112 protein-coding genes and 1 tRNA gene (2 of these 113 only partly in view) are annotated in these 115,343 nt (G+C 30.2%); 52 read left to right on the top strand and 61 right to left on the bottom strand.

What is annotated here, in order from left to right; genetic code table 11:
* The 3 genes from CLV86_RS08205 to CLV86_RS08195 all read left to right on the top strand — a co-directional run.
* A protein-coding gene (locus CLV86_RS08205; RefSeq protein WP_121051512.1) for a type I phosphomannose isomerase catalytic subunit crosses the window boundary here: on the top strand, positions 1 to 93 show its 3' portion. The gene continues 885 nt to the left of window position 1, outside the view; the window shows 93 of its 978 coding nt (coding positions 886–978); its start codon lies beyond the left edge, outside the window; it ends in the stop codon at positions 91 to 93.
* A gap of 77 nt (positions 94 to 170) precedes the next feature.
* Positions 171 to 437, top strand: a complete 267-nt coding sequence (locus tag CLV86_RS08200; RefSeq protein ID WP_076733787.1) for a hypothetical protein — start codon at positions 171 to 173, stop codon at positions 435 to 437.
* Between the two features lie 57 nt (positions 438 to 494).
* Positions 495 to 568, top strand: a tRNA-Thr gene (locus CLV86_RS08195).
* Between the two features lie 192 nt (positions 569 to 760).
* Here CLV86_RS08195 and CLV86_RS08190 read toward each other — a convergent pair.
* From CLV86_RS08190 to CLV86_RS08115, 16 genes are all read right to left on the bottom strand, one after another.
* Positions 761 to 2,146, bottom strand: a complete 1,386-nt coding sequence (locus CLV86_RS08190; RefSeq protein ID WP_076734422.1) for a tetratricopeptide repeat protein — start codon at positions 2,144 to 2,146, stop codon at positions 761 to 763.
* Positions 2,147 to 2,303: 157 nt separating this feature from the next.
* Entirely contained in the window at positions 2,304 to 3,488 is a 1,185-nt protein-coding gene (locus tag CLV86_RS08185) for an aspartate aminotransferase family protein (RefSeq protein WP_121051510.1), read from the bottom strand.
* Complete coding sequence (locus tag CLV86_RS08180; protein WP_121051508.1) at positions 3,485 to 5,341, bottom strand: OstA-like protein; 1,857 nt, start codon at positions 5,339 to 5,341, stop codon at positions 3,485 to 3,487. Before CLV86_RS08180 ends, CLV86_RS08185 begins: the two co-directional genes overlap by 4 nt.
* A 136-nt stretch (positions 5,342 to 5,477) precedes the next feature.
* The gene (locus CLV86_RS08175) at positions 5,478 to 6,035 is read right to left on the bottom strand and encodes a hypothetical protein (RefSeq protein WP_121051506.1); all 558 of its coding nucleotides are present in this window, start codon (positions 6,033 to 6,035) and stop codon (positions 5,478 to 5,480) included.
* A 74-nt stretch (positions 6,036 to 6,109) separates the two neighbouring features.
* Positions 6,110 to 7,243, bottom strand: a complete 1,134-nt coding sequence (locus CLV86_RS08170; RefSeq protein ID WP_121051504.1) for a helix-turn-helix domain-containing protein — start codon at positions 7,241 to 7,243, stop codon at positions 6,110 to 6,112.
* Positions 7,244 to 7,329: 86 nt separating this feature from the next.
* Positions 7,330 to 8,604, bottom strand: a complete 1,275-nt coding sequence (locus tag CLV86_RS08165) for an adenylosuccinate synthase (RefSeq protein WP_121051502.1) — start codon at positions 8,602 to 8,604, stop codon at positions 7,330 to 7,332.
* Between the two features lie 5 nt (positions 8,605 to 8,609).
* A complete protein-coding gene (locus CLV86_RS08160; protein ID WP_076733780.1) occupies positions 8,610 to 9,068 on the bottom strand; it encodes a Fur family transcriptional regulator in 459 nt (152 codons plus the stop codon).
* 96 nt (positions 9,069 to 9,164) lie between these two features.
* Positions 9,165 to 11,384 (bottom strand): RelA/SpoT family protein, encoded by a 2,220-nt coding sequence (locus tag CLV86_RS08155; RefSeq protein ID WP_076733779.1) that lies wholly within the window; start codon positions 11,382 to 11,384, stop codon positions 9,165 to 9,167.
* A 97-nt stretch (positions 11,385 to 11,481) separates the two neighbouring features.
* On the bottom strand, positions 11,482 to 12,459 hold the full coding sequence (locus CLV86_RS08150; RefSeq protein ID WP_121051500.1) for a peptidase associated/transthyretin-like domain-containing protein: 978 nt from the start codon (positions 12,457 to 12,459) through the stop codon (positions 11,482 to 11,484).
* 19 nt (positions 12,460 to 12,478) lie between these two features.
* The gene (locus tag CLV86_RS08145) at positions 12,479 to 13,714 is read right to left on the bottom strand and encodes a DEAD/DEAH box helicase (RefSeq protein ID WP_121051498.1); all 1,236 of its coding nucleotides are present in this window, start codon (positions 13,712 to 13,714) and stop codon (positions 12,479 to 12,481) included.
* A gap of 88 nt (positions 13,715 to 13,802) precedes the next feature.
* Positions 13,803 to 16,007, bottom strand: coding sequence for a B12-binding domain-containing radical SAM protein (locus CLV86_RS08140; protein WP_121051496.1), 2,205 nt, complete (start codon positions 16,005 to 16,007; stop codon positions 13,803 to 13,805).
* 86 nt (positions 16,008 to 16,093) lie between these two features.
* The gene (locus CLV86_RS08135; protein WP_121051494.1) at positions 16,094 to 17,047 is read right to left on the bottom strand and encodes a tRNA dihydrouridine synthase; all 954 of its coding nucleotides are present in this window, start codon (positions 17,045 to 17,047) and stop codon (positions 16,094 to 16,096) included.
* Positions 17,048 to 17,170: 123 nt separating this feature from the next.
* Complete coding sequence (locus CLV86_RS08130) at positions 17,171 to 17,455, bottom strand: hypothetical protein (RefSeq protein ID WP_121051492.1); 285 nt, start codon at positions 17,453 to 17,455, stop codon at positions 17,171 to 17,173.
* Between the two features lie 187 nt (positions 17,456 to 17,642).
* Positions 17,643 to 18,002, bottom strand: a complete 360-nt coding sequence (locus CLV86_RS08125; RefSeq protein WP_121051490.1) for a ribosomal L7/L12 family protein — start codon at positions 18,000 to 18,002, stop codon at positions 17,643 to 17,645.
* Positions 18,003 to 18,014: 12 nt separating this feature from the next.
* A complete protein-coding gene (locus CLV86_RS08120) occupies positions 18,015 to 19,853 on the bottom strand; it encodes a Xaa-Pro dipeptidyl-peptidase (protein ID WP_121051488.1) in 1,839 nt (612 codons plus the stop codon).
* Between the two features lie 143 nt (positions 19,854 to 19,996).
* On the bottom strand, positions 19,997 to 20,632 hold the full coding sequence (locus CLV86_RS08115; RefSeq protein WP_121051534.1) for a YceI family protein: 636 nt from the start codon (positions 20,630 to 20,632) through the stop codon (positions 19,997 to 19,999).
* Positions 20,633 to 20,823: 191 nt separating this feature from the next.
* On the opposite strand from CLV86_RS08115, the gene CLV86_RS08110 reads away from it, so the two are divergent.
* From CLV86_RS08110 to CLV86_RS08065, 10 genes are all read left to right on the top strand, one after another.
* Entirely contained in the window at positions 20,824 to 21,366 is a 543-nt protein-coding gene (locus CLV86_RS08110) for a nucleotide exchange factor GrpE (RefSeq protein ID WP_076733772.1), read from the top strand.
* A 137-nt stretch (positions 21,367 to 21,503) separates the two neighbouring features.
* The gene (gene dnaJ, locus CLV86_RS08105; protein WP_076733771.1) at positions 21,504 to 22,625 is read left to right on the top strand and encodes a molecular chaperone DnaJ; all 1,122 of its coding nucleotides are present in this window, start codon (positions 21,504 to 21,506) and stop codon (positions 22,623 to 22,625) included.
* 426 nt (positions 22,626 to 23,051) lie between these two features.
* Positions 23,052 to 23,978: an ABC transporter ATP-binding protein gene (locus tag CLV86_RS08100; RefSeq protein WP_121051486.1), complete on the top strand. Its 927-nt coding sequence runs from the start codon at positions 23,052 to 23,054 to the stop codon at positions 23,976 to 23,978.
* 5 nt (positions 23,979 to 23,983) lie between these two features.
* Positions 23,984 to 25,318: an ABC transporter permease gene (locus CLV86_RS08095; RefSeq protein ID WP_121051484.1), complete on the top strand. Its 1,335-nt coding sequence runs from the start codon at positions 23,984 to 23,986 to the stop codon at positions 25,316 to 25,318.
* A 2-nt stretch (positions 25,319 to 25,320) separates the two neighbouring features.
* Positions 25,321 to 26,277, top strand: coding sequence for a mechanosensitive ion channel family protein (locus CLV86_RS08090; RefSeq protein ID WP_076733768.1), 957 nt, complete (start codon positions 25,321 to 25,323; stop codon positions 26,275 to 26,277).
* 10 nt (positions 26,278 to 26,287) lie between these two features.
* Positions 26,288 to 27,172, top strand: a complete 885-nt coding sequence (locus CLV86_RS08085) for a DUF6268 family outer membrane beta-barrel protein (protein ID WP_076733767.1) — start codon at positions 26,288 to 26,290, stop codon at positions 27,170 to 27,172.
* Positions 27,172 to 28,335, top strand: a complete 1,164-nt coding sequence (locus tag CLV86_RS08080; RefSeq protein WP_121051482.1) for a sigma-54-dependent transcriptional regulator — start codon at positions 27,172 to 27,174, stop codon at positions 28,333 to 28,335. The genes CLV86_RS08085 and CLV86_RS08080 overlap by 1 nt, the downstream gene beginning before the upstream one ends.
* Positions 28,336 to 28,494: 159 nt before the next feature.
* Positions 28,495 to 29,373, top strand: coding sequence for a PPK2 family polyphosphate kinase (locus CLV86_RS08075; RefSeq protein ID WP_121051480.1), 879 nt, complete (start codon positions 28,495 to 28,497; stop codon positions 29,371 to 29,373).
* 103 nt (positions 29,374 to 29,476) lie between these two features.
* Positions 29,477 to 30,874, top strand: a complete 1,398-nt coding sequence (locus CLV86_RS08070; RefSeq protein ID WP_121051478.1) for a M20/M25/M40 family metallo-hydrolase — start codon at positions 29,477 to 29,479, stop codon at positions 30,872 to 30,874.
* Positions 30,875 to 30,877: 3 nt separating this feature from the next.
* Entirely contained in the window at positions 30,878 to 31,255 is a 378-nt protein-coding gene (locus CLV86_RS08065) for a VOC family protein (protein ID WP_121051476.1), read from the top strand.
* On the opposite strand, the gene CLV86_RS08060 is transcribed toward CLV86_RS08065, so the two are convergent.
* Both CLV86_RS08060 and lysA read right to left on the bottom strand, forming a co-directional pair.
* Positions 31,250 to 32,296, bottom strand: coding sequence for an AI-2E family transporter (locus tag CLV86_RS08060; protein WP_121051474.1), 1,047 nt, complete (start codon positions 32,294 to 32,296; stop codon positions 31,250 to 31,252). The genes CLV86_RS08065 and CLV86_RS08060 overlap by 6 nt on opposite strands.
* 99 nt (positions 32,297 to 32,395) lie before the next feature.
* Positions 32,396 to 33,655 carry a diaminopimelate decarboxylase gene (gene lysA / locus CLV86_RS08055; RefSeq protein WP_282956981.1) on the bottom strand — a complete coding sequence of 420 codons (1,260 nt, stop codon included), beginning with the start codon at positions 33,653 to 33,655 and terminating at the stop codon, positions 32,396 to 32,398.
* Between the two features lie 157 nt (positions 33,656 to 33,812).
* Between lysA and sucC the strand changes: the two genes are divergently transcribed.
* Together sucC and CLV86_RS08045 are read left to right on the top strand one after the other, a co-directional pair.
* Positions 33,813 to 35,006, top strand: coding sequence for an ADP-forming succinate--CoA ligase subunit beta (gene sucC / locus CLV86_RS08050; RefSeq protein ID WP_076733760.1), 1,194 nt, complete (start codon positions 33,813 to 33,815; stop codon positions 35,004 to 35,006).
* Positions 35,007 to 35,117: 111 nt separating this feature from the next.
* Positions 35,118 to 35,465 (top strand): DUF805 domain-containing protein, encoded by a 348-nt coding sequence (locus tag CLV86_RS08045; protein ID WP_121051470.1) that lies wholly within the window; start codon positions 35,118 to 35,120, stop codon positions 35,463 to 35,465.
* A gap of 66 nt (positions 35,466 to 35,531) precedes the next feature.
* Here CLV86_RS08045 and CLV86_RS08040 read toward each other — a convergent pair whose 3' ends face one another.
* Positions 35,532 to 35,861: a DUF1456 family protein gene (locus CLV86_RS08040; protein ID WP_076733758.1), complete on the bottom strand. Its 330-nt coding sequence runs from the start codon at positions 35,859 to 35,861 to the stop codon at positions 35,532 to 35,534.
* Between the two features lie 185 nt (positions 35,862 to 36,046).
* Between CLV86_RS08040 and CLV86_RS08035 the strand changes: the two genes are divergently transcribed.
* A complete protein-coding gene (locus CLV86_RS08035) occupies positions 36,047 to 36,448 on the top strand; it encodes a hypothetical protein (protein ID WP_076733757.1) in 402 nt (133 codons plus the stop codon).
* Positions 36,449 to 36,471: 23 nt separating this feature from the next.
* On the opposite strand, the gene CLV86_RS08030 is transcribed toward CLV86_RS08035, so the two are convergent.
* The 3 genes from CLV86_RS08030 to CLV86_RS08020 form a co-directional block, all read right to left on the bottom strand.
* Positions 36,472 to 36,906, bottom strand: coding sequence for an SRPBCC family protein (locus CLV86_RS08030; RefSeq protein WP_121051468.1), 435 nt, complete (start codon positions 36,904 to 36,906; stop codon positions 36,472 to 36,474).
* A 4-nt stretch (positions 36,907 to 36,910) separates the two neighbouring features.
* Entirely contained in the window at positions 36,911 to 38,914 is a 2,004-nt protein-coding gene (gene uvrB, locus CLV86_RS08025) for an excinuclease ABC subunit UvrB (protein ID WP_076733755.1), read from the bottom strand.
* A 237-nt stretch (positions 38,915 to 39,151) separates the two neighbouring features.
* Positions 39,152 to 39,730 (bottom strand): Crp/Fnr family transcriptional regulator, encoded by a 579-nt coding sequence (locus tag CLV86_RS08020; RefSeq protein WP_121051466.1) that lies wholly within the window; start codon positions 39,728 to 39,730, stop codon positions 39,152 to 39,154.
* Between the two features lie 123 nt (positions 39,731 to 39,853).
* Here CLV86_RS08020 and CLV86_RS08015 point away from each other — a divergent pair, with 123 nt between their 5' ends.
* The gene (locus CLV86_RS08015) at positions 39,854 to 40,519 is read left to right on the top strand and encodes a class I SAM-dependent methyltransferase (protein ID WP_121051464.1); all 666 of its coding nucleotides are present in this window, start codon (positions 39,854 to 39,856) and stop codon (positions 40,517 to 40,519) included.
* 31 nt (positions 40,520 to 40,550) lie between these two features.
* On the opposite strand, the gene CLV86_RS08010 is transcribed toward CLV86_RS08015, so the two are convergent.
* Positions 40,551 to 41,417 carry a phospholipase A gene (locus CLV86_RS08010; protein WP_121051462.1) on the bottom strand — a complete coding sequence of 289 codons (867 nt, stop codon included), beginning with the start codon at positions 41,415 to 41,417 and terminating at the stop codon, positions 40,551 to 40,553.
* Positions 41,418 to 41,613: 196 nt separating this feature from the next.
* The gene (gene htpG / locus CLV86_RS08005) at positions 41,614 to 43,527 is read right to left on the bottom strand and encodes a molecular chaperone HtpG (RefSeq protein ID WP_121051460.1); all 1,914 of its coding nucleotides are present in this window, start codon (positions 43,525 to 43,527) and stop codon (positions 41,614 to 41,616) included.
* A gap of 279 nt (positions 43,528 to 43,806) precedes the next feature.
* Here htpG and CLV86_RS08000 point away from each other — a divergent pair, with 279 nt between their 5' ends.
* Positions 43,807 to 44,817: a 3-oxoacyl-ACP synthase III family protein gene (locus tag CLV86_RS08000; protein WP_121051458.1), complete on the top strand. Its 1,011-nt coding sequence runs from the start codon at positions 43,807 to 43,809 to the stop codon at positions 44,815 to 44,817.
* Between the two features lie 740 nt (positions 44,818 to 45,557).
* On the opposite strand, the gene CLV86_RS07995 is transcribed toward CLV86_RS08000, so the two are convergent.
* Positions 45,558 to 48,035, bottom strand: a complete 2,478-nt coding sequence (locus CLV86_RS07995; protein ID WP_121051456.1) for a TonB-dependent receptor — start codon at positions 48,033 to 48,035, stop codon at positions 45,558 to 45,560.
* A gap of 112 nt (positions 48,036 to 48,147) precedes the next feature.
* Here CLV86_RS07995 and CLV86_RS07990 point away from each other — a divergent pair, with 112 nt between their 5' ends.
* On the top strand, positions 48,148 to 48,510 hold the full coding sequence (locus CLV86_RS07990; protein ID WP_121051454.1) for a CoA-binding protein: 363 nt from the start codon (positions 48,148 to 48,150) through the stop codon (positions 48,508 to 48,510).
* A 54-nt stretch (positions 48,511 to 48,564) separates the two neighbouring features.
* Here CLV86_RS07990 and CLV86_RS07985 read toward each other — a convergent pair whose 3' ends face one another.
* Positions 48,565 to 50,034, bottom strand: coding sequence for a sodium:solute symporter (locus CLV86_RS07985; protein WP_121051452.1), 1,470 nt, complete (start codon positions 50,032 to 50,034; stop codon positions 48,565 to 48,567).
* Between the two features lie 159 nt (positions 50,035 to 50,193).
* Between CLV86_RS07985 and recR the strand changes: the two genes are divergently transcribed.
* From recR to CLV86_RS07970, 3 genes are all read left to right on the top strand, one after another.
* Positions 50,194 to 50,811 carry a recombination mediator RecR gene (gene recR, locus CLV86_RS07980; protein WP_121051450.1) on the top strand — a complete coding sequence of 206 codons (618 nt, stop codon included), beginning with the start codon at positions 50,194 to 50,196 and terminating at the stop codon, positions 50,809 to 50,811.
* Positions 50,812 to 50,817: 6 nt separating this feature from the next.
* On the top strand, positions 50,818 to 51,915 hold the full coding sequence (locus tag CLV86_RS07975) for a glycosyltransferase family 2 protein (protein ID WP_121051532.1): 1,098 nt from the start codon (positions 50,818 to 50,820) through the stop codon (positions 51,913 to 51,915).
* Between the two features lie 113 nt (positions 51,916 to 52,028).
* Positions 52,029 to 53,357 carry a dihydrolipoamide acetyltransferase family protein gene (locus CLV86_RS07970; RefSeq protein WP_121051448.1) on the top strand — a complete coding sequence of 443 codons (1,329 nt, stop codon included), beginning with the start codon at positions 52,029 to 52,031 and terminating at the stop codon, positions 53,355 to 53,357.
* A gap of 148 nt (positions 53,358 to 53,505) precedes the next feature.
* Here CLV86_RS07970 and CLV86_RS07965 read toward each other — a convergent pair whose 3' ends face one another.
* From CLV86_RS07965 to CLV86_RS07950, 4 genes are all read right to left on the bottom strand, one after another.
* A complete protein-coding gene (locus CLV86_RS07965; protein WP_121051446.1) occupies positions 53,506 to 54,207 on the bottom strand; it encodes a T9SS type A sorting domain-containing protein in 702 nt (233 codons plus the stop codon).
* Positions 54,208 to 54,374: 167 nt separating this feature from the next.
* On the bottom strand, positions 54,375 to 54,662 hold the full coding sequence (locus CLV86_RS07960) for a sulfatase/phosphatase domain-containing protein (RefSeq protein WP_147427020.1): 288 nt from the start codon (positions 54,660 to 54,662) through the stop codon (positions 54,375 to 54,377).
* Positions 54,663 to 55,212: 550 nt separating this feature from the next.
* Positions 55,213 to 56,142, bottom strand: a complete 930-nt coding sequence (locus CLV86_RS07955) for an alpha/beta hydrolase (protein ID WP_121051442.1) — start codon at positions 56,140 to 56,142, stop codon at positions 55,213 to 55,215.
* A 383-nt stretch (positions 56,143 to 56,525) separates the two neighbouring features.
* Positions 56,526 to 57,119 (bottom strand): alpha-ketoglutarate-dependent dioxygenase AlkB family protein, encoded by a 594-nt coding sequence (locus CLV86_RS07950; RefSeq protein ID WP_121051440.1) that lies wholly within the window; start codon positions 57,117 to 57,119, stop codon positions 56,526 to 56,528.
* 86 nt (positions 57,120 to 57,205) lie between these two features.
* Between CLV86_RS07950 and CLV86_RS07945 the strand changes: the two genes are divergently transcribed.
* Entirely contained in the window at positions 57,206 to 57,871 is a 666-nt protein-coding gene (locus CLV86_RS07945; RefSeq protein WP_076733740.1) for a M15 family metallopeptidase, read from the top strand.
* A 13-nt stretch (positions 57,872 to 57,884) separates the two neighbouring features.
* Here CLV86_RS07945 and CLV86_RS14220 read toward each other — a convergent pair whose 3' ends face one another.
* Complete coding sequence (locus tag CLV86_RS14220; RefSeq protein WP_170148519.1) at positions 57,885 to 58,037, bottom strand: hypothetical protein; 153 nt, start codon at positions 58,035 to 58,037, stop codon at positions 57,885 to 57,887.
* A 15-nt stretch (positions 58,038 to 58,052) separates the two neighbouring features.
* Positions 58,053 to 59,417 (bottom strand): NAD-dependent succinate-semialdehyde dehydrogenase, encoded by a 1,365-nt coding sequence (locus CLV86_RS07940; RefSeq protein WP_121051438.1) that lies wholly within the window; start codon positions 59,415 to 59,417, stop codon positions 58,053 to 58,055.
* A 200-nt stretch (positions 59,418 to 59,617) separates the two neighbouring features.
* Between CLV86_RS07940 and CLV86_RS07935 the strand changes: the two genes are divergently transcribed.
* The 6 genes from CLV86_RS07935 to CLV86_RS07910 all read left to right on the top strand — a co-directional run bounded on the left by CLV86_RS07935 (position 59,618) and on the right by CLV86_RS07910 (position 62,805).
* Positions 59,618 to 59,947 (top strand): YtxH domain-containing protein, encoded by a 330-nt coding sequence (locus tag CLV86_RS07935; RefSeq protein WP_346226932.1) that lies wholly within the window; start codon positions 59,618 to 59,620, stop codon positions 59,945 to 59,947.
* Between the two features lie 3 nt (positions 59,948 to 59,950).
* The gene (locus tag CLV86_RS07930) at positions 59,951 to 60,298 is read left to right on the top strand and encodes a hypothetical protein (protein ID WP_121051434.1); all 348 of its coding nucleotides are present in this window, start codon (positions 59,951 to 59,953) and stop codon (positions 60,296 to 60,298) included.
* Complete coding sequence (locus CLV86_RS07925) at positions 60,298 to 60,504, top strand: hypothetical protein (RefSeq protein WP_076733736.1); 207 nt, start codon at positions 60,298 to 60,300, stop codon at positions 60,502 to 60,504. The genes CLV86_RS07930 and CLV86_RS07925 overlap by 1 nt, the downstream gene beginning before the upstream one ends.
* A 134-nt stretch (positions 60,505 to 60,638) precedes the next feature.
* Positions 60,639 to 61,073 carry a hemerythrin domain-containing protein gene (locus tag CLV86_RS07920; protein ID WP_076733735.1) on the top strand — a complete coding sequence of 145 codons (435 nt, stop codon included), beginning with the start codon at positions 60,639 to 60,641 and terminating at the stop codon, positions 61,071 to 61,073.
* Between the two features lie 6 nt (positions 61,074 to 61,079).
* Positions 61,080 to 62,171: a DNA topoisomerase IB gene (locus CLV86_RS07915; RefSeq protein ID WP_121051432.1), complete on the top strand. Its 1,092-nt coding sequence runs from the start codon at positions 61,080 to 61,082 to the stop codon at positions 62,169 to 62,171.
* 181 nt (positions 62,172 to 62,352) lie between these two features.
* The gene (locus tag CLV86_RS07910; protein WP_076733733.1) at positions 62,353 to 62,805 is read left to right on the top strand and encodes a ferritin-like domain-containing protein; all 453 of its coding nucleotides are present in this window, start codon (positions 62,353 to 62,355) and stop codon (positions 62,803 to 62,805) included.
* A gap of 89 nt (positions 62,806 to 62,894) precedes the next feature.
* Here CLV86_RS07910 and CLV86_RS07905 read toward each other — a convergent pair whose 3' ends face one another.
* The 3 genes from CLV86_RS07905 to CLV86_RS07895 all read right to left on the bottom strand — a co-directional run bounded on the left by CLV86_RS07905 (position 62,895) and on the right by CLV86_RS07895 (position 65,578).
* A complete protein-coding gene (locus CLV86_RS07905) occupies positions 62,895 to 63,917 on the bottom strand; it encodes a helix-turn-helix domain-containing protein (RefSeq protein WP_121051430.1) in 1,023 nt (340 codons plus the stop codon).
* A gap of 166 nt (positions 63,918 to 64,083) precedes the next feature.
* Positions 64,084 to 65,115 (bottom strand): helix-turn-helix domain-containing protein, encoded by a 1,032-nt coding sequence (locus CLV86_RS07900; protein WP_121051428.1) that lies wholly within the window; start codon positions 65,113 to 65,115, stop codon positions 64,084 to 64,086.
* A 52-nt stretch (positions 65,116 to 65,167) separates the two neighbouring features.
* On the bottom strand, positions 65,168 to 65,578 hold the full coding sequence (locus tag CLV86_RS07895) for an arsenate reductase family protein (protein WP_121051426.1): 411 nt from the start codon (positions 65,576 to 65,578) through the stop codon (positions 65,168 to 65,170).
* A 201-nt stretch (positions 65,579 to 65,779) separates the two neighbouring features.
* Between CLV86_RS07895 and trxB the strand changes: the two genes are divergently transcribed.
* Positions 65,780 to 66,763, top strand: a complete 984-nt coding sequence (gene trxB / locus CLV86_RS07890) for a thioredoxin-disulfide reductase (protein WP_076733729.1) — start codon at positions 65,780 to 65,782, stop codon at positions 66,761 to 66,763.
* 72 nt (positions 66,764 to 66,835) lie between these two features.
* On the opposite strand, the gene CLV86_RS07885 is transcribed toward trxB, so the two are convergent.
* From CLV86_RS07885 to CLV86_RS07870, 4 genes are all read right to left on the bottom strand, one after another.
* Positions 66,836 to 67,666: a GIN domain-containing protein gene (locus CLV86_RS07885; RefSeq protein WP_121051424.1), complete on the bottom strand. Its 831-nt coding sequence runs from the start codon at positions 67,664 to 67,666 to the stop codon at positions 66,836 to 66,838.
* A 230-nt stretch (positions 67,667 to 67,896) separates the two neighbouring features.
* The gene (locus CLV86_RS07880; protein WP_121051421.1) at positions 67,897 to 69,738 is read right to left on the bottom strand and encodes a PspC domain-containing protein; all 1,842 of its coding nucleotides are present in this window, start codon (positions 69,736 to 69,738) and stop codon (positions 67,897 to 67,899) included.
* Complete coding sequence (locus CLV86_RS07875) at positions 69,731 to 70,075, bottom strand: PadR family transcriptional regulator (RefSeq protein WP_076733727.1); 345 nt, start codon at positions 70,073 to 70,075, stop codon at positions 69,731 to 69,733. The genes CLV86_RS07880 and CLV86_RS07875 overlap by 8 nt, the downstream gene beginning before the upstream one ends.
* Before the next feature lie 61 nt (positions 70,076 to 70,136).
* Entirely contained in the window at positions 70,137 to 70,583 is a 447-nt protein-coding gene (locus tag CLV86_RS07870) for a DUF4870 domain-containing protein (protein WP_076733726.1), read from the bottom strand.
* Between the two features lie 144 nt (positions 70,584 to 70,727).
* Here CLV86_RS07870 and CLV86_RS07865 point away from each other — a divergent pair, with 144 nt between their 5' ends.
* From CLV86_RS07865 to CLV86_RS07835, 7 genes are all read left to right on the top strand, one after another.
* Complete coding sequence (locus CLV86_RS07865) at positions 70,728 to 71,189, top strand: DUF4442 domain-containing protein (protein WP_121051419.1); 462 nt, start codon at positions 70,728 to 70,730, stop codon at positions 71,187 to 71,189.
* 57 nt (positions 71,190 to 71,246) lie between these two features.
* Entirely contained in the window at positions 71,247 to 72,044 is a 798-nt protein-coding gene (locus CLV86_RS07860; protein WP_121051417.1) for a TIGR00266 family protein, read from the top strand.
* A gap of 145 nt (positions 72,045 to 72,189) precedes the next feature.
* The gene (locus CLV86_RS07855; protein ID WP_076733723.1) at positions 72,190 to 72,387 is read left to right on the top strand and encodes a hypothetical protein; all 198 of its coding nucleotides are present in this window, start codon (positions 72,190 to 72,192) and stop codon (positions 72,385 to 72,387) included.
* 119 nt (positions 72,388 to 72,506) lie between these two features.
* On the top strand, positions 72,507 to 72,854 hold the full coding sequence (locus CLV86_RS07850) for a hypothetical protein (protein ID WP_121051415.1): 348 nt from the start codon (positions 72,507 to 72,509) through the stop codon (positions 72,852 to 72,854).
* A 67-nt stretch (positions 72,855 to 72,921) separates the two neighbouring features.
* On the top strand, positions 72,922 to 73,719 hold the full coding sequence (locus CLV86_RS07845; protein ID WP_121051413.1) for an MbnP family protein: 798 nt from the start codon (positions 72,922 to 72,924) through the stop codon (positions 73,717 to 73,719).
* 57 nt (positions 73,720 to 73,776) lie between these two features.
* Positions 73,777 to 74,823 carry a cytochrome-c peroxidase gene (locus CLV86_RS07840; RefSeq protein WP_121051411.1) on the top strand — a complete coding sequence of 349 codons (1,047 nt, stop codon included), beginning with the start codon at positions 73,777 to 73,779 and terminating at the stop codon, positions 74,821 to 74,823.
* Positions 74,801 to 75,793: a transporter family protein gene (locus CLV86_RS07835; RefSeq protein WP_211330596.1), complete on the top strand. Its 993-nt coding sequence runs from the start codon at positions 74,801 to 74,803 to the stop codon at positions 75,791 to 75,793. The genes CLV86_RS07840 and CLV86_RS07835 overlap by 23 nt, the downstream gene beginning before the upstream one ends.
* Before the next feature lie 63 nt (positions 75,794 to 75,856).
* Here CLV86_RS07835 and CLV86_RS07830 read toward each other — a convergent pair whose 3' ends face one another.
* On the bottom strand, positions 75,857 to 76,795 hold the full coding sequence (locus tag CLV86_RS07830) for a LysR family transcriptional regulator (RefSeq protein WP_121051409.1): 939 nt from the start codon (positions 76,793 to 76,795) through the stop codon (positions 75,857 to 75,859).
* 115 nt (positions 76,796 to 76,910) lie between these two features.
* Between CLV86_RS07830 and CLV86_RS07825 the strand changes: the two genes are divergently transcribed.
* The gene (locus tag CLV86_RS07825; RefSeq protein WP_121051407.1) at positions 76,911 to 77,390 is read left to right on the top strand and encodes a Dps family protein; all 480 of its coding nucleotides are present in this window, start codon (positions 76,911 to 76,913) and stop codon (positions 77,388 to 77,390) included.
* A gap of 195 nt (positions 77,391 to 77,585) precedes the next feature.
* On the opposite strand, the gene CLV86_RS07820 is transcribed toward CLV86_RS07825, so the two are convergent.
* The 3 genes from CLV86_RS07820 to CLV86_RS07810 form a co-directional block, all read right to left on the bottom strand.
* The gene (locus CLV86_RS07820; RefSeq protein ID WP_121051405.1) at positions 77,586 to 78,638 is read right to left on the bottom strand and encodes a toll/interleukin-1 receptor domain-containing protein; all 1,053 of its coding nucleotides are present in this window, start codon (positions 78,636 to 78,638) and stop codon (positions 77,586 to 77,588) included.
* A gap of 111 nt (positions 78,639 to 78,749) precedes the next feature.
* Positions 78,750 to 79,982: a M48 family metallopeptidase gene (locus tag CLV86_RS07815; RefSeq protein WP_121051403.1), complete on the bottom strand. Its 1,233-nt coding sequence runs from the start codon at positions 79,980 to 79,982 to the stop codon at positions 78,750 to 78,752.
* Positions 79,983 to 80,065: 83 nt separating this feature from the next.
* The gene (locus CLV86_RS07810; protein WP_121051401.1) at positions 80,066 to 80,866 is read right to left on the bottom strand and encodes a TrmH family RNA methyltransferase; all 801 of its coding nucleotides are present in this window, start codon (positions 80,864 to 80,866) and stop codon (positions 80,066 to 80,068) included.
* A gap of 165 nt (positions 80,867 to 81,031) precedes the next feature.
* Here CLV86_RS07810 and CLV86_RS07805 point away from each other — a divergent pair, with 165 nt between their 5' ends.
* The 3 genes from CLV86_RS07805 to CLV86_RS07795 all read left to right on the top strand — a co-directional run bounded on the left by CLV86_RS07805 (position 81,032) and on the right by CLV86_RS07795 (position 87,099).
* Positions 81,032 to 85,342: a T9SS type A sorting domain-containing protein gene (locus CLV86_RS07805; RefSeq protein ID WP_121051399.1), complete on the top strand. Its 4,311-nt coding sequence runs from the start codon at positions 81,032 to 81,034 to the stop codon at positions 85,340 to 85,342.
* A 104-nt stretch (positions 85,343 to 85,446) separates the two neighbouring features.
* Entirely contained in the window at positions 85,447 to 86,256 is an 810-nt protein-coding gene (locus tag CLV86_RS07800) for a DUF6503 family protein (protein WP_121051397.1), read from the top strand.
* 39 nt (positions 86,257 to 86,295) lie between these two features.
* The gene (locus tag CLV86_RS07795; protein ID WP_121051395.1) at positions 86,296 to 87,099 is read left to right on the top strand and encodes a DUF6503 family protein; all 804 of its coding nucleotides are present in this window, start codon (positions 86,296 to 86,298) and stop codon (positions 87,097 to 87,099) included.
* A gap of 72 nt (positions 87,100 to 87,171) precedes the next feature.
* Here the strand turns inward: CLV86_RS07795 and CLV86_RS07790 are convergent, their stop codons facing one another.
* The 4 genes from CLV86_RS07790 to CLV86_RS07775 form a co-directional block, all read right to left on the bottom strand.
* Positions 87,172 to 87,528 carry a hypothetical protein gene (locus tag CLV86_RS07790; protein WP_076733713.1) on the bottom strand — a complete coding sequence of 119 codons (357 nt, stop codon included), beginning with the start codon at positions 87,526 to 87,528 and terminating at the stop codon, positions 87,172 to 87,174.
* A gap of 4 nt (positions 87,529 to 87,532) precedes the next feature.
* Positions 87,533 to 88,831 (bottom strand): amidohydrolase family protein, encoded by a 1,299-nt coding sequence (locus CLV86_RS07785; RefSeq protein ID WP_121051393.1) that lies wholly within the window; start codon positions 88,829 to 88,831, stop codon positions 87,533 to 87,535.
* Positions 88,832 to 88,894: 63 nt separating this feature from the next.
* Complete coding sequence (locus CLV86_RS07780; protein WP_121051391.1) at positions 88,895 to 91,879, bottom strand: amidohydrolase family protein; 2,985 nt, start codon at positions 91,877 to 91,879, stop codon at positions 88,895 to 88,897.
* Positions 91,880 to 91,950: 71 nt separating this feature from the next.
* Entirely contained in the window at positions 91,951 to 93,018 is a 1,068-nt protein-coding gene (locus CLV86_RS07775) for a DUF3810 domain-containing protein (RefSeq protein WP_121051389.1), read from the bottom strand.
* Between the two features lie 96 nt (positions 93,019 to 93,114).
* Between CLV86_RS07775 and CLV86_RS07770 the strand changes: the two genes are divergently transcribed.
* Positions 93,115 to 94,575 carry an aminoacyl-histidine dipeptidase gene (locus CLV86_RS07770; protein WP_121051387.1) on the top strand — a complete coding sequence of 487 codons (1,461 nt, stop codon included), beginning with the start codon at positions 93,115 to 93,117 and terminating at the stop codon, positions 94,573 to 94,575.
* A 145-nt stretch (positions 94,576 to 94,720) separates the two neighbouring features.
* Here CLV86_RS07770 and CLV86_RS07765 read toward each other — a convergent pair whose 3' ends face one another.
* From CLV86_RS07765 to CLV86_RS07755, 3 genes are read right to left on the bottom strand one after another with little or no spacing between them, the layout of a single operon-like run.
* Positions 94,721 to 95,914 carry a peptidylprolyl isomerase gene (locus CLV86_RS07765; protein WP_076733708.1) on the bottom strand — a complete coding sequence of 398 codons (1,194 nt, stop codon included), beginning with the start codon at positions 95,912 to 95,914 and terminating at the stop codon, positions 94,721 to 94,723.
* A gap of 31 nt (positions 95,915 to 95,945) precedes the next feature.
* Positions 95,946 to 96,488: a gliding motility-associated peptidyl-prolyl isomerase GldI gene (gldI, locus tag CLV86_RS07760; RefSeq protein WP_121051383.1), complete on the bottom strand. Its 543-nt coding sequence runs from the start codon at positions 96,486 to 96,488 to the stop codon at positions 95,946 to 95,948.
* The gene (locus tag CLV86_RS07755) at positions 96,481 to 97,500 is read right to left on the bottom strand and encodes a DHH family phosphoesterase (RefSeq protein WP_121051381.1); all 1,020 of its coding nucleotides are present in this window, start codon (positions 97,498 to 97,500) and stop codon (positions 96,481 to 96,483) included. The genes gldI and CLV86_RS07755 overlap by 8 nt, the downstream gene beginning before the upstream one ends.
* A 90-nt stretch (positions 97,501 to 97,590) precedes the next feature.
* Here CLV86_RS07755 and CLV86_RS07750 point away from each other — a divergent pair, with 90 nt between their 5' ends.
* Positions 97,591 to 98,010 (top strand): nucleoside-diphosphate kinase, encoded by a 420-nt coding sequence (locus tag CLV86_RS07750; protein WP_076733705.1) that lies wholly within the window; start codon positions 97,591 to 97,593, stop codon positions 98,008 to 98,010.
* Between the two features lie 101 nt (positions 98,011 to 98,111).
* Positions 98,112 to 100,676 carry a M4 family metallopeptidase gene (locus CLV86_RS07745; RefSeq protein WP_121051379.1) on the top strand — a complete coding sequence of 855 codons (2,565 nt, stop codon included), beginning with the start codon at positions 98,112 to 98,114 and terminating at the stop codon, positions 100,674 to 100,676.
* A 141-nt stretch (positions 100,677 to 100,817) separates the two neighbouring features.
* Here the strand turns inward: CLV86_RS07745 and CLV86_RS07740 are convergent, their stop codons facing one another.
* The 4 genes from CLV86_RS07740 to recF form a co-directional block, all read right to left on the bottom strand.
* Positions 100,818 to 101,009 (bottom strand): cold-shock protein, encoded by a 192-nt coding sequence (locus tag CLV86_RS07740; RefSeq protein WP_013870486.1) that lies wholly within the window; start codon positions 101,007 to 101,009, stop codon positions 100,818 to 100,820.
* 109 nt (positions 101,010 to 101,118) lie between these two features.
* Positions 101,119 to 101,415 carry a DciA family protein gene (locus CLV86_RS07735; RefSeq protein ID WP_076733703.1) on the bottom strand — a complete coding sequence of 99 codons (297 nt, stop codon included), beginning with the start codon at positions 101,413 to 101,415 and terminating at the stop codon, positions 101,119 to 101,121.
* Between the two features lie 29 nt (positions 101,416 to 101,444).
* A complete protein-coding gene (locus CLV86_RS07730; RefSeq protein ID WP_121051377.1) occupies positions 101,445 to 101,864 on the bottom strand; it encodes a hypothetical protein in 420 nt (139 codons plus the stop codon).
* A gap of 33 nt (positions 101,865 to 101,897) precedes the next feature.
* The gene (gene recF, locus CLV86_RS07725) at positions 101,898 to 102,977 is read right to left on the bottom strand and encodes a DNA replication/repair protein RecF (RefSeq protein ID WP_076733701.1); all 1,080 of its coding nucleotides are present in this window, start codon (positions 102,975 to 102,977) and stop codon (positions 101,898 to 101,900) included.
* A gap of 126 nt (positions 102,978 to 103,103) precedes the next feature.
* On the opposite strand from recF, the gene CLV86_RS07720 reads away from it, so the two are divergent.
* The 8 genes from CLV86_RS07720 to CLV86_RS07685 all read left to right on the top strand — a co-directional run bounded on the left by CLV86_RS07720 (position 103,104) and on the right by CLV86_RS07685 (position 109,605).
* Entirely contained in the window at positions 103,104 to 103,883 is a 780-nt protein-coding gene (locus CLV86_RS07720) for a tetratricopeptide repeat protein (RefSeq protein ID WP_076733700.1), read from the top strand.
* A gap of 2 nt (positions 103,884 to 103,885) precedes the next feature.
* Positions 103,886 to 104,368 carry a 6,7-dimethyl-8-ribityllumazine synthase gene (gene ribH / locus CLV86_RS07715; protein WP_076733699.1) on the top strand — a complete coding sequence of 161 codons (483 nt, stop codon included), beginning with the start codon at positions 103,886 to 103,888 and terminating at the stop codon, positions 104,366 to 104,368.
* Between the two features lie 203 nt (positions 104,369 to 104,571).
* Positions 104,572 to 104,796 (top strand): hypothetical protein, encoded by a 225-nt coding sequence (locus CLV86_RS07710; protein WP_076733698.1) that lies wholly within the window; start codon positions 104,572 to 104,574, stop codon positions 104,794 to 104,796.
* Between the two features lie 5 nt (positions 104,797 to 104,801).
* The gene (locus CLV86_RS07705; RefSeq protein WP_121051375.1) at positions 104,802 to 105,077 is read left to right on the top strand and encodes a riboflavin synthase subunit beta; all 276 of its coding nucleotides are present in this window, start codon (positions 104,802 to 104,804) and stop codon (positions 105,075 to 105,077) included.
* Between the two features lie 7 nt (positions 105,078 to 105,084).
* A complete protein-coding gene (gene mutL, locus CLV86_RS07700) occupies positions 105,085 to 106,932 on the top strand; it encodes a DNA mismatch repair endonuclease MutL (RefSeq protein WP_121051373.1) in 1,848 nt (615 codons plus the stop codon).
* Positions 106,933 to 106,968: 36 nt separating this feature from the next.
* Positions 106,969 to 107,715, top strand: coding sequence for a rhomboid family intramembrane serine protease (locus CLV86_RS07695; RefSeq protein WP_121051371.1), 747 nt, complete (start codon positions 106,969 to 106,971; stop codon positions 107,713 to 107,715).
* A gap of 5 nt (positions 107,716 to 107,720) precedes the next feature.
* Positions 107,721 to 108,581: a rhomboid family intramembrane serine protease gene (locus tag CLV86_RS07690; protein WP_121051369.1), complete on the top strand. Its 861-nt coding sequence runs from the start codon at positions 107,721 to 107,723 to the stop codon at positions 108,579 to 108,581.
* Positions 108,582 to 108,585: 4 nt separating this feature from the next.
* A complete protein-coding gene (locus tag CLV86_RS07685; RefSeq protein WP_121051368.1) occupies positions 108,586 to 109,605 on the top strand; it encodes an endonuclease/exonuclease/phosphatase family protein in 1,020 nt (339 codons plus the stop codon).
* A gap of 27 nt (positions 109,606 to 109,632) precedes the next feature.
* On the opposite strand, the gene CLV86_RS07680 is transcribed toward CLV86_RS07685, so the two are convergent.
* From CLV86_RS07680 to CLV86_RS07650, 7 genes are all read right to left on the bottom strand, one after another.
* Positions 109,633 to 109,941 (bottom strand): DUF6122 family protein, encoded by a 309-nt coding sequence (locus CLV86_RS07680; RefSeq protein ID WP_076733692.1) that lies wholly within the window; start codon positions 109,939 to 109,941, stop codon positions 109,633 to 109,635.
* On the bottom strand, positions 109,941 to 110,558 hold the full coding sequence (locus CLV86_RS07675) for a WbqC family protein (protein ID WP_121051366.1): 618 nt from the start codon (positions 110,556 to 110,558) through the stop codon (positions 109,941 to 109,943). Before CLV86_RS07675 ends, CLV86_RS07680 begins: the two co-directional genes overlap by 1 nt.
* 102 nt (positions 110,559 to 110,660) lie before the next feature.
* Positions 110,661 to 112,388: a signal peptidase I gene (gene lepB, locus CLV86_RS07670; RefSeq protein WP_121051364.1), complete on the bottom strand. Its 1,728-nt coding sequence runs from the start codon at positions 112,386 to 112,388 to the stop codon at positions 110,661 to 110,663.
* Between the two features lie 76 nt (positions 112,389 to 112,464).
* On the bottom strand, positions 112,465 to 113,166 hold the full coding sequence (gene dapB / locus CLV86_RS07665) for a 4-hydroxy-tetrahydrodipicolinate reductase (RefSeq protein ID WP_121051362.1): 702 nt from the start codon (positions 113,164 to 113,166) through the stop codon (positions 112,465 to 112,467).
* Positions 113,167 to 113,177: 11 nt separating this feature from the next.
* Positions 113,178 to 113,801 carry a DUF5683 domain-containing protein gene (locus CLV86_RS07660; protein ID WP_121051360.1) on the bottom strand — a complete coding sequence of 208 codons (624 nt, stop codon included), beginning with the start codon at positions 113,799 to 113,801 and terminating at the stop codon, positions 113,178 to 113,180.
* The gene (locus CLV86_RS07655; protein WP_076733687.1) at positions 113,791 to 114,699 is read right to left on the bottom strand and encodes a ParB/RepB/Spo0J family partition protein; all 909 of its coding nucleotides are present in this window, start codon (positions 114,697 to 114,699) and stop codon (positions 113,791 to 113,793) included. Before CLV86_RS07655 ends, CLV86_RS07660 begins: the two co-directional genes overlap by 11 nt.
* Before the next feature lie 3 nt (positions 114,700 to 114,702).
* A protein-coding gene (locus CLV86_RS07650; protein WP_076733686.1) for a ParA family protein crosses the window boundary here: on the bottom strand, positions 114,703 to 115,343 show its 3' portion. 124 nt of this gene lie beyond the right edge of the window; only the last 641 of its 765 coding nucleotides appear in the window; its start codon lies off the right edge, out of view; it ends in the stop codon at positions 114,703 to 114,705.

Below are 115,343 nucleotides of genomic sequence, written 5' to 3'. Positions count from 1 at the left end.
ATAAAAAAAGGAGAAACAATACTTATTCCTGCGGTAATTAATACTTTTCAAATTATAGCAGAATCTGCAGAGCTGTTAGAAATTTATATTTAATATATAACAGTTCATTATTTTCGATCATTTATTCCAAATTTATTCTCTATTTTTGTAGCTCAAATAAATTTAAAATTATGGCAAATAAAAGAGACCTAAAAAAAGACATTAACTATGTATTAGGTGATATTATTGAAGCAGTTTATGTTTGGGAATACACTAACCCAGATAAGGAAACTAAAAAAAGCGAAGTTATTATTGACGATGCAATTATTATTTTTGATGAATTAATTGCAAAAGTTAATGCAAAAGACGTAGAAAATAAAAAAGCACACTTTAAGTCAATTAACTTAGAATTAGAGACTAAGGGTCGCGAATTAATAGAAAGAATAAATAAATTGTAAAAAGTTTAAAAAAAAGTTTGCAAATATCATTTACAAATTTATATTTGCACTCGCTTTGCCGATGTAGCTCAGCTGGCTAGAGCAGCTGATTTGTAATCAGCAGGTCGTGGGTTCGAGTCCCTCCATCGGCTCTAAAGTCTCTCAATAATTTGAGAGACTTTTTTTTGTCTAAAATTCTGGGATTTAGAGTAGATAAAAAAAGGTAAATACTACCAGCTCTTTTATTAATTTATATATAAAGTTGCGTTAGTTAAAAAGGATTATAAAAAAACGCTTAACTATCTCATTTTAATAGAAGATAAAGTTAAATCGTTTTAAAGTGTTTATAAATTAATAATTTTTTTAGCTAATAAAGACTCAAAAACTTCTGGAAATAATTCTTCTAAAATAATAACCTGCTCAGCATCAAAACGCATTGCATTTTTTAAATGGAAAGTTGCTTTTTCAAATTCTAATAATGTAAAATTTAAACCTGCTAACCTAAATTCTATTTCTGCATTTTCTGGATAGAATTCTGTAGCTTGAATTAAATTAAACGTTGCAGCTTCAGGTTCGCCTAATTGAGTTAAAATATCTGCTCTTATTAACCAAGTTTCTAGTTCGTAATTACCTAACTCTAAAGCACGTTTGTAACCACGCTCAGCTTCTTCAAGAAAGTTTAATCTATGGTTTATTTTGGCATAATATTTCCAGTACAATACATTTTCACCATCAATATTTATAGCTTTATTAATATAGTATAAAGCTTTTTGGTAATTTTTATTTTTACAATAAAATTTGGTTATAGCAATCCAACCTTTGTCTAAAAGAGGATCTTCATGTACTGTTTTATAATAATAATGTACTGCTAAATCGTTGTTTCCTAATTTTTCGTGACAATTTCCAATTCTAAGTAAAGCGAAAGATGTAGGGTCTTCAAGAGAAAGTGTAATGCTGTAGTTCTCTATAGCTTCGTTATACATTTTTAGTTTTTCTAAAACTTTTCCTTTCTCTAAATAAGCACCAATAAAAGTATCGTCTGATATAATTGCAAAATCATATGCGCTTAATGCTTTTTCATAATCTTTTAATTCAAAATATTGACGCCCAAGTTGATGCCATGCAACTTCACAATAAGGATTTTTATCTAAATATATATTAAGATACTCTATAGCTTCGTTATTTTTATCTAAAAAGTCAAAACAATATATAATGTTATAAAGAGAGGCATAATCATCAGGATTTGCTTCTAAACAACGCATAAAACTGTCTCTTGCCATATCGAATTTGTCTAAAAATAGGTATTCCATACCAATAAGAGAGTGTAAATCTGAAGTATCGTCTGCAAGGTCTAATGCACGATTTAAAATATCAATAGCTTCCTCGTGCTTATCTTCTTTAGAAAGTATATTTGCTTTCTGAATATAAATTTCTTCATTGGAAGGTTCAAGAACATACAATTCATTTAATAATGAATTAGCTTTAGCAAGTTCATTTTCAAAAACAAAAATTTCAACTTTAAAGAGTTTTAAATTTGTTGAGCTTGGATGCTGCTCTAAGCCTAATTTAATTGCTTTTTTAGCTAAAGCTACTTTACCTTGATTAAGGTAATGATGAATAATATTTTCAAATTCATTTGAGTCGAAAAACAAAACATTATTTGTTTTAAGCATAGACTCAAATTTAATAAGCGATACGTTATTATTTTCTTCTTCTTGGCTAAAATCCATAGGCATTAATTTAGCATTTCTATATAATAAATGTAACGCTCAAAGCTCTAATTTTATGATGTTACAAGTAAATGTTTTTAACAAAGTAATCAACAAAAGCAAAATACTTGTTGTTGTCTTATATTAAAAACACTGGCTTTTAATGTGTTAAGCTTGTTTATTTAAGTTGTATTTTGTTTAATACTTCAATAATAATGCCACAGCCTTTTATTATTTCATCGTTAGAGATAGTGAGTGGTGGAGTGATACGTACTGCTTTAGGTTCAAACAATAACCAAAATAATATTAAACCTTTATCTTGTGCCTTTAAAATAAGTTGATTAGCTATTTCTGCAGTTGGTAAAATAGCAGCTAACATTAAACCTTTTCCTCTTATTTCTTTAATTAGCGAATGTTTTAAGTGCTTTCTAATTAATTGTTCTTTTTCTAAGGCTTGAGACATTAAGTCACTTTCTGTAATTTCTTTTAATGTTGCTAACGCAGCAGCAGCAATAACTGGATTACCGCCAAAAGTGGTTATATGTCCTAATTTAGGATTGTCTTGTAGAGTATCCATTAATTTTGACGAAGCTGTAAATGCTCCAATAGGTAAGCCTCCTCCAAGGCCTTTACCTGTTACTAAAATATCTGGAATACAATTGTAATTTTCAAAACCTGATAGTTTTCCAGTTCTCCCAATTCCAGGCTGTATATCGTCTAATATTAAAAGCGCTCCAACCTCTTTACAACGTTTTTTTACTTTTTGTAAATAATTGTTTTTTGGTTCTATAAAACCAGCGCCACCTTGAATAGTTTCTAAAATTACAGCGGCTGTTTTTGTGGTAATGTGTTTTAAGTGTGGCTCATAATTATATGTTATATGGCTAATTTCTGGAAGTAAAGGTCTAAAAGGAGCTTTACGTTCTTCAAAATCCATTAAACTTAGTGAGCCCATAGTATTACCGTGGTAAGCATTATGCGCAGCAATAATCTGGCTTCTTCCTGTTGCTCTTCTGGCAAGTTTTAAAGCGCCTTCAATAGCTTCGGTTCCAGAGTTTACTAAATATGTTTTTTCTAAAGAATTTGGAAGGTGTTTTGCAAATAGCTTACATAATTCTACAGCTGGTTTCTGGATGTATTCTCCATAAACCATAACGTGTAAATAGTTATCTACTTGTTTTTTTATAGCTGAAACAACTTTAGGGTGTGAATGACCTAAAGGACAAGCCGAAACACCTGCAACAAAATCTAAATAGGCATTATTGTTTTTGTCGTAAATATAAGAGCCTTTAGCATGAGAAATTTCCATTGCTAAAGGATGTGGAGAGGTTTGTGCTTGATGTTTAAAGAAACTTTCTTTCATTCCTCTTCTTTTAATTCTAATGGTTTACCAAGAACTGGTTTTAATTCTTTAGCTCTGGTTTGTTTTGGTAAATTACTTTTTACAGTGTCTTGTTTAATAATCTTTTTAGGTATTTGCCTTGAGGCTTTTTGTGAAGCATCGTCGCGCGAATCTCCAAAACGAACTTTAGGTTTACTTTCTTCGTCTGCTTTATCTACACGGTTTAATAAATCTTCATCAAAAAATTCTTCATCAGGTACTGCAGGAGCTAAGCCTTTTATTACTGGTAAATTTAAAGGCGGATCATCTTTAAATAAGTCTTCTACACTTAAAGGTCTTTCTTCTTCTCGCCAATCAAAGTCTTTTAATCTCATGGCACCTTTAGGAATATCGTCTTCAGGATAGGTGTTTGCTTCTGTAGAAATTAAACGTTTATACATATTAATATCACCATCTTCAAAATACATTTCAATATTCGCAGATCGTGCTTTGTCTAAGCCTACAAATTCATCATCTTCATTTCTAATAATAAAAATTGACTCGGCATTTTTAAAGATATTTACTTGTTTCATTTGGTTTTTATCATCAAACAAACCAATGAGGCGTTTTCCTTTTATTTGGCTGTAATAATCTTCGCTTATTGTATCTTTACTTATTATAAAAGCATTTTCAAAAACAATTAGAGAATCTATTTTTTCGGTTTCTGGATTAGATTTTAGATGAATAGTATCACCCGTAATCTGGTTTTTTATATTCCAAAGAATAGGTCTTCTTTTTACAGCAAATGCATCTTTTGAAGATAATCGAGATAAATTAATTAGTTGTGTTAAACCTGTTTGGTGATTAACGTGAATAGAATCAGACTTTCCACTAACATCAGATTTGTACAATTTTGCATTTCTAAAGGCTCTTGTAATTCTATTATTTTTTTTTCCAGTAACCATTAAGGTGTCGGAATGAATGTATATAGAATCGTTTTCTTGAACTGTAATTGCTAATGCTCGATTTGTTACAAATGCAGAATCTTTAGACTTATATACCTCGGCATAATGGCCTTTTATTATACTTTTATTAATAGTATCTGTAATTATTATATTATTAGAAGCCGATGCAAAATCTTTATTCCTGTCAAAAAACATACTATCACCTACTACTACACGGTTATCGTAATCTATTCTCGAGTTCTTTGTAAAATAACCAGTGTCATTATTTGTGTTATAAAAACCACGTTCGCAATAAACTGTACTTGTTTCTCCTACAATTTTAGAATCTCCATACATGTAAGCATGTCCAGTTTCCGAAAAGAAATCTAATTGGTTGGTAGTTAAAACGTATTCTGGATTTACTAATTTAACAGTGTTTAAAAAGCGATATTTTTTTTGAGACATGTAATATCTTCCAACAGTACTTGTTATTGTTCCAGAACTATCTCTAAATACTTTGCCGTTTTCGTTATAAAAAGCTTCTTGTTTAGCACGGTCGAAAAAAAGTTTATCGGTAGTTAAAACGGAGCTAGGTTCGGTTAAAACAACATCTCCTTTGGCGAATGCTAATTGTGTTTTACCACTATACTCGGCATATTTAGCAACCATGGTAATGGTATCGCCTTGTACCATTTTTACATTTCCGTAGGCTTCAACAAAATTTTCTCTACCGTATAGCACGGCTTGGTCGCAGTACATATCTATACCATCATGGTAAACATGTACTTGTCCGGCATCACTACGTGTTAGAATTCTTGCGCCTGGATATTTTTCTTCATCTATTTCACCAAAAGCACCAGAGTCTTTAATTTCAATGTTTTTACGTTGTTGCGCAAAACTGCTGAAAGAAACTAAACTTAAAAGAAATACTATTATTATTTTTTTAAACATCTTATAATTAGTGTTTGAGCAAAAATAATGATTAATATGAGTTGGCATTATCTATTAGGAAAATTTTAATATCAAAAAACCTATCTACATTACAGAAAATAGGTTTTATATATTTTTTTATACTAAGGAAGTTTAGTTAAAAAAGATTAAATGTTAAAAAATACCTATAGCCACCTTGGTTTATCATAATCCATGCAACTAATTTATTTGTGTCTGGATCAAACAATAATGCTTTCAATGGTTTTTCGGGTTCGTTTTTTTTATAATAAGCAAACACGTTAGCATCCTTTGTATACATTTTTTCTCCACCAATAGTTTCTTTTGCTAATTCTTCTTTAAAAGGCTCATAAATTTTATGATTTTTAAAAAAACGAATTGGTTTTGCATCTATATTCTCTATGCCCAAACTATCAATTGGTTTTCTAAAAGCAGAAAAGATTGTGTCGAAGCTTTCAAGTCTTCTTTCTCTTCTTTCTACAAGAGTGTCATTAAGCACGTAATCAAAATAAATATATTTGTTAAATAGAGTGTCTTTGGAAATTTCTGCTTTTTTTTTACCGTTTACATAATGCGCTAACGCTTTTAAATTCTTGTGTTTTTCTATCTCGTGGTTTTTCCAGTTTTCAAATTTTGAATTTTGAGAATTAGAAGTATTGATATAAAATAAAGCAAGTAGAATTAAGAATTTTTTCATAATAAATAATATCAGTTAATTTTGAGAGAAAACTAAATTATTAGATACCAGTGAAGTCTTATAACTGTAACATTCTACAGATTTCGGACATCTTTTTTAAACTGAGCAGGAGTTTTATTACTAAATTTTTTGAAGGCAGTATAAAAACTAGATTTAGAATTAAAACCTGATTCTAAACCTACTGCAACAATGGTATAATTATCAAATAAAGGATCTTTTAAAAACTGTTTTGCTTTTTCAACTCTTAAATTATTTATATAATCGTTAAAGTTGAATTTTGAATTTGAATTAATTTGTTGAGATATATATCCTTCACTAAGATCTAGTTGTTTTGAAAGAAGCTTTAAATTTAAGTTAGGATTTAAATATAATTTACTACTAATAATTTCTTCTTCTAAATTTTTAAAGGTTTTAGTTTTTTTTGTTTTATCACTACTAATTTTTTTAATTCTTTTTTCTCTTATTAAAATACGTTCTTTTAATTGTTTAGATTTTGCTAACCCTGCATAACCTATCCAATAGACTAATATAGAGTTGCCAATCCACATAGGATAGAAAAAATAGGTGTTATTAATATTATGAATTGTAATAATAGAAATAGCAATTAGCCAACATATGCAAACCAGTATTCCTAAATAAATTAATTTTTTTAACCAATTGGTTTCAGTTTTTACCCATTTAATATCATAAGACAAATTATTTTCATACTGCTTAATCATTTTATGTGATAAAAACATAAGTAAAAGATTGAAAATAAAAGAAGCGAATTCTAAGTAAACATAAATACCTCTTTCAAAATGTGAATTTATTTTATTAATATCATCTGTAGAGATTCGATAATAAATATTTAGTATATGGACTAGAAGTACTATTACAAATGGTGTAAATAATAGTACGTTTTTTACTAAAGTTATTTTCTCTTTGCATGTTAATTTATACACATATAAATAGAACATTGGTAAAACTAACCAGTGCCAGGGAATAAAAATATATTTTAAGAAAATATATTGGTTTGTTATTGAAGTATCAATTAACCAATATTGAAAATTACTTAAAGATAAAAAAAGTACGGTTAACGCTAAATAAATTGTGCTTTTCTTTATTATTTTGTCTTGGGCAAAAACGTAAAAACTAAATATTACACCATGAATAACTCCAGAAATAATAAGGATATTAAAAATATTGAAATTAAGATTTTCTAAATTCATTCAGTAATTTAATAGTTAAACTAAGATATAAAAAAAACCTATCATTTTAAGAAGATAGGTTTTTTAAGTATAATTTTATAAGAAAATTAATCTCTAAAAATAGTTTGTTTTCTATCTGGTCCAACAGAAACAATTGAAATAGGAATTTCTAATTCTTTTTCAAGAAAATCTATATAATCGTTAAGTTCTTTTGGAAGTTGCGAGTATTTAGTCATTTTTGTTAAGTCTTCACTCCAACCTTTAAACTCTGTATAAATTGGTTCCACATATTCTGGTTCAATATTAAATGGTAAATGTTCTATAGTTTCACCTTTATATTTATAAGCTGTAGCTACTTTTAAGGTTTTAAAGCCAGATAATACATCACTTTTCATCATCATTAATTGTGTTACGCCATTTACACGACATGTATATTTTAAGGCTACTAAATCTAACCAGCCACAACGTCTTGCTCTTCCTGTTACAGCACCAAATTCTTGACCAACTCTTGCCATTTCTTCGCCATCGGCATCAAAAAGTTCTGTTGGAAATGGTCCAGAACCAACACGAGTTGTGTAAGCTTTAAATATTCCAAATACTTCTTTTATTTTGTTTGGTGCAACTCCTAAACCAGTACAAGCTCCAGCAGCTGTAGTGTTAGAGGACGTTACAAAAGGATAAGTACCAAAGTCAATATCTAAAAGAGAACCTTGAGCACCTTCGGCTAAAATAGTTTTATCATCTTTTAAAGCTTGGTGTAAATAGGCTTCGCTATCTATAAATTGTAATTCTTTTAAACGTTCTACAGATTCGAAAAATTCAACTTCCATTTCTGCTAAATCGTATTGTACGTCTACGTTGTAGAATTCAATCATTGCTTCATGCTTGTTAGCTAGAGCTCTGTATTTTTCTTTCCAGTCTGGCATCTCTAAATCTCCAACACGAATACCGTTTCTACCAGTTTTGTCCATATATGTTGGTCCAATACCTTTTAATGTAGAACCAATTTTCGCTTTTCCTTTTGAGGCTTCACTGGCCGCATCTAATAAACGATGTGTTGGTAAAATTAAGTGTGCTTTACGCGATACAATTAGTTTAGATTTATAATCAATGTTAAATTGATCTAATCCTTCTAATTCTTTAATAAAAACTACAGGATCGACAACAACGCCATTTCCTATAATATTCATAGAGTCTTTATGAAAAATTCCAGAAGGAATTGTACGTAAAACGTGTTTTATACCATCGAATTTAAGTGTGTGTCCAGCATTTGGACCACCTTGAAATCGTGCTATAATATTGTAATTTTTGGTTAATACATCGACAATTTTTCCTTTGCCTTCGTCTCCCCATTGTAAACCTAGTAGTAAATCTACTGCCATAGTAGTTAGTTGTTTTTAGTTGTTTTTCGGTTACCGTAAAAATATAGTGAGTGGTTTGTGATTTCAATATCAAAAACCTCTTCGATTGTTTTTTTTATAGATTGAATTCTTGGATCGCAAAACTCGATTACTTCACCTGTATCTGTTAAAATAACATGATCGTGTTGTTTATCGAAATAAGATTTTTCGTAATGTGCTTGGTTTTTTCCAAACTGGTGTTTACGTACTAAACCACAATCTAATAGTAATTCTATTGTATTGTACAGTGTTGCTCGACTAACACGATACTTTTTGTTTTTCATCTTTAAATACAAAGATTCAATATCGAAATGCTCTTTGCTGTTGTAGATTTCTTGAAGTATAGCGTAGCGTTCAGGTGTTTTTCTGTGACCGTTAGCTTCTAAGAATGTTGTAAAAACATTCTTAACTATTTCTTGATTTTTTGTGTCTGTATTTGCGCTCATAATCTAAGTCACAAATTTACATTTTTTTTTGAGGTTATTCTATGTTTTTCTAATATAGAATAATGTGTTATTAAGCAGTTATTAACAAGGTAGGTTTTAAGCTCTTGAAACTTTCTCTATACCATTTATTTTTTTAAGATTATCCATTACTTTTTTTAGTAGTGTTTTGTTTTTAACACTAACATTAATTTTTCCAGAGAAAATACCATGATTACTTTGAAAACTAATACTAGTCATGTTTACATGCATGTTTTCTGAAATCATTTTAGTAATATCGTTTACTAAACCTAAATTATCTATGCCAGATAGATTAATTTTTGCATGATATTCTTGTTTAGAAGAGTCAATCCATTTTGCAAGCATAATTCTGTAGGCATAGTTAGATTGCATGCTTAAAGCATTTGGACAATTTTTTTTATGCACTTTTATACCATCATTTATGGTTAAAAATCCAAAAACATCGTCTCCCGGAATTGGATTACAGCAAGTTGCTAGTATGTATTCTAAAGTTTCTTCTTCTTTACCAAAAACAAGCATGTCGTAGCTGCTTGTAATTTCGTCTTTTTCAAGTTCTTCTTTAGATATTGAGTTTTTTCTGCTTATTTTATTTTTTATAAAACTAACTAATGCATTACTGCGCGAGGCAGCATATTCTTTAAGCATTGTATTACTTATGGTACCAATACCAACACGATAAAATAAATCTAAACTAGTTTTTAACTTAAAATAATTAACCATTTCGTTAATCGATTTTTCGTCTAACGTAATTTTAAGTTGTTTTAATTTTCTTCGTAAAACTTCTTTACCATCTTCGGCAATTAATTTTTCGTCTTCTCGTAATAGAGATTTTATTTTTCCTCTTGCTCGTGATGTTGTTGCGTAGTCTAACCAATTAGGATTGGGTTTTATGTTTTCGCTTGTTAAAATATCGACTTGATCACCACTGTTTAACTCGTGACTTAATGGCACCAACTTTCCATTTACTTTTGCACCTCGTGTTTTCATACCAATTTCTGTATGTATACTAAATGCAAAATCTAAAGGTGTCGCGCCTTTTGGTAACGATTTTAAATCTCCTTTTGGTGTAAAAACAAATATTTCTTTAGAGTAGAGGTTGAGTTTAAATTGCTCGACAAAATCAACGGCATTTGTGGAGTGATTTTCCAGTGCTTCTTGAAGCCTATTAATCCACATGTCTAAATTATCTTCTTTGTCGTCTTTGTTTTTGTATTTATAGTGAGCCGCATAACCTTTTTCTGCAATTTCGTTCATGCGTTCACTTCTAATTTGTACTTCTACCCAACGGCCTTTTGGGCCCATTACTGTAATGTGTAGCGCCTCGTAACCAGTAGATTTTGGAGAAGAAATCCAATCTCGTAAGCGTGTTGGATTTGGTCTAAAGTGATCTGTTACTACCGAGTATATTTTCCAAGCTAAGAATTTTTCATTTTCCTTATCGGATTTATAAATGATTCGTACGGCAAACTTATCGTAAACTTCTTCATAGGCAACGCCTTGTTTTTCCATTTTTCGTTTTATAGAAAAAATAGATTTTGGTCGTCCTTTTATTTCGTAATTTAAATGTTCTCTATCTAAAGATGTTTTTATAACATTATTAAATTCTTTTATATAAGCATCTTGTTCTTCTTTACTTTCTTTAGTTTTAAGAAGAATATCGTTATAAATTTCTGGCTCGGTATATTTTAAACTTAAATCTTCAAGTTCTGTTTTAATATTATATAATCCTATTCTGTGGGCTAAAGGAGCATAAATATATAGTGTTTCGCTGGCAATTTTTTCTTGCTTATCAGGACGCATGGAGTCCATGGTTTGCATGTTATGAAGTCTATCGGCAATTTTTATAATAATTACACGTACATCGTCATTAAGTGTGAGTAGCATTTTTCTAAAATTCTCAGCTTGAAGAGACACATCCATGTCTTTTTCTTTGCTTAAAGAGGAAATTTTAGTTAAACCATCTACAATTCTTGCAACTGTTTCGCCAAATAGTTTTTCTATATCTTTAACAGTGTAGTCGTCACTGTCTTCTACAACATCATGAAGTAGTGCTGCAGCAATAGAAGTGGCGTCTAATCCAATTTCTGAAGCAACAATTCTTGCCACAGCAATTGGGTGAAATATGTAGGCTTCACCACTTTTCCTGCGTTGGTCTTTATGTGCGTCTACTGCTACTTCAAAAGCTTTACGTATAAGTTTTTTATCATCATCAGACAGTGATGTATAACTAACCTTTAAAAGATTTTTATAAGCTTTTGTTATAAGTGCATTTTCTTTTTCAATTTCTACTTCTGTCATAAAATTAAAAATAAGAATTAATTACGAATGCACAAGCAGTTTTTTTTATTTTTATAAGAAGAAAATATAGCTAGTTAAATGGATGTGTTTGTATTAATTATTCTTTATAAACCTCTAAGTTTATGCCTAAGCCATAATTGTTTAAACCAGCTTTTAGTAAGTTAGATTTTTCAACGTTTTGTTTGTCGAAAAGTGTCCATTCTCCACCATTTAAAAATACACGTTTAACAAAGGTTCTTTTTTCAGAAATCTCATCTGTAAAAGGTAATAGCGGTCTAAAAGTTGTTGGTACTTTTACAATACCACGTGTAGTTTTAATTTCTTGATATTTTTTATTTGGTAAAAGTCTACCGTTTTTATCTGTATAACCTAATACTTGTAACGAAATAAATAAACCTTTTTTAGGCATGTAAATATCGTGTTGGGTAACATTAAATTCTAAAATTTTCTCGTTTTTTTCGTTAGCAATAAATACAATTTTATCGTAGGTTAAAACATCTCCAGGTAATCCGTTATTGTTTTCGTAGAAATTAACTTTAAATAGAGTGGAAAAGGATCTTTTTTCTGAGGTTTTTCTTTTTCGTTTATCCCAATCTTTAGCTTCAACTTTTATTGGTATTTGCAAACTGGATAAGCGTTGTGTTTTTGTAGGATTGTTATTAGGAAAATAAACTGCAATTTCGCTCTCTATTGTTGGTAGCCAACATTTGTAATAATCTTCGTGAACGGTAGGTTTTATTTTTTCTATTTTAAATTTTCCTTTTGGTTTGCTTAAAAATACTTCGTCTAGCGTATTTATACTTGGATGCATAACAATAGTTTTTGGTAAACTATCTGTTGTTAATCTTAAATCTTTAAAACCTATAGCCGATATAAATAACGAATCGATATCTTTATATAGTTTTTTTGTGAAGTAAAATTGTCCTGCATCATCTGCAAATAAACCGTTACCATTACCAAAGGAAATAGTAGCATAAGAAACTGGTTCTTGGCTGTTTGAAATTATAGTTGTGTTTTGAGCTTTAACGTGAAAACTAAAAATACAACTTAAAAGGATGTAGTATATTTTATTCATAATAAATAAAGTATTAAAATTAATACCAGCGTTTTTTCTTCTTTTTAGACGCTTCACTTTTTCTTCCTTTTCTATGTTTTGAACCTTGTTTTTTATGTACTTGAGGTTTTGCTTTTGGGTCTAAAGGATAAGGATGGTCTTCTACAATATCTAATTGTAAATTAATAAGTTGTTGTATGGTTTTAATATACGTTTTTTCGTCTGCAGAGCAAAATGAATAAGCTGTGCCTGTATTTCCTGCTCTTGCTGTTCTGCCTATTCTATGTACGTATGTTTCTGGTACATTTGGCATATCAAAATTAATTACAGCATCAATATTATCTATATCTATACCACGTGCGGCAACATCTGTAGCAATTAAAATATTTACATTGTTTTGTTTGAAACTATTTAAAGCTTCTTGCCTTAAAGATTGGCTTTTGTCTCCATGAATAGACGCTACTTTATAGTTGTTTTTAAGTAGTGTTTGCTCTAATTTATCTACACCATATTTAGTACGTCGAAAAATTATTATACGACCTTTTATTGTATTACGAAGTAAATACAAACATAATTCTATTTTTTGCGGTTTTGGTACGTAGTATAATGCTTGATTAACGTTTTTAGATGTTGAAGAATTTTGTGAAACTTCTACACGTCTTGGATTATTAAGTATTGTTTTTGCTAATTGTTCCACTTTATAAGGCATGGTTGCCGAAAATAAAAGTGTCTGTTTTTGTTCTGGACAAAGTCTTTCAATTTTATTTACATCATCAATAAAGCCCATATCTAACATTAAATCTGCTTCATCAAGAACTAGTGTTTCAACATAATCTAAATTAACTACATCTTGTTTATGTAAATCTAACAAGCGACCAGGTGTTGCAATTAAAACATCTACACCTTTTTTTAGGATGTCTTTTTGTGGTTCTATTGATGCTCCTCCAAAAATAACTGTAGATTTTAAATTTGTATATACTGCATACTCCTGAAAATTTTCTTGAATTTGAATGGCCAACTCACGTGTAGGACTTACAATTAAGGCACGTATTTTTTTTTGATTTTTTGCTACATCTTGTCTATTAAACAATAATTGAAGAATAGGTAAAGCAAAAGCGGCTGTTTTTCCTGTTCCTGTTTGCGCAGAAGCAATAACATCTTTTTTATCTAAAACTAACGGAATAGTGCGCTCTTGAATAAGTGTTGGGTTATCGTAACCTTTTTCGGCAATGGCACGAAGTAATGGTTTGTTAAGTTTTAAATCTTTAAATGACATGCAATAAATGTTTATTGCAAAGGTAGTTTTTTTATTACTTTAATGTTATAAGTAACAATGATATCGTTTTTTTACTTTTATATACACGTTATAAAACCAATAAACCAAAATCTTTTAGTTTTTGAAGCGGTTTAGAAAACCAAAAAAGTTCAAAATTTTGAAATTGATTTTCGTAATCTTTTTTTAATGCAGAAAAAGATTGCGGTTTTCCGTTTTTGGGCTTTAATGTTTCTAATGTATCAAGAAGCCATTCGCCTTCAGCTTTATTTAAAGTAATTTGAAGTGTTTCGGTTTTATCATGAAATGTTAAATCTAAAAATTCATTTGTAAACCCTTTTTTTGTTTTTGTACGTTCTTCAACTAGCGGTAAATGTCCTAACCATATAATTTTAGCGGTTGGTTTTGTGCTAAAAATGGTTTCGGTATTAAGGCAATCTTCAATATAATATGGTGTAATTGTGGTTTGTGGAATTTTAAAATTAAACCATTCTTGCAAGTCCATATCAAAGCCAATACCGTGCATAAAATTGAATAACGATTTTTTTAAACCGAAACTAAACATGTTATGGTCTATTCCTGTGCTATCGGTAAAATCGATATCATTGTTTGCAAATGATATATTTTTATAGTTTGGTGTAATACCGTAATTTGAAGGTTTTAGTCCAATTGGGCTATGGGCTGTTAATGCAAATTGATGCCAAAAACCAGATTGAATAATTCCTAATTCAAACAACTGTCTCACCATTTCTAAACTGTCAATAGTTTCTTGTACAGTTTGTGTTGGGTAGCCATACATTAAGTAAGAGTGTACCATAATGTTGGCTTGCGTAAAATTACGAGTAACTTGTGCTACTTGCTCTACAGTAACACCTTTATCTATAAGTTTTAATAATCTGTCTGAAGCGACTTCCAAGCCGCCAGACACTGCAATGCAACCAGAGGCTTTTAATAAATAACATAAATCTTGAGTAAAGTTTTTTTCGAATCTAATATTGGTCCACCATGTAACTGTTAGCTGTCGTTTTAAAATCTCAATTGCTAAAGCTTTCATTAAAGCAGGAGGAGCAGCTTCGTCTACAAAATGAAATCCGTTTTCTCCAGTTTGCGCAATTAATTGCTCCATTCTATCAACTAAAAGGGAAGCTGTAATAGGTTCGTAAATTTTAATATAATCTAAAGAGATATCGCAAAAAGTACATTTTCCCCAATAACATCCGTGTGCCATTGTTAGTTTGTTCCATCTGCCATCACTCCATAGGCTATGCATGGGATTAGCAATTTCTATTACAGAAATATAATCTTCTAATAACAAATCTGAATAATCTGGAGTCCCAATTTCTAATTGCTTATAATCTAGTTTTGTTGTGTTGTTTTTATAAGTGACAGTGTTGTTTTCCAGCAGAAATGTACGCTTGTATATGTTTTTTAAAAGATTTTGTTTTACTTCTGAATTGCACACGTTTTCATAAAGTAACTCGATTGGTAGCTCGCCATCATCTAATGTTATAAAATTAAAAAACTCGAATATTCTTTTATCTGTTACTTGACGTAACTCGGTATTAGGGAAACCTCCTCCCATAGCTACTTTTATTTCTGGATAATTGGCTCTAATATATTGTGCGCATCTAAAAGCACTGTATAAATTACCAGGAAATGGTACCGAGAAACACACTAATTTTGGTTTTGTTTTTAATAGTTTCTCTTCTAAAATTTTAAGAGTAATATTGTCTATAAAGGTTGGTTTACTTTGTAGACTGTTATATAGCTTATCAAAATTATTGGCGCTTTGGCCTAAACGTTCTGCATAGCGACTAAATCCAAAATTAGGGTCTATACACTCAATAATAAAATCGGATAAATCTTCAAGATACAGCGTTGCTAAATGTTTAGCTTTGTCTTGCATTCCCATTTCTCCAAAAGCCCAATCCATATCATCTAATTGATTAAATCTAGAGGCTTGTGGTAAGAAATTAGATGTGCAAATTTGTCTGGCTAAAGTTTGGTTTTTGCCTTGTAAAAACCGAATTACACCATCTAACGGTTGTAAATAGTCTTCTTTTAAAGAGTAAATACGTTGGCCATTTTCCGTGGAAATGGAATTATTTTTAATTGCTAAATCAAATAATTTTTCGAATGTTTTTTTACTAAATAACTCCAAAATAACTTCAATTCCTAAATCCATTTGAAATGAAGAAATACCTTTTGTATTTAAAAACCCTTTTAAATATGCAGTTGCAGGATAAGGTGTATTTAATTGTGTAAAAGGAGGTGTTATAAGTAATAGGTCTTTCAAAATATTGAATTAATTTATACAACAAAGATAACTGTATACAATAAGCTTTTTTAAGCTGATGAATATTTTTTAATTTTTAAAGAGTACTATAGTTTACTTTCATTATTTAAAATACTAGCAACCGCTTGTTTGTATTTAACTGGATTTCCAGCTTTTTTAATAGCTTTATATGTTTTTTGAGGATTTGAAAATGATTGAGAAAAGAATTCCCAAAAACCTAACATTTTCATTTTAATAGGTGTTGGTCCAGATAAATATTCATCGTATTGTTGATAAATAGTATCGTGAAATTCGCTAAAAATCTCCCAGCGGTTTTTAGGGTATTCCGTTGTGTCATTTTTAATCATAGCAGGTAAAAATGGATCTGCAATTAATCCGCGACCAATCATAAAATGATTGATGCTTGGAAAACGAGTTTCTATCTTTTTAAAAGTATCTACACTAGTAATATCTCCATTGTAATAGAGTTTGTGTTTTGTGCTTGTTATGCAGCGCTTAAAGGCATCTAAATCTACTGGGCCTTTATATAATTGTTTGCCAATGCGAGCGTGAATAGCAATATTTTTAAGCGGATAATTATCTAGAATAGGGAAGGTGTCTAAAATTTCTTCGGCATGTTCGTATCCCATTCTCATTTTCATTGATATTGTGATATCACTTTCGTTGTGTGCCTTTTTTAATATCTCATTAATTTTTGTTGGATTGCAAATTAAGCCAGAACCCATTCCGGATTTTGTAACCATAGGATACGGGCAGCCTAAGTTCCAATTTAATTCTTTATAACCTAAACTCTGTACATATTTAATAACAAATAAAAACTCATCGGCATCATTTGTCATTACTTGCGGTATGACTTCCAAACCAACGTTGTTTTCTGGTTGTAAATCTAGTTGATAAGAATTTTTTATTTTCAACTTTCCATTTAATCGAATGTAAGGTGCATAAAATGTATCTATACCACCAAAATAATGATTAAAAGCATTACGAAACCTAAAATCGGTAAAGCCTTGTAAAGGAGAAGAAAGTAGCGTTATTGACATTTATAGTAATATGTAGCGCAAATATAGTTTCAAAATATTACAATTTTGTACTATTCACAACTAGATGCTACTAATAATTAAAAGACCGAAATTAATTTCGGTCTTTTAATGTTGTTGAGTGGTTTAACAATCATATTCAATAGAAGTAACTCCATCTTTTTGAACAATTTCCATGTTTCTTTTTGTTGCATAAAAATTATTCCAAATTCCATCTAATAACGGATCATTGTTTGTTTTATAGACACTAATCTGTATCACTACATTTTCTTTAGCATTTATAGTTTCGTTTCCGTTTGCAGAAATGGTAATATTTGCAGCAGATTTAATATGACTTCCGTCATTCCAGTCGTACCAACTAATAATTACATCCTCGTTTAAAGTGTTTTTCATGTTAAATGTGTAAGCCATAATGTAAAATTTTAATGTTAAACAATAGTGTAAAGTTAGAAAGGTAATACAGAGTATTTTAGAGTAGTAATACTGAATTTTAAATTAAGTATAACTACTTATTTTTTAGGTTTTTAAGCAAAAAAAACCACTTCGTCTTGAAGTGGTTTCTGTTATGAATTTATTTAAAAAATAAATATAAGATTGATTATGATTTAAACAAAAAATAAACCACAATACTTATTATTAAAACACCTATAAAAAGCATTGTTTTTTTAATGTCGTTCGGTTTATCTTGGATGATATGTCCTCCTTTGTAGTCACGATCATTATTTTTAACAATAGTATTTCTTTTCTTTATTGTAGGCTCTATTATTGTGTTTTCTGCTCCACCATAATAGTCTGGATTTTCATATAAATTATCAACTATGTCTTTACAGTCTTTTAGACCTAATCCTGTTTCTTCTTTTATATATTTTATCGCTTCTAACTGCTTTTTGTTATTTATTAAGTCAATTAGTTTGGATTTGTCTAAAGTAATCGTGTTTATAGTTAGTTGATTACTCATGATTATCAATTTTTAGTTACTTGTATTTATCGCTGTTTCTAACGCCTTTTCTCCACCAACAACAGGCAAGGTTAAACGCGTTTTATCTAGATCTATAGTTAATTTAGTTCCTGGTTTTGGATGTAATGTAAATTCTTTATCACTAGAAAAAATAATTAATCCAATTTGTTGTCCTGCACGAATAATTTGATCGTCTGGTTGTAGGTTAAATGAAACCTCATAAAATTTCCCAGGTTGTAAAGGTTCGCTTTCTCTTAAAGACTTATGGTTTTGTGGGTCTGCCCAACCTCTTGTAATAATATTATCTGTTATTACTTTTGCATCATCTGTATAAGGTAAAGACACTAAAGCAATAGATAAATTTGCAGCAGCTTTACTACTAGATAAGCTTACTGTAATCTTACTTTCACCAGAAATATGAAGTGGTGTTTTTAGCTTTGGTGTAGTATATAATAATCTGTTTTTAGAGTTTGTTGTTTGTGCATGTTCTTTAGCAGAAATATTAAAATCGTCTACTAGCGTTTCAGTTTTCTGTTTTTTGTTTTGCTTTGTAGTTAGTGTTCCAGAGGTGTTTCCTCCTTTATTTAAATACAATGTAACATCTTCTGCATCAGGATTTGGATAAGCATCATAAGCTGTTGGTTGGTCCATTTTATCATTTTCTCTAACAATCCAAACTTGCTTGTCGTTTTCAACTCCATTGTCAATACCGTGTAAATAATGTGTAAACCAACGATTCATCATAGTCATTGGAGGTGGTCCACCGTGACCATTTTGATGATAATATAATTGAGTAGGTAAACCCATTTCTTTTGCTTTTTGGTATATTCTATTACTATGCTCTGGCATTACATTCCAATCGTTAAAGCCATGAGACATTAATAAGGCAGCTTTCATAGGAGCCATTTGGTTTAAATAATCTCGGTTATCCCAAAAATCGTTTAAATCTCCTGTTTGCCTGTCTATACCGTTTTTCATTTCAGTATCTCTTATTCGTTTATTATTTCCTGCACGTTTTTCCTCATCTCCACTATGAACAAAATCGTAAAGAACATCTATATCTTCACCTAAATAACCTCCAGGAGAACGTACTAAACCGTTAGATCTATAATAATGATAAGAGGAAGTGTTTGGTGCAATAGGAATTATAGCTTCTAAACCTTTAACGCCTGTTGTAGCTGCTGCTAATGGTAAAGTTCCGTTATAAGATGTTCCAGTCATGCCTACTTTTCCTGTAGACCAAAATGCTTTTACTTCTTCATTACCATTTCTTTCTGTATAACCTTTTGCTCTTCCACATAACCAGTCGATAACTGCTTTTGGAGCTAGTGCTTCGTTAGGACCGCCAATAGTTGGAGCACCATCACTTAATCCTGTTCCTGGAGATGATGAATGTACAACAATATAGCCTCGTGGCACCCATTTTCTAATATGTGAGTTAGAAATAATTGGTCGTTTTCCACGACGTTTTACTTCTGGATGTACACGTTCTTTTCCAATTTCACCAAGTTCGTGTTGTACATCCCACATAACACCAGGAAGGTCATCTGCAACTCCTGCAAAATACGGGCTAGTAACATATATAATTGGTAGCTTTAAATCTTCGGTTTCTGTTTGTTTAGGTCGTGTAACTGCAACATGCATGCGGTCTGGTTTACCATCTTTATCTGTATCAAAAGTGGTTTCTACCCAAAGATCATGTCTTATCCAATCATTAGAATTAGTAAATCCTTGAACAGGTTGAGCTTCTCCGTTTTCAAAAACAGGAACAGTTTTATCTTGGGAAAAACCAATAGATACTGTAAAAAATAAAATTGAAAATAAACCTAAAATATTGTTTTTTAAAGTCATAATAAGTGCTTAATTGTATAGAAGCCTACAAGTTACTTTTTTTTTAGATATAGAAAAGAAAGAGAGTGTTAATGGAATTGTAAAGTTTTAAAAAAAAAGCCACATCTGTATAGATGTGGCTTTTTAATATATCTTTAATTTTTTTAAGCTTTTTTAGCTTTAATAGAAATTTTTAATTTAACGTTATCATTAATCATTTTGTCTCCTAAATTTTCAGCAAATTTTCCAGAGTTATATTTAATGTTAAATTCTGTTCTATCAATAGTAAATTCATCACTTGTAATTGTCATCATATCTTCAGTTGTAACAACATTTACAGGAACAGTAATATTCTTTTTAATACCTTTTAACATTAAGTTTCCACTTACGTTATTTCCTTCAACACTAGTAATTTCGAATGAAGCGTTTGGGTGAGTTTCTGCTTCAAAAAAATCTGCACTTTTTAAGTGTTTAATTAAGTTAGCATTTTTTCCTTCGTCTTCAATGTCTGTACATGCAAGAGAATTAATAGCAAAAATAAAGTTTCCACCAACTAGTTGGTCTCCTTTTGTTGTTGCAACACCGTTTGATACGTTAATTGTTCCAGTATGTCCTCCAACAATTTTATTAGCCTCCCACATAACCATAGATTCTTCTGGAATGGCTTTATATTTAGCTTCTACGGCAACTTCTACTACTTCTCTAGCTTCAGATGTTTCTGTTTTTTTCTCGCTTTTGCACCCAATAACTGTAAGACCTAAAGCTAATACTGTAAAAATATTTAATACTTGTTTTTTCATTTTTATTTGTTTGTTAATGGTTAAGTAACAAAAGTATAAAACATCCCATGGAAAATACTTAATTTTTTCATAAAAATATTTTGGTGCCAATTTGTTTAATAATGAAAAAAAAATATTGTGACATTTTGACATTTTTATAATAATGGCAGTACTTTTGCCAATCTTAAAAGGTATTAAAAATAAATACGGAAATGAGTAAAGCAAAAGAAACAAAAGAAGATATAATTGAAGAGCAAATAGAAGATACAACAACTCAAGAAACTGCTGAGGTAGAAGAGTTATCTGTAGAAGATAAGTTAAAAGAAGAACTTGGTCAAGAAAAAGATAAGTTTTTAAGGCTGTTTGCAGAATTCGAGAATTATAAAAAAAGGACATCTAAAGAACGTATAGAGCTATTTAAAACAGCAAGTAAAGATGTCATGGTGTCAATGTTACCAGTTTTAGACGATTTCGAGCGTGCTTTAATGCATATAGAAGATGATAAAGAGGCCGAGGAGTTAAGAAAAGGAGTAGTATTGATTTATCAAAAACTTTTAACAACATTAAATCAAAAAGGTTTAGCAGCAATGGAAGTGAAAAATGGCGATGTTTTCGATTCTGAAATTCATCAAGCAATTACACAAGTTCCTGCACCAAGTGAAGATTTAAAAGGAAAAATTATAGATGTTGTTGAAAAAGGTTACTTGCTTGGAGAAACTGTAATTCGTTTCCCTAAAGTAGTTATTGGACAATAAAAATTATTCAACGTACATTTACCAGTAATTTATTTACTGAAAAAGTATAGAGAAATCACAATTAATAAGTATTCAGAAAAAAAATAAGGACAGTTTATAAAAAAGCTGAAATTTAAAACTGAAAACTAGAAGGAAGTATGGCAAAAGCAGATTATTATCAAACATTAGGCATTAGCAAAAACGCTACAGCTGCAGAAATTAAGAAAGCTTATAGAAAAAAAGCTATTGAGTTTCACCCAGATAAAAACCCTGATGATTCTACAGCAGAAGCAAAGTTTAAAGAAGCAGCAGAAGCTTACGAAGTTTTAAGTGACGAAAATAAAAAGGCGCGTTACGACCAATTTGGTCATCAAGCATTCGAAGGCGGCGGTGGCTTTGGCGGCGGCGGAGGTATGAATATGGACGACATATTCAGTCAGTTTGGAGATATTTTTGGAGGCGGAGGAGGTTTCTCTGGCTTTGGAGGTGGCTTTGGTGGCGGTCAACAACGTCGTGTCAAAGGAAGTAATTTACGTATTCGAGTAAGACTCACATTAGAAGAAATAGCTAATGGTGTTGAGAAAAAAATAAAAGTAAAGCGTAAAGTTCAAGCCGAAGGTACAACATATAAAACTTGTGGAACTTGTAATGGATCTGGGCAAGTAACAAGAGTAACAAACACCATTTTAGGACGTATGCAAACAGCAAGTCCTTGTACAACCTGTGGAGGAGCTGGACAAATTATAGATAAAAAACCAGCAGGAGCAGATGCTCAAGGTCTAATTGTAAAAGAAGAAACTATTTCTGTAAAAATTCCAGCAGGAGTTGTAGATGGTATGCAATTAAAAGTTTCTGGAAAAGGAAACGATGCTCCAGGAAATGGAATTGCAGGAGATTTATTAGTAGCAATACAAGAGCAAGAGCATGAAACACTACAACGTGAAGGTGATAATTTACATTACGATTTATATGTAAGCTTGCCGGATGCTATTTTAGGAGCTTCAAAAGAAATTGATACCGTAACAGGCAAAGTAAGAATTAAGATTGAAGCAGGTTTACAGTCTGGTAAAATTTTACGTTTAAGAGGAAAAGGTATTCCTAGTATTAACGGTTATGGTAAAGGAGACTTGTTAGTACACGTTAATGTATGGACACCAAAAACATTAAGCAAAGAACAGAAAACGTTTTTTGAAAAAATGAAGGAAGATGAACATTTTACACCTAAGCCAGAACATAGTGATAAGTCATTTTTTGAGAAGGTAAAGGATATGTTTTCTTAGAACGTATTTATATAATAAATAAGAAAATCTGTAATTTTTTACAGATTTTTTTTGTTAAAAAAAGAAGTTATTTGTTCTAAAAACCAATAGTTAAACAAAAAATAGTATATTTGATTTATCATTGGTTTGCGCCAATGGTAATTTTTCTTTTTCATAGCAATTTTTTCCCATCCTTTATTTGCGTAGAGGGTGGGTTTTGTTTTTTAGAATATTACGTTTAAATACAATAGTAGAATAAAATATTTTTAAAGTTTATAGCAATTGTATTTTATTGTTTTACATAATAAAAACATAGATGAATACTTGTTTTATCTTTTTTACAGCGTTAAAAAATTTTAAAACAGTAAGTATAAGACTCTACATTTTCTATCTTTACGGCAACAATACCAAATGTTTTAATATTTTTTGGTGTAACAACTATACTATATGGCTAACTTATTAGAAGCACAATCAGTTTCTAAAAATTTTGGAGATTTTACAGCACTTAATAATGTTTCTATTTCTGTTGAAAAAGGAAGCATCTTTGGTTTATTAGGACCTAACGGAGCAGGTAAAACAACATTAATTCGAATTATCAATCAAATTACAATGCCAGATAAAGGTAAGGTAATTTTAGATGGAGAACCTCTACAAAGACATCATATACAAAATATTGGTTATTTGCCAGAAGAGCGTGGGTTATATAAATCTATGAAAGTAGGAGAACAAGCTTTGTATTTAGCACAACTTAAAGGCTTAGAAAAATCTGTAGCTAAAAAGCGTTTATTACAATGGTTTGAAAGATTAGAAATTGGAGATTGGTGGAATAAAAAAATTCAAGAGCTATCAAAAGGAATGGCACAAAAAATTCAATTTGTAGTCACAGTTTTACACGAGCCAAAACTATTAATTTTTGATGAGCCTTTCTCAGGATTTGATCCTATAAATGCAGATATTATTAAAAATGAAATTTTAAGGCTTCGAGATAATGGAGCTACTGTTATTTTCTCTACACATAGAATGGAATCTGTCGAGGAGTTATGCGATCATATAGCTTTAATTAACAAATCGAATAAAATTATAGATGGTAATTTATTAGATATAAAAAGACAGTTTAAATCTAATACTTTCGAGGTAGGTATTAATACTAATAATGCATTACAGTTGCAGCAATCTCTTTCAGAGAAATTTATTGTTTCTCCTGCAAATTTTAAAAGTTTAAATAATGAATTAAAACTAAAAGTTAAACTGCCAGAAGCCGAATCAGCAAATCACTTACTAAGTTATTTAACAACACAAGGAGAGGTTTCTCATTTTGTAGAAGTAATACCTAGTGCAAGTGATATATTTATTCAAGCTGTAAAGAATAATTAAAGATTATGAATCATCTACCACTAATAATAAAAAGAGAATATCTAACTAAAGTTAGAAATAAAGCGTTTATAGTTATGACTTTTTTAAGTCCGTTAATTATGATTGCTTTATTTTCTGTAGTAGCCTACTTGTCGCAAGTAAATAATAATAAACAAAAAAATATATCTGTTTTAGATCAGTCCGGAAAAATTGAATCTATATTTTTAGATAAAGAATTTGTTAAGTATAATATTTTAAAAGATGTTACTTTAGAAAACGCAAAGATAATTGTTGAAGAACAAGAGGATTACGGCTTACTTTATATCTCTAATTTTACTACAAAAACAGGAGATGTTGAAGCAAGTGAGAATATAAATGTAGAGGTACAATTTTATTCTACAGAGACACCTTCGCTTAGTATAATTTCTGCATTAGAGCATAAAATAGAAAAACGCCTTAAAGAAATTAATCTTGAAAGCAAAGGCGTTAATATTAATACATTAAGAACATCTGAAGTTAATGTAACAATAAACCAAGAAAATTTTACAGGAGAAAAAACTTCTAAAGCAGACAGTGTAGTTAAACTAATTTTTGGTGGTGCAGCAGGATACTTACTCTTCATGTTTATTATAATTTATGGTAACATGATAATGCGCTCTGTAATAGAAGAAAAAACAAGTAGAATAATAGAAGTCATTATATCATCGGTTAAACCTATACAACTTATGTTAGGTAAAATTGTAGGTACAACATTAGCTGGTATAACTCAATTTGGTATTTGGTTAATTTTAGGAAGCATTCTTATGGTAATAGCTTCTATAATTTTTGATATTGATTTTAGTCAAATAAATACACCGCAACAAGAATTAGTATCGCAAGCTATGCAAAATCCAGATGCTAATGCAGATGCTCAATTATTTATTAATGCATTTTTTAATATGCCTTTAGTAAATTTAATTATTGCATTTCTATTCTTTTTTATTAGCGGTTATTTATTATATAGTTCTTTATATGCTGCTATTGGTGCAGCAGTAGATAATGAAACCGATACGCAACAATTTATGTTGCCAATAATAATGCCTTTAATATTATCTGTTTATGTTGGTGGTTTTACAGTAATAGAAGATCCTCATGGAACAGTAGCAACCATATTTTCATTTATCCCTTTTACTTCTCCAGTTGTTATGTTAATGCGTATTCCTTTTGGAGTACCAATTTGGCAACAAATTCTTTCTTTGTTAATATTAATTGGTACATTTATGTTTACCATTTGGTTGGCTTCAAAAATTTATCGAGTAGGTATTTTAATGTATGGAAAAAAACCAACATATAAAGAACTTTTAAAATGGATTAAATATTAAAGATGCAAGATAAGGTTAAAGATAAAATAGAAAATACCGTAGAAGAAGTAGGAGAGGTTATTGCAGAAAGTAGCGCTTGGGAGACCTTTATAGATTTTCTAAATAAAGTATTGTATACATTTAAAGATGTAGATGGCAAGACTACTGGAGAATTAAAAGTAAAATACATATTACTGTTAATTCTAGTTTTAATTTTAACAACTTATGTATTACGTTGGGCTAAGAAATTGCTTACTCGCAAAATGCCAGATAGCGATAAAGCAAAATTTAATACTGTTTTTTCTTTTGGAAGATGGCTTATATATATTATTGTTTTCTTAGTAGCTATAAGTTCTTTAGGTATAGATATAACAGCGGTTTTTGCTGCATCAGCAGCACTGTTAATAGGTATTGGTTTGGCACTTCAAACTTTATTTCAAGATATTATATCTGGAGTATTTATTTTAGTAGATCAATCTGTTCATGTAGGAGATATTATAGAAATAGAAGGTAAGGTAGGAAGAGTAGAAGAAATAAAATTAAGAACAACACGTGCTGTAACGATAGATAATAAGGTCTTAATCATTCCTAATCACTTATATCTCACAAATAGTTTGTATAATTGGACTCAAAACGGATCTTCTACTAGAGAAAGTGTAGACGTTGGTGTTGCGTATGGTAGTGATGTACAGTTAGTTAAAAAGCTTTTAATAGATGCAGCAAAATCTTCAAAGTTGGTTTTTAAAAATCCACCACCAAGTGTTGTTTTTATGAACTTTGGAGAAAGTTCTTTAGATTTTAGAGTAGCATTTACAGTAGAAGATAGTTTTAATGCAAGAATACCAAAAAGCGAAATACGTTTTGCAATAGACAAATTGTTTAGAGAAAATAATATTAGTATTCCGTTTCCACAACGAGATATTCATATTATTCAGAAAGAAAATGATGATGTCCAATTAACAATGAATTCAAAAAAATAAAAAACAATATATGAATAGGCATACTGCTAAATGTGTTATTATAGTATTATTAATTTTAGTATTTCAAAATACTCATGCCCAACTTACAGATTTGGCACGTTTAGAATATTCATATATACCTAAAAGTAAATCCGAAGACAATTTTAATAGATTTAGAGCTCTAATTAATTATCCTATAAAAACACAAACAGACTGCTATCTAGTGGTTGGTGGAGAATATAGCAGGATTGCTTTAAATTTGGAAGATAACTATCCTTTTGATATATCTAATTTAAACCGCTTACATGTAATAGATTTAAATATAGGTTATACTTTTAAATTAAATAACGATTGGAGATTAGGAGCTAAATTATCGCCAAGAATAGCTTCAACATTAACACATAAATTATCTGGAGACGACTTCTTTTTAAATGGTGGAGTTTATGCAATAAAAGATAGAACTAAAGAAGAATCTTTAAAAAGACCATACCGTCTAATTTTAGGTTTAACCTATAATAGTACTACAGGAATTCCATTACCATTACCTTTTATTAGTTATTACAGGCGTGTAAACGAAAATTGGTCTTTTAATTTAGGTGTGCCAAAAACCAATGTTAAATATTTTTTTAACGAGCGTAATATAGTTCAAACCTTTGTTGGTATAGATGGTTATTTTGCTAATATCCAAGATAATATTGTGTTAGATGGCAATCAAGCAGAAAATATATCGTTATCAGTTATTGTAGCAGGTTTGGGTTACGAGTATTGTTTTACAGACCATTTAATATGGTATGCATATACCGGCCATACAATAAGCATGAGTAATAGATTAAGAGATAATAATAGAGACGATATTTATAGACTAGATAAAGTAAATGCGTTTTATTTAAGAACAGGGATTAAATTTAAAATATAATGTCAAAAATTTTAGTAATAGAAGACGAAGCAGCAATTAGAAGAGTTTTAGTAAAAATTCTTTCTGAAGAAAACGATAAATATGAAGTTTTTGAAGCTGAAGACGGTTTGGCAGGTATCGATAAAATAAAAAAAGAGGATTACGATTTAGTGCTTTGCGATATTAAAATGCCAAAAATGGATGGTGTTGAGGTACTTGAAGCAGCAAAAAAAATAAAACCAGAAATACCAATGGTCATGATATCTGGGCATGGCGATTTAGATACAGCAGTAAATACTATGCGTTTAGGTGCTTTTGATTATATATCAAAACCACCAGATTTAAACAGGCTATTAAACACAGTACGCAATGCTTTAGATAGAAAAGAACTTTTTGTAGAAAACAAAATCTTAAAAAAGAAAGTTAGCAAAAAGTACGAAATGGTAGGCGAAAGCGACGCCATATCACAAATTAAAAGCATAATAGACAAAGTAGCGCCAACAGATGCTCGAGTATTAATAACAGGACCAAATGGTACAGGAAAAGAATTGGTAGCACATTGGTTACACCAAAAAAGTGATCGTGCTAAAGGCCCAATGATAGAGGTAAATTGTGCCGCAATACCTAGCGAGCTTATAGAAAGTGAATTGTTTGGTCACGTAAAAGGCGCATTTACAAGTGCAGCAAAAGACAGAGCAGGAAAATTTGAAGCCGCAAATGGAGGCACAATATTTCTAGACGAAATAGGAGACATGAGTCTATCTGCCCAAGCAAAAGTATTACGCGCCTTACAAGAAAGCCGTATACAACGTGTAGGTAGTGATAAAGATATTAAAGTAGACGTTCGTGTAGTAGCAGCAACCAATAAAAACCTAAAAAAGGAAATAGAAGACGGTAAATTTCGAGAAGACTTATACCATAGATTAGCCGTCATATTAGTAAAAGTTCCAGCGTTAAACGATAGGCGTGGAGATATACCATTACTAATAAACCATTTCGCAAAAAAAATCTCTGCCGAGCAAGGCACAGCACTAAAAACATTTTCAGAAAAAGCTATAAAATTATTACAAGAATACGACTGGACAGGTAATATACGCGAGTTACGTAACGTTGTAGAACGCTTAATAATTTTAGGCGGCGCAGAAGTTAGCGAGCAAGACGTAAAACTATTTGCAAGCAAGTAAACACAAACAAAACGTATTATAACAAAAACCAATCTAATAAAACGATTGGTTTTTTTGTTTTAAAAACAATGATAAGCCACTAACAATTTAAAAACCTTAAAATAATTATTACTTTTAATAACAAAACGCATTGCGTATATTTAAGCTTAAAATTAATTTATGAAAGACATTAATATAAAAGACCACATAATAACATCAAAAATAGAACTGTCTAATCTACCAACACTATTAGATTTAGAAGAAAAAGATGACGAAGTAAAAGACAAGCTAAAAAAAGTACGAAAAAAACTAGGTAAGCTTCAAGACACGCTATACGCACACGGCAAATATTCAGTATTAGTATGTTTACAAGGTATGGATACCTCAGGAAAAGACAGTTTAATACGCGAAGTATTTAAAGATTTTAATGCACGCGGTGTCGAGGTCATGAGCTTTAAAGTACCAACCACATTAGAATTAAAACACGATTATTTATGGAGGCACTATATCGCATTACCAGCACGTGGCAAATTTGGAGTACACAACCGTACACACTACGAAAATGTATTAGTTACAAGAGTACATCCTAGCTATATTTTAGGCGAAAACCTACCAAATGTAAATACTGTAGAGGATGTAAACGAAGCCTTCTGGGATAAACGTTTCGAGCAAATAAATAACTTCGAAAAACACCTCGTAGAAAACGGAACCGTAATATTTAAGTTTTTTATGAATCTCTCTAAAGAAGAACAAAAAAACAGACTACTACGTCGTTTAGATTTAAAAGAAAAAAACTGGAAATTCTCAGCCGGAGACTTAAAAGAGCGAAAATTATGGGACGATTACATATTCTGCTACCAAGACGCCATAAATAGAACATCAAAAGCCCACGCACCATGGTTTAATATACCGGCAGACAATAAACCAGCAGCAAGATTAGCCGTAGCAACAATTCTATACGAGACACTAAAAAAGTACGACGATATCCAAGAACCAGAATTAGACGAAAAAACAAAAGCAAATATAGATTTATACCGTCAACAATTAAATAACGAATAACATTTTGGGCGTTACCTAAAGGTCGCGCTTTCCATTATATCTTTTTTTTGCCATATACGGCAGCAAAAAAAAGGATGCCATTACAATCGCTAACGCACACAACATGAAACTAAGACTTATAATTGCAGCACTATTTTTATCAGTAAATGTAATCGCGCAAACCGATAAAGAAACCCTAAAAACCATTTACAGTCAATCCCTAACAAACGGTAAAGCTTACCAGTGGTTAGACCATTTATCAAACCAAATAGGCGGTAGGTTATCCGGTTCTGTAAATGCAGAAAAAGCAGTGCAATACACAAAAACCGAATTACAAAAATTAGGTTTAGATAAAGTATGGCTACAAGAAGTAATAGTACCAAAATGGGAACGTGGCGAAAAAGAAGTAGGCTATTTTACAACACTAGGAAAACAAGTAAACGTAAATATTTGCGCCTTAGGAGGTTCTGTTGCCACACCAAACAACGGTTTAAAAGCAAAAGTAGTCGAAGTAAAAAGCTTCGAAGAATTAGCAAAACTAGGCACAAGCGTAAAAGGAAAAATAGTATTTTTTAATGGCGCAATGAATCCAGAATTAATACACACCTTCGAAGCCTATGGCGGTTGCTCAAAACAAAGATATGCAGGCGCTTACGAAGCAGGAAAACTAGGAGCAGTTGGCGTTATTGTAAGATCATTAAACCTACGTCAAGATAACCTTCCACATACAGGTAGTATGGGCTATCTAGATTTGCCAAACAACCAACGCATACCAAGCGCAGCAATAAGCACAAACGATGCAAATGCATTATCTGCAGCACTAAAAAACGATAAAAATTTAGAATTTTACTTTAAACAAAACTGTAAACAATTTGACGATGTATTATCATATAACGTCATAGGAGAAATTACAGGAAGCCAGTTTCCAAACGAGTATATGGTAGTTGGTGGTCATTTAGACTCTTGGGATTTGGGCGATGGTTCTCATGATGATGGCGCAGGAGTTGTACAATCTATGGATGTTTTACGATTGTTAAAAGAAAGTGGTATTAAACCAAAACGCACCATAAGAGTTGTTTTATTTATGAACGAAGAAAACGGCTTACGAGGCGGTAAAAAATATGCCGAAGAAGCAAAACGAAAAAACGAAAATCACGTTTTTGCTTTAGAGAGTGATTCAGGAGGATTTACACCAAGAGGTTTTAGTTTCGATTGTAGTGAAGCCAACTTAAATAAAGTACTTAGTTGGGAACCATTATTTAAACCTTATTTAATTCATTACTTTGAAAAAGGATATAGCGGCGCAGATATTGGGCCATTAAAAAACGATAATATTGTATTAGCAGGACTACGTCCAGACTCACAACGCTATTTTGATCATCATCATGCCGCAAACGATACGTTTGATGCTGTAAATAAAAGAGAGTTAGAGTTAGGTGCAGCAACCATGACGAGCTTAATTTATTTGTTCGATAAATATGGTACATCAAATATTAGCGATATAAAAGAGATAAAAAATTAAATAATGCCAAAACCAATATTGCATCAAATTCATCCTATTTTACCAGTAAAAAATGTAGTAGAAGCACTCACTTTTTATGTAAAAAAATTAGGGTTTAAAATAGCCTTCGCAGACGATTCTAAAAACCCAACGTATGCAGGTGTTATAAGAGATAACATAGAAATTCATTTACAATGGCATGATGAAAAAGAATGGGAGTCAGGTTTCAACACGCCAATGTTGCGCATCGTTACAGAACATTTAGAAAATTTATATGAAGAATATAAATTTAGAGGTGTTTTTAATAACAAGACAGTTTTAAAAAAAACAGATTGGCAAACACGTGAATTTGCATTTTACGATTTAGATAATAACGGATTGACTTTTTATCAAAATTTATAACTGTTTTTCCTTTACTTCTTGTTTTTCGTGTGCATCTTTTCCATATTCTTTTCTGTAAATTTTTACCAAAATTAAGAATAAGCTTACTAGCAATGGGCCAAAAATTAGTCCAATAAATCCAAATAGAGGAACGCCAATAATTACACCAATTAAAGTAATTAAAGGATGTACTTCATCCAGTTTTTGAAGCACAAAAAGTCTTATTATATTATCTGTAGAACCAACTACAACTATTCCATATATTAAAATGGCCCAACCTTGAAAATTATTACCAGAAGAAATAGTAATTAAAAAAACTGGTAAAATACCAATTAATGTTCCAACAAAAGGAATCATAGAGCCAATAGTAACTATCACAAACCAGAAAAAAGGGTCTTGTATTCCAAAAATTAAAAAACCAATAAGAGCAATAATACCTTGAGCAATTGCAACTAAAGGAATACCTATAGCATTTGCTCTAACCATAGAGCGTACTTCTTGCCCAATTTCAATTAAGTTGCTTTCTCCTAAAGGAATATATTTTAATAATGATGTTTTTAAATCTTTACTATTGGTTAGCATATAATATAGCACAAAGCCCATTATACCTAAAGAAATAAAAATATTAAATGTTCCTCCTGCAAAACTCTGTAAATTAGTAGTAACCCATTCTGTAATACTATTAGTATCTATTTGAGAATTTAGATCCATACCAACTAAATCTTCAACTTTTTCTAGTTGACTTTTGGCTGCACTTAAAAATTGTTCGCTGTTTTTTGTAAAGTCGCTAATTTTATTGCCTAGCATAATTATAATTCCAGCAACAGGAATTATAATTACTATAAAAGAAAAAAGAAGGAGTATTATGGCAGATAGGCTGGTGTTCCATTTTTTGTCGTTAACCATTTTTTTCATCCACTTATGTAATAACACATAAAGTGTAACAGCACCAAGAAAGCCACCAAAATAAGGAAACATTTCTCTAAAAATAATACTGCCAATAAATAGTATTAAACTAATTATAAAAATTTGTCTAATGGTAACAGGAGCAATTTTATTCATTTATTAAGTATTGATTTTCATAAATATAGTAATACTTAATAAAACAAACTAAGCTATAGCAAAATAATATAGCACCATAATTATGGTGCTATTGTCTAGTTATATTTTTGCTTTTTTTGGTTTTAAATCTATTTGTATTTGATTATTTAAAATATCTTCAAAAGTTTCTCGCTTTCTAATTAAATGCGCTTCTTTATTATGCCATAAAACTTCAGCAGGACGGTAACGAGAATTATAGTTGCTAGCCATAGAATAGCAATAAGCTCCGGCATTTTTAAACGCTAATATATCACCTTCATTAATTTCGTTAATACGTCTATTATTGGCAAATGTATCGGTTTCGCATATATAACCAACAACACTGTAAAAACGTTCTCTTCCTTTAGGATTAGAAATGTTTTCTATCTCATGTTGAGAACCATAAAGCATAGGTCTAATTAAATGATTAAAACCAGAATCTATTTGGGCAAAAACTGTTGAGGTAGTTTGTTTTACAACATTTACTTTTGCTAAAAACTGTCCAGCTTCACTTACTAAAAACTTTCCAGGCTCGAAAGCTAAGGTTAACTCTTTACCATAGTTTTTACAAAACTCATTAAATCTAATTGATAGTTTTTCGCCAAATTCTTCAATATTAGTTTCAATATCTCCAGGCTTATAAGGTACTTTAAAACCTGATCCAAAATCTATAAAATCTAAATTTTTAAAGTTTTTAGCTGTTTCAAAAAGTATTTCACTAGCATATAAAAAGACATCTATATCTAAAATATCACTTCCGGTATGCATGTGTATACCGTTAATATTCATTTTTGTATTTTCTACAATACGTAAAATATGTGGAATTTGATGTATAGAAATACCAAACTTGCTATCTATGTGTCCTACAGAAATATTAGTGTTTCCGCCAGCCATTACATGAGGATTTATACGAATACATACAGGAATATCTGGGTGTTTGGTTCCAAATTGCTCAAGTATAGATAAGTTGTCTATATTTATTTGGCAACCTAGTATTGCGGCTTTCTCTATTTCCTCAAGAGAAACACCATTAGGAGTAAAAATAATTTGTTCTGCTTTAAAGCCTGCTGTAAGTCCTAATTGTACTTCTTGTATAGATACTGTATCTAATCCAGCTCCAAGCGTTTTCATTAATTTTAATATAGAAATATTAGATAATGCTTTTACAGCATAGTTAATCTTTACTTTATTTACAGAGCTAAAAGCAGATGTGAGACGTTTATATTGCAGTGAAATAACATTAGAATTGTAAACATAAACAGGACTCCCGAAGTCTTCAGCTATTTTAAGTAATTGCGTATTGGTCATTGATAATTTTTTTTCAAAGCTATTATTATAGATTAAGGCTACAAATATTTAATTTAAAATATTACATATTTTAAACATATTGTTAAATAATTAACAATAAAAAATACAATTAAGATTTTCACAATTAAATATTAGGGTAAGTAATTGTGATTATTTACTTTTGTGTTTCTAAAATTTTACTCTAAAACAGATGAATTTACACGAATATCAAGGAAAAGAATTATTAAGCAGCTTTGGCGTACGTATTCAACGTGGTATAGTTGCACAAAATGCTGATGAAGCAGTAGCTGCAGCAAAAAAATTAACCGAAGATACTGGTACAGGTTGGCACGTAATAAAAGCACAGGTTCACGCCGGTGGTCGTGGTAAAGGTGGTGGTGTTAAGTTAGCAAAAAACTTAGACGACGTTAAAACTATTGCTGGAGAAATTATAGGAATGGATTTAGTTACACCACAAACTTCTGCAGAAGGTAAGCGTGTACACCAGGTTTTAGTAGCAGAAGATGTTTACTATCCAGGAGATTCTGAGCCAGAAGAATATTACATGTCTGTTCTTTTAAATAGAGGAACTGGGCGTAATATGATTATGTATTCTACAGAAGGAGGTATGGATATTGAAACTGTAGCAGAAGAAACACCACATTTAATTTTTACAGAAGAAATAGATCCTGCAACTGGAATTTTACCATTTCAAGCACGTAAAATTGCTTTTAACTTAGGTTTATCTGGATTAGCATTTAAAGAAATGACAAAATTTGTTACTTCATTATATAAAGCTTATGTAGAGTCGGATTCTTCTTTATTTGAAATTAATCCAGTATTAAAAACTAGTGATAGTAAAATAATGGCTGTAGATGCTAAGGTATCTTTAGATGCGAATGCATTATATAGACATAAAGATTTAGCTGAATTACGCGATTTACGTGAAGAAAGCCCAATAGAAGTTGAAGCTGGTGAATTAGGACTTAACTATGTGGACTTAGACGGAAACGTTGGTTGTATGGTAAACGGTGCTGGTTTAGCAATGGCAACAATGGATTTAATTAAACAAGCAGGTGGTGAGCCAGCAAATTTTTTAGATGTTGGTGGTACTGCAGACGCAAAACGTGTTGAAGCGGCTTTTAGAATTATCTTAAAAGATCCAGAAGTAAAAGCTATTTTAATTAACATCTTTGGAGGTATTGTACGTTGCGATCGTGTAGCTCAAGGTGTTGTAGATGCTTATAAAAACATGGGAGATGCTATAAACGTTCCAATTATTGTGCGTTTACAAGGTACTAATGCAGATATTGCAAAAGAACTTATAGACAGTTCTGGATTAGATGTAATGAGTGCTACAGAATTTCAAGAAGCAGCAGATAAAGTACAAGCTGTTTTAGCTTAATACTTTTACAGTATATATATTAAAGAGTAACCGTTAAGGTTGCTCTTTTTTTTTATATTTATAATTCAAAATATATTATTAAATAGTATTGAAATTAAATACACATGGTAAATGATGATAGAAGATATAGTAAAAATTTTTAAAGAAACCTTTAATTATAAAGGAAAGACTGGAAGAAAAGAATATTGGACTTATTTTATTTTAATTTTTGTTGTGTTTAATATTTTTATACTTTCAATACCTTTTGGGTTACTAGAAGCTTGGTATTTAAAAGCTAATAATATAGAGCCTAACGGATTGAATTTTAGAGGAATAAGAAGCGTTATTAATTTGGTGTTTTTTATACCATTAATAAGTGCAACAGTAAGAAGATTAAGAGATGCTGGAGTTTCTGTTTGGTTTACATTAATACCAGTATTAAATCTTATTCTTTGTTTGAAAACAAGCGAAAATGAGTAATACTATTGTATAACTTATGTTTTTGGTTTAAATAAAAAACATTAAATTATATATAAAAAGAGCAACTTAATCGTCGCTCTTTTTTTTATCTCTTGGTTTATTAAAATTCTTCTTATTGTTTTTTGAAGTTGATTTTATTTTATTCGCAATGTTATTTTTGGATGTTTCACCTTTTTTAGGCATTGGTCCACGAAGATGTATAATTAAGCCATTTAAAAAATTTCTTAAAATTTGATCACCACATTCTACATAATTTGGATGGTCTTCTCGTCTAAAAAATGCATTTAGTTCACTTTTAGAAACTCTAAAATCTACAAGCTCTAAAATTTTAATAATATCGTCGTCACGCAGTTTATGTGCGACTCTTAGTTTTTTAAAAATATCGTTATTTGTCATGGCTTAAATTTTTAATTATCAGTGAGTTGTGGTGTTTTTTGCTCCTTTTTAAGAGTAACACTTTGATAAACAGCACTTAAAATCGATGTAAAGCTAAGTATTTTTCGACAAGCGACGTGCTTTCTACGATAATAAATTGGCTTTTATTCTTAATTTTATACTGTATAATTTAATTCCCTCGCATTATGCCTAACAGAGTAGAAAAACTTAGTTTATTATCAGAAATGATAGCCTTTGCTAAGTCTGATAAATCCCTAAAAACTATAGAATATAATTTTTTGCTTGGTGTGGCAAAGCAATTAGAAATATCAAAAGATGACTTTAATTACCTAATTAAACATCCAGTAAATAGAATGCACTTAAAATCTCATAGCGAGCGTATTGTGCAATTTCATAGGTTGGTATTGCTAATGCATATTGATGATGAACGCACTCAAGAAGAAATTGCAAAATTATACAATTATGGACTTAGAATGGGATTAAACCATGAATGCATTACTAAAGTATTATATTTAATGGAAGGTTTCCCAGATAGAATGGTACCTGCCGATGTGTTGATTGATATTTTTAAAGTTCAATATAATTAAATAGAAAATTTTTACAACTTGTTTTAGCTATTTAAGTAACTGTCAAGTTGTTTTTTTATAAAATAGTTCCATCCATCTATACCACTTTCTCTTTCAAATTCTGGAATATTACTTGGAAATGGCTCTAAAACAGTTGCTGTTAATTTTAATATAGATTGATTTTGGTTTCCTGAAATTTCGAAACAGGTAGAAGATTTTCCTGTAATACCTTCAAATACCCAAGTATATGTAATTTTATTTTGTAGCACAACATTTGTTACTGTCCAAATATGATTAAAATCTCTAGTGTGAGATTTTATATTAAACTGTGTTGTAAAACCAATTTCTGTTTTAAAATCTGGAATGTTGTTAAAATACCATTCTTGCATTTCTTTTGGATTTGTTATAGCTTCCCAGAGTTTTTCTTTAGAAACGTTGTAGAAATGTTCTATAATTATTGGTTGTTGTTGGTTCTCCATGATGCTATGTTTTTAAATCTTCTAATTTGCTTTGGTAACTTTTTATTTCATCACGTAATTGAGCTGCAATAATAAAATCTAAAGCTTTGGCAGCTTGTTCCATAAGTTTACGTTTCTCTCGTATTTTTTTCTCTAATTCAGGTTTGGTTAAGTACTCGCTTTCTGGCTCTGCTGCACGTGCTGCTTCTAGTTCGTAACTATAAGTACTAACAGAGTTTTTACTTAACGCGCTGTCTAAGCTTTTGTTTAGGGCTCTTGGAGTAAGGTTGTTTTTGGTATTGTATGCAATTTGTTTTTCTCGACGGTATTCTGTTTCATCAATAGTTTTTTGCATGCTTTTAGTAATTTTATCTGCATACATTATTGCTTTTCCGTTAAGGTGTCTGGCAGCACGCCCAACGGTTTGCGTAAGAGAACGATTGGAGCGTAAAAATCCTTCTTTATCTGCATCTAAAATAGCAACTAAGGACACTTCTGGTAAGTCTAAACCTTCACGTAATAAGTTAACACCAACAAGAACATCGTAAATACCTTTTCTTAAATCTTGCATAATCTGTACTCGCTCTAAAGTGTCTACATCACTATGTATGTAATTTACACGTACATTTATTCTGCTTAAGTATTTGGTTAATTCCTCGGCCATACGTTTTGTAAGTGTAGTTACCAGTGTGCGTTCATCTTTTTCAACGCGTTGCTGTATTTCTTCAATTAAATCATCAATTTGGTTTAGACTTGGTCTAACTTCAATAATTGGATCTAATAATCCTGTTGGTCTAATAACTTGTTCTACATAAACGCCATCGGTTTTTTGTAGTTCATAATCTGCAGGTGTTGCACTTACATATAATACTTGGTTTTGTAAAGCCTCGAATTCTTCAAACTTTAATGGTCTATTGTCCATTGCCGCTGGAAGCCTAAAACCATAATCAACAAGGTTAACTTTTCGGCTTCTATCTCCTCCATACATGGCATGTACTTGAGAAATTGTAACATGACTTTCGTCTACAACCATTAAATAATCGTCTGGAAAATAATCTAATAAACAGAAAGGTCTTGTTCCTGGTAGTCTGCCATCAAGATAGCGCGAGTAGTTTTCAATACCAGAACAATACCCTAATTCTCTAATCATTTCTAAATCGAATTCTGTACGCTCTTTTAACCTTTTAGCTTCAAGATGTTTGCCTATATCTTTAAAATAATCATGTTGTTTAACTAAGTCATCTTGTATATTTCTTATGGCTCCTTGTAATACATCTGGAGAGGTAACAAACATGTTTGCTGGATAGATATTTAATCTATCATATTCTTCAATAACTTCGTTGGTTTGTATATTAAATTGCTCTATTAATTCAATTTCATCACCAAAAAAATGAATCCTAAAAGCGTCGTCGGCGTAACTAGGGAACACATCTACAGTATCTCCTTTTATTCTAAAATTACCATGTTTAAAATCTGCCTCTGTACGCGAATACAAACTTTGTACTAATTGATGTAATAATTTTGTACGTGAAATTTCTTGATCACGTTCTATAGAGATAACATTTTTTTGAAATTCTATTGGGTTTCCAATACCATATAAGCAAGAAACAGAAGCTACTACCAAAACGTCTCTACGACCAGAAAGTAGAGAAGAGGTCGTGCTTAAACGCATTTTCTCAATTTCTTCATTTATGGATAAATCTTTTTCTATATATACACCAGATGTTGGTATGTATGCTTCTGGTTGGTAATAATCGTAATAGGAAACAAAATACTCAACAGCATTATCAGGAAAAAATTGTTTAAACTCGCTGTAAAGTTGTGCTGCAAGAGTTTTATTATGAGCCAAAACAAGAGTGGGTTTCTGTACTTTTTCTATAACATTAGCAACAGTAAATGTTTTTCCAGAACCAGTAACACCAAGTAAGGTTTGGTATTTTTCTTTAGCATTTAGGCCATTTACCAATTGTTTTATTGCAGTTGGTTGATCTCCTGTTGGATTAAATTCTGATTGTATTTTGAATTTCATAAAACAAAATTACGGAATAAAACATTAGTTTTATTTTAATGAAGCGTTAAGGTTTTTTATAATAGTCTTGCTAATGTTCAATATTATGTAAATTAAAAAAGCACGAGTATATACTCGCGCTTTTTATGCTATTACTTAATCTATAAGTACGTTTAGTGGTACTTGTAAAAATTGAATTAGCTACAAATCTATTAAGATTGTTTTTATAAAAAATTGATGTATGGTAATAAATTAAAATTAATTTAGTTTTTTTCTAATTCTACTTAAGCTTTCTGTTGTAATACCAAGATAAGAAGCAAGATGATAATTTTTTACATTTTTTTCGATATCCGGATATGTGTTTATAAACTCTAAATAGCGTTCTGTAGCAGATTGCGATAGATTAGCCAATATTCTCTTTTGAAAAGCAGCATAAGCACGTTCTAACTTAATTCTAATAAATTTATGGATTTGAGGAATCTTATTATACAAAAGCTCTCTGTTGTTTTTTGAAAGTGCATAAAGTGTACAATCTTGAAGTATTTCTAAATTCATTATTGCTTTTTCTGATGAAAAATAGGCAGTGTAATCTGTTATCCACCAGTCTTTTATCCCAAACTGTACGGTGTGTTCTTTTCCATGAACATCTATATGAAAAGTTCTAAGACAACCACTTTCAACATAATACATATTATCTACAAAGTCACCTTCTTTTATTAATATAGTTCCTTTTTTTAGAGTAGTTTTTTTTAAAGAAGAAGTTATAATCTCTATTTCTTTTTCAGAAAAAGACATGTTTTTAAAAATTTCTGAAATTTTTAAACTATTAGATTTCATTTTAAAAACGGTTTATTATAAATATATTTTGCTCTAATGTATTAAAAAAAATAGTATTTGAAATGTTTGAAAATACTTATATGTATTTGCTAACGGAAATAAAATTTATCTTTGATTTTTGATATGGAAAAAAACAAAAAGAATAAAACACCTTGGCCAACAAAAGCTGCAATGGACCAGATTTACAAAAAGCAACTTTGGGGAAGTAATGGTTTAAGTTTTTATTCTGGAGAAGGCTCGCATAAGCAAGATATAGTAAACCCTTACATAAAAAAATTAACAACATTTTTTAAATCTTTTAAAGAGCCAATTTCTGTTGCAGATTTAGGTTGTGGTGATTTTAATATTGGTAAGCAATTAATAATGTTTACAAAATCCTATGTTGCGGTTGATATTGTTGAGGAATTAATAAATTATAATAAAACCCATTTTAAAGCTAAAAATCTAAATTTTAGTTGTTTAGATATAGCTAAAGACCAATTGCCGTTAGCCGATTGTGTTATATTAAGACAAGTACTTCAGCATCTGTCTAATAAAGAGGTAGAAAGTATAGTTAACAAATTGTATGCATTTAAGTATGTAATTATTACAGAGCATTTGCCAGAAGGAGATTTTATTCCAAATAAAGATATTATTTCTGGGCAAGGTATTAGATTAAAAAAACAAAGTGGAGTAGATGTGCTAGCAGCTCCATTTCTATTTAAAGTTAAAAATGTAAAGCACCTATTTACTGTTAAACTTGAAAAAAATAAAGGTGTTATTAAAACAGTATTGTACGAGGTTTATTAACAAATAATTTAAGTGTAATCTAAAAAAAAAACTAGTTATTGTTTTTACCATTAAACCATTTAAACTCGTTGGTTCTAATTACATAACCAATGCGTATAGCACTTTGAGATTGTTCATAATTTAATAAGCCTTCTGCTTGACCTACAAACCATTCTAACATTAAATATTGATTAGAAATATTATTCTTAAATGGATTAAAATAAATGCGAGATCTAACGGAGCCTTTACCGTGTAAATTTAGTCCTTTACGTAATCTAATATCAAATATTAATTTATCTGGCTTAAATGTGTGAGATGCGTTTACTTCTCCTAAACCTACGTATTCTAAAAGATTAGGATTTCCTTCTCTGTAAGAAAAGGGAACCCAAGCTTTAAAACTAGCAATAGTATTAGTTGAAATTTTAGTAGTATACTCTAAACTTAATCTATTCCAGCTTCTTGAAGAAATGCTATCTCGTCCGTTAGATTCATGCTCAAAAGATAAAGTTGCCAAACCTTTTAAACGTTCCTCTTTATCATAAAGTATTTTACCTAAAGCTATAGATGGATTAAAATTGATATCCTTAAAAGGAAAAGACTCTTCGTAAATATTCCAAAAAGATTTTTGTGTGTATGTAAGGTAAAGGTATGTGTCCCATGGCAAACGACTTCTAGTAAGTATTTGCTTAAAACTAATTTGGTATTTAGCATCTGCAGTAGCGCTATTAATTTCTTTATTTACTGGAACACCTGTAATAAAATAATTATCCTTATGTATTGAAAAATAAGGTGTTTTTGCAAGAGAGTCTTGCAATTCTTTTTTTGTGTATGCTTGTGTATGAGCTTCGTTAATAAAGAAAATTAAAAATAATAGAGATATAACTGTACTATTAGACTTTAAATATTTTTTAGAATACATGTGTTGTTATTTTATAAGGTTTTAAAAAAAATTAGTGTAAAAAGCTTTTTATAGCACATTCTCATTTTATAAATATTGATTATAATAAGTTGTATTCTAAGATTAACGAATTTAGCACAAAAAAAGAATAAAGGCAATTAACAAAAAACCACCTTAAAAAGGTGGTTTTTGTATTTCCGCGTAAGCGTAAAAGATTTTACTTTATCATTTCGTAACTTCTCTTTACAAAATCTGAAAGTTCTTTTCCTTTTAATAAACCTTGAGATAAACGTGCTAAGTCTAAACTTTGTGTTATTAAACGTTCTTGTTTTTTCTTGGTCTTTGTATTTAAAATTTCACCAACCAATTCAGAATTTGTATTTACAACGAGGTTGTAAATTTCTGGCATATTACCAAACATATTCATTCCACCACCACCAGTAGCTTGCATTTCTTTCATTCTACGCATAAATTCTGGTTGTGTAATCATAAATGGTGCAGCATCACTGTCTTGAGGCTCTAATTGTACCATAAATTTATCTGAAGGAATTACTTCTTTTAATAGCTCGTCTAACGCTTTTGTTTGGTCTTCGTCTAGTTTAGAAATTGTAGTATCTTCCTTTTTAATAAGTTTATCAATAGAATCTGCATCTACACGAGCAAATGTTATGTTCTCTTTAGAGCTTTCTAATTTTTGCATTAAATGCGAAACTATAGGAGAATCTAGTAATAATACCTCGTAACCTTTAGCTTTAGCAGCTTCAATATAAGTGTGTTGGTCGTCTTGATTACTAGCGTAAAGAATAACCATTTTACCGTCTTTATCGGTTTGGTTAGCCTTAATAGCGTTTTCTAACTCTGTATATGTGTAATATTTATCGTCTACTGTTGGATATAAAGCAAAAGCATCTGCTTTGTCAAAGAATTTATCTTCAGACAACATTCCATATTCAATAACTACTTTAATATCGTTCCATTTTGCTTCAAAATCTTCACGGTTATTATTAAATAACGATTTTAATTTATCTGCAACCTTACGTGTAATGTAAGATGATATTTTTTTAACAGCTCCATCTGCTTGTAAGTATGAACGAGAAACATTTAATGGAATATCTGGAGAATCTATTACACCGCGTAGCATAGTTAAAAACTCTGGTACGATACCTTCTACATTATCTGTAACAAATACTTGGTTTTGGTATAATTGAATCTTATCCTTTTGCATGCTCATATCTTGAGTCATCTTAGGGAAATATAAGATTCCTGTTAAATTAAACGGATAGTCTACATTTAAATGAATGTGGAATAAAGGCTCTTCAAACTGTGCTGGATAAAGCTCTCTATAAAAGCTTTTATAATTTTCATCCTCTAATTCTGATGGTTGTTTAGTCCATGCTGGATTAGGGTTGTTAATAATATTATCTACAGTAATTTTTTTCTGTGGCTCAGTAGTTTCTTTACCTTCAGCGTCTTTAGTTGTTTCTGGAGTATGATTTGGATCGTTAACTTCTTTAGTTCCAAATTTAATTGGAATAGGCATAAACTTATTATACTTAGATAATAAACTGCCAATTCGAGCTTCTTCTAAAAACTCTGTAGAGTCTTCTGCAATGTGAAGAATAATTTCTGTTCCTCTATCGGTTTTATCGTGAGGAACTAATGTAAATTCCGGAGAACCATCACAAGTCCAATGTGCCGCAACAGTATCTTCTTTATGAGATTTTGTAATAATTTCTACTTTTTCTGCTACCATAAAAGCAGAGTAAAAACCAAGACCAAAATGACCAATAATACCAGAATCTTTAGCAGAATCTTTGTATTGGTCTAAAAATTCTTCGGCTCCAGAGAAGGCTACTTGGTTAATGTATTTTTCAACCTCTTCAGCTGTCATACCTAAACCTTGATCAATAATATGAAGTTTTTTTCCTTCCTTGTCAATTTTAACTTCAATTATTGGATTTCCATATTCAGCTTTGCTTTCTCCAATACTAGTTAAATGCTTTAATTTTAAAGTTGCATCTGTACCATTACTTACAAGTTCACGCAAAAATATTTCGTGATCACTATACAAGAATTTTTTAATTAATGGGAAAATGTTTTCCACTGAAACATTAATATTTCCTTTTGCCATGATAAATTTATTTGTCATTCCTGCAATTGCAAGAATCTTAATTAATATGTTTTTATTTGTTATGGAAGATTAGACAACAAAAATGCCAATTGTATAAAGGTGACAAGATGACATTTTAAGCTGTGATTTTTTTTAAAAACAAATAGCAGAAGCTATGCATGCATAATGAATAGAATAAATTTTTGGAAAGCTTTTATTCGAATAACTTAAATTGCGTTTCTGTTTTTAAATTAAAAATAATTATTCCATTTGTGTGGAAGTGAAATAAAAGACTTTTAAATGTACAATTCAAAAATAATAGGACTTGGTAAATATGTGCCAGACAATGTAGTGACTAATGATGATCTATCTAAAATGATGGATACAAATGATGAGTGGATTACCGAGCGTACAGGTATAAAAGAGCGCCGTTGGGTAAAGGAAGGAACAGGAGATACTACTGCAACCATGGGAGTAAAGGCAGCAAAACAAGCTATTGAACGTGCAGGAATAGATAAAGATGATATAGATTTTATAATTTTTGCAACACTTAGTCCAGATATGTATTTTCCTGGTCCAGGAGTACAAGTACAGCATGCATTAGGTATTAAAACAGTTGGTGCTTTAGATGTTAGAAACCAATGTTCTGGTTTTGTATATGCTATATCTGTTGCAGATAATTTTATTAAAACAGGAATGTATAAAAATATTCTTGTTATTGGTAGCGAGTTGCATTCTCATGGATTAGATAAAACAACTCGAGGAAGAGGAGTAACAGTAATATTTGGTGATGGAGCAGGAGCAGCAATATTAACAAGAGAAGAAGATACTACTAAAGGTATTTTATCAACGCACTTACATTCTCAAGGAGAACATGCCGAGGAATTAGTTTTAGTAGCTCCTGGAATGGGAAAACGTTGGGTTAATGATATTATTAAAGATAACAATCCAAACGACGAGAGTTATTTTCCGCATATGAATGGGCAGTTTGTTTTTAAAAATGCCGTAGTTCGTTTTAGCGAAGTAATAATGGAAGGTTTAGCAAAAAATAATTTAAGTAAAGATGCTATAAATATGTTGATTCCACATCAAGCAAATTTAAGAATAGCTCAATTTATACAGAAAAAATTTGATTTAAGTAATGATCAAGTTTTTAATAACATTCAAAAATACGGTAATACTACTGCAGCTTCTATACCAATTGCTTTAACCGAAGCTTGGGAGGAAGGCAAAATAAAAGAAGGAGACCATGTAGTTTTAGCTGCTTTTGGTAGTGGTTTTACTTGGGGAAGTGTAATTATTAAGTGGTAACACATAAAATATAACAATAAAAAAATCCCAATGTTATAAGGCATTGGGATTTTTTATTATAAACAAAAAATTAAGTTATTATCGAATTTTAAAGTGGAAGACTAATTCAAATTTAATTATTCGTATTTATAAGTTGTGTTCTATTTAAGATGCGTGTTTTCATTTTTTATTGCGTTAAACAAATGCACTTTAACAGACTTTAACGTTTATGTGTGTTTTAAAATAAAAATCCCAATGCATAACATTGGGATTTTCTGCTATTAATCATATAAACTAACGTGTTTACGAACGTTTTAATGGAAGACTAATTCAAACTAAATGTATTCGTTAACTGTGTTGCTTTTTTATATAGACGCTCAAAATTAAATTTTATTACACTGAAAATCAGCATTTAACATATTTTAACACTGCGTGCATAATAAATGATAAAACATAAAAAATCCTGAAGCTGTTGCTTCAGGATTTAATTGCTATTAATCAACTCAATAACTATTTAATGAAAAACTGTATTAAAGAATTAATTGATACAAAGATATAACGTTTTTTTATTTGTAACTTATTGATTTTCAATATTTAGTATTTATTTAACTATTATTTGGATTTTTTTTGGTTTAAAATTCTTACAAAATCAAAAACCCAAGACTGATCAAGTCTTGGGTTTTCTTGTTTAATAGCAATACATACACTAACCATTAACTTTCTGTATTGCCATTAAAACTAATTAGCATCTTAAATATTTTCTATAAAAATCCGCCTCCAGATTTTTCATTATTATCTCTGTTTTTTCTCGACTTTGCTCTGTATTTACCTCCTCCAAATCTATAAGATAAACCTGCGAAAATAGTTTGGCTTTCCCAATTAAATGCGCCTACTTGTTTAAATGGTCTATTGCCTGTAAAGCCAAATTCTTGGGTATTAAAAATATCGTTAAAATTTAAACTAAAAGAGCCTTTGCCGTCTGCAAAATCATGTCTAGCTCCTAAATTTACAAAGTACATAGGTTCGCTTTTAAACTGTAAGTCTTCTGCAGCACCACGATAAAAAGCAAAAGCAGATAAGCTTAATTTTTTAGTTACTTTAAAGTTATTAAATATTCTAAAATTATAGGCAATATTATCTACTTCAATAACATTAGTTTGAATATCTGCAATTGTAGCAGTTTCTAATGGAGTAGAAAGAACTTCTGTAATACCTTTTTGTGTTTGTAAATAGGCATCAAAACTAGCATTTAAACTCCACCATTTTGTTGGTCTATAATTGCTAGATAATTCTACACCGTACGCAGCAGTATCATCATAATTATTATGAGTTAAAATTTGACGTCCCGAAGTAACATCGGTTCTGTCTATAGTTATACCTTGGTTTATTTCGTCTTGTATGGCTCTATAAAAAACACCTCCTGTAATGCTACCGTTTTCTAATTGTCTAGTATAATTTAACTCTATAGAATTAGTAAATTGTGGTTCTAAATTTTGGTTTCCAAAAGAAGATATTAATGGAGTGCTCCACTCTCTAATAGGATTTACTTGTCCAATTCCTGGTCTATCTACGCGACGACTAAAACTTAATTGGTATGAGTTTTTTTCGGATGGAGTATAGGTAAAAAATGCAGAAGGATATACTTGAAAATAATCATTATCAAAAGAAATTAAATTTGTTTCTCCGGTTGCTTCCGTAGATAAAGCATCTGCTATAACTTGAACATTTTCTGCACGAACACCAATTTGATAGGTCCATCTATCTAAAGTTTTACCATAAGTAGCATATGCAGAGTATATGTCTCTAGTGTAATCGAAAACAGTGCTAGGTGTTGGCCTAAATACGCCCATTTGGTTTAAAGAAATTCCTGTAGAATTGTAATCTATATTTGTATTAAATAATCTTGCCTGTAAACCTAATTCTAATTTAGCTGTATCACTTAGCGGATTAACATAATCTAAATTTATGGTTGTACTTTCTCTATCTGTTGTTACAAAATCTAAATAATTGTTTAAATCTGTTGCACTCGAAAACCTAAAATCGGCATCTTCTTGTTGGTCAAAAACATTATAATCTATTTCTAATTCTATATTCGATCCTTCTTTTTCAAATTCTAATTTATAGTCAAAATTGTATTGAGACGAATTATTATCGTTTACATTATTAAATGTTTGATATTGGTTTAGGCTTGGTGTGTTGTAAAATAAGGCATCTGTATTACCTAAGTTTTTAGAGTCTGTAATACTTTGGTTTGTAAAAAAAGAAATGGTGTTTTTATCGTTTAAATAAAAATCTACACCAGCTTTAAATAGATGGTTTTTTCTATTATCAAGAAAACTAAATTGTTGCTCAGAGTTGTTATCTGGTCTGCTAATTAATCCTGTATTGTTATTTTTAGCAATGTTATTTCCATAACTACCATAGAAGTTTAATTTTCCGTTTCGGTAATTCATATCTATAGAGCTATTAAATCTGGCATTATCTTGGTAATTTAAACCTAAGTTAATGTTTCCGTTAAAGCCAATTTTTATATTCTTTTTTAAGACTATATTTATTAATCCACTCATACCTTCTGGATTATATTTAGCAGAAGGATTAGTAATTAACTCGATACTTTTAATAGATGTTGATGGTATTTGTTTTAATAATTGTGCTGCAGGAATATTAGAAAGTTTTCCGTCTACCATAACGCGTACATTTGCATTACCACGTAAGCTAACTGCGCCAGATTGAGAGTCGACACTAACGCTTGGTAGATTGTTCATAATATCGCTTGCAGTAGGTCCAGAAGTTGTTAAGTCTTTTCCTACTGTAATTACTTTTCTGTCTACTTTTTGCTGTATTGTAGAAACTTCTGCAGTAAGTTCTACCTCGTCTAAGCTTGTTGCAGATTCAAATATTTTAACTTCTCCAAAATCAATTTTATTATTGTCTTTGTCTATGGTTATTTTTCTACTTACAGTTTTAAAGCCTAAATATTCTATACTAACAGTTGTAGTGCCTTCTGGAATGTTATCCATGTAAAATGTACCGTCGTCGTTAGTAATGCTTCCTGTAATAATTTTTCCGTTTAAATCGCGAATTACAATATTTACGTACGGTATAGGTTGATTAAGTGTTCCGTCTAAAACTTTACCTGTAATAATTCCGTTTTTAAAAATTAAAGGATTTTTTGTTGCCGTTTGTGCTTGTACTAAAGTTGCTATTAGAAATAAGCAAATACCTATTAGTTTTTTCATTGGTTTGGTTGATTTTTGATTGATTGATGTTTGTTATTAATACTATAGACGACTACTTTTATAATTTGTTACGCTTATTTGCGTAACTTTTAAAATTTTAACACAATTAAATATGAGTAAGAAAACATTAGTTATTGGTGCTTCAACAAAACCAGAAAGATATTCTAATATGGCTATTAAAAAGTTAAATAATTATAAGCATGAAACTGTAGCTTTTGGTTTGCGAGAAGGAGTGGTAAATGGTATTGTAATAGATACAGAGTTAAAACAATATAATAATATAGATACGGTAACATTGTATTTAAATCCTAAAAGGCAGGAGCAGTATTACAACTATATATTGTCTTTACAGCCAAGGCGCGTAATTTTTAATCCAGGAACAGAAAATCCTGAGTTTTATTCAATTTTAAGAGATAACAATATTGAGTTTGAAGTTGCCTGTACCTTAGTAATGCTTTCTACAAATCAATATTAATAATTTTACATTTAATTATTTGAGAAAATAAATTAATAAGTTTTAAGTGTAAAATTACTTTCTTTTAGAAATTAATAACAAACCAAGAAAAGTAATTAATCCATTTAATGGTAAAATTTCCCAATGAAACGCATAGTTACCTATAAAACTGTTAGAAAAAGCGGCAGGCGCTAGTGTTATTAAATAGGTTATTGTTATTGATACCAAACCAATAATCCACACATATTTGTCTTTAATATTTCTTTTAGTTAAAATTCCAAAAGCAAAAAGACCAAGTAAAGGGCCGTAGGTAAACGTTGCAAATTTAAAGAGGTTGCTTACCACGCTTCCTTCTAAATAATTAAAAATTACTACAACAACAATAAGTAAAATAGATACAGCTACGTGCACTTTTTTGCGTAAAGGTTTTTGCGCTTCAATTGGTTTTTTTTCAATGTCTAAAAAATCTACAGAAAAAGATGTGGTTAAAGATGTTAAGGCACTATCTGCACTACTATAAGCAGCAGCAATTAAACCAATAATAAATGTTATAGCTAAACCTTTTCCAAGACCTTGATTCATGGCTATTTCTGGAAACAGTAAATCTGTTCTAGTTACGCCATTTAACTCTGGTATTGCTACACTAAATTGGTCTGCGTAAATAAATAATAAAGCACCAAGTGTTAAAAAAATAAGATTTACAACAACCAATAAAACAGACATAGAAAGCATGTTCTTTTTAGATTCGTTGGCAGTTTTACAGGTTAAGTTTTTTTGCATCATATCTTGGTCTAAGCCTGTCATAGCAATTGTTATAAAAATACCACCAATAAAATATTTCCAGAAATTAATCTTGCTATTAAAATCATCGAAATAGAAAATTTGACTTTTATTTTTAAAGGTTTCCTTAGTAAATGTTTCGGCTAAAGTCCAATCTAATTTATTTAGTATTAAAATAATAGCTACAATAACGCAAGTTAACATAGCAATAGTTTGTAAAGTATCTGTCCAAATAATTGTTTTAATACCGCCTTTGTTAGTATAAAGCCAGATTAATAAAATAGAAATAACTACTGTAATCCAAAACGGAACACCTAAACTTTCAAAAACAATATACTGCATTGCTAATGCTACTAGGTAAAGTCTAAAAGAAGCACCGGTTACTCTAGATAATAAAAAGAAAAAGGCGCCAGTTTTATAACTTACAACACCAAAACGATCTTCTAAATATTGGTAAATTGAAGTAACGTTTAACCGATAGTATAAAGGAATAAGTACAAAAGCAACTACTAAGTAGCCTACAAAAAAGCCAAACACACCTTGCATATATGCAAACTCTTGACCGGCAATTAATCCTGGAACAGAAATGAAAGTTACACCAGATAAAGAAGCGCCAATCATCCCAAAAGCAACTAAATACCATGGAGCAGATTTATTAGCTTTAAAAAATGCTGCATTTGTATCTTCCTTTCCTGTAAAATATGAGATTAAAATAAGTACACCAAAATAGGCTGCAATTAGGAGTAAAATTTGAGTAGCTGTCATGAAAATTATATTCTTGCTGCCAAAATACAAAATAAGTTTACAGATGTAAGTTAGTAGTTTAAAAATTGTGAAATATAATGAGTAGAATCACCTAAGCTTATAGTATTTAGATGCACGAAAATTAGTGAAAGTCTTGACTAATTTTTAAATTCGCAGTCTATGGAATTCTCATCAAAACTTTTAGAAAATGCCGTTAACGAAATATCGCAATTACCAGGAATTGGTAAGCGTACAGCATTGCGTTTAGCATTACATTTACTAAAACAACCTAAAGAGCAAACAGAAAATTTATCTCAAGCATTATCACAAATGCGAGAAGATTTAAAATTTTGTAAATCGTGCCATAATATTAGTGATGTAGAAATTTGTGAAATATGCTCTAATCCATTACGAAAAAAAGATATTATTTGTGTGGTAGAAGATGTACGAGATGTTATGGCAATAGAAAATACAGCATCTCATAAAGGCTTGTACCATGTTTTAGGAGGAAAAATTAATCCAATAGAAGGCATTGGACCTCACGATTTAAATATTGTAAGTTTGGTAAATAAAGTTAAAAGTGGCAGCGTTAAGGAGCTTATTTTTGCTTTAAGTCCAACTATGGAAGGCGATACTACAAACTTCTATATCTTTAAACAGTTAAATGGTTTAGAAGTGCAAACATCAACCATAGCAAGAGGAATTTCGGTTGGAGATGAGTTAGAATATGCCGATGAAATTACACTAGGACGCAGTATTTTAAATCGTATTCCTTTTGAAGCCTCACTAAAACAATAATTGCATTTGCAACTTTCAGTAATCATACTAAACTATAATGTACGCTACTTTTTAGAGTTGTGTTTACAAAGTGTAGAAGCAGCTATTAAGGATTTTGAAGCAGAAATTATTGTAGTCGATAATAACTCTCACGACGATAGTTGCAAAATGGTAAAAGCAAATTTTCCAAACGTAAAACTTATTGAAAATAAAGAGAATTTAGGCTTTTCTAAAGGTAATAATATTGGTGTAAAATTAGCAAAAGGAGAATTTGTATGTATTTTAAACCCAGATACAGTTGTTGGTGAAAATACTTTTAAAACGTTATTAAGTTTTGCTAAAATGCAAGATAATGTTGGTGTTGTAGGTTGCAAATTAATAGATGGTAACGGTATTTTTTTGCCAGAAAGTAAGCGTAATGTTCCAATTACAAAAATAGCAATACAAAAAGCATTAGGTAACGATGCGCATTATTACGCAAACCATTTAAATGAGAATGAAATAGGCGAAACAGATGTTTTTGTAGGTGCTTTTATGCTATTAAAAAAAACTGTTTATAACGAGGTAAAAGGTTTTGACGAAGACTATTTTATGTACGGCGAGGACATAGATTTAAGTTATAAAATTAAAAAAGCAGGTTATAAAAGCTATTACTACGGGAAAACAAGTGTAATACATTATAAGGGAGAAAGTACTTTAAAAGATAAAACTTATGCAAAACGGTTTTATGGTGCAATGCAAATATTTTATAAAAAACATTTTAAAAATAATTGGTGTTTTGATGCTTTAGTTTTTTTAGGAATACAATTTGCGCAATGGTTTGGTAAAACTAATTCTACAAAAATTTTAAAATTTAAAAACTATGCTCTAGTTTCAAATAATAACCAAGAGGCATTATTAAAAATTTTATCAAAACCTGTTGATGTTGTTTTAGATATTTCTAAAATTAAAAACAATACACAAGTAATTTTTGATGCTAATTATATTAGTTATCAAACGATTATAGATGAAATGGAAACTTCAGAAAAAAATAAAAATTTATCGTTTAAAATACTTCCAAAAAACGCTAATTTTATACTCGGAAGTCATTCCTCCAAAAGTAGAGGTGAGGTAATACGCTTTTAAGTACCAAAATATTAAAAATGTAAAAATATTATTATATTGAATAGTCAGATAAATCGACTATTTTTTAGTAATTTTGCATTCTAAAATTATAAAAAGACACATTTATTATTAATATGGCAAAGTTTGAACTAAAATTACCGAAAATGGGAGAAAGTGTTGCTGAAGCAACAATTACTTCATGGTTAAAAGAAGTTGGAGATACTATAGAACAAGATGAAGCAATTTTAGAAATTGCAACAGATAAAGTAGATAGCGAAGTACCAAGTGAAGTAGATGGCGTTTTAGTTGAGGTGCTATTTAATGTAGACGATGTTGTACAAGTAGGACAAACCATTGCTATTATAGAAACAGAAGGAGAAGGTAGTGCTACTGCTGAAGCTCCAAAGGTTGAAGAAACTGTAGTTGAAGAAGCACCTGCTACTGCTGCAGAAGTTTCTCAAACAGTTGTAGCTGCACAAGAAAGTACAGCTCCAATTACTTCTAATGGAGATAGATTTTATTCTCCTTTAGTAAAAAATATGGCTAAAGCCGAAGGTATTGCTCAAGCAGAATTAGATACTATTACAGGAACAGGAAAAGATGGCCGTGTTACTAAAGCAGATATGCAAGCATATATTGCAAATAGAGGTAAGCAATCGGTTCAAAACGTAGCGCAAAACGCTCCAATACAAAAAGCTACACCAGAAACTAAAGTGGAAAAGAAAAAATCTGCAGCTCCTGTGGTTTCTGCTGAAGGTGATGAAATTATAGAGCTCAGTAGAATGGGCAAATTAATTGCACACCATATGGTAGAAAGTGTACAAACAAGTGCTCATGTGCAAAGTTTTATTGAAGCAGATGTTACAAATATCTGGAATTGGAGAAAAAAGGTAAAAGATGGTTTTATGAAACGTGAAGGAGAAAACCTTACGTTTACGCCAATTTTTATGGAGGCAATTGCAAAAGCATTACGCGATTTCCCAATGATGAATATTTCTCTTCAAGGCGACACAGTTGTTAAAAAGAAAAATATTAATCTGGGTATGGCAGCAGCTTTACCAGATGGCAATTTAATTGTGCCAGTTATTAAAAATGCAGATCAACTTAATTTAGTTGGCATGACAAAGCAGGTAAACGATTTAGCAAAACGCGCAAGAGAAAATAAATTAAAGCCAGACGATATACAAGGAGGAACTTATACTGTAACAAACGTAGGTACTTTTGGTAGTATTATGGGAACTCCAATAATAAACCAGCCACAAGTAGGAATTTTAGCTTTAGGAGCAATACGTAAAGTGCCAGCAGTAATAGAAACACCAGATGGCGATTTTATAGGTATTCGTTACAGAATGTTCTTGTCGCACTCTTACGACCATCGTGTTGTAAATGGAGCACTTGGTGGACAATTTGTTAAAGCAGTAAAAGATTATTTAGAAGCTTGGGATACTAAACGTGAGATTTAAATAAATTTCTGCATACGCCGATATGTTAAAATAATATATAAATTAAAAGCACAGTTTTAGGACTGTGCTTTTTTTATGTTTTGGAAAAAAGTTCGTTTAACGGTCTCAACCGTTAGTTATGCATTTTTAGAAAATGTTATTGGCTATTTTATTCTATTAAAAATTTAATAGTATTTCCATTTTCAAATTTCAAGAAATATAATCCATTTGTAAAATCTCTAATGTCAATTTTTTCATTATTAGAAATAACTCCTTTTTTAATTTTGGCTCCTAAAACATTGTAAATTGTATATTTTTCAATTCCAGTTAATCCTAAAATATAAATATAGTCATTAGATGGGTTTGGATATATTTTAAAAGCATTGTCCAGCTCGAATTTGTTCGTACTCAAAGATGGGTCAGTAGAACGCTCGTAAGTGAATCCGCCACCAGCACCACCAGATGTCCAAGCAGTTATTTTAGTGTCGATATAAATGTCATCAGTTATTAAGTGAAGTACTACATCAACATTAATTATATTTTGAGGACTAGCTGAATGAGTATTATCCCATGTATCAAATGTTAGTGTGCCAACACCATCAGCAATAGTGCCAATTGCCCATTCTGTATCTATCGGACTAGTATAATTATTATTGTCAAATTCAGTTTCTTGTGCGATGTTAAAAATCCCTCGATTATCAGCTCTAGTTAAAATAACATTAGCTGTAATTGCGTCTTGGTTTTCTGGTAGCGTCCAATCAGCATAATCTGTTTTTGTCACTGTAATAGTAGGTCCTGTCCATTCAGTTTGGCCATATATTTGACTAAAACTTAAAATAAAAATTGAAGTTAAAATGTAAAATTGTTTCATGGTTTTAAATTTAAAAATTAATATCTGGTTTTGATGTTTGTAATATTTCGTTGATAAAAATCAACGTTTTATATCAAACGTTAAACGAAGTTAGCCTATTTATTTTATAAAATCAAGTAGAGTATAGTTAGTGGTTTTTTAATTTCTTATTCTTAATAATTCGATTTCTAATTCTTCTTTAGATTTTTTTTAATAGTATTTAAAGTCGAATTTAAAATGTTGTTTTTCTCGTAAGGATCATTACTTAAATTATAGATTTCCTCTTTGCCGTCAGTAAATACTATTAATTTGTAGGTACCATTGCGTATAGTCCAAGCATCATTTTTGTTATTCTTTATTTCAGAATATTGACGCTTTCTAATTGACTGCTCTTTAGATAAAAGCGGCTTAAAGCTTTTGCTATCATTTATTTCTTTAATTTCTATACCTGCTATTTCTGCTATTGTGGCAAACATATCTTTACTTGTTATTAAGTTGTTTTTTTTATACATTAATAATGTGAAACATTTCTTAAAATACTTTAATATGAATACTATAAAAACACTTTGGCACACTAATTGAAATATAAATAGTAATTACTGCAACGACGATTTTAGAGTGTGGTTACTTTAATTTAAGAGTGGTAATTACCATATTTTTGGTTGGTTAGTATGAAAAAGCGCCTCTTGTAGGCGCTTTTTCTATTATATAAAGTTTTGTTTTTAAATGATTTTTTTATTTGTGACTTAATACAAAGTGCTTAATGTGAAAGTTTTCATAAAATAAAATTATATAAATACTTTAGTTATAAATGGCACGTTATTTGAACTAGTAGATGTAATTACTACAACGACAATTTTAGAGTGTGGTTACTTTAATCTAAGAGTAGTAATTATCATATTTTTGGTTGGTTAGTATGAAAAAGCGCCTTTAGTAGGCGCTTTTTCTATTTCTAAAAACTCACTTTGTTTTATGGTGTAAAAAAAAGACTTACAATTTTGTAAGCCTTTTTTTAATTTTAAATGTTTATTTTATAAACGAAACTATGGTTTCAATTAACTCTGGAGCTAATGCTCTATTTGCTTCGTTGTAAGATTTTGAATTCTCTAAATCATCACCTTCAATAGGTACTAAAATATGATTCATTTTATCAATAATTTTTAATTGAGCTTTAGGTGCAGCATCATGTAAAAGTTTAGCTTCAGCTTCAGAAACTTGTAAATCCTTAGTGCCGTTTATAATTAATATAGGCATGTCTAGTTTTTTTATTTCAGTTTGCGGATTGTAAGACATCCAGTTAGACATAAATGGTTGTATTTCTAAACTAAAAATACTAGCCAAAGCAGGAGGAAAGTTTGTAGTGGTTTTTCCTTCTTCTAAAACTTTAACAATGCGCTTAGTATCTTCTAAAAACATTGGTGCTGTTTTTTCAACTTGCTCAATAAGTACACTACCAATAGATTGGCCTGCTCCGGCAAGAGAAATAAAACCATCTGCACCATCTTTAGCGGTTAATAAACCAATTAAACTACCTTGGCTATGTCCGGCAATATAAATTTTGTTATAGTTTTTAGTGTTTTTAAAATAATTAAGAACAGATTTTGCATCAACTACAAAATCATCAAACATTATATTTTTATCTACGTTGCCTTTTCTTATTTGTTTTACTATGCGCTTATCGTAACGAAAAGTAGCAATATTTTTTTCTGATAGGCCTTGTGCTAATTTTTTTAAAGAATTTGATTTTAAAAAGTTTTGATTGCCGTCTCTATCTGTAGGTCCTGAACCTGCAATTATGATAACTAAATCTGGGTTTTTTATACCGTTGGGAAGGAGTAAAGTTCCATCAATTATTTTGTTTACAGCAATCTCTTGCGCTGTATAATTTTTTTCTTGGGCCGAAGTAAAACCTAAACTTCCAAAAAATAATAATGCAATTAGAAACCTTGTTTTCATAATATTATATGTTTATACTTTTTATTTTACAAATAGAATGCCATTTGCAATATTTTAAAACAAATTTACTGTTTAATTTTATATAAAAAAGCACGATAAATTTGATTGAGCAAATGTGTGTTTTGTCGATTTAAATGGCTATTTTGTCTATTTGTGTTAAAATTTTGTGCATTTCGTCGAAAATCAATGTGTTTAAACGTCTAAAAATTAAAAACTACCCTACATTTGGAGTGTGCTAAGAAACATACTTTTTAGTCAATGGATTAATTAATTAATATTTGCATCGCTTTTTGTTGATATAGTAACCCTAAATCTAACCAAAAATATAAAGCAAATACATAAAACCAAAGTTGAGGGACTTTGGTTTTTTTGTGCGCAAAACTTTAGTAAATAACTCTAAATGTTAAATTAATTCTTGGTTTTACTTCCTTTTTGGTCTTAGCAATTTGATGCAGCCAAAAATGTTGTGTTTCACCTTTCATTAATAATAAACTGCCATTTTCTAATAATAGTTTATGTTTTAAATTTTTATCATTTTTATGTTTTAGGCTAAAGTGTCTGGCAGCTCCTAAAGTTATAGATGCTATTACAGGATTCTTTCCTAATTCTTTTTCGTTGTCTGCATGCCAACCATTACTGTCTTTACCATCTCTATATAAATTAGCTAAACATGTTGTAAAATTTACATCTGTTAGAGTTTCAATTTTACTTTTTATTGTTAATAATGTATTGGTAAATGGTTCTGGGTGCATAATAATGTTAGAGTAACTATACGTTTTTGTATTATTGGCAAAAAGAGCTGTTAATCTAGGTTGCGCATATGTTTTACCAAAAATTGTGATATTATCTTGTCTCCAATTGGTTTCGTTTAAAATAGTATTATAAAAATCTAGTGCTTCGCTTTTAGAAAAGAAATTTGGATAATAGCTAATATCTGAGTTTGGTAAATTAAGATGTATTTCTTTGTGAGAGAGCATAAAGCGTATTCTAATTTATAGGTTGGAGTAAGCTATTAGTTTATATAAATGATTATTTCTCTAAATTAGCATAAAAATTATTTGTTATGAGATTTGTATTAAGCTTTTTGCTAACGCTATTTTCTTTTGTTGCTTTTGCACAATTACCAAAAGGTTTTGTGTATGCTAAAAATGAGATTCCAACCGTAAATGTTGATTTACAATATTGCGGCGATTATAATTTTGTTGGCTCTATTATCGATGGTTATAATGCCAATGTAGCTATAATGACTAAGCAAACTGCATTAGCTTTAAAAAAAGTGCAGCAAGAATTGGCTAAACAAAACTTATCTATAAAAATATACGATGCTTATAGACCACAACGAGCAGTAAATCATTTTGTACGTTGGGCAAAAGTAATTAACGATACCTTGATGAAGCAACAGTTTTATCCAAGAGAAGATAAACGTAATTTATTTAAAAAAGGTTATATAGCATCTAAATCTAGACATAGTAGTGGTAGTACATTAGATGTTACAATTGTTGATTTAGAAACCGGTAAGCCTTTAGATATGGGATCTCCTTACGATTTTTTTGGTAAAGAATCTTGGGTTGAAAATAAAGATTTAACAAATGAACAATCTAAAAACAGGCAAACATTACAAAAAGTTATGCTTGCCAATGGTTTTAGAAATTATGCTCAAGAATGGTGGCATTTTACCTTAAGAGGTGAGCCATACAGAAATCAGTACTTCGATTTTTTAGTTGAATAATAATATTTAATTATTAAAACCATTTAAAATATAGTCCAGATACAACAACAGCAATAACTAAAAGCACTAATGCTACAATAACAAATGTAGATACGCCTTTTGTTGTTTTGTCTTTTTGTAAAATATAATCTCCTCTATCTTCGTTTTCGTCTTTAATTAAACTCATAATTTTTCTTTTTTTTTATTTATTAATATATACTGTTTTTTTGTTAACAAATTCGTGTATACCTTCTTGAGACAATTCTCTACCATAACCAGAAGCTTTTGTGCCTCCAAAAGGTAATCTTGGGTCAGATTTTACCATATCGTTTATAAAGAAAGAGCCATCTGCTATTTCTCCTATTTTTAGTTTTGCAGCCTCTGTGTTTTTCGTAAAAAGCATAGTGCCTAATCCAAACCTACTGTTAGAAGCTAATTCTATGGCATGATCCATACTGTCTGCCTTAATTATTGGTGCAACTGGTCCAAAGGTTTCCTCGGTAAAAACCTTCATGTCGCTAGTTACTTCTATAAGTATGGTTGGTGAAAAATAGGCATTATCTCTTTTGTTTCCTACTAAAACTTTAGCACCTTTTTTTACAGAGGCATCCACTTGTTCTTGTAAGTCTTTAGCTAAATCTTCTCTTGCTAAAACAGAAATTTCGGCATCTTCTTTTATTGGGTCTGTGTAATTTAACGCTTCTACTTTTTCTTTAAACTGTTTTATAAATTTGTTATAAATACCTTTTGTTACAATAAATCTTTTAGCAGCAATACAACTTTGTCCAGAGTTTTGAAATCTGGCTTTTACAATTGTGTCCATGTGTTTTTCTAAATCTGCGTCATCAAGAATAATACAAGCATTGTTTCCGCCAAGTTCTAAAACCGATTTTTTTAAAACCTTACTAGCGGTTGTAGAAATGCTGATGCCAGCTTTTTCACTTCCAGTTACAGAAACGGCTTTAATAATTTTATTTTTAATTAATTCTTCAATATTGTCATGGTCTGTTAATAAGGTTTGAAAACAACCTATTGGGTATCCTGCTTGTTCAAAACAATTTTGGATGGCTAAAGCACATCCAGTAACATTAGATGCGTGCTTTAGTAGAGCAGTGTTTCCAGCAGTTAGTGTTGGTACTGCAAACCTAAATACTTGCCAAAAAGGATAATTCCATGGCATAACACCAAGAATAACACCTAAAGGATCGTAGCTTATAAAGCTTTCTTGAGCTTCGGTTACTATAATCTCATCAGCCAAAAATGATTCTGAATTTTTACTATAAAAATCGCATAAAAGAATACACTTTTCAATTTCTGCACGACTTTCTTTAATTGGTTTACCCATTTCTTCAGTCATTAATCTACTATACTCTTCTAGATTGTTATTTAAAACATCTCCAAGTTTTACTAATAGCTTTGTTCGAGATTTTATTGTGGTAGTTTTCCACTCATTATAAGTGCTTTGTGCATTATTTAATATAGAATCTATCTTATCAACGGAAAAGCGTTGAAATTTATTTAATTCGGCACCATTATATGGATTAATTGTTGTTATTGTATTCTTCATTTTTTGGTTGTTTCTTTGATAAATTTCTATAATTTTTCTTAAAAAACATTGTTTTAATGTTATATTAACAAAGATTTAGCAATTCATTTATGTTTATTTTAAGAAAATTGTGTGTGTTCTTTTGTAACTTTACATTATACTTAATAGCCTATTTATTAGGGAAGTAAAAAATATTATTAACCATAAAAAGAAAAACAATCATGAATAACGGAAATGCAGCATTAGGAATATTATTAGGCTCTGCAATAGGAGCAACTTTAGGAATTTTATTTGCACCAGATAAAGGAGTAAATACTAGAAGAAAATTAACAGAAGAGGCTACTAGTGCTAAAGATAAAGTTGTTAGTAGTGCTACAGATTTAAAAGAACAACTTGCAAGCAGCATGGTTTCTGGAAAAGAAACATTGGATTCTCAATTAGAGAGTGTGGTGCAAAATGCTAGTTATAAAGCTGAAGACATTATAACATCGTTAGAGCAAAAACTTGAAACTTTAAAAGCTAAGAATAAGAAATTACAGAAAACATCATAATATATGTCTGTATTCGATTCTATAAATGAAGCATCAAATAAAGCATTAGACCAATCTGAAGAATATTTAAAAAAGTCTCACGATTATTACAAGCTTAAAATATTTCAACAGCTTTCTATGTCTGTAAGTATGATATTTAAAGTTGTTGCTATTGGAGGCGTTTTTCTAATTGGGATAACTTTTTTATCAATTGCTTTAGCATTTTACTTAGGAGCTCTATTAAATAGTTACACTCTAGGTTTTGTTATAGTAGGTTTAGCCTACGCTATAATTTCTAGTTTGTTATATGTTTTTAGAGGCTCTATAGATTCTAAAGTAATTTTAAAATTATCTAAAACATTTTTTAAATAATGAAAAAAACATTTCTTAATTTTAATGACATTGAAGTAGAACTTAGAAGGCTCGATCTTGAAAGAGAAATAGCAAAAGAAGAACTAAAATCTGTTAAAGGAGATTTAAAGGAAAGTTTGCAACCTGCAGAATGGATGCAAACCGGTTTAAAAGTTGCAGGCAAGATAGGATCTATGATGTTACTTAAAAAACTATTTAGAAAATAACACATTATTAAAAATAACTATAAAAAACCGGCCACTGCTGGTTTTTTTAGTTTATAACATTACTTTTTTAAGCTATTAGAGTCATAAAATTTATTTGATTTTTTTAGATTTAATTGAAATTAAAAACCAACAATATGAACATTTTTGAAGCATTAAGAAAAGACCACGACATCCAACGCGAGTTGTTGAAAAAATTAGTTGAAACCTCTGGAGATACAAAGGAAAGAGATGATATTTTTAAAAAAGTAAAAAAAGAATTAGTCATCCATGAAGATGGAGAAGAGCGTTATTTTTATATTCCTTTAATAGATGACGATTTAACTCAAGAACAAGCTAGGCATGCTATTGCAGAGCATCACGAAATAGACGAATTGTTAGAGCAATTAGAAGAGATGGATTACGATTCTCCAGGATGGTTAAAAATTGCAAAAAAATTAAAGCATGATGTAGAGCATCATTTAGAAGACGAGGAGCGTACCATTTTTCAAATGGCGGGAAAAGTTTTAACAGAAAAAGAAAAAGCTTCTCTATCTAAAGAATATCAAGATTATATTAAATCTCAAAGGTAAAATGTCATGGCAAATCCAAAACGTGAAAACGAAAAATTCTTAAAACAACTTTGGAGTGCGCCAGAAATTGCAATAGAGCAATTAAATTTGGTTTATACTAATGATGATGCTTTAAAGATAAAACGAAAACGTAAGCAAAAAACTTTTGTTTACGAATTTAATGGTAAGCCATTAAAAGATAAAAATGAAATAGAAAGAATAGGTAGTTTGGTAATTCCACCAGCGTGGGAAAATGTAAACATATCATATATTAAGAACGCGCATTTGCAAGCAACAGGAAGAGATGCCAAATATAGAAAACAATATAGGTATCATCCAGTTTGGAATAAAATTAGAAATCAAACAAAATTTTATAGGATGCAATTTTTTGGAGAGTTACTTCCTCTTATTCGTGAGCAAATAGATATTCATTTAGATCAAAAAGGATGGCCAAAAAATAAAACATTAGCTCTCGTTATAAAACTTATGGAAGAAACTCACATAAGAATAGGTAATGAGCAATACGCAAAACGGAATAAAACATATGGTTTGTCTACCTTAAGAACAAGACATGTAGAAGTACAAAAAGATAAAATTAAATTTAATTTTATAGGAAAAAAAGGAAAGCAACATTCTATAAGTTTACGGAATAAAAAATTGAGATATTTAATTAATAAATGTCAAGAGTTGCCAGGTTGGGAGCTTTTTAAGTATTACGAAAGTAACGGAGATAAACATACTATAGATAGTGCTATGGTAAACGACTATATTTTTTCTCTATGCAATCAACATTTTACAGCCAAAGATTTTAGAACTTGGGCAGCTTCAGTTATATTTTTAAATACATTATACGATTTAGGACTGAGTAATAATGAAGAACAAAAAGCCAAAAATATTTTACAAGCTTATGATGCTGCTGCAAAAGCCTTAGGCAACACGAGAAATGTTTGCAAAAAGTATTATATACATCCTGTAATTGTAGAGAGTTACAATTCTGGTAAAATAGAGGACGCTTTTAAAATAATAGACAAAGAACAAAAACTAAAAGAATATTTTACATTTACAGAGCAAGCTTTACTTTTTTTAATAGAACAATTTAAACCAGATTTTTTAGATTAAAATGTGAGTTTTATTTATATAATTTTAAGAAGTTTTTATGTTAAATATATTAGTAATTTTTTAGGACAATTATAATTCTCTTTAAGCAAAGATGTGCTTCAAATAATTCATAATTTTATATTGAAAGTAAGATAGATAAAACTTTCAGAAACAAATTATTAACAACAAAAAATATAAAATTATGGGAACTTACACAGAAGAAGTAGGAAAGAAATTAAATGAATTATTAGAAAGAACCTATGATGCTGAAAAAGGCTATAAAAAAGCAGCAGAAAATATCAATCATACAGGTTTAAAAAACTATTTTAATTCTAAAGCGCAACAACGATACGATTTTGGACACGAACTAAAAAGTGAGATTAAAAGCTTTGGACAAGAAGTGGATAAAGGAGGAAGTATAAAAGGTAGCTTACATAGAGCTTGGATGGATACTAAAGCGTTGTTTTCTAGTGAAAACGAAGAAAGTATGTTGGAGGAATCTATTAGAGGAGAAAAAACTGCTGTAAGCGATTACAATGAAGTAATAAATGAAACAAGCCTACCAGCATCTACAAAATCTATTTTACAGGATCAACGATCTAAAATAGAAGCTGGATTAAACACAATAAAAGGACTAGAAGACATAGTTGATTAATTATTTTTTTGGTTGGTTAAAATAATTTTTTAACTAAAAAGGGATATCAAATTTTTGATATCCCTTTTCTTATTTTAGAATAAAAATGTCTAATATTTATTTAGCGAGATTTTTCTGTATCGTTTAGGGCTGCAATTGTATTTATGTTTAAATATTTTGCAAAAGTAACTTCTACTAGTAAGACCTATAGAGTAAACAATTTCCGAAATATTTAAATCTGTTTCTAATAAAAGTTTTTCGGCTTTTTCAACACGTATGTTTCTAACAAAGTCTGCAACAGTTGTGTCATGCATAGCTTTAAAGCCTTCTTGTAATTTTGCAGGAGACATGCTAATTTTTTGACATAAACTGTTAATAGTATGTTGTAACTCTGGATTAGTAACAATAAAGTCTGTTAAAAGTCTCACCTTTTGAAGTTCGGATTTAGATAAAGTAGAGGTGATTTTATTATTGTAAACTTCGTTATAAAATTGCTCTAAATAAAGTGCTAGAATGTATAAGTATGTGCTTTTTGTTTTAAGAAGTCCAGTTAATGGAGTGGTGGTACTATCTATATTAGTTTCTCTTAACTTATCGGAAACTTTTAAATTATAAGCGTTTAATTTTGTGTGAGATTTATGTGTTTTTAAATAATTAACTAAATTTTCAATCTCTAAATTAGCATTTACATTATTCTGTGTAAAGCTATTAAAGTACTCGGTATTATTAATTTCAATTAAATCAAATGTAAAATTAAGATCTTTTTTAATAATAATATTTTGCTGAGTGTTTAAGTTGTTAAGTAATATTGTAGGTCTTAACTCTTCAGTTTTATTATATTTTTCGTTGTCATTAGATTTAAAAAAGCTTGTGCCTTGTGTGCAATATGCAAAAAATAAGCTGTCTTTTGCTTGGGTTTCAAACTCGAAAACTAAATCGTTATTTAATGCTATATTAAACTTATATACTACAATGCCGTTATTTAAAATGTATTGTTTTATTTCTCCTTTACCGCAAAGCTCGTCTAGTTTTAATGTATAGACTCCTTTTGTTTCTGTAAGAACACCACCTAATTTTTCTTTAAGTTTAAAAATATTTTTAGGTAAAGTATCTATAGTTGTAATGTTACTCATTTTGTTTAATCAATTTTAAAATTAAAAAGGGATATTGGTTTGGTTACAAAAAAACTTAATTTGTACTTTATTGATTAACAAATTTGAAACGATGAATAACACTATTGAGCACATTTTATAAATGGATAGCGCATTTTTTTTTGTTATTTCGGTTTTAAATTAACCATTATGCAGATTTATTTTCATTTTTTCTAAATTGAGTTAAATATTGTTTTGGACTAAGCCCATATTTTGTTTTAAATAATTTCGAAAAATAACTTCTGGAGTTTATGCCTATTTTATAAGTGATTTCAGTAATGTTTAACTCAGAATTTTCTAATAAATTTTTGGCATATTCTATTTTATGGTCTCTAATATATTCGTTTACAGAGGTTGAAAATAGCAGTTTAAAACCTGCTTGTAATGTGTTTTGGTTTAAGCCAACACGTTTCGCTAAGGCATTTACGCTAATTCTTACATCTATTTCATTTTTTATAATTTGTACCGCTTCTTCTATTTTAGATACAGTAGCTTTTCTTAACAGTTTATGTTTACCAGGATTATTATTTTTCTTTGTAAATTGGTTTAAGTATTGAGTGATTATTTCGTAAGTTTTACCTTCTAAATAAACAGATTGCATAAAATCTGTAAGATCACAGGATTTAAAATCTTCTATTAATTCTGCAATCTCTAAAGAATAATAACTTTTAAAATGAAATTTATTAATACCGTTTAAATCTCGAAATAAAGTTTCTAAATCTTCATCCATATCACCAATAAATTTTTCAATTTTTTCTTCATAAAGTTTACGGTTTATTTGAATATAAAAAAAGGTATTAGGTTTGTTTTTATTAAAATTAAAAGTTTGAGCCTCGTTAGTAGCTGGACTTACAAGTAAGCTTTCAAGCCTATTTAATTTTAAGTCATTTTCAGAATCTTTAAATTTAACTTCAGTGTCTAGGTTAAAAAAAAACTTTAAAGGATTTATTTTGTCTTTTTCAAAAGTGATAGATAGATTTTCATTAATTAAAAAATCGGCAATAATAATGCCTACGCCAAAATCAAATTCAATAGCTTTAAAATAGCCGTCGCCAATGTTTTTAGGGAAATCGAAACATAATTCGTTATTATCCTCTTCGTATTCTGTATTTATTGTTTTAGAGAGCTTTAACACAATGTTTTTAATAGCATCGTGTTTTAATGTTTGAGAAATTGGCATTGTTTTGTTGGTTAAATTAAAGTAAATGCTATTTAAAAAGGATTATTTTTTACTAATCCTTATTTCTCGCATCAAAATTGCTGTCTTCTTTTTCTAGTAGTTTAGCTATTTGAGAAGGTGATTTTATTAAGTGAAAATCCTCATTAACTACTAATATAGAGTAGCTTAAAGTTTCTGGATTTGCGGTAAGTATTTTAATCCAATCATCTTCAGATAGGTTTACGGCATCACCATAATTTTTTTTGTAATCTGGATGATTTTGGTCTACTAACTCGCTAATGGTAATATTAAGTTTGCTAGTAATATTAGCCCATTCTGTTCCTGTTATTTTCGTTTTTGAAACATCAATTGTTTTTATGTTTTGTTGAGAAGACTCAGTGTAAGGTAAACTCTGTTTGCCTAAAGAAGTTTCAGAGTTATAATATAATACAGTTTCTTTTTCGTTGGTTACCATAGTATTCATAATTTCAGTTAAATTATTTAGAATTTTCTTTAAATTTAAGTTTATAGATTAACACTATGTGCCTAATTAACATCTTTTTTTGACTGTTTTAGTATAATTTTAAGAGTATTATTCTCATTTATTAGCGCATAAATTCTGTTGATAACTTAACATTATGCTTTCTATTAAAAAAAGCTATTTTTGTAATATAAAAATACGATTATGTCTGATACAATAGAAAAAGTAAAATGCCTAATTATAGGATCTGGACCAGCAGGATATACTGCTGCTATTTATGCTGCCAGAGCAAATATGAAACCAGTTTTATATCAAGGAACACAGCCTGGAGGACAGTTAACAACTACTAACGAAGTTGAAAATTTCCCTGGTTATCCAGAAGGAATTACTGGACCTGCAATGATGATGGAACTTCAAGCGCAAGCACAACGTTTTGAAACAGATGTACGTGACGGCTGGATTACAAAAGTTGATTTTTCTGGAGATGTCCATAAAGTATGGGTAAATGAGGAAAAAGAAATTCACTGCGATACTGTTATTATTTCTACAGGAGCTAGTGCTAAATATTTAGGTTTAGATTCTGAGCAAAAATATTTAAAGCTTGGTGGTGGAGTATCGGCATGTGCAGTTTGCGATGGATTCTTTTACAAAAATCAAGAAGTTGTAATTGTTGGAGCAGGAGATAGTGCTTGTGAAGAAGCACACTACTTATCTAAATTGTGTAAAAAAGTTACAATGCTTGTTAGAAGAGACGAATTTAGAGCATCTAAAATTATGGCTGCCAGAGTTCAAAATACAGAAAATATCGAGATACTTTTTAATACTGAAACAGATGAGGTTTTAGGAGACGGGCAAGTTGTAACTGGCGTTAGAGTTGTTAATAACCAAACTAACGAAAAACATGAAATTCCTGCAACAGGATTTTTTGTAGCTATTGGGCACAAACCAAATACAGATATTTTTAAAGATTTCTTAGACTTAGACGAAACAGGTTATATTATTAATGCAAAGCCAGGAACATCTAAAACAAATGTAGATGGTGTTTTTGTAAGTGGAGATGCTGCAGATCATGTATATAGACAGGCTATTACAGCAGCTGGAACAGGTTGTATGGCTGCTTTAGATGCAGAGCGTTATTTAGCTGCTAAGGATGCAAGTTTTGAGGTTAGTACTTCTACATATAACTAAATAATATTACTATGTAATAAAAAAAAGCCGAAGCAACAGCTTCGGCTTTTTTATTATAAATATATTTATTGTCTATTTTTTCCTTAAAATAGCTTCATCTTCAAAGGTCTTTAATTCTATTTTTGGACTACCATAAATATATGTTTCTGTAGTACCAGAGGCTTCAATAATTAAATTTTTAGAGGCTTCAATATGTGCGTCTGCTCTGCCTTCTGTATGTAAAGTGCAATTTTTAACGGTAAGTTTTTCAGCTTTTAAAACTGAAGAATTATCGATATTTACATTTAAATCTGTAGCATCACCTTCTAATCTTGCATTAGCACGTTGTAACATATCTACTGTAATAGCATCAGAGTTTATAAGAGCTTCAATTCCTGTATTGTCGCTTAAATCTAAAATGGTAGATTTAGAAGTGATATTTAATGCTGCTTTTGTTTTTCCTGCTGCAACGTATTGAAAATTTTCAGCTTCAATGGTTAAAAATACTTTTGCAGATTCTTTGGTTCTTAAAATTAAGTCCGTAACATTTATAGGGCTAATTGTCGATAATTGAGCGTTTTCTTTTAGTTCTATAATATTTAATTCGTCTTTAAATATTACAGTAATTTCCATTGCTTTGCTAGATGTAATTCTCTTATTAGTTTTAAAACTTAAGCTTCCTTCGTTTACAGCAAATTCTATTACTTCGTGTAAATTATCGTCTGTTCGTACTTGTATTGATGGTACATCGCCTTGCTTTATGTTAATCTCAAAATCGTTATCTATAACCAAACGGTTAAAAGCGTCTATTTCTGTAGTTTGAGTAGTAACATTTCTGCTACCTTTTATTTTTTCTGTGCTTTGAGAAAAAGCAGAAAAACTAATTAAGCAAATAAGAATAAGAGTGTGTAGTTTTGTTTTCATGTGTTGTTACAGTATTTCTACTGCGTTAAATAATAGAATGCAGCGGAAATTTTAAAATTAATTGTTCGGCAAATATATAACAAAAACCATCCCAAACTTTTAAAAAGAATGGGATGGCTGCGGTTGGTTGTATTTTTTTGGTTGATGTTTTTGTTATACTAAAACATTTAAAATTAAAATAATTACTAATTCTGCAATGTAAATCATAACTGTTTGGTTTTTTTGATTGATTATTTATTATCCGGATCCGATGTTATTTTAATACCATCTTCGTTTATATTAACTTCAACGTTATTGGTTTTACTTTTTACGCCATCCTCATTAAGTTCTATAGAATTTGCTTTTGCTTCAGCTTTAATACCATCAGAATTTATTTTTAATTTAGCGCCTTCGTTGTTAATATTAACATCAATTTCAAAATCGTCGTCATCTTCGTTGTCTTTGTTGTCACAATCGTTACAAATTAGCTTACCATTAGCAACTTCAAGAAAATGACCTTCCTTTGTTTTAGATAATAAACCATTTCTTATATGAAATCTATGTGTGTTTTCATCGGCAAATAAAGTGGTTCCAATAGGTAAATATATTGTAATTTCAACTTCTTGATTTCTTTTAATATCGTCATTTGGTATTATAAAATGATTGTCTAAAAGTAATTCGTTACCAACTAGTTCGTATTGATAAATAATGTTGTTTGCTAGTTTTTTAGCAGATTCAAACGATTCGTTTCTAGAAGTTTTAATTACTTTAATTTTAGCAACACTATCTCTTGTAGAGCGCACTCTAAATTGTACACCTCTAGAGTATGTTATTTTATTTCCGTTGTCGTTAAAAGCAGTTTCATAATCATGAAAGTTTTTATAGTAGCCATCGGCATAAACTTCATTATCTCTCATAGATAAGTAAAGAGTATCTTTTTTAGTAATGTTTTCAAATCGTTCTGTAGTAATCGATGGTGCTTTTTCTTTATAAGATAAGCCTTGTCTAACACCAACAACTGCTAAACCTATAATAGATAATAACCAAACACCTAATAGTGTGAATTTAGCAACATTGCCAATAGATTTAAGATTGGTTATTAAAATTTTTAGTCCTAAATAGAATAAGAGTAAAAAAGGAATTACAAAAGAGAAAAACCCTAATAATGCAACTAGAAAAAATGGAATGCCAGAACTATTTGCTAATTCTAAAAAGTCTGGACTCATATTAACAGAGTTTCTATTTCCAAAAGCACTAATAAAAAGAGCTACGGTTGCAGCAATGGCTCCTACAGCACCTACAAACATTAAAATAAGACCAATAAATTTTGCAAATATTTTTAATATAAACATAAAGATATCTGCAATGGTATCGAAAAAGGTTTGCGAGCTAGATTTTATTTTACTTGTAGATTTGTTAACATCTATTTTTTTTAAGTTATCACTTGCGTTTTCAAAGCCTTTTTTAAGGTTGTCTCCTGCGTTTTGAAGTGTTGGGCCTACACTTTCTGAAACACTTTCAAAACCATCACGAATTTTTTTTTCGATGTTAGAAATGGTAACGTTTTCTCCTGTCATTAATATTTTTTCCGAAGTTGTTTTGGCCTCTGGAACTAATATCCAAAGCAATATGTAAATAAGTATACCTGTTCCAAAACCAAAAATAAGAACAATCCATATTAGTCTTACCCATAAAGCATCTATACCAAGATAGTGCCCTAAACCAGAAGAAACACCTCCAACATAAGAGTTTTCTGTATCTCTATATAGTTTTTTAGAACGTCCTTTTGTATAGCTTTTTTGTTGTGGCTCGTCTTCAAATATTTCGTCATCAACAAGGTAGTCTTCGGGTTGTCCCATTATGGCTATAACTTCGTCTACTTGTTTGTTTCCAATAACTTGTTTGTTGTTTATAATGCGTTCTGTAAATAGTTCTGCAATACGAGCTTCTATATCTGCTATTATTTCAGAACGTCCTTGAGAATCTGTAAATGAACGTTTTATAGCCTCAAGATAGCGCTGTAATTTTAAGTATGCATCTTCATCTATGTGAAAAAATATACCTGCTAAATTTATGTTGACTGTCTTATTCATTAGTGTTGTTTTTTGATGGTGTAACGATGTTAACTGCGGTTTGTAATTCGTCCCAAGTTGTGCTTAATTCTTTTAAAAACAGTTGTCCTGTTTCTGTTAATCCGTAATACTTTCTTGGTGGTCCAGAAGTGCTTTCTTCCCAACGGTAATTAAGAAGTCCAGCATTTTTAAGTCTAGTAAGTAGTGGGTAAATAGTACCTTCTACTACAAGCAATTTAGCGTCTTTTAGTGTACCTAAAATTTCTGCGACATAAGCATCTTTATCTTTTAAAACAGATAAAATGCAGTACTCTAAAACACCTTTACGCATTTGTGCTTTTGTGTTTTCTATCTTCATATTCTCATGAAATTTAATGTTGTTAAACTGTTCATTTTTTGATTGATTTATTATTGATGAATTATTTTAAAAATTTAATAGAAAATGGATACTCGTAACTATCTCCATCTCTTGCTTTAATACTAGCTTTTATTATAAAAACAATTTCTAGAATGAAAGCTATAACTGCTAAAAAGCCTAAAGAACCACCTATGTAAAATAAAGGAGTAGGTTTGCTTATGTTAAAATGAATGCCGTTAAAAAGATTAAAATCCATAAAATCTAAACCGCTTAATAAACTAAAAGCAAAAAAAGGAATAGTAATTAAACCTATTATTAACGAGTATATTAAAATACTTATTTGAAAGTTAATTGCCTGTTTACCATGCTCGTCTATAAATTCAGACTTTTCTTTATTTATTATCCATAATACTAAAGGTCCCAAAAAGTTTCCAAAAGGAATTATAAACCTTGAAAAGGTAGATAGATGTATAAACGTGGCAATATTTGTATGGTTATTTTCTTTCATTTTAAAAAGTATATAATAGTTTCTTATGCAAATATATGTCTAAAAAAAGGTATTATGTTACGCATAGTACTAAAAATTAACAAAATTTTAACATGTTGTAGTGTTGAATTTTTTCAATAATTTTGAGAAAACCAAAAAATAAATATGAAGCTTACACCAAGTAAAATAAACACTTTCAACTTTTTTAAATTACCATCAGTATTTTTTACTGGAGTTAGAGTTAAAACTATAGATAATAACGCGTGTACTGTAAAAGTTAAACACCGTTGGATTAATCAAAACCCATTTAAATCTATGTTTTGGGCAGTGCAAGGTATGGCTGCAGAGCTTACAACTGGTGCATTGGTTTTGGCAAAAATTAGAAGTTCGGGTAAAAATATTTCTATGTTAGTATCTAATAACAATGCTACTTTTACTAAAAAAGCAACTGGTAAAATTACATTTACTTGTAAAGATGGACATTTAATAGACGAGGCATTAAAACAAACCATTGCTACAGGAGAAGGTCAAACTCTTTGGATGCAATCTATAGGTACAAATCAAGATGGAGTAATAGTATCTACATTTAATTTTGAATGGAGTGTAAAAGTTAAAAATAAAAAATAACTGTAACATTTTATTTAATAAGCCAACATATAAAGGTATAACCAAAAACTTAAAATTATGACAGCACACGAAATAGACTATAGAATTTACGGAGAAGAAATGCAATATGTAGAAATAGAGCTTGATCCACAAGAAGGAGTTATTGCAGAATCTGGTAGTTTTATGATGATGGACGATGGCATAAAAATGGAAACCATTTTTGGAGACGGCTCTAAAAAAGATGAAGGTTTCTTTGGTAAAATTTTAGGAGCTGGAAAGCGTATATTAACTGGAGAAAGTTTATTTATGACTGCTTTTTATAATGCCTTAGACGGTAAACGTAACGTTTCTTTTGCATCTCCATATCCTGGAAAAATTATTTCTATAGATTTAACAGAGTTTAAAGGAAAATTTATTTGCCAAAAAGATGCTTTTTTATGCGCAGCCAAAGGAGTTAGTATAGGAGTAGAATTTAGTAAAAAATTAGGCAGAGGACTTTTTGGAGGAGAAGGTTTTATAATGCAAAAGTTAGAAGGTGACGGTATGGCGTTTGTACATGCAGGAGGAACTACAGCAAAAAAAGAATTAAAAGCAGGAGAGACATTACGTGTAGATACGGGTTGTATTATTGGCTTTACACAAGACGTTAATTACGATATAGAGTTTGTTGGTGGTATTAAAAATACTGTATTTGGAGGAGAAGGTTTGTTTTTTGCAAAGCTTCAAGGTCCAGGTACAGTGTACATACAGTCATTACCATTTAGTAGATTAGCCGGTCGTGTTTTATCTAGTGTTCCAAGAGGAGGAAAAAGTAAAGGAGAAGGTAGTATTTTAGGAGGATTAGGAGATTTGTTAGATGGTGATAACAAATTTTAAATATGTTAATTGGGAATTTTTTAACTGTTAAAATAGTATCTAAAACGATTTCGAATTGTTTTTTTTACTACATTTAATCGAATTTATAAACCGTTTGCCTATTCAACAAATTTACTTTTATTACTTAATTAAACACAATAATACTATGGCAAGAGCAATGTTCGAGTACACCAAAACAATACTTAATAAAGTTAGTTTTGATGCCAACTTGTTTTGTAAGGAGGTTCAAAAAGCACTTCAACGTTTATTACCTTACGAAGTTGAAGAAATAAAGATTTATATAGAATCTTTAATACATAAAAACCCAGATTTAAATCAATGTCTAATTTATTTAAAAGCATAAAAAAAAGCGACTGTAAAGTCGCTTTTTTTACGTTAAATATTTAGTGAAATTAATATTACAACTTTATCTTTGCGAAAAATCATAATAGCCTGAAACAATTAACTCTTATAGTACTTTTAGTGTCTTTTGCAGCTAGACCTGTTTACCATGTTGGTTATGTGGCTTATTTTCAATTAAATATAGATTATATAATTGAAACCTATTGTATTAATAAAGATGAACCTAAGTTGCAATGTAATGGTAAATGTCATTTAACAAAACAGTTAGCAACAGCAACAACAAATACAAAAAGTGACATTGCAGTATATAATTTGGCAGAAGCTTTTTTTCCTGTATTCTACTCAGAATATAATTATAACAAAATTTCAAAAGTAGTTTTTACTACAAAAACTAAAACACCTTTAAAATCGAATCAACTGTATACTTACATGTTCGATTATTCACATTTTAAACCTCCTATTGTTTAAATTTTATTTCCGCTAGTCTTTAATTATAAAGACTTAAAAATTATTACAATACATAAAATTTAAACAAATGAAAACTTTAAAATTTACATTTGCGCTATTGTTATGCGCAACAATATTTGCGTGCTCATCAGACGATGATAGCGCAGAAGCCTTAATTGGGCAAACAGGACCATTAACATTAAAATTCGATAATGGAGTAGGAGACCAAGATTTTATTTTTGGTACAACTTATAATAAATCTAATAACGAATCTTTTCAATTAACTAATTTAAAATACATTATTAGTAATGTAAGAGTAAAAGATTCTAATGGTAATACATTTATGTATCCTGTTGAGGATAATGCATTTATTATTAGCGAAGCTAATGGCAATAATGCTGGAGAAATATATTTAACGTTAGATAATGTTACAGCTGCTAACTATACAGAAGTAACTTTTGGTGTTGGTATAGATCAAGAACGTTTTGCTTTAGGCGCAGAAGGTCAAGGAGATTTTTTAGATGAAGCATCAGACGAAGGTATGATGTGGAGTTGGGCTTCAGGTTATAAATTTATTAGATTAGATGGTACTTTTTCTACTACTTCGGTTACAAACGAGCCTTTAAATGTGCATATGGGAAGCGTTGGTTCCTCATTAGATAATTATAGAGAAGTTACACTAACATTTCCAAACACTGTTATAGTTAGACAAGACACTTCGCCAGAAGTACACATAAAAGCAGATATAGCAAAAGTATTTGATGGCGCTACAACTGCGAATTTTGCAGATGGATACGATCAAGTACATGTTGATGAAGTAGAAACACCAATTATAGCAAATAATATAAATGGTATGTTTTCGGTACATCACGTACACAACAATTAATTAGTAATTAAAACCATTGGAGATTTTATCTTCAATGGTTTTACTATAACAATAATTATGAGAAAAATAATTATTTTTTTTATAAGTATTTTGGTGTTGTTTTCGTGCTCTAATTCTGAAAATATAGCAACTTACGAAGCGGTCCCTTTAACGGTAGATTGGCCTTCAAACTTCCCAGAAATCACTTATAATTTAGACAATAATCCTCTTACCGATGCTGGTGTAGAACTTGGAAAGAAACTATTTTACGAAGGTAGATTGTCTTCTAACAATGCTCTAGCTTGTGCTTTTTGTCACGAACAAGCTTTTGCTTTTACACATCACGGACATAATTTAAGCCATGGCGTTAATGGTGGTATAGGTTTTAGAAACGCACAGCCCATTCAAAATATGGCATATCAAACTTCATTTATGTGGAATGGCTCTGCAACGCATTTAGATTTGCAGCCTATAATTCCCATAATAAGTGAAGTTGAAATGGGAGAAACATTAGGTAATGTGGTACAAAAACTAAGCTCAGACTCTTATTACCAAGAGCAATTTGCTCGTGCTTTTAATGATGGAGAAGTTAGTTCAGAAAATATATTAAAAGCCTTATCTCAATTTATGTTGGTAATGGTCTCTTCTAACTCTAAGTACGATAAATATGTTAGAAATGAAGAGAATACAACACTTACATTAATAGAACAAGATGGTTTAAATACATTTGAAGCTAAATGCGCGTCATGCCACGCTACAGATTTGTTTACAGACCAGAGTTTTAGAAATAATGGTTTATCTATTAATCCGCAGCTAAACGATTTAGGACGTTATGAAATAGGAAACAATCCAGACGATTTGTACAAATTTAAAGTGCCAAGTTTACGTAACGTAGAAGTAACTTATCCATACATGCACGATGGTAGATTTGCGACATTAGAAGCTGTTTTAAATTTTTACGATTCAGGACTTACAGATAATGGTAATGTAGACGCATCATTACTAAAAGCGGACGGTAGTTATGGTATAGACCTTTCGGATTACGAAAAAGAAAGTATAATCGCTTTCTTGAAAACATTAACAGATTATGAATTTTTAGAAGATGAAAGATTTGCAGAATTTTAAAAAAATAGTAGTATTAACTTTATTTGTTTTTTTAATAACAAATAATAGTGAAGCACACGAGAAAAAAGGTAGTTGTAGTAACCACGAAACATTTTCTTTTTTTTGTGATTTATGTGGTTGTTCTACAAGTAGTGGAAGTTTTGGATTTGGTACATTAAGTAATGCAAATTTTGTAGGTGTAAGATATATTTATCAAAATTTTGAATCTAAAAACGGTATTTTTGAAAACTCTCCAATTAGTAAGGAAAGTTTTAATACTTACCAATTATGGGCTCAAATACCTATAAATAATTCTTTTTATGTGTCTGCAAATTTACCTTATCAAGACCTAACAAGAAACTTTAATAATGTAAAAGAAAATATAAATGGTATTGGAGACGCCAGCCTTATAGGTTGGTATAAATTACCATTTTATAAAAAACAAGACGAAAATACTGTAGACTTTAATAACGAAAAAATAGCTTCAGGTCACTCGTTACAGTTTGGCTTAGGTGTAAAATTACCCACAGGAAAGTTTGAACAAAGATTATCGGATAATGTAAATCCAGGTTTTCAAGTTGGAACAGGAAGTGTAGATGGAATTTTTTCTTTAGGCTATAATTACGGAGGGAACATGTATGGTGTAAACACATTAATAAGTTATTATTTAAAAGGAGAAAATAAAAACAATTACCAGTTTGGCAATCAGTTAAGCTATTCGGTAAATGTTTTTAGAGCTTTCTCTACACAGAAAATGAATATTATGCCATTTGTAGGCATCTCGGGAGATGTTTATAATGAAATTGAGCAGTATGGAGAAACATTAAAAGATACAGATGGAACTATAGTTAATGCCTCTTTTGGTTCCGAATTAGCAATCGAAAAATTTATTTTTGGAGCCAGTTATACATTGCCATTAAGCCAAAGTTTGTTTGGTGATAATGTAGAGTCAAAACAACGTATTTCGGTTTATGTTAATTTTGCCTTATAAGTTGTAGTCTTATAAAAAAAAAGCGACTTTAATAGTCGCTTTTTTTATATGCTTAAGCTTAAATTATTTAGCAATAGGACTAATTATTTGTACATTTTGAAATGTAATAGCACCTCTAATAATTCCAGAAATTACATCTTGTAGCGCTTCTATAATTTGCATTTTTAGTTCACTTTTATGGTAAATAATACTTACCTCTCTTGCTGGAGAAGGTGCGCTAAATGGTTTTAAATTATTTCGTGTTTTTTCGCTAATATCTAAAGTATGTAGGTACGGTAGGAGTGTCATGCCTAAACCTTCGTTAGAAAGTTTAATTAATGTCTCAATACTACCACTTTCTAATTGAAAACTATCATCTTTATGATCCTTAAATACACGACATAAATTAATTACACCATCTCTAAAGCAATGCCCATCTTCAAGAAGTAACATGTCATCAATATCTAAATCGTCTGTAGTAATTGTTTTTTTTGCGCTTAAACGATGACTTTGTGGTATGTAAGCCATAAAAGGTTCAAAATACAATACACGCTCTTTAATAGAATCGTTTTCTAAAGGAGTTGCAGCAATAGCAGCATCTAAATGGCCATCGTTAATTTTTGTAATTATATCTTCGGTAGTAAGTTCTTCTATTTTAAGCTTAACTTTTGGGTACTTTTTTACAAACGTTTTTAAAAACATTGGTAAAAGTGTTGGCATAACCGTAGGTATAATACCTAATTTAAATTCGCCACCTATAAAACCTTTTTGTTGGTCTACAATATCTTGTATTCTATGCGACTCGTTTACAATATTTTTTGCTTGGCTAACTATTTTTTTTCCAACTTCGGTTAGTTCTATTGGTTTTTTACTTCTATCAAAAATTAAAATATCTAATTGGTCTTCTAATTTTTGTATTTGCATACTTAATGTAGGCTGTGTTACAAAGCATTTTTCGGCTGCTTTTGTAAAGTTTTGGTGTTCTGCAACCGCAAGAACATATGATAGTTGTGTTATAGTCATTTATATAGTTTTAAACTATAAAAATATAAAATGTATCAATAAAATTTATAATAATTAACATTTATTTTCTTGGTAACTTTGTTTAAGCAAATAATAACATAGAAAATAAGAAATTATGAAACTAAATAGTTTAGGATTAGAAACAAATAAAGCAAAAGATATAGCTGGAGATTTAAATAATTTACTTGCAAATTTCCAAACCTATTATCAAAATTTAAGAGGTATCCACTGGAATATAAAAGGAAAGAATTTTTTTGATTTACATGTTAAATTTGAAGAATTATACACAGATGCAAATATGAAAGTCGATGCATTAGCCGAGCGTATTTTAACTTTAGGCGAGACGCCTTTGCATACTTTTGAAGATTATATTAATACAGCAAAAGTACCTGTTGGAAAAAATATTTCTAAAGACGAAGATGCTGTACAATTAATTGTAAACTCTTTATCAGAATTATTACAAATTGAAAGAGAAATTTTAGACAAGTCTGGAGATGCAAACGATGAAGGAACAAGCTCTATGATGAGTGACTTTATTTCTGAACAAGAAAAAACGGTTTGGATGATGAATGCTTGGTTAGGAGAAAGTAACTAGTATAACTAATTATAATATTTAAAAAAAGCACAGTTTTAAACTGTGCTTTTTTATTTTATTTTAAAAGTTCGTTTATCGGTTTTGTATATGATGCGTTGCGTGGTTTAGCACGTAATTTAGCAAATAAAAACCGAATAGAAAATCCGCGAGGATTTTCGTAAGTAGGCGAGAACCAGCCATTAATTATACACGGTGTTAGCCCTTGTTTTTATTTTCCAATAGGTTGTTTATTTCTGATTCATATTCAATCACCCAACTTTGAAAATATTCAAGACTTTCGTGATAATTAATAAAATGATTTATAATATTGCTAAATTTTCTTGTTGCTGGCAGAGGTTCTTCTTTAATCATCTTTATCACCATTTCACGCAATCCATTATTTGTTTGTTTGTCCTGCATTGAAACTCCATCGTACCAATCATCAACTTTGATTGCAGAAAATAGAAATACATTCAATAACTCTCTCAACTTTGGTGCTATTTCAATACGACTATATGTTAACACAAATTTTATATTTTCAGATAGCTCGTGAACAGTTTGGTGATACACATCAAAGACTTTCTTTTGCGAGAATATCATAAGTAACGAAGCATTAAACAAATTAAATGTATCGTTAAAAGTGAATTTATGATTTTTCAGTCCGTTTCCACGAAGGTCAACAGATTCAAGTTCTTTGTAATCGAGTGTTGAAGCAAAAATTGAGTATTTTAATAATTCAATCTGTCTAAAGAGTAGATTGTGTATAAAAACAGTATCTTTTGATAACGCAGTATTTTTAATATCTGTCTCAAACGATTCTATCGCTGAAAAAAAATCTTTGTCCGTAGAGTCAGGAACATCTATTCCTATTATGTCTGAAATACGCTTAAATACTTTGGATATGTCGGATTCATTATTCAGGATGCCACCTTGAAATGAATTTATTGGTACAGGTAGTTTACCTGGTGTTAGACCCGAATGGCATAGTGGGATTACAGGAATATTTCTAATCCAACCTGCACCTGCTTCAAAATTTATCCAAGGTCTTGTTATCGATAGTGGACTACACAAAACAACAATCAATTTACAGTCATTCATAGACTTCTTAATAGTACTTATCCAATCGTCTCCAAGCTTTAAACTTTCTTCGTGAGATGAAGCAAAAACATTTATAGTTTTTAAGAATCGTTTTTCTAAAAATTCTTTAATTGAATTAGCTATTTCTTTTTCTTCCGTAATATGAGATATGAAAATGGTTGGTTTACTCATTGTTGTTTTTTTTAATAAGGGCTAACGTGTTAACTGATATAAAATCGTTTCAATGTTTTATATCAATCGATAAACGAAGTTATCTAATAATTTTAACAATGTCAAATTAGTCTATTGTTTTAAATTTCTAAAACGCTCCAACAAAGTTGGATGCGAATAATGCATAAAAACGTATGCAGGATGCGGTGTTAAATTGCTTAAACTATTTTTAGATAGTTTTTTAAGCGAAGTAATTAAAGGTTCTGCTTTGTATGTTTTTTTTGCATAATCGTCTGCCTGATATTCAAATTTTCTTGAAAACCAATTCATAATTAAACCAGTAATTGTAGATATTGGAGAATATAAAATACCAAAGGCAATTAAACCAATATGAAAACTAGGTTGTGCTACACCTAATGCTTGAGAAAGTAATGGATTGCCAATTAATAACGATAATACATACAACATTAAACCAGTAAGTAGTAAAGAGGTTACAAGATTAAAAATAATGTGTTTCTTTTTATAATGCCCAACTTCGTGTGCTAAAACGGCAATTATTTCTTCGTTTTCTAAGTCGTTAATTAATGTATCATAAAGTGTCACGCGTTTTTCGCTACCAAAACCAGAAAAATAAGCGTTGGCTTTTGTACTTCGTTTTGAGCCATCAATAACAAAAATTTTATCTAAATTAAAGCCTACAGTTTTTGCATAACTGGAAATGGCATCGCGTAAATTTCCAGCTTCTAAAGGCGTTTGTTTATTAAATATAGGTACGATTAATCGGGAGTAAAACAGATTCATAAATAAGGTAAACACAGCAATTAAAACCCAGGCGTATAACCAGAAATTGTTTCCTGCAATTTGGTAGAATAAAACTAATAAAGTTAAAATTCCGCCACCTACAATAATACCCATTAACCAACCTTTTAATTTATCAATAATAAAAAGCTTTTTTGTGGTTTTATTAAAGCCAAATTTTTCTTCAATTACAAAGGTTTTATAATATGCAAACGGTGTGGCAAGTACATCGTTTCCTAGCATAATAATGCCAAAAAATATAAGTGTTATTATAATATTGTTTGATGTGAAATTACGAGCCAAAGCATCTACAAAGGCAAAGCCATCTAAAAAGAAAAAAATTAAAGTTGTAATTAAGGAAAAGGACGCTGTTACTATAGAGAACTTGTAATTTGTTTTTTTGTAATTCTGAGATTTTTGGTACTCTTCTGTATTGTAAACATCTTTTAGCTCTTCTGGTATAGCATCGTTATAATGCTTAGCATTTAGTAAATCTAATATTTGGTCAACACAAAAACTAATAATTAAAATTGCAATAAGTATATAAAATAAAGTGGTTTCTGTCATGTTTAAAAATACAGTTTATTATATTAAAAGTATTAAAATAGAGGTGTTTGGTGATTTTTAAATATAAATTAATTTATAAGTTTTTATTTAAAATCGCGTTGTCTCTTGGCTTCAAAAATTAAAATGCCTGCAGCAACAGAAACATTCATAGAATCTATTGCACCTTGCATTGGTATGCTAATATTTTGTTTTGCAGCTAGCCTCCAAGCTTCACTTAATCCTGTAGCTTCCGTGCCAACAACAATTGCTGTTGGTTGTGTGTAATCTTGCTTATGGTAGTCTTGAGATTCTTGTAAAATAGCAGAGTAAATATTAATGTTTTTAGCTTTAAGAAAAGCAATTATATCTTGAGTAGAACCTGTTGCAATTTGGTTGGTAAATAAACAACCCACACTAGACCGAATAATGTTTGGGTTATATAAATCGGTTTTAGGATTTGCAATAATTACAGCATCTACATTTGCAGCATCTGCAGTACGTAAAATAGCGCCTATATTTCCGGGTTTTTCGGGAGCTTCGGCAATTAAAATTAACGGATTGTTATTTTTAAAACTTAAGGCTTCAATAGTGTTTGTTTTACTTTCTGCTATAGCAATAATACCTTCGGTAGTTTCTCTGTAAGCTATTTTTTGGTAAACTTCTTTGCTAATTTCTATAACTTCTGCATTACCAATATTAAGTGTTTTTAAATTTTCGATATTAAATAATTCAGCATAAAACATAATAGTTTTAATCTTGTAATTGCCTTTTGTAGCTAATTCAATTTCACGAGCACCTTCAATTACAAACAATCCAGTTTTTTTGCGTTCGCGAGATTTTTCTTTTAATAAAACTATTTGTTTTACTAATGTGTTTTGGGTGCTATTTATTTGTTTATCAATCATTAAAGAAATAATATCTGTATATTTATAGGTAGAAACAAATTTAAGCTAAATCTATTGTTTATACATAAAATATGCATGTATTTTAAGTCTTATAAAATATGAATAAGTAGGAATATTTACTTTTTAATTGTTTTATTAATAATTAACCAACATAACCACGCTATCATGAAAAAACAATTACTATTCGTTTTATTTTCATTACTATTATCTTCAATAATTTACGCTCAAAATGCATCTTTCCAAATATCACCAACTTGCGATGGTGCGGTGGTGAACATTACTGGAGAATCTGGAGGTACTTTTACTTTTAATCCTACACCAACAGATGGTGCAGTTATAGATGCAACCACTGGAACAGTAACTAATGCAATATCTGGAGGTACTTATACTATTGAGTATACAACAAGTGGAACTCAGCCATTAACGAGTTCAGAAACTTTTACAGTTCTTTTAACTCCTAATACAAACCAACCTAGTGATTATGAAATATGTGACAACGATGGTGATGGTTTTGCCGAATTTGATTTGACTGTAATGGATCAACAAATTCTTGGAGGTCAAGATCCTAATAATTTTATTGTTTTATATTACTTAACTCAAGCTGATGCTGATGCACAAGTGAATCCGCTTTCAAGTCCTTTTACAAATTATACAAATCCGCAAACAATTTATGCTGTAGTAAACTCTACTTCAGGAAACTGTGTTTCTAATGTAGTGACGTATAATTTGATAGTGAACTCACTAAATATAAATCTGCTAGCTTTTGATATGGAGACTTGTGGCTATGGAAATGGTGTTGGTGTTTTTGATTTAACTATTTTCGAAAGTCAGGTTACTAATGGAAATTCAAGTTTATTAGTCTCTTATTTTGAAAGTTCTAACGATGCTGTTGCAAATACTAATCCAATAACAAACCCAACATATTACGAGAATTTTAATTCACCATATTACCAAACAATTACTATAAGAATTGAAGATCCAAATTCTGGATGTGTAAATGTAAGTAGTGAACTTTATTTATATGTAAACGAATTACAAGTTGTGCAACCAACACCTTTAATTGCTGCAGATCCAGATAATGATGGTTTTACTCCTTTTGACCTGCATTTAAAAGATAATGAGATTACTGGAGGCGTTCCAAATTTTATAGTAACTTATCACGAAACGCAGGTTGATGCAGATAATAATACAAATGCATTAAGCTCTCCGTACACAAATATTGTACAAAATTATCAAACTGTTTATGCAAGAGTTGAGAGTACGTATGACAATTGTTCTGCCACTGTACCATTGCAACTATTAACAGAGTATGTGCCTTTTCAAATTAATGAAACAAGTCTTGATGCATGTGGTGGTTCTGCCACTGGAGTTGTTATGTTCGATTTAACAACAGCTAATCCAGATATTTTAAGTAGTGTTATTGCAAGTGATTATACTGTTGCTTATTATGAGAATTACGATGATGCAATATTACAAACTAATGCCATTACAAATCCTTCTACTTACAGTTATAGTCCTAATATTCCTATTATTTATGCAGGAGTAACAGAAACTTCTACAGGTGAATATGTGTTTACTACTATCGCTTTAAATGTAAATCCATTACCAACTATAAATTTTAATGGAGATTATTCAATTTGTGATGGTACATCAATAGTTTTAAACCCTAATACTAACGATGCTAATTATGTTTTTCAATGGAGTACTGGAGAAACTTCTCAAGAAATTGTGGTAACAACAGCTGGTACATATACTGTTACAATAACTAATCCTCTTACAGGTTGTACAAATAGCGATTCTGTAAATGTAGGAGTGGGAACTGTTTTTGCAATAGGAACACCACAAGATTTAATTGCTTGTGATGGAAATGCAGTTTTCGATTTAACAACTACATTACCAGAGATAATTAATGGAGAAGATCCTAACACGTTAACTATAGGTTTTTACGAATCTCAACAAGATGCATTTAATAATGTAAATGAAATTCAGAACCCAACTGCTTATACATCACTTTCAGGTTTTCAAACTATTTATGTGTCGGGTTATTTTAATGGAAGTCAAATAATATGTCCTGCAACTACTAGTTTTAATCTAGTAACAGAAAATTGTCCGGTGCTTGTAGATTGTGCACAACCAATTACAAGCTCATTTTGTTACGCTAATAATAATACGCAACAATTTACTTACACAAGTATTAGTGGTACACCGCTACAATTAGTTATTATTTCTGGACAAGTAGAAAATAATTACGATGAGCTAATAGTTTTAGATAGCGATGGTGTTACAAATTTAAATGCTACACCTTATGGAAATTCCGGAGATGTATCAAACCTAACATTTATTGCTTCTGGAGATACTATAACTATTTATGTAGATTCAGATTTAAGTATTAACTGTCAAGACAATGGCTATACATCAATAGACTATGTAGTAACTTGTTTTGATACAGCAGCAGTTCCCAACTGTAATGCTTCACTAATAGAGCCACAAGATTTAGCAGTAGATGTAAATGAAAATACAGATTTAACATGGAGCCCAGCTACAGGATTAGTAACAGGATACTATTTAACAGTTACATTAGCAGATGGCACTGTAGTTTTAAATAATTTAGATGTTGGTAATGTAAATACATACAATGTTGGAACATTAAACTACAATACACAATATTTTGTAACCATTACACCTTATAACGCTAACGGTAATGCAACAACATGTATTACAGAAAGTTTTACTACCAGAGCAGATCCAAATGTAATAGTAGATTGTGCGCAAGGAAATGCTGTAAATACTACTTTTTGTTATATAAATAATGAAACACAACAATACAATTTTTCTAGTAGTGATGGTTCAACTCTATATATTGTATTTAATTCTGGAAGTACCGAAAATAATTTTGATGAGTTAATTGTATTAGATAGTGATGGCGTTACAAACTTAAATGCAGATAATCCATATGGTTTAAACGATGATGGAGACTTAACAGGATTAACATTTACAACAACCGGAACAACTGCAACAATTTATATACAGTCTGATGGCTCCGTAATTGGTTGCGAAAACGATGTTATAGATTTTGATGTGTTTTGTAGTGCAAACATTGGTTTTATTGAAGTTAATGCTTTTTTAGATGATAATAATGATGGTGTTTTTAATGGTACAGACACACCATTTACAAATGGATTTTTTACTTACGAAGTAAATAATGACGGTAGTATAAATACAGTAGAATCTAATACAGGAAGTTTTACAATTGTTAATCAAGTGGAAACTAATACGTACGATATTACTTTTGCTACTAATACTGGTTACGAGAATTGCTTTACAATTTCAACAGCTTTATTTGAAAATGTTTCTGTTGCTAATGGAAGTACTATAACAGTAGATTTTCCTATAACTCAACAAATGCCATGCGAAGATTTAGCGGTATATTTAATACCATTTAGTGCACCAAGACCAGGATTTAATTATTGGAACGACTTAGTTATAGAAAATTTAGGTTCCACAACAATAGCATCGGGAACAGTTACTTTTATTCACGATCCACTAGTAAATTACGTAGACGCTACAGCTTTTAGCTCGCAAGTATCTGTAACACCAAACGCAACAGGAGCAACAGTAGATTTTACAAATCTTTTACCAGGAGAATCAAGAGTTATTTGGTTTAGATTATATACACCTCCAACAGTAAATTTAGGAGAGTTTGTAACAAGTTCTGCAACATATTCTACAGCAAGTAACGATGTTGTTCCAGAAAATAATATTTCAGTAATTTCTCAAGAAGTTATAGGTTCTTACGATCCTAATGATATAACAGAATCTCATGGGCGTGAAATAATATATAATAGTTTTATTACTACAGACGAGTATTTGTATTACACAATTAGATTTCAAAACATTGGAACAGCCGAAGCTATAAATGTTAGAATAGAAAATACAGTAGATCCATTATTAGATATTAGTACATTACAAATGTTAAATTCTAAACACGATTATGTATTAACGCAAAACGGAAATCAATTAACATGGGTGTTCGATAATATTAATTTACCAGCACAGTCACAAGATGATTTTGGAAGCAATGGTTACGTATATTTTAAAATTAAACCATCTGCAGGTTATGCAATAGGCACAGTAATTCCAAATTCAGCAGAAATTTATTTCGATTTTAATGCTCCTGTTATTACTAATACTTTTGAAACCGAATTTATAGCACAACCATTATCTGTAGATGAATTTAATACTAATGGCTTTACACTATATCCAAACCCGTCAAATAATATTGTAAATATTAAACTAAATAATATTACGAAAGAAGATGCTTTTGTAGAGGTAATTGATGTTCAGGGAAAAATAGTTATAAAAAATACTGTAACAGAATCACTTCAACTTAATGTAAAAAATCTTGAAGCAGGTGTTTATTTTGTGAAAGTGAATCAAAATAATAATCAAATAATTAAAAAATTAATAGTAGAATAAGAATTCCATAAATATAAGTTAAAAGCTTCAGTTTACGCTGAAGCTTTTTTTTTGTAATCATTAGATTTGTTTTACGACAGATAAAAAAACCAACAAAAATTTAAATGATGAAAAATTACATTATTGCTGCAGTTCTACTAATTATAGTTTCGGCTTGTAAAGAGAATAAAAAAGCTGAAGTAGTAGAAACAACAGATTATAAAAACGAAGTTTTAGACGTTACAACTTCAGTTTATCCAGAAAACCTTACTAAAGTGTTTAATGCTCATGGAGGAATAGATGTATGGAAATCTATGAAATCTCTAGAATACACTCAAAATAAAGACGGTGGAGAAGAAGTAACTATTACAGATTTAGATACTAGAAAAGCATTGTTAGATGCTCCAAACTATAGTATAGGTTTCGATGGAGAAAAGCCATGGTTATTAAATAAAACCGAAACAGGATATAAAGGTTACGACCCAAAATTTGGTTATAATTTAATGTTTTATTTTTATACAATGCCTTTTATTTTATCTGATGATGGTATTAAATATTCTGATGCAGAACCACTTACATTTGAAGGTATAACATATCCAGGTATAAAAATTTCTTACGACAATGGAGTAGGAGCTACACCAGAAGATATTTATGTATTATATTATAATGCAGATACTTACATAATGGAATGGTTAGGTTATACTGTTAACTTTGTACCAGGAATAGATACTGAAGAATTACATTTTAGACGTTACGGCGATTGGCAAAAAGTTAATGGCTTATTAATGCCAAGTACAATAACAGGTTATGGTTTTAAAAACAACCAACCAACAACACCAAAATCTCCTAATGTCTTTACAAACGTAAAAATTACGCAAAAAGTACCAGATGCTTCAATGTTTGTAAAGCCAGAAAAGGCAAATTTTGTAGATTAAATTACACTAAATAAAAACTAAAAAAACAACAAAATTTAAATGAAACACTTATTGTACATCTTAGGTATTGCGCTATTTTTTATTTCATGTAAAAATGAAACAAAAAAAACTGAAGATAAACCAAAAATGGAGACTGAAGCAATTTCAGAATTAGCAAAAACTAATTATCCAGAAGCACTATCTAAAGTTTTTGAAGCTCACGGAGGAATAGATAATTGGAATAGAATGGAAGCTTTAGAGTTCGCTTTAACAAAACCAACAGGAAAAGAAGTAACAAAAGTTAACTTAAAATCTAGAGAATCTTTAATTACAATGCAAAACCACACTATAGGTTTTGATGGTTCTAATGTATGGTTAGATAGTAAAGCAGAAGAGGAATATAAAGGTAACCCTAATTTTTACTATAATTTAATGTTTTATTTCCATACTATGCCTTTTGTTTTAGCAGATAATGGTATTAACTATGAAACCGCTAAACCGTTAATTTTTGATGGCATAGAATATCCTGGTATAAAAATTAGTTATAATGATGGTGTTGGATCATCTTCTAAAGATGAGTATATATTATACTATAATGCTGAAACTTTTAAAATGGAATGGCTAGCATATACAGTAACATACAAAACTCAGGCTAAAAGTGAAAAATGGTCATTTATTAAATATGGAAACTGGCATACTATAGAAGGTGTTTTACTACCTGAAACTTTAACATGGTATATAGTTGAAGATAATGTACCAGTAAAAAAACGTAACGATTTACAGTTTACAGATGTTAAATTATCAAGTAAAGCTTTTTCAGCAGAAACATTTAAAAAACCCGAATCTGCTACAGTAGCACAATAATATAGAATGATATACTATAATAAAAAAAGCGACCTACAGGTCGCTTTTTTTATTACGTAATCTTAGCAATAGTTAATGGTTTGTATTAATTAAAGAAGAAAAATGAGTTTCTTTTGGATTAAAAAAGTTTCCAGTAAACATAACATTATCTAATGCTTGACTTAAATCTATTTTAGAACTTAACTCCGAAAACTTATACACCTTATTGTTTTCGCTGGTTAAAGCAACAAAATTACTAGTGTCAAAATTGTTTGTAGAATATGAAATTGTTTTTATACTATTTGTAACTACATCTAGTTTATTTTGAGTTGAATAAGAATTATCAATCCCTATAGTAGATATAAACAATGGCTGATTTTTAGTATTATTCTTTTTGTTTTGAGAAAAACTAATAAATGGCAGTAATAAAAATAGTAATAAAAGTCTCATAATTTTAATTTTTATACTTGTTAGAATAGCGCTTGTATAAATCTGTTTGGTGAGATTCTAAACTAATATCTCTACCTTGAATATAAGCTTTTTCTAATTTATTTGTTCGCATATCTAAGGCGTCACCTTCGCTTATAAAAAGAGTAGCATCTTTACCAACTTCTAGAGAGCCAACTTTGTCTTCTATTCCTAATATTTTTGCAGTATTATATGTAATTAAGCTTAAGGCTTGCTCTTTATCTAATCCGTAAGCTGCACAAGTTCCTGCTAAAAAAGGAAGGTTTCTAGCATTCATACGCTCCATGTCTCCAGAATTTTCCAAACCTACTAGTATTCCTGCATTTACTAATTCGTTGGCTAATTTAAAAGGCAAGTCATAATCATCATCATCATTCTTTGGTCTACTGTGCACTCGCTGTAGCAATACTGGAATATTATTTTCTTTTAATAAGCTTGTTACTTTATGTGCTTCATAACCACCAACAATAACAACATGTTTAATATTGTTTGCTTTTGCAAAATTAATAGCATCTGTTATGCCTCTTTCTGCATCTACATGAATGTATAATTTTTTAGAACCATCTATAAGACCTTGCAGAGCTTCAAAAGGTAAATGTTTTGGAGATTTATTACTCGCTTGGTATGCTTTATTATTTAAAAAATAAGTTGTTAATTCTTCAACTTCATTTTTATAATCTTTATTTTCTTTTAGCATTGTAGGTTCTCCAAGCCACCAGCGGCCACGAGAAAATGCATTTGGCCAATTTAAGTGTATGCCATCATCTTCTTTAATAGCTGCGTCTTCCCAATTCCATGCATCAAAATGTACTACAGATGAGGTTCCCGAAATGCGCCCTCCACGAGGTGTTATTTGGCCTAATAAAACACCGTTTGGTCTCATAGATTCTACTACTTTAGATTCGGTATTGTAGGCAATTAGACTTCTAATATGTGGGTTCATGGCTCCAACTTCATCCATATCGTCACTAGCACGTACAGCATCAACTTCTACTAAACCTAAAGTAGAATTTGGAGCAATAAAACCAGGATAAATATGCTTTCCTTGAGCTTGTATAACGTTACCTTGGCGTGCTATTTTCATCATAGCGCTACCAACAAAAGTTATTTTTCCATTGTTAAACATAATTAATGAGTTTTTAATTACGTTTCCATTTCCTAAGTGTGCAGTAGCACCTTCAATAGATATAGCAGTGGTTTGTTTTGGAGCTGGTGTTTGTTGAGCAATTAAAACTACTGAAAATAGTAGAGTAAAAGCTAATATTTTATATTTTAAATTTTTCATCTGAAAATATGATTTTATAATTTTAATTAATCCAATTGTAAGAGTAAGTATAATTATGAAATACTAGAAGTTAGTATCACAATGAAAATGCTCTTTTTCTTTTTTCTCAATTGGTTTAGTTTTTAAGCCTTTGTTTTTAGCTTGCAACATTAAATTTGTTAGTTCATTTTTTTCTTTTTTGATAGCTTCTCGTAATTGTTTATCTCTATCAATATCAAAATATGTAACACCTTCAATAATTGTTTTTTCTGCTTTGGCATAAATTGAAAGCGGATGATCGCTCCATAACACGACATCGGCATCTTTTCCAACTTTAATACTACCAACACGGTCGTCTATATGTAATAGTTTTGCTGGATTTAAGGTTACAAATTTCCAAGCGTCTTCTTCACTAATATCTCCATATTTAACAGATTTTGCTGCTTCTTGATTTAAGCGTCTAGACATTTCTCCGTCATCACTATTAATAGCTACAGTAACGCCTGCATTATGCATTATTGCAGCATTAGTTGGTATGGCATCGTTAACTTCATATTTATATGCCCACCAATCGCTAAAAGTAGAGCCACCTACTCCATGTGCTTTCATTTTATCGGCTACTTTATAGCCTTCCAAAATGTGTGTAAATGTATTGATGTTAAAGTTAAATTTTTCGGCAACTTTCATTAGCATATTAATTTCACTTTGTACATAAGAGTGGCAGCTAATAAAGCGTTCTTTATTTAAAATTTCGGCGATAACTTCCATTTCTACGTCCTTTCGGTATGGTTGTCCGCTTTTCTTTTTAGCATCGTATTCTTTTGCGCGCTGAAAGTAATCTGTATATACTTGTTCAACACCCATTCTTGTTTGTGGAAAACGCACGGTATTATTACTTCCCCAATTACTTTGTTTTACATTTTCTCCTAAAGCAAATTTTATAAACTTTGGTGAGTTTTTGTAAATAAGATTATTAGCTGTTTCTCCCCATTTCATTTTAATAATAGCAGAACGACCACCAATAGGATTTGCCGATCCATGTAGCACCTGTGCAGAGGTTACGCCACCGGAAAGATTATAGTAGATATTAATGTCTTCTGGATTTATAACATCTTCTTGTGTTACTTCGGCGGTAGAATTGTGTCCGGCTTCGTTAACAGATGAAGTGGCAATATGTGTATGTTCGTCTATAATTCCGGCTGTTAAATGTTTGCCTTTGCCGTCTATTATTTTTGCATTAGATATATTTAAGTTTTGTCCTATTTTGGAAATTTTTCCATCTTTAATTAGCACATCGGTATTTTTAAGAATTCCTTCTTCTTCATTAGTCCAAACAGTAACATTTTTAAATAAAAGTGTTTCTTGTTTTGGTAAATTTTCAAAACCATAAGCCATATTTGGATAGGTTACTGGATAAAACTTATCGACTTTTGGCTCATTATCATTTTTATCATCTTCTTTTTCTTTTTTGTCTTGAGATTTAGAATCTGTTTTTTTTGTAGCTACAAAAACGGTGTCATTTCCGTTTGGAAAAATAGCTTTACCATTTAAGACAGATGTATCTTTAATATTTGCAACTAAACGAATAAATTCTTGCTTTGTAGTGTCTGTTGTCGAGAAAGTTAAGTTTAACCAGTCGTCGTTAAAACTAATTTTAGACCCTAATTTTTTATCATTAGTTTTAACTTCAGATTTTAGTTTTTCAAGTTCACCTTTAATTGTTAATTCGTAATCTGTGTTTTTTAAATTAAAAGTATACTTACCTCTAATATCTTTAGTATCTATTGTTTTTAATTCGTTTTTAACACCAGTTACCCAATTTTGATAAATAGTTGTTTTCTTATCAAAAATATCTCCAGAAGTTACAAGGAAGTTTGCATAAGCACCTGTTTTTAAAGTTCCTATTTCATTACTTTTTCCAATAATTTTAGCAGGAATTGTGGTTAAAGCAGCTAATGCTTTTTCTTTAGATAAGCCAGCTTCAATTGCTTTTAAAAGATTAGGCATAAACTCCTTTGCTTCTTTTAATTTATAGGTTGATAATGCAAACGGTACATTATTATCTGCTAAAATTTTTAGATTATATGGTTTTTGGTTCCACTCACGCAAATCTGATAATTCTACAGACTGTGCTAAAAATGGATTTTCCATATCATAAGCATCTGGAAAATTAATGGGTAATATAAAAGTTCCATTTGTAGCTTTTATTTCTTTTACATATTCATATTCATCGCCACCACCAACAAAAACATATTGTGTATTAAATTGATCTCCAATATTATCTAAGCGTAAAGCGTTCATTTTACTCCCAGCTTCAATAATTTGTACTTGATTTTTATTTCTATTAAAAGCTTCTAAAGTTCTATCTGTTTCTTTTGCGGCTCCTGTGTCGTACCATTTTGCATCCATATATACTTGACGTAGCAGTGCAAAAGCGCCCATAATAGAAGTAGGATAAGCTTGTTTAGATGTTTTACTTTTTTGGGTGCCTAAATATTGTGCAGACTGTTCTTTAAGAATTCTATTTGCATTTGTACCATTAGAGTTTAATGCAATTAAAGTTCCTGTTCCGCGAATAATACCATCATCTATATGCGTATTTACAACACCAAAACCAGCTTGTAATAACTTTTTAGCTTCTGCAGTATCGTACTTAAATAAATCTATAGCATTTTGTTCTGCTCTAATATGGTCATTCCAGTAATATCCTTCTCGAGTTGCATCATACTGTGGACGACGAGAATTATTATCTGGTCCTTTAGGTTTTTCTACGCCAAAAGTAGAATATAAGTCTATAAAAGATGGATAGATACTTTTACCAGACAAATCTGTAATTACTGCATTTTTAGGAATTGAAACACCGTTGCCAACAGAAACTATTTTACCGTCTTTAATTACTAAAGTTCCCTTCTCGATTACTTGAGTAGGAGAAACATAGATTTTGGCGTTAGTTAATACCGTGTAGTTTGTGTTTAACGTTTTAACACCGTCATTTTTTGGAATGTTTTCTTGTGCAGAAAGACTTAAAAAACACACCGTAAAAATAAATAATAGATAATTTTTAATCATGATTAAATATAAAAAGAAAATTAAGTTTTAAAGATAGTACATTACAATGGCTTTATTGTAAACTGTAAATGTTAAAGTGTTTTGTTTTGTAGGTAATTTACTAGCAAAGCAACAACGTAACTATAACTTTTCATACCTCCTTTTTGGTTGTTTGCTACTAAAAAAGTATTGTAAGTATTTTGAAATAAAGGTTCTATTGGGTTTTTATGGCCGTCCCAAAATTCCCGAACTTCTTGATAGTTTTTCAAAATTCCTGGGTTTATAGTTTTTACAAGGGTTTCATATTGCTCTGGACTTCTTCTATAAATTTCATGAAGGCAATGGCGTAAACCAAATGTAAAACCAGAATATTTAAAATAAACATCTTTATTGTGTGTAGCAGCTAAAAAGCCTATAAAATTGGCTTCGTTTTCTGCAGCATAACCTAATTGGTGTGCCACTTCGTGAGATGCAGTTGTTGGTATTTTAAAAACAGGAATGTAACTATTTACTTGAGCCTCGTTGGTTAACGGATTTAAATAACCACTAAAACCCATATAAGTTAACGGCATACTTAATAAAGATTTTTTTATGCTTTCTCCATTATATTCTAAATGTGGAAATGTTTTTTGTAATGCAGAATAACCTTGAGGAACAAGTTCTATAACTTTAGATTTAGAATAAGGAAACTCAATTTTAATTGTATCGTTTTTTGCAATTTCTAAATGAATAGAATTAGATTTATGTATTAAATTTTTAGTGACATTAATAAGTTCTTCTGTAGTATAATCTGCTTTTAAATTTAGATTTTTATGTAATGGTAATCGATAATAATTTATAGCCCAAAATAAATGAAACGCAATGTATATTATGGATAAAGCCGCAAACACGTCTATAATCCAGTTTTTTACATCTTTATACATTCTTTTTCTATTAATTATAAGCCATCTTATAATATAAATAATAGCAAAGACATATATAAAGTCTCCAAAAGAGAATGGTAACCAACCTAAAGTGTATCTAAACAGTTTTGAAACTATTGGATATAAAGCTTTACTATAATAAGTTTCTACAAACTCTGGAAATTGCGAGAGTAATTTTATAATTAAAAAAGCAGGGATTATAGAAACTGCAATTAGAATTTTTTTGTTTTTCAGCATACTTCAAAAATAGTTAATTTTCTGTTAGACTTATTAGGTTTTTATATCGCAACAAGTCTTTTTTGTACTTTAGCAACTCATAAAAATAATTATAAAATGAATACTGAAATAAGAGCCTTAGAACCAAAACAATTATGGAATAAATTTGCCGATTTAAATGCAGTGCCAAGACCTTCTAAAAAGGAAGAGCGTGTAATTGCATTTATGAAAGATTTTGGTAAAAAACTAGGTCTAGAAACGATTGAAGATGAAGTAGGAAATGTTATTATTAAAAAACCTGCAACAAAAGGTATGGAAGATCGCGTAACTGTGGTTATGCAATCTCATTTAGATATGGTACACCAAAAAAATGCAGATACAGAATTCGATTTTAACACTCAAGGTATCGAAATGTACGTAGATGGCGATTGGGTTCGAGCAAAAGGTACCACATTAGGTGCAGATAATGGATTAGGTGTAGCCACTATTATGGCTATTTTAGAAAGTAAAGATATTGCACACCCAGCAATTGAAGCGCTTTTTACTATAGATGAAGAAACAGGAATGACTGGTGCTATGGGTTTAAAAGGTGGATTATTAACTGGAGGCATATTACTAAATTTAGACACAGAAGAAGATGATGAAATAGGAGTAGGTTGTGCAGGTGGAATAGATGTAACAGCAACAAGAACTTATGAAGAAGAAGAAACACCTGAGTTTAAAATTGGTTACCAAATTACAGTTAAAGGTTTGCAAGGTGGTCATTCTGGAATGCAAATACACGAAGGTTTAGGTAATGCTAATAAAATTATGAACCGTTTATTATTTGATGGTTTTGAAAACTTTGGTTTACGTATTTCTGAAATTGATGGAGGTAGCTTACGTAACGCAATACCAAGAGAAAGTAAAGCAATAGTAGCTATAGATGCTATGCATGAAGAAGCGTTTAATACTGAAATGCAACAACTAGCAAACACTATTAAAACCGAATTAAAAACTATGGAGCCTGATTTAGAAGTTGTTGTTTCTAAAATAGATACTCCAGAAAAAATAATGGATTTAGGCGTTCAAGAAGGTTTAACGCGTGCCATTTATGCGGCATTAAATGGTGTATATCGCATGAGTGCAGATATTAAAGACTTAGTAGAAACCTCTAACAATGTTGCACGCGTTATTGTAAAAGATGGTGCCATTAAAATTGGTTGCTTAACTCGCTCCTCGGTGGAAAGTTCTAAATTTGATTTAGCCAATACATTACGAGCAACTTTTGAGTTAACAGGTTGTGAGGTTGAATTATCTGGTGATTATCCGGGTTGGACACCAAATATGGATTCGTCTATTTTAAAAGTTTTAGATAGCTTATATGAAAAGATGAATGGAGAAAAAGCTCATGTTGCTGCTTGTCACGCTGGTTTAGAATGTGGTATTCTTGGTCAAAACTATCCGGATATGGAAATGATTAGTTTTGGACCAAACATTAAAGGTGCTCACAGTCCAGATGAGAGAGCTCAAATTTCTTCAGCACAAAAATATTGGAAGTTTGTTTTAGAAATTTTAAAAGAGATTCCTAAAAAGTAATAAGTTCTTTTTGTAAAAGAATTTATATAAAAAAGTAAAAAGCACAATTTTAAGTTGTGCTTTTTTGTTTAATTATATTATTGCAAATAAAAAGCCTTTTAAAATTAATTAAAAGGCTTTTTTGTATTGGGTATAACAGTAGTTGTTATTTAATACCTTCTATTTCAATATCAAAATATAAATCGGTATTTGGTGCTACTCTTGGCGCACGACCTGCAGCTCCATAACCTAAATAACTAGGAACGTAAACTCTAGCTTTATCTCCAACATTCATTTTTAACATTGCTTCTCTAAATCCAGAAACCAAAGTTGCAGACTCATTGTAAACTGAAGGAAAAGGCTTGTAAGCTCCTCCTTTGTCTTGTTGCTCATTATATTGGTTCATTTCTTTAGCAACTTCTGCATAGGTTGTGTAAAGTAAGTTGCCATTCATAAAGTAAGCAGAGCAATTTACTAATACCGTATCCGAGCTTTTTGGTTTAGCTCCGTTAGGTGCTTTGTCTAAAATCATAACCATTCCTGTTGGCGATTCGAAAACTTCACCTTTCATGTCTGCATTTGCTTTTATAAAATCTTGAGCGGCAACTTTAGATTTTTCTTTAGCCTCTTCTTCTTGCTTTTTAAGAGTTTCTTCAATACGTTTTGGTAAAAGCGGTTCTTTTTCTGTAAATACTTTTGCAGCATCAAATGCTTTTGCATCTGCACCTTTTCTAATAATTTTTAAAGAATTAATTACCACATCTGTTGTAGGTGTTGTGTTTCTACTTCCAGATACTGGTACATTAGAAATAGAGTCTTGTACTTCAAGTCCTTTTACTAATTCTCCAAAAACCGCATGACAACTAACACCACGTGCGCTACAATCTTTTAAACTGCCATCTTCACCAAAAGCATTTCCTCTTACATATGGTACTTCAGTTATAAAAAATTGAGAGCCGTTAGTATTTAAACCGCCAGAATTAGCCATAGATAAAATACCAGGCTTATCGTGTTTTAAATCTTTATCAAATTCACTGTAAAATTTATAGCCAGCACTACCCATTCCTGTTCCGGTTGGGTCTCCACTTTGAATCATAAAATTATTCATAACTCTATGGAAAATGATACCATCGTAAAATGGTTTTCCTTTTAAAGAATCTTCTAATTTAGGGTGTGTTCCTTCAGCTAAACCAACAAAATTTGCAACCGTTACTGGTACTTTTTTGTAAAATAATTTAGCAACCATTGTACCTTTTGTAGTGTTAATTTCTGCATACAATCCATCTTCTAAATCTGGATATTGATCTTGGCAAGAGAATGCACTCATACTTACCAATAAGGCGATAATAAAAAGTTTCATAGTGTGTTTAATGTTATTCATCTTTTAATAATTATTTTTTTGTTGTGATTGAATTTATTGTGACTTTACTAATTAATGGTGTGTTTCTACCAATTTTGTTTTCATCTCCATAATAGCCATAAGCTTTTTGTGAAGGAAATATAAAAGTAAATGTTTCTCCAGCTTTCATTAACTTTAGGCCTTCTCTTAAGCCTGTAAAAAGTTCCTCTTTATCCATAGCATAATTTCTATTTTTTAATTCTGAAGCAGTATAAATAGTTTGACCATTTAATGCCGAAAGATTAAAATCGAAATTTACAATATCTCCAAATTTAGGAGGCATTGAGTTTGTAGTGTCTACTACAGAATCCTTAGATACCCAAAAACCATATTCTGAAGCTTTAAATTGCATGCTATCATGAGCTTTAATATAATTTTGGATAGCTTTTTCTTCAGCTTTTAAAAGTTTTTTGTTTCGTATCGCAGATTCTTTAATAAAAGAGCCTGTTTTTACAGTTTCTGGCTTTCTGGCTTCTGGTGATTTACAAGCAAATAAGCTTATAAAAATAAAGCATGTAAGCAAAAGTTTATTCATTATTTAGAGCTTTACTATAAGCAGGTAATATACTAATAAATTTTTCAACAGTAGATTCTAAAGAGGTGTCGCTTTTTCCACCAGCAGCATTAGTATGTCCTCCTCCTTCAAAGTGTGCACGAGACATTTCGTTTACAGAAAAATCGCCTTTAGATCTTAAAGATATTTTAATAATGCCTTGATTTTTGTCTTCAATAAAAATAGCAGCTAATACGGTTTTGTTTAAAGATAAAGCATAATTTACAAATCCTTCGGTGTCTCCTTTTTTATAATCTAAGTCACGAAGCTCTTGTTGAGAAAGTGTAATGTAAGCAGTTCTATACTCTGGTAGAACTTTTAAATTACTTAGAGCACGACCTAGTAGTTGTAAACGATTATAGCTATTAGTATCGTAAACGTTGTTATGTATTAGTGTATTATCGGCACCTTTATCTATTAAATTAGCAATAATTCTATGTGTAGTACTGGTTGTAGAGCGAAATCTAAACGAACCAGTATCTGTCATAATACCAACATAAAGGCAAGTTGCTATATTATTATTTAACTTATCTAAAGCATTTAATTTATCTATAAAGTGATATACCATCTCGCAAGTAGAACTCATAGATACATCGCTAAACATATATTTAGCATAATCGTCTGGTTGTTGATGGTGATCTATCATTATTTTTAAACCTTTACTATTAGCTAAGAGCGCTTCCATGTTTCCAGTTCTATGAAAAGCATTAAAATCTAAAGTAAAAATTATGTCTGCTTCATTTATAAAAGCTTCTGTTTTTTCTTTTTCGGTTTCATGAATTTCTATAGTCTCTACTTTTGGTAGCCATTTTAAAAAATCTGGAAAATCATTTGGAGCAATAACTTTTGCATTATGGTTTAATTGTAACAAATATTGTAAAAGCCCTAAAGTAGAGCCAATAGCATCTCCATCTGGGTTTTTATGAGGTATAATTGCAATTTTTTTTGGAGTAGCAAGAAGCGTTTTTATCTCCAGAATATCTTGTGTAGTCATAGGTCGCGAATATACAATATTTTAGTATGGATTACTCTTGTTTTTTTGAAGAAATACACTACTTTTGCACCAAATTTATAAAAAAATATTATGGCAACAAATAGAACATTTACAATGCTTAAGCCTGATTCTGTTGAAAAAGGAAACATTGGTGCAATCTTAGAAAAAATTAATGCTTCTGGTTTTAGAATCGTAGCAATGAAATTAACACAAATGACAACAGCAGATGCTGAAGCATTTTACGCAATACATAACGAAAGACCTTTCTTTGGTGAGTTAGTAGAGTACATGACTCGTGGACCTATTGTAGCTGCAATCTTAGAGAAGGATAATGCTGTTGAAGATTTTAGAACTTTAATTGGTGCTACTAATCCTGCAGATGCTGCAGAAGGAACTATACGTAAGTTATATGCTGCTTCTATTGGTGAGAATGCCGTACATGGTAGTGATAGTGACGAAAATGCTGCAATTGAAGGAGCTTTTCACTTTTCAGGAAGAGAAATGTTCTAAGCATTTAACCGATAAAAACAAACACTTAAGCCTAATTTTAACACGTTAGGCTTTTTTTGTACCTAATAATCAAGTACTTTAGCGTGATTTAAAAAAAAACTATGAGATTATTAAAAACTACGCTTATCCTTAGTTTAATGTTTACCTTTTTTTCTCAAGCGCAAAATCGAGAAAAAGCAATTGAAAACTTTAAACAAAAAACAAATGCTTTAATTACAATTAATAAGCATTCTAATGTTCCAGATTTTATTAGATTTTCGAATACGAGTCCTTATAAAATAACAGGAAGTTCTCTTTCTGAAAAAGCATTTAATTTCTTAAATGAAAATAAAGATATTTTTAGTGTAAATGATGTAAAAAGTGACTTTAAATTAGAGTCTTCAGAAATTGATAATATTGGTTTAAAACGAGTAATTTTAAATCAATATTATAATAATATACCAGTTTACGATGGAAAATTATTATTTCATTTTAATACAGAAAAAAATATAACAGCCATAAACGGTAATTATATTACAGGCATTAAACTAGATGCTACACCAACATTATCAAAAACTGAAGCAAATGCATTAGCTATTGAAGCAATAATTAATCAAGAGATTAATTTTTCTGGAGAAACATTATTAGTACATGATAGTAAATTATATGTATTTCAAAAAGGATTAGCACAAGGTTATAAAGGTGCAAATTATTTGGTTTACGAGGTAGAGGTAAGAAATAATGCAGATGTTAGAGAGTATGTTTTTGTAAATGCACATACAGGGACAATTGTGGAGCAGTTTACAGGTATTGCTCATGCATTAGACCGTGTGGTTTATGAAAATAATTTGAGTACAGTAGCATGGCAAGAAGGTGATGCTTTACCTGGTAGTTTAACAATTTGGCAACGTAATGAGGTGGAAGCTTCAGGGCATATTTATAACTTTTTTGAAAATGCTTTTAATTATACTTCTTATGATGATGCAGATGCGCAAATGGTAACAATTAATAACAATCCAAATATTAATTGTCCTAATGCAAACTGGAATGGTACAACAGCTAATTATTGTGATGGAACAGCATCTGATGATGCTGTTGCTCATGAATGGGGACACGCATATACAGAATATACAAGTGGTTTAATTTACCAGTGGCAATCTGGAGCAATAAATGAATCTTATTCTGATATTTGGGGAGAAACTGTAGATTTATTAAATAATTATGAAGATGCAGATGAGAGTTTAGCTTTAAGAATAACTTGTAACAATAGTGATCGTTGGAAAGTAACAGAAGACGCAACTGCTTTTGGAGGCGCAATACGAGATATGTGGAATCCAAATTGTAATGGTCATCCTGGCAAAGTTACCGATGCTCAATATTGGTGTAATACTACAGATTCTGGAGGAGTACACATAAATTCTGGTGTACCAAACCATGCTTATGCTTTATTAGTAGATGGCGGTACATATAATGGACAAGTAATTGGAAGTATTGGTTTTACTAAGGCAGCACATATTTTTTGGAGAGCGCAAAGTCAATATCTTACAGCTACAAGTGATTTTTTAGATTTAGCTAATGCCTTAGAGGCTTCTGCAAACGATTTAATTGGTGTTAATTTAGAAGGTTTATCTACAACTTCAACTCCAGCAGGTCCTTCGGGAGAAATTATAACAGCTTTAGATGTACAACAGGTTACTAATGCTGTACTTGCTGTAGAGTTACGTATTGAGCCAACACAATGTGGATTTACTTCTATTTTAGGAGATACACCACCAATTTGCGATACCGGATTAAATAATCCAATCTTTTTTGAAGATTGGGAAACAGGAATGGATGGCTGGAGTGTTTCTCAAGTAACAGTATCACCAACTTGGACGTCAAGAGATTGGCAATTAGAAACATCTTTACCAAGCGGTAGAGCAGGAACAGGTATTTATGCTGTAAATGCACCAATAGGCGAAGTGTATGGAGGTGATTGTCAAACCGATTTTCAAAATGGAAGTATGCAGTTAGAAAGTCCAATAATTACAATGCCTGATGTTACAACAGGTGTTTTTGAAATGGCTTTTAATCATAATGTTGCAACAGAACTTAATTGGGATGGTGCAAATATTAAATATAGTTTAGATGGCGGTGCTTGGACACTTGTTCCATCTGCAGCTTTTTTAACCAATGCTTATAATGGAGCTATTAATGGAGGTCAAAACGATAATCCTATGAGTGGTGAAGATGCTTTTACAGGTTCTGATGAAGGATCAAACAAAGGAAGTTGGGGAAGTAGTAGTATAGATTTATCTTCTTTGGGTGTTACAGCAAATAGTACAATACAGTTTAGATTTGATTTGGGTTCTGATGGTTGTAATGGATTAATTGGTTGGTATTTAGATGAGGTTACAGTTTATAATTGTACTTACTCTCTTTCTACTAAAGATTTTGATGCTATAAATAATTTTGTAAAAGTATTCCCAAATCCATCAAATGGAATCTTTAATTTACAGAAAATAGGACAGCTAAATTTAGAAAAAGCAGAAATTTACGATATAAATGGACGTTTTATTCAATCTGTAGATTTATCAAACATGAATGATGTTAAGGCAATAGATTTATCTAATGTAGCTTCTGGATTATATTTTATGACTGTAAGTTCTAAAGAAGCTAAAACGGTTATTAAATTAATGAAACAATAGGTAATAAAAAGATATAAAAAAAGCGCAACCAATGGTTGCGCTTTTTTTTATTACAAATACGTAATTAGGTAATTGCTTTAAAATAGAAAAGCCCACTAAAAGTGGGCTTTTCCTGTAATAAGGTAAATTGAATATATATAATTATATAACTTTTACGTTTACTGCGTTCATACCTTTACGACCTTCTTGAAGATCGAATTCTACTGCATCTCCTTCACGAACTTCGTCGATTAATCCAGAAATGTGTACGAAATGGTCTTTGTCTGATCCTTCTTCAGTTATAAAACCGAAACCTTTAGAATCATTGAAAAATTTTACTGTGCCTTGAGCCATTTTAAAAAAAATTTAATTTATAATAAGTAACAAAGATACTATTTTAAATTTAACAATCTATTTTTATTTTATTAAGTAACAATTAATTAACCTTAAGCCTAAAATAATATTAGCGTAGCACTATTTTTTTTATAATATCTTTACCAAGTTCTTCATTTAAAAGTTTAATTATTTTATCTTTTCCATAGCTTAATTCTTCACGTAAAGCACTAGAACTTAGTTGTACATAAAGTGTTTCGTTTTTTAAGTCAACAGTTGTGGTGTAATTATTTACTCCATTTCCCATTAATTTTACCCAAGCATCACGAACATTTACTTTATTTAAACCTTTTTCTAATTTGTTACTTTCAACAAAGTCTTTAAGTGCATCTTGAATGTTTAATATACTATTGTTTCTTTTTGCCATGTTAATTTTCCACTGTTGTGGTAATTATTTTATTGGTTAATATTTATTGGAGTAAAGCGTTTGTATAAATACACATCATTTCTTTGATTAACAATTTTTAACTTATTATCGTTTGCCATTAAAATTGTTTCTTTCCAATTTGCGTATTTAGTTGAATAATATAAATTTAAACTGTCGTTTTCTATTTTTATTTGAAGTGTTTCGGCATCTTTTGATGTTTCATATTTACCATCAAAACGTGGTTTCATTTTTTTTCTAAATCCTTTTAAACTATCGTTTACCGATATATAATCTACAGTTTGGTTAATCTTGTACTCTTTTTTGTCACCGTTAGATAATGTTACGCTTTCAATTTCCCAATAACCATCAATATATTGTACTAAGTTTTCTGGGTTTTTAGAGCAGCTAAAAACAGTTGTAAGTAATATAATAAATAGAATTTTCTTCATTTTTAATTGTAATATATTATTATGTTTTTTTATCTACAATTTAAATATTTCATAAGATTGGTGTACTTGTTTTACTGCGTTTTCAGTACGTTCAGCATGTGTGTCGCTAATAAAAAGTTGCCCAAAATTTTCATCATCTACTAATTTAATTAATTGTGTAACGCGTTGTTCATCTAACTTATCAAAAATATCATCTAATAACAAAATTGGATTAACACCACTTTGTTGCTTTATAAAATCGAATTGTGCTAGTTTTAAGGCAATTAAAAAAGACTTTTGTTGTCCTTGACTACCAAATTTTTTAATAGGATGGTTATCTATATTAAAGATTAAATCATCTTTATGTATGCCTACACTAGTGTATTGTATGGCTTTGTCCTTATTTATAACCTGCATAAGCAAAGTATTTAAATCTGTATCAAATAAATCGCTTTTGTAAACTAAATTTACAATTTCATTACCATTACTAATTGCTTGGTATCTTGCTTTAAAAATTGGAATAAAGGTTTTTAAAAAAGCGTTTCTTTTGTTAAAAACTTTGGTTCCGTAATCTGTTAATTGATTATTGTAAACTTCTAAAGTGTCTTTATTAAAAGTATTGTTTAAGGCAAAATATTTTAATAAACTATTACGTTGAGCAAGTATTTTATTGTATTTAATTAAATCGTCTAAATACAATTTATCGCTTTGCGAGATAACACTATCTATAAATTTTCTTCTAGTATCGCTACCTTCGGTAATTAAATCTCTATCTGCAGGCGAAATTATTACTAAAGGTAAAAAGCCAATATGGTCACTAAATTTGGTATAACTCTTTCCGTTTCTTTTTATAACTTTTTTTTGGCCGCGTTTTAAACTAACTACAATTTTTTCTAATTTACTCTCTTTGTCATATTCTCCATTAACAACAAAAAACTCTTGATCATGTTTTATGTTTTGTGAAGCTACAGGATTAAAGTAACTTTTACCAAATGAAAGATGGTAGATAGCATCTAAAATATTTGTTTTTCCTACACCGTTATTGCCTACAAGACAATTAATTGTGTCGTTAAATATTAGAGATTTACTCTCGAAATTTTTATAATTTACTAAAGAAAGCGACTTTAAAATCATATACTAATTATACAAATCTAGTAGTTGTTATTTTTACAAATAGATGCGACTTGCAAAATAACAAATAAATAAGCTTTTATATATGAAGAAAAATTTTATTTTTGCGACGCATAAATAAAACTATACATGGCAACTTATAAGAAAAGAGGTTATAAACCAAAAACAGAAAAAGAACAGGAAGTTATTGAGGAGAACTTAGGAGAAAACTCAACAACTGCAGAAGTATTTGATGCCTTAGACGAATCGGCTTCTAAAACAGAAGACTTTGTTGCTGCTAACCAAAAATATATCTTTATAATTATTGGAGTAGTTGCTGCTTTAGTTTTAGGGTATTTAGGATACAAGAAATTAGTTCAAGAACCTGCAAATGCAGAAGGGATGAATGAAATGTACTACGCGCAAAAACAATTTAACGAAGCTGTAAGTGGTGTATCTAGCGACTCACTATACAATGTAGCACTTAATGGTAGCGATGGTAAATATGGTATGTTAGATATTATAAAAGAATATAGTGGTACACCTGCTGCTAATTTAGCAAATTATTATGCTGGAATGGCTTACTTAAACTTAAAAGACTATAAAAATGCTATTACGCATTTAGATAAATTTGAAAGTGAAGATGAAGCTGCAGGACCAATGGCAAAAGGATCTATAGGAGATGCTTTTATTCAATTAGAAGATCCAGAAAATGCTTTAGACTATTACTTGCAAGCTGCAAAAATGAGAAATAATGAATTAACTGCTCCTACATACTATTACAAGGCTGGAGTTACTGCCTTAAATTTAGGAAGAGCGTCTGAAGCTTTAGGTTATTTTAATACAATTAAAGAAACTTATCCTAATGCACCAGAAGCAACATCTGTAGATGTATTTATAGGAAAAGCAGAAGCAATGACGAATAAATAAGCATGGCAACAATAAATAATAATTTATCGGAATACGATAAAGCATCAATCCCAAACGCGAAAGACTTTCGGTTTGGGATTGTTGTTTCAGAATGGAATGATAATATAACCGAAGGACTTTATAAAGGCGCTTACGAGACTTTAGTAGAGCATAATGTTTTACCAGAGAATATTACGCGTTGGGATGTTCCGGGAAGTTTTGAACTTATTTACGGTTGCAAGAAAATGCAACAAAAAAATGTAGATGCTGTAATAGCTATTGGTAGTGTAATTCAAGGTGAAACTAAACATTTCGATTTTGTATGCGAAGGTGTTTCACAAGGAATAAAAGACCTAAATGTTTTACATGATATACCTGTAATATTTTGTGTTTTAACAGATAATACCGAGCAACAAGGTATAGAGCGTTCTGGAGGAATACATGGTAATAAAGGTACCGAAGCTGCTGTAGCTGCTATTAAAATGGCTGTTTTAAATAAGAAATAGATATCTCTCTGGCTGTTTACATCTTCAGTTTTTACTTTTTTTAATGCTTAATTTAATTTAAAGTATAAGTCTTTAAAGTTCAGTCTTACACATTTTCTTTTTTTACAAGAAGTATATCTGTTAACAATTTTAGCTTTTCATTATATAAATTCTTTTGTATTTTCAGTACTTTTGAGTGTATCTCAATAGTATAAAATAGTATAGTGTTTAATAATAGAAAAAATAAAACGTTTAATTATAATCCTAGATTTCATAAAGATGAAGTTAAGGATGTTGACTTAGCAGAAAAAACTAAAACAGAGGTTGGTTCGCAATGGAAGCGTACCCGAAAAACCGGAGCCGGAAAGCGTAAAATAGGTTTACCTGGTTTACTTCTATTGTTAGGCATTATTATTGCAATAATGTTCTATCTGGAATCAAAACTATAATTACTATGGCATTTATTAAACTAAAACAAAATAAGAAGTATAATTATAAACCTCGTTTTTATAAAGGAGAAGGAAGCCCGTATGCTATGAAAGGTAAATTTGATGCAGAGCGTACTACACTTGAAGCTTCTGGTGGTTTAAAGTCTAGATTTGTTAAAGCTGTAGACGAGTATAGGAATTCTCCAGACAAAGCAGTTAACAGACGCGTTTATATAATTGTAGCTATTTTAGTGCTACTTTTTCTTTTTATAATAGATTTTGACCTCACTATATTTTTTTAAGTCGTAAATGGCAGATATTATTCAATTATTACCAGATCATGTTGCAAACCAAATAGCTGCAGGAGAAGTTGTACAACGTCCAGCCTCTGTAGTTAAAGAGTTACTAGAAAATGCAATAGATGCTGGTGCAACTACTATAAAACTTGTAATAAAAGATGCAGGTAAAACACTTGTTCAGGTTATAGACAATGGCAAAGGCATGAGTGTTACCGATGCAAGGTTAAGTTTTGAACGTCATGCGACATCAAAAATTAAAACTGCAGACGATTTATTTCAGTTAAACACTAAGGGATTTAGAGGAGAGGCGCTAGCTAGTATTGCTGCAATTGCCCATGTAGAGCTAAAAACAAAGCAAGAGCATGAAGATGTAGGTACGTGTATAGAAATAGAAGGTAGTAAAGTAAATAAGCAAGAGGTTGTGGTTACTCCAAAAGGAACATCAATTTCTGTAAAAAACCTTTTTTATAATATTCCTGCAAGACGTAATTTTTTAAAATCGAACACTGTAGAAACAAGACATATTATAGATGAGTTTCATCGTGTTGCTTTAGCACATTCTAATATTAGTTTTGTTATGTTTCATAACGGAAGTGAAACATTTAATCTGCCAGAAAGTAATTATAGACAACGTATTGTAAATATTTTTGGAACAAAAACTAATGAAAAGTTAGTGCCTGTTGATGAAGATACCGAAGTATTAAAAATTTCAGGTTTTGTAGGTAAACCCGAGTTTGCAAAAAAAACCAGAGGAGAGCAATTCTTTTTTGTAAATAATAGATTTATAAAAAGTGCCTATCTTAATCATGCTATAGGTTCGGCTTTTGAAGGCTTACTTAAAGATGGCGCTCACGCTAGTTATTTTTTAAATTTAACGGTAAATCCACAAACTATAGATATAAATATTCATCCTACTAAAACTGAAATTAAGTTTGACGATGAACACACACTATATGCTATTTTACGATCTGCGGTAAAGCATAGTTTAGGACAATTTAATATAGCACCAGTTCTAGATTTTGATCGTGATGCTAATTTAGATACACCATATAGCTACCAACAAAAAGGAACACCTTCTGTAGAGGTAGATAGAAGTTTTAACCCTTTTAAAGAAGAAAAACAATCTATTGGTGCAGTAAGTACTTCTTACAAAAAAGCGCCAGCTTCAAATTGGGAAAGTTTATACGTAGGTTTAGAGTCTAAAGGCACGCAAACACAACAAGATTTTAGTGAAGTTCATTTTGAAAGTAGTAGTAAAAATGAATCTATTTTTGAGAATGAAAATCAAGTAGAACAAAAGCAAACCACTTATCAATTTCATAATAAGTACATTGTTAGTACTATTAAGTCTGGTATGTTATTAATAGATCAGCATCGAGCACATCAACGTGTATTGTATGAGGATTTTTTAAAAAATATGACTGTTAAAGAAGCGATGAGTCAACAATTATTGTTTCCATTACAACTTCATTTTTCTCCTTCAGAAATCGAAATTATTAATCAATTAAAAACAGATTTAGAACATACAGGTTTTATATTTCAAACTATAAAAGGAGAATTATTAGAAATTGCTGGAGTTCCAGTAAGTGTTCCAGAGAGTGAAGTTTCTATAATATTAGAGCAATTAATAAGTGACGTGGAAAATGAAGTGCCAGATAGTAACTTTAGTGCCACCGATTTATTAGCTAAATCTTTGTCTAAAAGTTTAGCAATAAAAGCAGGACAAAGTTTAACACTTATAGAACAAGAGCATTTAGTAAATTCATTATTTGCTTGTAAGGAGCCAAATGTATCTCCAACTAATAGAACAACTTTTGTTACGATGACTGTAGATGAGTTAGATAAAAAGTTTATATAAAATTATTAGTATTTCTAAATTTTAGAAAGAAAAAATATGAATAGAATAACCGAAACAGTAAAGCATTTATTAATAATAAACGTAATTATGTTTGTAGCAACACTAGTAATTGGTGAAGCTCGAATGTTCGATTTATTTGCTTTGCATTATCCAGAAAATGGCATTTTTAAGCCTTGGCAAATAGTAACACACATGTTTATGCATGGCGGTTTTACGCATATATTATTCAACATGTTTGCGCTTTGGATGTTTGGTACTGCAGTAGAGCAACGTTTAGGTAGTAAAAAGTTTTTAATATTATATTTTGCTGCTGGTTTAGGAGCTGTTTTATTTCAACTCGGATTTTATTATTTTGAGTATTCTCAAATTGTACCAGAATTGCAAGCTTCAGGTGTATCTTCAGAAGCTTTAATGGATATTTTTAGAACAGGAAAATGGAATTTTCCCACTACCGCTTTGCAGGTGGAACAAATTAATGATGCATTTCAAGTGTATAATGCTACAATGGTAGGTGCTTCGGGCTGTATTATGGGCGTTTTAGTAGCTTTCGGAATATTAAATCCTAATGCAGAGTTAATGTTAATTTTCTTACCAATACCTATTAAAGCTAAATACTTTATACCTTTATTAGTGGGTTATGATATTGTATCTGGTTTTTTAGGAAGTCCTTCAGTTTTTGGAATGAATATAGCACATTGGGCTCATGTTGGAGGAGCAGTTGTGGGATTAATAGTTATGCAATTTTTAAAAAAGAATACCTTTAATAAGTATAGAATAGATTAATTGTTATGAGCAATTTAGACCAGTTAAAATATAAGTTTAAAAACCTTAATGTACTTGAAAAAATAATAGCTATAAATGTTATTATTTTTTTAATTGTTATAGTATTAAAACCAGTTATTTCGGGTGTTTTGTCTTATTTAGAATTGCCTCCAAGTTTTAACGAGGCTATACTTCAACCTTGGTCTATAATTACATATTCCTTTTTGCATTATAAATTATTACATCTCGTATTTAATATGATTTGGTTGTATTTTATAGGTAGATTATTTCTTAATCTGTTTAGTGCAAAAATGGCATTAAATCTTTATTTTTTAGGCAGTATTGCTGGAGCTTTAATGTTTTTATTATGCTATAATATTTTTCCAGAATATTTTGCAAATAAATATTTTCCATTAATTGGAGCAAGTGCAGCCGTAAGAGCAATCTTTATATTTTTATGTGCATATATGCCTAATACCGAAGTACGTTTAATTACATGGAACGTTAAAATTTGGTACATAGGAGCAGTATTAATACTATTCGATTTTATAGGGCTTTCAGGAGCAAATGCAGGAGGTAGTTTAGCTCATTTAGGTGGAGCTCTTTTAGGTTTTGTTTATGCAAAACAATTAGTAAAAGGTAACGATATAGGTAAAGGTTTTGAACGATTATTAGATAGTATTACTAATTGGTTTAAAACTAATAAAAAAGGAAATCTTAAAACGGTTTATAAAGATAAAACTAAGGTTGGCGGTTATACTAAAGGAGAATTTAGCGAGTTTAATAACCAAAAAAAAATAGATATTATTTTAGATAAAATAAGTAAAAGTGGTTACGAAAGTTTAACTGCTGCAGAAAAAGAATTTTTATTTAAAGCCGGCAAATAAAATTATGCGAAAATTAAAGTTTTTCGAAAAAGTAATGTTTTTAGCTAACTCTGTAGTAGCTTTTATTTTGCTGATGTCTTATATAGTGCCATTACTTTCTCCAAAAACTTTTGCAGCAATTTCTGTTTTAGGCTTAGGTGTGCCAATTTTAATACTATTAAACGTTTTGTTTTTTGTGTATTGGTTAGTAAAAATAAAAAAGCAGTTGTTACTATCCTTATTCGTTTTAACTATTGGTTATTTTATTTTTGGCTCGTTATATAAGTTTTCAGAATCTAAAACAGTTGTAGATAAAAACAATATTTCTGTAATGAATTACAATGTGAGATTATTTAATCTCTACAAATGGATTCCTAATGAAGATGTAGAAGAAAATATAGTTAGCTTTATTAAACAAGAAGCGCCAGATGTATTAGCTTTACAGGAATATCACCCAAGAGAAAGTACAAAGCTCTCTTTCTACAAGTATAAGTATGAAAAACTGCTTGGAAAAAATAAAAAATACGGACAAGCCATTTTCTCAAATTATCCAATTGTAAATTCTGGATCCATAGAGTTTCCTAATACGTTTAACAATGCTATTTATATTGATATTGTAAAATCTAAAGACACTATAAGAATTTATAATATTCATTTACAATCACTACGTATTGATCCAAAATTAGAAACTTTAACAACTAAAGAGTCTGAGAAATTATTTAATGGAATTGGCAATACATTTAAAGTACAAGAGTTACAAGCAGAATTATTTTTAAAGCACAAAAGCAATTCAAAATATAAGTCTATTATTTGTGGCGATTTTAATAACACTGCCTTTTCTTATGTTTATAAACAAGTTAAAGAAGAGTTTAAAGATACTTTTAAAGAGGCAGGAAATGGTTTTGGTAGAACTTATAATTTTAAGTTTTTTCCAATGCGAATAGATTTTATTTTTACAGATCCTTCTTTTAAAATTAATGCATTTAAAACTTACGATGTTGAATATTCAGATCACTATCCAATAATGACAAAAGTGAGTCTTTAGTATAAAAAATAATTGCTGCAATATGTTTTACATCATCCAGCAGTCTACACTATCTGCAATAATATGAATACATAATCCAATACCAATCCATCTTGTTTTTTTAGGGAATACTAAAAATAAATATATTGGTATTAAATAGATGCTATGTAAAGGGTGAAAATTAATACTACATCTATTAGCTTCAAAAATAGGAGTTGCAAGCAAATGATCTAGATCAATTAGCATTCCTAGTATCATTATTAAATATGCTTTTTTCCATTGAGATTTAAAGCATAGTAAAGCTATAATTAAAGGTAAAATAAAATGAATACCATAATGTACAATAGATTGTATCATTAAAATATATTTTGGGCAGTTAAATAACTTATAGTATTTGGTCCTTCATTAAAAAGTAAATCTAAAATGCTTAAATTATTAATATAACCATGTTTTGTATCGAATACTTGTGTGTAAGGTTCTAATGGTAAAATGGTTTCTTTTTTAGCATTTACCAAGTTTCTTAAGTCTTTTAAATTTGTTGGGTTTTTTTCAAAAACTTCAGTTTTAGAAATATTAGTTTCTAACTGAAGACATTCGCAAATGGTTTCAAAACATTTTAAATTAAAATCTAAAATAGAGTTGAAAGTTTCAGTAAATAATGGCTGTAATTCGTCTATATAAAACTCGTAAAATGGAGAAGTTCTATAAGCAGATTCTAAAGATTTAAAGTGGTTGTCTTGCCAATTATAGTTATTAGCAATTGTAACTTCGCTATATTTTTGCCTGTTTTTTTGACTAAAGTTAACAGGAACGCTTAGTTGTAATTTTCCATTAGCAGCATAAATATAGCAACGGTTTCTATAGGTTTGCTTTTGGTAGTTGTCTTGAGTTTCCATTACAATATTTTCAGCTTTAGCAACAGCTACAAAAGTTGCTATGCTAGGAAAATAGGTTGGATGGAGTAGGACATTCATTTTGTTTATGCGTTATTTTTTTTCTTACAATATCTTTAGTAATATTAGAGTTAATAGAAACTTTAATCAAATTTATAAACTAACAACACATTTATGTATAAACTATAGTTTAGCTTTTTTACGTTTTCTAAATCTATTAAAAGCAATTAAACCAGCAATTAAAACTAAAACAGGTATTAAAAACGATGTTGCTTTTCCTGTACCATGAACTGTTGTAAATAGTCTATCCCAGCGTATTTTTTTCTTTATAGTATCAAAACTCATCCATACTAAAACAGGTTTCCCAACAACATGATCGAAAGGTACAAATCCCCAATACCTAGAATCGATTGAGTTTTGTCTATTGTCTCCCATCATCCAGTAGTAGTCTTGTTTAAAAGTATAACTTTTAGCAACCTCACCATTGATTAAAATTTGGTTTCCGCGAGAAGTTATATTGTTTCCTTCGTATTCACCAATTACACGTTTGTATAACGGTAAATTTTGTATAGTTAAATCTAAAGACTCTCCTTTTTTAGGGATGTATATTGGTCCAAAATTATCGGCTGTGAATGGAAATTCCGAATCTTGCGGAAACAATCTACTGTCTGGAGTTTTAGAGTTTACTTTTTCTACAGAAATTACATTTGGGTCTTTAGCTACTTTTTCGGCAAGTTCTTGTGTCATGTTGCCAATGTAATTTGTATTAGCTACAGTCATGTTCAAGCGATTGAAAAAGCGCTGATTAAGCCTTCCAGAAACTTCAGTTTTTAAAGAGTCTCTTTTAATTATATTTAGATTTATATCTTGGCTAGCATTTATAAAGTCTTTAATTTTAGGATCGTCTAAATACTTGTTTTCAATATAATAAGTTTCACTTCCACTGCTTTCTGTAATTTCATATTTATTAAAGAGTTGTCTAATATCTCCTTTTGTTTTTACAGTATAAAAGAATTGTAGTCGTGCTCTATCTGGTAGTACATTTTTTTCGCCATTTATATATACAATACCTTCTCTAAGCTCTAAAGTGTCTCCAGGAATACCTACGCAGCGTTTTACTAAATTAGTTTTCTTGTCTATAGGTTTATAGTAATTTCTATCTGGTGTAAACACATTCATATCCAGCAAAGTATCTGCAGGTTGGTTAAACACAACAATTTCATTTCTTGTTATATTTTGAAAACCAGGCAGTCGCATATAAGGTAGTTGTAACTTATTTTTCCAAGAGGTGTTACGTTCTTCATATTTATCGCTAAATAAGTACGATTTCATTTTTGTTTTAGGAATAGAATCGTGTACCATTGGTAATGCTACCGTAGTCATAGGTACTCTTGCTCCATAATGAAATTTACTAACGAATAGAAAGTCTCCTACAAGTAATGTTTTTTCTAGTGAAGATGATGGAATAACAAAAGGTTGTATAAAATAAGTATGTACAATTGTTGCTGCAACAATAGCAAATAATATAGAACTTATCCAATCTCCAGCACTACTTCCTGCTAGTAAACTTCTGTTTTCTATATAATTAACATCTGCAACATAGTTTAAATAAAAATTATAAAAGCCCAAAGATACAATAGCAAGAAAGGTGTCTAGTCTTGAGTTTTTTCCAAAGCTTCTAGCGGTTTCTACCCAAACAACTGGAAACATGATAAGGTTTACAATAGGTAAGAAAAGCAATATTGTCCACCACCAAGGTCTATTAATTATTTTCATTAAAATAACAGCGTTATAAATAGGTACAAACGCTTCCCAAGCTTGTCTTCCTGCTTTAATATATAACTTCCAGGTAGCTAAGCCGTGTATAACTTGAATAATTAAGAAGAATATAATCCATTGTGTTCCGTCCATAATCTATATTTTGTACTAATATTTAATAGTTTTATTAGTGTTTTTGCTATTGCAAATGTTACATTTTTATTTAAAGTTAACCAATATTTAACACATCTTTCATTGTGTAAACACCAGTTTTACCGTGTAGCCATTCTGCAGCAATTACGGCTCCTAAAGCAAAACCTTGTCGATTGTGTGCAATATGGTTTATTTCTATAGTGTCCACTTCACTTTTGTAGGTAATATTATGAGTTCCTGGAACATTTTCAATACGCTTTGCAGTAATAGGAAGTACGTTGTCTTTATTACCATCTAGTTTCCATGAAGTGAAATTATTGTGGTTCTCAATAATATCTTCGGCTAAAGAAATAGCTGTACCACTAGGAGCGTCTAGTTTTTGTGTATGGTGTATTTCTTCAATATCAACATTGTAATCTTTTAATGAAGACATCATTTTTGCTAATGTTTTATTTAGCTCGAAAAAAATATTTACGCCTAAACTAAAATTAGATGCATATATAAATGCTCCTTTTTTTTCTTCACAAAGACTTACAATTTTATTGTAATTGTCTAACCAACCTGTTGTTCCAGAAATAACTGGAATATTATGGTTTATACAGTTAGAAATATTTGTAAATGCAGCTTCTGGAATACTAAAATCTATGGCAATATCTGCAGCAGTAATTTCAGAATTTAAAGCTTCAGATGTTTTTATAACAATTTCGTGGCCTCGACTTAAAGCGATAGTTTCAATTGTTTTTCCCATTTTTCCATAGCCAAGTAAAGCAATTTTCATAATCTATACTTTTAATCTAGTTTAAAATTCATTGTTAAGCCAACGGTTCCTTTTCTTTCAAACTCATCAAGTTTATAATGCGGTTTAAAACTTAAATTATCGTCTACATTATATTGTAGTAAATGTGCATCTACATTAGCATCAATAATATTTAAAGCATATAATCCAACGGTTACTAAAAGTGATAATTCTTTATTTCGTCTGGAAGATTTTTGTGCTTCACGTAATGCATCGTCTGTGAATTTTTCAAATTCATCATCATTAAAGCCTGCTAATCTACGTTTGTAAGCATCACGTACACGATTGTATTGCTTATTATTGTCTATATAAAAATAAACACCAGTTCCAATGGCTGCATAAACAATAGGAATTTTCCAATACTTTTTATTATAAGCTTGCCCTAAACCAGGTAAAACAGCAGAGTAGAAGGCCGCTTTAGATGGACGAAGCGGATCGATTTCCTTTCTTACCAATAAAGAATCTGCTGGATTAATAACCAGGCCTTCCTCAATTTCTTGAGTTTGCTCTTTTTTGTTTTCTTTTGAAGTTTTAGTGTTTTTTTCTTTTTCTTCTTGCGCTAAAGCCGAAAAACTAAATAGTAAACAAAAAACAGATATGAGAATTTTATTTGTCACCTTGGACTAACTTTTTAATACGATTGAAATCTTCTTCAGAATGAAAAGGAATTGTTATTTTTCCTTTACCATTACTAGATATTTTAACGTCTATTTTGTGGCCAAAGTATTCTGAAAATGCTGCCATTCCTTTTTTAACATATTTTGGCAACTCTTCTTTTGTTGCTTTTTTAGGTATAACAACTTCGTTTGTACTATTATAGTTTTTAACTAAAGCTTCAGTTTCTCTAACAGATAACTTGTTAGCTAATATTTTTTCGTAAATATCTAACTGTATGGATTGGTCTTCAATATTAATAATTGCTCGTCCATGTCCCATTGACAAAAAACCATCTCGCATTCCCGTTTGAATAATAGGATCGAGTTTTAACAAACGTAAGTAGTTTGCAATTGTAGAACGTTTTTTTCCAACACGTTCACTCATTTGCTCTTGAGTTAATTGAATTTCATCAATTAAACGTTGGTATGATAAAGCTATTTCAATAGGATCTAAATCTTGACGTTGGATGTTTTCAACCAATGCCATTTCCAGACTTTCTTGGTCGTTTGCAATACGAATATAAGCAGGAATAGTTTCTAGCCCAATAGATTTACTTGCGCGAAAACGACGTTCTCCAGATACTAATTGGTATTTTTCAAAACCTAATTTTCTAACAGTTATAGGTTGTATTACACCTAATTCTTTTATAGAAGATGCTAATTCGCGTAATGCTTCTTCGTTAAAACTTGTTCTTGGTTGAAAAGGATTCATTTCTATAGCATCCAATTCTAACTCTACAATATTACCAATTACTTTATCTGCGTTTTTGTCTTGTACAGATTGTATGTCGTTACTAGGGTCTTTTAATAAAGCCGAAAGACCTCTACCTAAAGCCTGTTTCTTAGTTGCCTTCGCCATAGTTTAGGAGTTTTTATTTATTACTTCTTTTGCTAAACTTAAATAATTAGCCGCACCTTTACTAGACGCGTCGTAATTAATTATATTTTCACCATAACTTGGTGCTTCGCTAAGCTTAACATTACGTTGTATTATGGTTTCAAAAACCATATCGTTAAAATGTTTTTGTACTTCTTCAACTACTTGGTTAGATAGGCGTAAGCGCGAATCGTACATAGTTAATAGTAAACCTTCTATGTCTAAAGCAGTATTGTGTATTTTTTGTACACTTTTTATAGTATTTAATAATTTACCTAAACCTTCTAAAGCAAAATATTCGCATTGAATAGGTATAATTACAGCATCTGCTGCAGTTAAAGCATTTAAAGTTAGTAAGCCAAGAGATGGTGCACAATCAATAATAATAAAATCGTACTCATCCTTTATATCGTTTAAAGCTTTTTTAAGCATGTACTCTCTAGAGTCTTTATCTACAAGCTCAATTTCTATGGCAACTAAATCTATATGCGCAGGAATAATATCTAAGTTAGGCGTATTTGTATTTACAATAGCTTCTTTTGCAGAGTTTGTATGCTCTAAAAGTTGGTAAGTTCCAACCTCTACAGTTTCTACATCTATACCTAATCCAGATGTTGAATTTGCTT

Origin of the sequence: Lacinutrix venerupis (assembly GCF_003663945.1) — a bacterium.
Lineage (GTDB): Bacteria > Bacteroidota > Bacteroidia > Flavobacteriales > Flavobacteriaceae > Lacinutrix > Lacinutrix venerupis.
This window is presented reverse-complemented; position numbering and strand designations above follow the sequence as displayed.

Coding starts and splice junctions, on each gene's coding strand:
- CLV86_RS08200 (WP_076733787.1), top strand. CDS start 171: ATGGCAAATAAAAGAGACCTAAAAAAAGACATTAACTATGTATTAGGT.
- CLV86_RS08190 (WP_076734422.1), bottom strand. CDS start 2,146: ATGGATTTTAGCCAAGAAGAAGAAAATAATAACGTATCGCTTATTAAA.
- CLV86_RS08185 (WP_121051510.1), bottom strand. CDS start 3,488: ATGAAAGAAAGTTTCTTTAAACATCAAGCACAAACCTCTCCACATCCT.
- CLV86_RS08180 (WP_121051508.1), bottom strand. CDS start 5,341: ATGTTTAAAAAAATAATAATAGTATTTCTTTTAAGTTTAGTTTCTTTC.
- CLV86_RS08175 (WP_121051506.1), bottom strand. CDS start 6,035: ATGAAAAAATTCTTAATTCTACTTGCTTTATTTTATATCAATACTTCT.
- CLV86_RS08170 (WP_121051504.1), bottom strand. CDS start 7,243: ATGAATTTAGAAAATCTTAATTTCAATATTTTTAATATCCTTATTATT.
- CLV86_RS08165 (WP_121051502.1), bottom strand. CDS start 8,604: ATGGCAGTAGATTTACTACTAGGTTTACAATGGGGAGACGAAGGCAAA.
- CLV86_RS08160 (WP_076733780.1), bottom strand. CDS start 9,068: ATGAGCGCAAATACAGACACAAAAAATCAAGAAATAGTTAAGAATGTT.
- CLV86_RS08155 (WP_076733779.1), bottom strand. CDS start 11,384: ATGACAGAAGTAGAAATTGAAAAAGAAAATGCACTTATAACAAAAGCT.
- CLV86_RS08150 (WP_121051500.1), bottom strand. CDS start 12,459: ATGAATAAAATATACTACATCCTTTTAAGTTGTATTTTTAGTTTTCAC.
- CLV86_RS08145 (WP_121051498.1), bottom strand. CDS start 13,714: ATGTCATTTAAAGATTTAAAACTTAACAAACCATTACTTCGTGCCATT.
- CLV86_RS08135 (WP_121051494.1), bottom strand. CDS start 17,047: ATGTCAATAACGCTACTTTCTTCTCCTTTACAAGGCTTTACCGATTTT.
- CLV86_RS08130 (WP_121051492.1), bottom strand. CDS start 17,455: ATGGCTTACACATTTAACATGAAAAACACTTTAAACGAGGATGTAATT.
- CLV86_RS08125 (WP_121051490.1), bottom strand. CDS start 18,002: ATGAGTAATCAACTAACTATAAACACGATTACTTTAGACAAATCCAAA.
- CLV86_RS08120 (WP_121051488.1), bottom strand. CDS start 19,853: ATGACTTTAAAAAACAATATTTTAGGTTTATTTTCAATTTTATTTTTT.
- CLV86_RS08115 (WP_121051534.1), bottom strand. CDS start 20,632: ATGAAAAAACAAGTATTAAATATTTTTACAGTATTAGCTTTAGGTCTT.
- CLV86_RS08110 (WP_076733772.1), top strand. CDS start 20,824: ATGAGTAAAGCAAAAGAAACAAAAGAAGATATAATTGAAGAGCAAATA.
- dnaJ (WP_076733771.1), top strand. CDS start 21,504: ATGGCAAAAGCAGATTATTATCAAACATTAGGCATTAGCAAAAACGCT.
- CLV86_RS08100 (WP_121051486.1), top strand. CDS start 23,052: ATGGCTAACTTATTAGAAGCACAATCAGTTTCTAAAAATTTTGGAGAT.
- CLV86_RS08095 (WP_121051484.1), top strand. CDS start 23,984: ATGAATCATCTACCACTAATAATAAAAAGAGAATATCTAACTAAAGTT.
- CLV86_RS08090 (WP_076733768.1), top strand. CDS start 25,321: ATGCAAGATAAGGTTAAAGATAAAATAGAAAATACCGTAGAAGAAGTA.
- CLV86_RS08085 (WP_076733767.1), top strand. CDS start 26,288: ATGAATAGGCATACTGCTAAATGTGTTATTATAGTATTATTAATTTTA.
- CLV86_RS08080 (WP_121051482.1), top strand. CDS start 27,172: ATGTCAAAAATTTTAGTAATAGAAGACGAAGCAGCAATTAGAAGAGTT.
- CLV86_RS08075 (WP_121051480.1), top strand. CDS start 28,495: ATGAAAGACATTAATATAAAAGACCACATAATAACATCAAAAATAGAA.
- CLV86_RS08070 (WP_121051478.1), top strand. CDS start 29,477: ATGAAACTAAGACTTATAATTGCAGCACTATTTTTATCAGTAAATGTA.
- CLV86_RS08065 (WP_121051476.1), top strand. CDS start 30,878: ATGCCAAAACCAATATTGCATCAAATTCATCCTATTTTACCAGTAAAA.
- CLV86_RS08060 (WP_121051474.1), bottom strand. CDS start 32,296: ATGAATAAAATTGCTCCTGTTACCATTAGACAAATTTTTATAATTAGT.
- sucC (WP_076733760.1), top strand. CDS start 33,813: ATGAATTTACACGAATATCAAGGAAAAGAATTATTAAGCAGCTTTGGC.
- CLV86_RS08045 (WP_121051470.1), top strand. CDS start 35,118: ATGATGATAGAAGATATAGTAAAAATTTTTAAAGAAACCTTTAATTAT.
- CLV86_RS08040 (WP_076733758.1), bottom strand. CDS start 35,861: ATGACAAATAACGATATTTTTAAAAAACTAAGAGTCGCACATAAACTG.
- CLV86_RS08035 (WP_076733757.1), top strand. CDS start 36,047: ATGCCTAACAGAGTAGAAAAACTTAGTTTATTATCAGAAATGATAGCC.
- CLV86_RS08030 (WP_121051468.1), bottom strand. CDS start 36,906: ATGGAGAACCAACAACAACCAATAATTATAGAACATTTCTACAACGTT.
- uvrB (WP_076733755.1), bottom strand. CDS start 38,914: ATGAAATTCAAAATACAATCAGAATTTAATCCAACAGGAGATCAACCA.
- CLV86_RS08020 (WP_121051466.1), bottom strand. CDS start 39,730: ATGAAATCTAATAGTTTAAAAATTTCAGAAATTTTTAAAAACATGTCT.
- CLV86_RS08015 (WP_121051464.1), top strand. CDS start 39,854: ATGGAAAAAAACAAAAAGAATAAAACACCTTGGCCAACAAAAGCTGCA.
- CLV86_RS08010 (WP_121051462.1), bottom strand. CDS start 41,417: ATGTATTCTAAAAAATATTTAAAGTCTAATAGTACAGTTATATCTCTA.
- htpG (WP_121051460.1), bottom strand. CDS start 43,527: ATGGCAAAAGGAAATATTAATGTTTCAGTGGAAAACATTTTCCCATTA.
- CLV86_RS08000 (WP_121051458.1), top strand. CDS start 43,807: ATGTACAATTCAAAAATAATAGGACTTGGTAAATATGTGCCAGACAAT.
- CLV86_RS07995 (WP_121051456.1), bottom strand. CDS start 48,035: ATGAAAAAACTAATAGGTATTTGCTTATTTCTAATAGCAACTTTAGTA.
- CLV86_RS07990 (WP_121051454.1), top strand. CDS start 48,148: ATGAGTAAGAAAACATTAGTTATTGGTGCTTCAACAAAACCAGAAAGA.
- CLV86_RS07985 (WP_121051452.1), bottom strand. CDS start 50,034: ATGACAGCTACTCAAATTTTACTCCTAATTGCAGCCTATTTTGGTGTA.
- recR (WP_121051450.1), top strand. CDS start 50,194: ATGGAATTCTCATCAAAACTTTTAGAAAATGCCGTTAACGAAATATCG.
- CLV86_RS07970 (WP_121051448.1), top strand. CDS start 52,029: ATGGCAAAGTTTGAACTAAAATTACCGAAAATGGGAGAAAGTGTTGCT.
- CLV86_RS07965 (WP_121051446.1), bottom strand. CDS start 54,207: ATGAAACAATTTTACATTTTAACTTCAATTTTTATTTTAAGTTTTAGT.
- CLV86_RS07960 (WP_147427020.1), bottom strand. CDS start 54,662: ATGTTTGCCACAATAGCAGAAATAGCAGGTATAGAAATTAAAGAAATA.
- CLV86_RS07955 (WP_121051442.1), bottom strand. CDS start 56,142: ATGAAAACAAGGTTTCTAATTGCATTATTATTTTTTGGAAGTTTAGGT.
- CLV86_RS07950 (WP_121051440.1), bottom strand. CDS start 57,119: ATGCTCTCTCACAAAGAAATACATCTTAATTTACCAAACTCAGATATT.
- CLV86_RS07945 (WP_076733740.1), top strand. CDS start 57,206: ATGAGATTTGTATTAAGCTTTTTGCTAACGCTATTTTCTTTTGTTGCT.
- CLV86_RS14220 (WP_170148519.1), bottom strand. CDS start 58,037: ATGAGTTTAATTAAAGACGAAAACGAAGATAGAGGAGATTATATTTTA.
- CLV86_RS07940 (WP_121051438.1), bottom strand. CDS start 59,417: ATGAAGAATACAATAACAACAATTAATCCATATAATGGTGCCGAATTA.
- CLV86_RS07935 (WP_346226932.1), top strand. CDS start 59,618: ATGAATAACGGAAATGCAGCATTAGGAATATTATTAGGCTCTGCAATA.
- CLV86_RS07930 (WP_121051434.1), top strand. CDS start 59,951: ATGTCTGTATTCGATTCTATAAATGAAGCATCAAATAAAGCATTAGAC.
- CLV86_RS07925 (WP_076733736.1), top strand. CDS start 60,298: ATGAAAAAAACATTTCTTAATTTTAATGACATTGAAGTAGAACTTAGA.
- CLV86_RS07920 (WP_076733735.1), top strand. CDS start 60,639: ATGAACATTTTTGAAGCATTAAGAAAAGACCACGACATCCAACGCGAG.
- CLV86_RS07915 (WP_121051432.1), top strand. CDS start 61,080: ATGGCAAATCCAAAACGTGAAAACGAAAAATTCTTAAAACAACTTTGG.
- CLV86_RS07910 (WP_076733733.1), top strand. CDS start 62,353: ATGGGAACTTACACAGAAGAAGTAGGAAAGAAATTAAATGAATTATTA.
- CLV86_RS07905 (WP_121051430.1), bottom strand. CDS start 63,917: ATGAGTAACATTACAACTATAGATACTTTACCTAAAAATATTTTTAAA.
- CLV86_RS07900 (WP_121051428.1), bottom strand. CDS start 65,115: ATGCCAATTTCTCAAACATTAAAACACGATGCTATTAAAAACATTGTG.
- CLV86_RS07895 (WP_121051426.1), bottom strand. CDS start 65,578: ATGAATACTATGGTAACCAACGAAAAAGAAACTGTATTATATTATAAC.
- trxB (WP_076733729.1), top strand. CDS start 65,780: ATGTCTGATACAATAGAAAAAGTAAAATGCCTAATTATAGGATCTGGA.
- CLV86_RS07885 (WP_121051424.1), bottom strand. CDS start 67,666: ATGAAAACAAAACTACACACTCTTATTCTTATTTGCTTAATTAGTTTT.
- CLV86_RS07880 (WP_121051421.1), bottom strand. CDS start 69,738: ATGAATAAGACAGTCAACATAAATTTAGCAGGTATATTTTTTCACATA.
- CLV86_RS07875 (WP_076733727.1), bottom strand. CDS start 70,075: ATGAAGATAGAAAACACAAAAGCACAAATGCGTAAAGGTGTTTTAGAG.
- CLV86_RS07870 (WP_076733726.1), bottom strand. CDS start 70,583: ATGAAAGAAAATAACCATACAAATATTGCCACGTTTATACATCTATCT.
- CLV86_RS07865 (WP_121051419.1), top strand. CDS start 70,728: ATGAAGCTTACACCAAGTAAAATAAACACTTTCAACTTTTTTAAATTA.
- CLV86_RS07860 (WP_121051417.1), top strand. CDS start 71,247: ATGACAGCACACGAAATAGACTATAGAATTTACGGAGAAGAAATGCAA.
- CLV86_RS07855 (WP_076733723.1), top strand. CDS start 72,190: ATGGCAAGAGCAATGTTCGAGTACACCAAAACAATACTTAATAAAGTT.
- CLV86_RS07845 (WP_121051413.1), top strand. CDS start 72,922: ATGAAAACTTTAAAATTTACATTTGCGCTATTGTTATGCGCAACAATA.
- CLV86_RS07840 (WP_121051411.1), top strand. CDS start 73,777: ATGAGAAAAATAATTATTTTTTTTATAAGTATTTTGGTGTTGTTTTCG.
- CLV86_RS07835 (WP_211330596.1), top strand. CDS start 74,801: ATGAAAGATTTGCAGAATTTTAAAAAAATAGTAGTATTAACTTTATTT.
- CLV86_RS07830 (WP_121051409.1), bottom strand. CDS start 76,795: ATGACTATAACACAACTATCATATGTTCTTGCGGTTGCAGAACACCAA.
- CLV86_RS07825 (WP_121051407.1), top strand. CDS start 76,911: ATGAAACTAAATAGTTTAGGATTAGAAACAAATAAAGCAAAAGATATA.
- CLV86_RS07820 (WP_121051405.1), bottom strand. CDS start 78,638: ATGAGTAAACCAACCATTTTCATATCTCATATTACGGAAGAAAAAGAA.
- CLV86_RS07815 (WP_121051403.1), bottom strand. CDS start 79,982: ATGACAGAAACCACTTTATTTTATATACTTATTGCAATTTTAATTATT.
- CLV86_RS07810 (WP_121051401.1), bottom strand. CDS start 80,866: ATGATTGATAAACAAATAAATAGCACCCAAAACACATTAGTAAAACAA.
- CLV86_RS07805 (WP_121051399.1), top strand. CDS start 81,032: ATGAAAAAACAATTACTATTCGTTTTATTTTCATTACTATTATCTTCA.
- CLV86_RS07800 (WP_121051397.1), top strand. CDS start 85,447: ATGATGAAAAATTACATTATTGCTGCAGTTCTACTAATTATAGTTTCG.
- CLV86_RS07795 (WP_121051395.1), top strand. CDS start 86,296: ATGAAACACTTATTGTACATCTTAGGTATTGCGCTATTTTTTATTTCA.
- CLV86_RS07790 (WP_076733713.1), bottom strand. CDS start 87,528: ATGAGACTTTTATTACTATTTTTATTACTGCCATTTATTAGTTTTTCT.
- CLV86_RS07785 (WP_121051393.1), bottom strand. CDS start 88,831: ATGAAAAATTTAAAATATAAAATATTAGCTTTTACTCTACTATTTTCA.
- CLV86_RS07780 (WP_121051391.1), bottom strand. CDS start 91,879: ATGATTAAAAATTATCTATTATTTATTTTTACGGTGTGTTTTTTAAGT.
- CLV86_RS07775 (WP_121051389.1), bottom strand. CDS start 93,018: ATGCTGAAAAACAAAAAAATTCTAATTGCAGTTTCTATAATCCCTGCT.
- CLV86_RS07770 (WP_121051387.1), top strand. CDS start 93,115: ATGAATACTGAAATAAGAGCCTTAGAACCAAAACAATTATGGAATAAA.
- CLV86_RS07765 (WP_076733708.1), bottom strand. CDS start 95,914: ATGAAACTTTTTATTATCGCCTTATTGGTAAGTATGAGTGCATTCTCT.
- gldI (WP_121051383.1), bottom strand. CDS start 96,488: ATGAATAAACTTTTGCTTACATGCTTTATTTTTATAAGCTTATTTGCT.
- CLV86_RS07755 (WP_121051381.1), bottom strand. CDS start 97,500: ATGACTACACAAGATATTCTGGAGATAAAAACGCTTCTTGCTACTCCA.
- CLV86_RS07750 (WP_076733705.1), top strand. CDS start 97,591: ATGGCAACAAATAGAACATTTACAATGCTTAAGCCTGATTCTGTTGAA.
- CLV86_RS07745 (WP_121051379.1), top strand. CDS start 98,112: ATGAGATTATTAAAAACTACGCTTATCCTTAGTTTAATGTTTACCTTT.
- CLV86_RS07740 (WP_013870486.1), bottom strand. CDS start 101,009: ATGGCTCAAGGCACAGTAAAATTTTTCAATGATTCTAAAGGTTTCGGT.
- CLV86_RS07735 (WP_076733703.1), bottom strand. CDS start 101,415: ATGGCAAAAAGAAACAATAGTATATTAAACATTCAAGATGCACTTAAA.
- CLV86_RS07730 (WP_121051377.1), bottom strand. CDS start 101,864: ATGAAGAAAATTCTATTTATTATATTACTTACAACTGTTTTTAGCTGC.
- recF (WP_076733701.1), bottom strand. CDS start 102,977: ATGATTTTAAAGTCGCTTTCTTTAGTAAATTATAAAAATTTCGAGAGT.
- CLV86_RS07720 (WP_076733700.1), top strand. CDS start 103,104: ATGGCAACTTATAAGAAAAGAGGTTATAAACCAAAAACAGAAAAAGAA.
- ribH (WP_076733699.1), top strand. CDS start 103,886: ATGGCAACAATAAATAATAATTTATCGGAATACGATAAAGCATCAATC.
- CLV86_RS07705 (WP_121051375.1), top strand. CDS start 104,802: ATGGCATTTATTAAACTAAAACAAAATAAGAAGTATAATTATAAACCT.
- mutL (WP_121051373.1), top strand. CDS start 105,085: ATGGCAGATATTATTCAATTATTACCAGATCATGTTGCAAACCAAATA.
- CLV86_RS07695 (WP_121051371.1), top strand. CDS start 106,969: ATGAATAGAATAACCGAAACAGTAAAGCATTTATTAATAATAAACGTA.
- CLV86_RS07690 (WP_121051369.1), top strand. CDS start 107,721: ATGAGCAATTTAGACCAGTTAAAATATAAGTTTAAAAACCTTAATGTA.
- CLV86_RS07685 (WP_121051368.1), top strand. CDS start 108,586: ATGCGAAAATTAAAGTTTTTCGAAAAAGTAATGTTTTTAGCTAACTCT.
- CLV86_RS07680 (WP_076733692.1), bottom strand. CDS start 109,941: ATGATACAATCTATTGTACATTATGGTATTCATTTTATTTTACCTTTA.
- CLV86_RS07675 (WP_121051366.1), bottom strand. CDS start 110,558: ATGAATGTCCTACTCCATCCAACCTATTTTCCTAGCATAGCAACTTTT.
- lepB (WP_121051364.1), bottom strand. CDS start 112,388: ATGGACGGAACACAATGGATTATATTCTTCTTAATTATTCAAGTTATA.
- dapB (WP_121051362.1), bottom strand. CDS start 113,166: ATGAAAATTGCTTTACTTGGCTATGGAAAAATGGGAAAAACAATTGAA.
- CLV86_RS07655 (WP_076733687.1), bottom strand. CDS start 114,699: ATGGCGAAGGCAACTAAGAAACAGGCTTTAGGTAGAGGTCTTTCGGCT.